Annotated in this window: 107 protein-coding genes and 2 tRNA genes (1 of these 109 only partly in view); 46 read left to right on the top strand and 63 right to left on the bottom strand. The window is 31.2% G+C overall.

The genetic code is table 11. The features are described 5' to 3' along the window. From B2741_RS03185 to B2741_RS03160, 6 genes are all read right to left on the bottom strand, one after another. Positions 1-459: the 5' portion of a porin family protein gene (locus tag B2741_RS03185; protein ID WP_291135383.1), read on the bottom strand. The gene continues 183 nt to the left of window position 1, outside the view; 459 of the gene's 642 nt are visible here — the first part of the coding sequence; it begins with the start codon at positions 457-459; its stop codon lies beyond the left edge, outside the window. Positions 460-590: 131 nt separating this feature from the next. Then, positions 591-2,975, bottom strand: coding sequence for a glycosyltransferase (locus B2741_RS03180; protein WP_291135381.1), 2,385 nt, complete (start codon positions 2,973-2,975; stop codon positions 591-593). Further along, the gene (locus B2741_RS03175; protein WP_291135379.1) at positions 2,965-3,999 is read right to left on the bottom strand and encodes a pesticidal protein Cry7Aa; all 1,035 of its coding nucleotides are present in this window, start codon (positions 3,997-3,999) and stop codon (positions 2,965-2,967) included. The genes B2741_RS03180 and B2741_RS03175 overlap by 11 nt, the downstream gene beginning before the upstream one ends. A 122-nt stretch (positions 4,000-4,121) precedes the next feature. Next, on the bottom strand, positions 4,122-4,343 hold the full coding sequence (locus B2741_RS03170) for a hypothetical protein (RefSeq protein ID WP_262318466.1): 222 nt from the start codon (positions 4,341-4,343) through the stop codon (positions 4,122-4,124). 118 nt (positions 4,344-4,461) lie between these two features. Then, positions 4,462-5,022, bottom strand: coding sequence for a helix-turn-helix domain-containing protein (locus B2741_RS03165; protein ID WP_291135377.1), 561 nt, complete (start codon positions 5,020-5,022; stop codon positions 4,462-4,464). A 43-nt stretch (positions 5,023-5,065) separates the two neighbouring features. Further along, positions 5,066-5,419 carry a cupin domain-containing protein gene (locus tag B2741_RS03160; RefSeq protein ID WP_291135375.1) on the bottom strand — a complete coding sequence of 118 codons (354 nt, stop codon included), beginning with the start codon at positions 5,417-5,419 and terminating at the stop codon, positions 5,066-5,068. Between the two features lie 202 nt (positions 5,420-5,621). Between B2741_RS03160 and B2741_RS03155 the strand changes: the two genes are divergently transcribed. The 6 genes from B2741_RS03155 to B2741_RS03130 all read left to right on the top strand — a co-directional run bounded on the left by B2741_RS03155 (position 5,622) and on the right by B2741_RS03130 (position 14,461). Then, positions 5,622-6,476 (top strand): EamA family transporter, encoded by an 855-nt coding sequence (locus tag B2741_RS03155; protein WP_291135373.1) that lies wholly within the window; start codon positions 5,622-5,624, stop codon positions 6,474-6,476. Positions 6,477-6,599: 123 nt separating this feature from the next. Further along, positions 6,600-8,369, top strand: coding sequence for an AMP-dependent synthetase/ligase (locus B2741_RS03150; RefSeq protein ID WP_291135371.1), 1,770 nt, complete (start codon positions 6,600-6,602; stop codon positions 8,367-8,369). Between the two features lie 127 nt (positions 8,370-8,496). Further along, positions 8,497-8,937 carry a MarR family winged helix-turn-helix transcriptional regulator gene (locus tag B2741_RS03145; RefSeq protein WP_291109984.1) on the top strand — a complete coding sequence of 147 codons (441 nt, stop codon included), beginning with the start codon at positions 8,497-8,499 and terminating at the stop codon, positions 8,935-8,937. Positions 8,938-8,955: 18 nt separating this feature from the next. After that, positions 8,956-11,346: a 3-hydroxyacyl-CoA dehydrogenase/enoyl-CoA hydratase family protein gene (locus B2741_RS03140; RefSeq protein WP_291135369.1), complete on the top strand. Its 2,391-nt coding sequence runs from the start codon at positions 8,956-8,958 to the stop codon at positions 11,344-11,346. A 3-nt stretch (positions 11,347-11,349) separates the two neighbouring features. After that, positions 11,350-12,534, top strand: coding sequence for an acetyl-CoA C-acyltransferase (locus B2741_RS03135; RefSeq protein ID WP_291135367.1), 1,185 nt, complete (start codon positions 11,350-11,352; stop codon positions 12,532-12,534). A gap of 136 nt (positions 12,535-12,670) precedes the next feature. Further along, positions 12,671-14,461, top strand: coding sequence for an acyl-CoA dehydrogenase family protein (locus B2741_RS03130; RefSeq protein ID WP_291135365.1), 1,791 nt, complete (start codon positions 12,671-12,673; stop codon positions 14,459-14,461). Between the two features lie 64 nt (positions 14,462-14,525). On the opposite strand, the gene B2741_RS03125 is transcribed toward B2741_RS03130, so the two are convergent. Continuing rightward, complete coding sequence (locus B2741_RS03125; protein WP_291135363.1) at positions 14,526-15,038, bottom strand: adenine phosphoribosyltransferase; 513 nt, start codon at positions 15,036-15,038, stop codon at positions 14,526-14,528. 69 nt (positions 15,039-15,107) lie between these two features. On the opposite strand from B2741_RS03125, the gene B2741_RS03120 reads away from it, so the two are divergent. From B2741_RS03120 to B2741_RS03095, 7 genes are all read left to right on the top strand, one after another. Continuing rightward, positions 15,108-15,181, top strand: a tRNA-Arg gene (locus B2741_RS03120). A 141-nt stretch (positions 15,182-15,322) separates the two neighbouring features. After that, complete coding sequence (locus B2741_RS03115) at positions 15,323-16,261, top strand: hypothetical protein (RefSeq protein ID WP_291135361.1); 939 nt, start codon at positions 15,323-15,325, stop codon at positions 16,259-16,261. 125 nt (positions 16,262-16,386) lie between these two features. Further along, positions 16,387-16,581 carry an excisionase family DNA-binding protein gene (locus B2741_RS13080; protein WP_414655296.1) on the top strand — a complete coding sequence of 65 codons (195 nt, stop codon included), beginning with the start codon at positions 16,387-16,389 and terminating at the stop codon, positions 16,579-16,581. Positions 16,582-16,645: 64 nt separating this feature from the next. Beyond that, positions 16,646-17,014, top strand: a complete 369-nt coding sequence (locus B2741_RS03110; RefSeq protein WP_291135359.1) for a hypothetical protein — start codon at positions 16,646-16,648, stop codon at positions 17,012-17,014. Continuing rightward, the gene (locus B2741_RS03105; RefSeq protein ID WP_291135357.1) at positions 17,011-17,211 is read left to right on the top strand and encodes a hypothetical protein; all 201 of its coding nucleotides are present in this window, start codon (positions 17,011-17,013) and stop codon (positions 17,209-17,211) included. Before B2741_RS03110 ends, B2741_RS03105 begins: the two co-directional genes overlap by 4 nt. Beyond that, on the top strand, positions 17,186-17,854 hold the full coding sequence (locus B2741_RS03100; RefSeq protein WP_291135355.1) for a GntR family transcriptional regulator: 669 nt from the start codon (positions 17,186-17,188) through the stop codon (positions 17,852-17,854). The genes B2741_RS03105 and B2741_RS03100 overlap by 26 nt, the downstream gene beginning before the upstream one ends. A gap of 3 nt (positions 17,855-17,857) precedes the next feature. After that, entirely contained in the window at positions 17,858-18,571 is a 714-nt protein-coding gene (locus tag B2741_RS03095) for a hypothetical protein (protein ID WP_291135353.1), read from the top strand. A gap of 86 nt (positions 18,572-18,657) precedes the next feature. Here the strand turns inward: B2741_RS03095 and B2741_RS03090 are convergent, their stop codons facing one another. From B2741_RS03090 to B2741_RS03040, 11 genes are all read right to left on the bottom strand, one after another. Continuing rightward, entirely contained in the window at positions 18,658-18,825 is a 168-nt protein-coding gene (locus tag B2741_RS03090) for a DUF1737 domain-containing protein (RefSeq protein WP_291135351.1), read from the bottom strand. A gap of 2 nt (positions 18,826-18,827) precedes the next feature. After that, positions 18,828-19,478, bottom strand: coding sequence for a hypothetical protein (locus tag B2741_RS03085; RefSeq protein ID WP_291135349.1), 651 nt, complete (start codon positions 19,476-19,478; stop codon positions 18,828-18,830). A gap of 62 nt (positions 19,479-19,540) precedes the next feature. Next, the gene (locus B2741_RS03080) at positions 19,541-19,687 is read right to left on the bottom strand and encodes a hypothetical protein (protein WP_264369854.1); all 147 of its coding nucleotides are present in this window, start codon (positions 19,685-19,687) and stop codon (positions 19,541-19,543) included. A 154-nt stretch (positions 19,688-19,841) separates the two neighbouring features. After that, positions 19,842-20,588, bottom strand: a complete 747-nt coding sequence (locus B2741_RS03075; protein WP_291135346.1) for a LytR/AlgR family response regulator transcription factor — start codon at positions 20,586-20,588, stop codon at positions 19,842-19,844. A gap of 10 nt (positions 20,589-20,598) precedes the next feature. Continuing rightward, on the bottom strand, positions 20,599-21,990 hold the full coding sequence (locus tag B2741_RS03070; RefSeq protein ID WP_291135344.1) for a 5-methylcytosine restriction system specificity protein McrC: 1,392 nt from the start codon (positions 21,988-21,990) through the stop codon (positions 20,599-20,601). Continuing rightward, positions 21,990-23,777 carry an AAA family ATPase gene (locus B2741_RS03065; protein WP_291135342.1) on the bottom strand — a complete coding sequence of 596 codons (1,788 nt, stop codon included), beginning with the start codon at positions 23,775-23,777 and terminating at the stop codon, positions 21,990-21,992. Before B2741_RS03065 ends, B2741_RS03070 begins: the two co-directional genes overlap by 1 nt. Positions 23,778-23,799: 22 nt before the next feature. Continuing rightward, on the bottom strand, positions 23,800-24,762 hold the full coding sequence (locus B2741_RS03060) for an HNH endonuclease (protein ID WP_291135339.1): 963 nt from the start codon (positions 24,760-24,762) through the stop codon (positions 23,800-23,802). Then, positions 24,740-26,671: an AAA family ATPase gene (locus tag B2741_RS03055; RefSeq protein WP_291135337.1), complete on the bottom strand. Its 1,932-nt coding sequence runs from the start codon at positions 26,669-26,671 to the stop codon at positions 24,740-24,742. The genes B2741_RS03060 and B2741_RS03055 overlap by 23 nt, the downstream gene beginning before the upstream one ends. Before the next feature lie 2 nt (positions 26,672-26,673). Further along, positions 26,674-28,005, bottom strand: a complete 1,332-nt coding sequence (locus tag B2741_RS03050; RefSeq protein WP_291135335.1) for a restriction endonuclease subunit S — start codon at positions 28,003-28,005, stop codon at positions 26,674-26,676. Beyond that, complete coding sequence (locus tag B2741_RS03045) at positions 27,998-29,614, bottom strand: HsdM family class I SAM-dependent methyltransferase (protein ID WP_291135333.1); 1,617 nt, start codon at positions 29,612-29,614, stop codon at positions 27,998-28,000. The genes B2741_RS03050 and B2741_RS03045 overlap by 8 nt, the downstream gene beginning before the upstream one ends. A 5-nt stretch (positions 29,615-29,619) precedes the next feature. Further along, entirely contained in the window at positions 29,620-32,694 is a 3,075-nt protein-coding gene (locus B2741_RS03040; RefSeq protein WP_291135331.1) for a type I restriction endonuclease subunit R, read from the bottom strand. 300 nt (positions 32,695-32,994) lie between these two features. Between B2741_RS03040 and B2741_RS03035 the strand changes: the two genes are divergently transcribed. Beyond that, positions 32,995-33,420 carry a hypothetical protein gene (locus B2741_RS03035; protein ID WP_291135329.1) on the top strand — a complete coding sequence of 142 codons (426 nt, stop codon included), beginning with the start codon at positions 32,995-32,997 and terminating at the stop codon, positions 33,418-33,420. A 483-nt stretch (positions 33,421-33,903) separates the two neighbouring features. Here the strand turns inward: B2741_RS03035 and B2741_RS03030 are convergent, their stop codons facing one another. The 8 genes from B2741_RS03030 to B2741_RS02995 form a co-directional block, all read right to left on the bottom strand. Beyond that, a complete protein-coding gene (locus tag B2741_RS03030) occupies positions 33,904-37,704 on the bottom strand; it encodes a T9SS type B sorting domain-containing protein (protein ID WP_291135327.1) in 3,801 nt (1,266 codons plus the stop codon). Positions 37,705-37,710: 6 nt separating this feature from the next. Next, entirely contained in the window at positions 37,711-38,487 is a 777-nt protein-coding gene (locus B2741_RS03025; protein WP_291135325.1) for a hypothetical protein, read from the bottom strand. After that, a complete protein-coding gene (locus B2741_RS03020; protein WP_291135323.1) occupies positions 38,426-38,896 on the bottom strand; it encodes a hypothetical protein in 471 nt (156 codons plus the stop codon). Before B2741_RS03020 ends, B2741_RS03025 begins: the two co-directional genes overlap by 62 nt. Before the next feature lie 196 nt (positions 38,897-39,092). Next, the gene (locus B2741_RS03015) at positions 39,093-39,731 is read right to left on the bottom strand and encodes a hypothetical protein (RefSeq protein ID WP_291135321.1); all 639 of its coding nucleotides are present in this window, start codon (positions 39,729-39,731) and stop codon (positions 39,093-39,095) included. Next, entirely contained in the window at positions 39,725-46,708 is a 6,984-nt protein-coding gene (locus B2741_RS03010) for a polymorphic toxin type 23 domain-containing protein (protein ID WP_291135319.1), read from the bottom strand. Before B2741_RS03010 ends, B2741_RS03015 begins: the two co-directional genes overlap by 7 nt. Before the next feature lie 45 nt (positions 46,709-46,753). Next, the gene (locus B2741_RS03005) at positions 46,754-47,200 is read right to left on the bottom strand and encodes a T9SS type A sorting domain-containing protein (RefSeq protein WP_291135317.1); all 447 of its coding nucleotides are present in this window, start codon (positions 47,198-47,200) and stop codon (positions 46,754-46,756) included. A 110-nt stretch (positions 47,201-47,310) separates the two neighbouring features. Continuing rightward, positions 47,311-47,967 carry a response regulator transcription factor gene (locus B2741_RS03000; RefSeq protein WP_291135315.1) on the bottom strand — a complete coding sequence of 219 codons (657 nt, stop codon included), beginning with the start codon at positions 47,965-47,967 and terminating at the stop codon, positions 47,311-47,313. A 453-nt stretch (positions 47,968-48,420) separates the two neighbouring features. Continuing rightward, positions 48,421-49,710 carry a tyrosine-type recombinase/integrase gene (locus B2741_RS02995; RefSeq protein ID WP_291135313.1) on the bottom strand — a complete coding sequence of 430 codons (1,290 nt, stop codon included), beginning with the start codon at positions 49,708-49,710 and terminating at the stop codon, positions 48,421-48,423. Positions 49,711-49,998: 288 nt separating this feature from the next. Between B2741_RS02995 and B2741_RS02990 the strand changes: the two genes are divergently transcribed. After that, the gene (locus B2741_RS02990; protein ID WP_291135311.1) at positions 49,999-50,613 is read left to right on the top strand and encodes a YkgJ family cysteine cluster protein; all 615 of its coding nucleotides are present in this window, start codon (positions 49,999-50,001) and stop codon (positions 50,611-50,613) included. A gap of 81 nt (positions 50,614-50,694) precedes the next feature. Further along, the gene (locus B2741_RS02985; RefSeq protein ID WP_291135309.1) at positions 50,695-51,303 is read left to right on the top strand and encodes a YkgJ family cysteine cluster protein; all 609 of its coding nucleotides are present in this window, start codon (positions 50,695-50,697) and stop codon (positions 51,301-51,303) included. Here B2741_RS02985 and B2741_RS02980 read toward each other — a convergent pair. Beyond that, positions 51,300-51,812 (bottom strand): NUDIX hydrolase, encoded by a 513-nt coding sequence (locus B2741_RS02980; RefSeq protein WP_291135307.1) that lies wholly within the window; start codon positions 51,810-51,812, stop codon positions 51,300-51,302. The genes B2741_RS02985 and B2741_RS02980 overlap by 4 nt on opposite strands. 437 nt (positions 51,813-52,249) lie before the next feature. On the opposite strand from B2741_RS02980, the gene B2741_RS02975 reads away from it, so the two are divergent. Next, positions 52,250-53,467 carry a glycosyltransferase family 4 protein gene (locus B2741_RS02975; RefSeq protein ID WP_291135305.1) on the top strand — a complete coding sequence of 406 codons (1,218 nt, stop codon included), beginning with the start codon at positions 52,250-52,252 and terminating at the stop codon, positions 53,465-53,467. Here the strand turns inward: B2741_RS02975 and B2741_RS02970 are convergent. The 3 genes from B2741_RS02970 to B2741_RS02960 all read right to left on the bottom strand — a co-directional run bounded on the left by B2741_RS02970 (position 53,464) and on the right by B2741_RS02960 (position 54,971). Continuing rightward, positions 53,464-53,817 carry a hypothetical protein gene (locus tag B2741_RS02970; protein ID WP_291135303.1) on the bottom strand — a complete coding sequence of 118 codons (354 nt, stop codon included), beginning with the start codon at positions 53,815-53,817 and terminating at the stop codon, positions 53,464-53,466. The genes B2741_RS02975 and B2741_RS02970 overlap by 4 nt on opposite strands. Positions 53,818-53,898: 81 nt before the next feature. Continuing rightward, a complete protein-coding gene (locus B2741_RS02965) occupies positions 53,899-54,480 on the bottom strand; it encodes a tRNA-(ms[2]io[6]A)-hydroxylase (RefSeq protein WP_264549237.1) in 582 nt (193 codons plus the stop codon). Between the two features lie 212 nt (positions 54,481-54,692). Continuing rightward, positions 54,693-54,971: a hypothetical protein gene (locus B2741_RS02960; protein ID WP_291135300.1), complete on the bottom strand. Its 279-nt coding sequence runs from the start codon at positions 54,969-54,971 to the stop codon at positions 54,693-54,695. Between the two features lie 114 nt (positions 54,972-55,085). Between B2741_RS02960 and B2741_RS02955 the strand changes: the two genes are divergently transcribed. Next, entirely contained in the window at positions 55,086-55,328 is a 243-nt protein-coding gene (locus tag B2741_RS02955) for a hypothetical protein (RefSeq protein ID WP_291135298.1), read from the top strand. A gap of 53 nt (positions 55,329-55,381) precedes the next feature. Here B2741_RS02955 and B2741_RS02950 read toward each other — a convergent pair whose 3' ends face one another. The 8 genes from B2741_RS02950 to B2741_RS02915 all read right to left on the bottom strand — a co-directional run bounded on the left by B2741_RS02950 (position 55,382) and on the right by B2741_RS02915 (position 62,915). Beyond that, the gene (locus tag B2741_RS02950; RefSeq protein ID WP_291135296.1) at positions 55,382-56,422 is read right to left on the bottom strand and encodes an o-succinylbenzoate synthase; all 1,041 of its coding nucleotides are present in this window, start codon (positions 56,420-56,422) and stop codon (positions 55,382-55,384) included. Positions 56,423-56,497: 75 nt separating this feature from the next. Then, entirely contained in the window at positions 56,498-57,694 is a 1,197-nt protein-coding gene (locus B2741_RS02945) for a hypothetical protein (RefSeq protein ID WP_291135294.1), read from the bottom strand. Between the two features lie 41 nt (positions 57,695-57,735). Then, positions 57,736-58,413 carry a metal-dependent hydrolase gene (locus B2741_RS02940; protein WP_291135292.1) on the bottom strand — a complete coding sequence of 226 codons (678 nt, stop codon included), beginning with the start codon at positions 58,411-58,413 and terminating at the stop codon, positions 57,736-57,738. A gap of 28 nt (positions 58,414-58,441) precedes the next feature. Continuing rightward, entirely contained in the window at positions 58,442-59,338 is an 897-nt protein-coding gene (menA, locus tag B2741_RS02935) for a 1,4-dihydroxy-2-naphthoate octaprenyltransferase (protein ID WP_291135290.1), read from the bottom strand. Between the two features lie 166 nt (positions 59,339-59,504). Beyond that, positions 59,505-61,007, bottom strand: coding sequence for a PH domain-containing protein (locus tag B2741_RS02930; RefSeq protein ID WP_291135288.1), 1,503 nt, complete (start codon positions 61,005-61,007; stop codon positions 59,505-59,507). Next, positions 61,000-61,578 carry a PH domain-containing protein gene (locus B2741_RS02925; RefSeq protein WP_291135286.1) on the bottom strand — a complete coding sequence of 193 codons (579 nt, stop codon included), beginning with the start codon at positions 61,576-61,578 and terminating at the stop codon, positions 61,000-61,002. The genes B2741_RS02930 and B2741_RS02925 overlap by 8 nt, the downstream gene beginning before the upstream one ends. 53 nt (positions 61,579-61,631) lie before the next feature. After that, positions 61,632-62,471, bottom strand: coding sequence for a 1,4-dihydroxy-2-naphthoyl-CoA synthase (locus B2741_RS02920; protein WP_264369770.1), 840 nt, complete (start codon positions 62,469-62,471; stop codon positions 61,632-61,634). 75 nt (positions 62,472-62,546) lie between these two features. Continuing rightward, positions 62,547-62,915: a four helix bundle protein gene (locus B2741_RS02915; RefSeq protein ID WP_291135282.1), complete on the bottom strand. Its 369-nt coding sequence runs from the start codon at positions 62,913-62,915 to the stop codon at positions 62,547-62,549. Between the two features lie 118 nt (positions 62,916-63,033). Between B2741_RS02915 and B2741_RS02910 the strand changes: the two genes are divergently transcribed. Genes B2741_RS02910 through B2741_RS02900 form a run of 3 tightly spaced genes read left to right on the top strand, consistent with a single transcriptional unit; the run spans position 63,034 to position 65,771 of the window. After that, entirely contained in the window at positions 63,034-64,152 is a 1,119-nt protein-coding gene (locus B2741_RS02910; protein ID WP_291135279.1) for a C1 family peptidase, read from the top strand. A gap of 1 nt (position 64,153) precedes the next feature. Next, positions 64,154-64,600, top strand: a complete 447-nt coding sequence (locus B2741_RS02905; RefSeq protein ID WP_291135277.1) for a PH domain-containing protein — start codon at positions 64,154-64,156, stop codon at positions 64,598-64,600. Then, entirely contained in the window at positions 64,590-65,771 is a 1,182-nt protein-coding gene (locus B2741_RS02900; RefSeq protein WP_291135275.1) for a serine hydrolase domain-containing protein, read from the top strand. The genes B2741_RS02905 and B2741_RS02900 overlap by 11 nt, the downstream gene beginning before the upstream one ends. Here B2741_RS02900 and ygiD read toward each other — a convergent pair whose 3' ends face one another. The 4 genes from ygiD to B2741_RS02880 form a co-directional block, all read right to left on the bottom strand. Continuing rightward, positions 65,772-66,650, bottom strand: a complete 879-nt coding sequence (gene ygiD, locus B2741_RS02895) for a 4,5-DOPA dioxygenase extradiol (protein WP_291135273.1) — start codon at positions 66,648-66,650, stop codon at positions 65,772-65,774. Between the two features lie 64 nt (positions 66,651-66,714). After that, positions 66,715-66,999 (bottom strand): hypothetical protein, encoded by a 285-nt coding sequence (locus B2741_RS02890; RefSeq protein ID WP_291135271.1) that lies wholly within the window; start codon positions 66,997-66,999, stop codon positions 66,715-66,717. Between the two features lies 1 nt (position 67,000). Next, on the bottom strand, positions 67,001-67,837 hold the full coding sequence (locus B2741_RS02885; protein ID WP_291135269.1) for a CvfB family protein: 837 nt from the start codon (positions 67,835-67,837) through the stop codon (positions 67,001-67,003). A 92-nt stretch (positions 67,838-67,929) separates the two neighbouring features. Next, positions 67,930-69,147, bottom strand: coding sequence for a porin (locus tag B2741_RS02880; RefSeq protein ID WP_291135267.1), 1,218 nt, complete (start codon positions 69,145-69,147; stop codon positions 67,930-67,932). 91 nt (positions 69,148-69,238) lie between these two features. On the opposite strand from B2741_RS02880, the gene prmA reads away from it, so the two are divergent. Next, positions 69,239-70,072 carry a 50S ribosomal protein L11 methyltransferase gene (gene prmA / locus B2741_RS02875; RefSeq protein WP_291135264.1) on the top strand — a complete coding sequence of 278 codons (834 nt, stop codon included), beginning with the start codon at positions 69,239-69,241 and terminating at the stop codon, positions 70,070-70,072. Between the two features lie 170 nt (positions 70,073-70,242). Then, positions 70,243-70,518 (top strand): ATP-dependent Clp protease adaptor ClpS, encoded by a 276-nt coding sequence (locus B2741_RS02870; RefSeq protein WP_291135262.1) that lies wholly within the window; start codon positions 70,243-70,245, stop codon positions 70,516-70,518. Between the two features lie 48 nt (positions 70,519-70,566). Here B2741_RS02870 and B2741_RS02865 read toward each other — a convergent pair whose 3' ends face one another. The 9 genes from B2741_RS02865 to B2741_RS02825 form a co-directional block, all read right to left on the bottom strand. Next, complete coding sequence (locus B2741_RS02865) at positions 70,567-71,622, bottom strand: hypothetical protein (protein ID WP_291135260.1); 1,056 nt, start codon at positions 71,620-71,622, stop codon at positions 70,567-70,569. Between the two features lie 72 nt (positions 71,623-71,694). Further along, a complete protein-coding gene (sucD, locus tag B2741_RS02860; protein WP_133607308.1) occupies positions 71,695-72,567 on the bottom strand; it encodes a succinate--CoA ligase subunit alpha in 873 nt (290 codons plus the stop codon). 84 nt (positions 72,568-72,651) lie between these two features. Continuing rightward, a complete protein-coding gene (locus tag B2741_RS02855) occupies positions 72,652-73,014 on the bottom strand; it encodes a nuclear transport factor 2 family protein (protein ID WP_291135257.1) in 363 nt (120 codons plus the stop codon). After that, positions 73,004-73,945 carry a UDP-3-O-(3-hydroxymyristoyl)glucosamine N-acyltransferase gene (locus B2741_RS02850; protein WP_291135255.1) on the bottom strand — a complete coding sequence of 314 codons (942 nt, stop codon included), beginning with the start codon at positions 73,943-73,945 and terminating at the stop codon, positions 73,004-73,006. The genes B2741_RS02855 and B2741_RS02850 overlap by 11 nt, the downstream gene beginning before the upstream one ends. A gap of 99 nt (positions 73,946-74,044) precedes the next feature. Next, positions 74,045-74,611 carry an elongation factor P gene (efp, locus tag B2741_RS02845; protein WP_026725820.1) on the bottom strand — a complete coding sequence of 189 codons (567 nt, stop codon included), beginning with the start codon at positions 74,609-74,611 and terminating at the stop codon, positions 74,045-74,047. Between the two features lie 45 nt (positions 74,612-74,656). Next, a complete protein-coding gene (gene lpxA / locus B2741_RS02840) occupies positions 74,657-75,442 on the bottom strand; it encodes an acyl-ACP--UDP-N-acetylglucosamine O-acyltransferase (RefSeq protein ID WP_133607316.1) in 786 nt (261 codons plus the stop codon). An 8-nt stretch (positions 75,443-75,450) separates the two neighbouring features. Then, positions 75,451-76,839: a bifunctional UDP-3-O-[3-hydroxymyristoyl] N-acetylglucosamine deacetylase/3-hydroxyacyl-ACP dehydratase gene (locus B2741_RS02835; protein WP_291135252.1), complete on the bottom strand. Its 1,389-nt coding sequence runs from the start codon at positions 76,837-76,839 to the stop codon at positions 75,451-75,453. A 19-nt stretch (positions 76,840-76,858) separates the two neighbouring features. Next, complete coding sequence (gene lpxD / locus B2741_RS02830; RefSeq protein WP_291135250.1) at positions 76,859-77,878, bottom strand: UDP-3-O-(3-hydroxymyristoyl)glucosamine N-acyltransferase; 1,020 nt, start codon at positions 77,876-77,878, stop codon at positions 76,859-76,861. Positions 77,879-77,998: 120 nt separating this feature from the next. Beyond that, entirely contained in the window at positions 77,999-79,234 is a 1,236-nt protein-coding gene (locus tag B2741_RS02825; RefSeq protein WP_291135248.1) for an HD domain-containing protein, read from the bottom strand. A gap of 133 nt (positions 79,235-79,367) precedes the next feature. On the opposite strand from B2741_RS02825, the gene B2741_RS02820 reads away from it, so the two are divergent. The 8 genes from B2741_RS02820 to B2741_RS02785 all read left to right on the top strand — a co-directional run bounded on the left by B2741_RS02820 (position 79,368) and on the right by B2741_RS02785 (position 86,231). After that, positions 79,368-80,921, top strand: a complete 1,554-nt coding sequence (locus tag B2741_RS02820; protein ID WP_291135246.1) for a bifunctional response regulator/alkaline phosphatase family protein — start codon at positions 79,368-79,370, stop codon at positions 80,919-80,921. A 26-nt stretch (positions 80,922-80,947) separates the two neighbouring features. After that, positions 80,948-81,361: a tRNA (adenosine(37)-N6)-threonylcarbamoyltransferase complex ATPase subunit type 1 TsaE gene (gene tsaE / locus B2741_RS02815; RefSeq protein WP_133607326.1), complete on the top strand. Its 414-nt coding sequence runs from the start codon at positions 80,948-80,950 to the stop codon at positions 81,359-81,361. Between the two features lie 59 nt (positions 81,362-81,420). After that, the gene (locus B2741_RS02810; RefSeq protein WP_291135244.1) at positions 81,421-82,617 is read left to right on the top strand and encodes an alanine dehydrogenase; all 1,197 of its coding nucleotides are present in this window, start codon (positions 81,421-81,423) and stop codon (positions 82,615-82,617) included. Positions 82,618-82,692: 75 nt separating this feature from the next. Continuing rightward, entirely contained in the window at positions 82,693-83,079 is a 387-nt protein-coding gene (locus B2741_RS02805; protein ID WP_290819654.1) for a DUF4258 domain-containing protein, read from the top strand. An 82-nt stretch (positions 83,080-83,161) separates the two neighbouring features. Then, a tRNA-Val gene (locus tag B2741_RS02800) sits at positions 83,162-83,236 on the top strand. A 127-nt stretch (positions 83,237-83,363) separates the two neighbouring features. After that, the gene (locus B2741_RS02795; protein ID WP_291135241.1) at positions 83,364-84,332 is read left to right on the top strand and encodes a hypothetical protein; all 969 of its coding nucleotides are present in this window, start codon (positions 83,364-83,366) and stop codon (positions 84,330-84,332) included. A 78-nt stretch (positions 84,333-84,410) separates the two neighbouring features. After that, a complete protein-coding gene (gene pepT / locus B2741_RS02790; RefSeq protein ID WP_291135240.1) occupies positions 84,411-85,652 on the top strand; it encodes a peptidase T in 1,242 nt (413 codons plus the stop codon). Between the two features lie 6 nt (positions 85,653-85,658). Beyond that, positions 85,659-86,231 carry a YdeI/OmpD-associated family protein gene (locus tag B2741_RS02785; protein WP_291135238.1) on the top strand — a complete coding sequence of 191 codons (573 nt, stop codon included), beginning with the start codon at positions 85,659-85,661 and terminating at the stop codon, positions 86,229-86,231. A gap of 56 nt (positions 86,232-86,287) precedes the next feature. Here the strand turns inward: B2741_RS02785 and yajC are convergent, their stop codons facing one another. From yajC to B2741_RS02765, 4 genes are all read right to left on the bottom strand, one after another. Continuing rightward, positions 86,288-86,554 (bottom strand): preprotein translocase subunit YajC, encoded by a 267-nt coding sequence (gene yajC / locus B2741_RS02780; protein WP_290819657.1) that lies wholly within the window; start codon positions 86,552-86,554, stop codon positions 86,288-86,290. Between the two features lie 21 nt (positions 86,555-86,575). Continuing rightward, entirely contained in the window at positions 86,576-87,034 is a 459-nt protein-coding gene (locus tag B2741_RS02775) for a DUF1573 domain-containing protein (RefSeq protein ID WP_291135235.1), read from the bottom strand. Between the two features lie 12 nt (positions 87,035-87,046). Further along, complete coding sequence (gene nusB, locus B2741_RS02770; protein WP_291135233.1) at positions 87,047-87,988, bottom strand: transcription antitermination factor NusB; 942 nt, start codon at positions 87,986-87,988, stop codon at positions 87,047-87,049. Positions 87,989-88,071: 83 nt separating this feature from the next. Further along, positions 88,072-89,175, bottom strand: coding sequence for a Glu/Leu/Phe/Val dehydrogenase dimerization domain-containing protein (locus B2741_RS02765; RefSeq protein ID WP_290819660.1), 1,104 nt, complete (start codon positions 89,173-89,175; stop codon positions 88,072-88,074). A 193-nt stretch (positions 89,176-89,368) separates the two neighbouring features. On the opposite strand from B2741_RS02765, the gene B2741_RS02760 reads away from it, so the two are divergent. Both B2741_RS02760 and B2741_RS02755 read left to right on the top strand, forming a co-directional pair. Further along, on the top strand, positions 89,369-91,135 hold the full coding sequence (locus B2741_RS02760) for an ABC transporter ATP-binding protein (RefSeq protein ID WP_291135231.1): 1,767 nt from the start codon (positions 89,369-89,371) through the stop codon (positions 91,133-91,135). Positions 91,136-91,205: 70 nt separating this feature from the next. Continuing rightward, on the top strand, positions 91,206-91,580 hold the full coding sequence (locus B2741_RS02755) for a PUR family DNA/RNA-binding protein (protein WP_291135229.1): 375 nt from the start codon (positions 91,206-91,208) through the stop codon (positions 91,578-91,580). 55 nt (positions 91,581-91,635) lie between these two features. Here the strand turns inward: B2741_RS02755 and B2741_RS02750 are convergent, their stop codons facing one another. From B2741_RS02750 to trxA, 4 genes are all read right to left on the bottom strand, one after another. Further along, a complete protein-coding gene (locus tag B2741_RS02750) occupies positions 91,636-91,968 on the bottom strand; it encodes a tRNA-binding protein (protein ID WP_291135227.1) in 333 nt (110 codons plus the stop codon). A 67-nt stretch (positions 91,969-92,035) separates the two neighbouring features. Then, positions 92,036-92,248 (bottom strand): YgaP family membrane protein, encoded by a 213-nt coding sequence (locus B2741_RS02745; RefSeq protein WP_291135225.1) that lies wholly within the window; start codon positions 92,246-92,248, stop codon positions 92,036-92,038. Between the two features lie 17 nt (positions 92,249-92,265). Beyond that, entirely contained in the window at positions 92,266-92,655 is a 390-nt protein-coding gene (locus B2741_RS02740; RefSeq protein ID WP_291135223.1) for a rhodanese-like domain-containing protein, read from the bottom strand. Between the two features lie 44 nt (positions 92,656-92,699). Beyond that, a complete protein-coding gene (trxA, locus tag B2741_RS02735; protein ID WP_291135221.1) occupies positions 92,700-93,002 on the bottom strand; it encodes a thioredoxin in 303 nt (100 codons plus the stop codon). Between the two features lie 141 nt (positions 93,003-93,143). Between trxA and hemN the strand changes: the two genes are divergently transcribed. After that, the gene (gene hemN / locus B2741_RS02730; RefSeq protein ID WP_291135219.1) at positions 93,144-94,508 is read left to right on the top strand and encodes an oxygen-independent coproporphyrinogen III oxidase; all 1,365 of its coding nucleotides are present in this window, start codon (positions 93,144-93,146) and stop codon (positions 94,506-94,508) included. Positions 94,509-94,752: 244 nt separating this feature from the next. Here the strand turns inward: hemN and B2741_RS02725 are convergent, their stop codons facing one another. Beyond that, entirely contained in the window at positions 94,753-96,528 is a 1,776-nt protein-coding gene (locus B2741_RS02725) for a hypothetical protein (RefSeq protein WP_291135217.1), read from the bottom strand. Positions 96,529-96,727: 199 nt separating this feature from the next. Here B2741_RS02725 and B2741_RS02720 point away from each other — a divergent pair, with 199 nt between their 5' ends. From B2741_RS02720 to B2741_RS02695, 6 genes are all read left to right on the top strand, one after another. Beyond that, on the top strand, positions 96,728-98,074 hold the full coding sequence (locus B2741_RS02720; protein WP_291135215.1) for a DEAD/DEAH box helicase: 1,347 nt from the start codon (positions 96,728-96,730) through the stop codon (positions 98,072-98,074). A gap of 207 nt (positions 98,075-98,281) precedes the next feature. Beyond that, on the top strand, positions 98,282-98,575 hold the full coding sequence (locus B2741_RS02715) for a GIY-YIG nuclease family protein (protein WP_291135213.1): 294 nt from the start codon (positions 98,282-98,284) through the stop codon (positions 98,573-98,575). 284 nt (positions 98,576-98,859) lie between these two features. After that, positions 98,860-100,785: a vWA domain-containing protein gene (locus B2741_RS02710; protein ID WP_291135211.1), complete on the top strand. Its 1,926-nt coding sequence runs from the start codon at positions 98,860-98,862 to the stop codon at positions 100,783-100,785. Beyond that, a complete protein-coding gene (locus tag B2741_RS02705; RefSeq protein WP_291135209.1) occupies positions 100,782-102,041 on the top strand; it encodes a dihydroorotase in 1,260 nt (419 codons plus the stop codon). Before B2741_RS02710 ends, B2741_RS02705 begins: the two co-directional genes overlap by 4 nt. Before the next feature lie 21 nt (positions 102,042-102,062). After that, a complete protein-coding gene (locus tag B2741_RS02700) occupies positions 102,063-102,404 on the top strand; it encodes a hypothetical protein (protein WP_291135207.1) in 342 nt (113 codons plus the stop codon). 34 nt (positions 102,405-102,438) lie between these two features. Next, the gene (locus tag B2741_RS02695) at positions 102,439-103,077 is read left to right on the top strand and encodes an alpha/beta hydrolase (protein WP_291135205.1); all 639 of its coding nucleotides are present in this window, start codon (positions 102,439-102,441) and stop codon (positions 103,075-103,077) included. Between the two features lie 68 nt (positions 103,078-103,145). Here B2741_RS02695 and B2741_RS02690 read toward each other — a convergent pair whose 3' ends face one another. Further along, positions 103,146-103,715, bottom strand: coding sequence for a fasciclin domain-containing protein (locus B2741_RS02690; RefSeq protein WP_291135203.1), 570 nt, complete (start codon positions 103,713-103,715; stop codon positions 103,146-103,148). A gap of 148 nt (positions 103,716-103,863) precedes the next feature. On the opposite strand from B2741_RS02690, the gene tpx reads away from it, so the two are divergent. The 6 genes from tpx to ribB are packed head-to-tail and all read left to right on the top strand — an operon-like array spanning position 103,864 to position 110,566. Next, positions 103,864-104,361: a thiol peroxidase gene (tpx, locus tag B2741_RS02685; RefSeq protein WP_133607370.1), complete on the top strand. Its 498-nt coding sequence runs from the start codon at positions 103,864-103,866 to the stop codon at positions 104,359-104,361. Position 104,362: 1 nt separating this feature from the next. Next, a complete protein-coding gene (locus B2741_RS02680; protein WP_133607372.1) occupies positions 104,363-104,737 on the top strand; it encodes a diacylglycerol kinase in 375 nt (124 codons plus the stop codon). A gap of 33 nt (positions 104,738-104,770) precedes the next feature. Next, positions 104,771-107,293: a DNA translocase FtsK gene (locus B2741_RS02675; protein WP_291135201.1), complete on the top strand. Its 2,523-nt coding sequence runs from the start codon at positions 104,771-104,773 to the stop codon at positions 107,291-107,293. Between the two features lie 7 nt (positions 107,294-107,300). Next, positions 107,301-107,945, top strand: coding sequence for a LolA family protein (locus B2741_RS02670; RefSeq protein WP_242004818.1), 645 nt, complete (start codon positions 107,301-107,303; stop codon positions 107,943-107,945). Positions 107,946-107,991: 46 nt separating this feature from the next. Then, positions 107,992-109,428, top strand: a complete 1,437-nt coding sequence (locus B2741_RS02665; protein WP_414655295.1) for an LptF/LptG family permease — start codon at positions 107,992-107,994, stop codon at positions 109,426-109,428. 4 nt (positions 109,429-109,432) lie between these two features. Continuing rightward, positions 109,433-110,566 carry a 3,4-dihydroxy-2-butanone-4-phosphate synthase gene (ribB, locus tag B2741_RS02660; protein WP_291135195.1) on the top strand — a complete coding sequence of 378 codons (1,134 nt, stop codon included), beginning with the start codon at positions 109,433-109,435 and terminating at the stop codon, positions 110,564-110,566. Positions 110,567-110,627: 61 nt separating this feature from the next. Here the strand turns inward: ribB and B2741_RS02655 are convergent, their stop codons facing one another. Together B2741_RS02655 and B2741_RS02650 are read right to left on the bottom strand one after the other, a co-directional pair. Next, complete coding sequence (locus B2741_RS02655) at positions 110,628-111,506, bottom strand: PorP/SprF family type IX secretion system membrane protein (protein ID WP_291135193.1); 879 nt, start codon at positions 111,504-111,506, stop codon at positions 110,628-110,630. A gap of 11 nt (positions 111,507-111,517) precedes the next feature. Beyond that, positions 111,518-115,343: gliding motility-associated C-terminal domain-containing protein (locus B2741_RS02650; RefSeq protein ID WP_291135191.1), on the bottom strand; the 3,826-nt coding region annotated here is incomplete at its 5' end.

The raw sequence follows: 115,343 nt of genomic DNA, 5'->3' as shown, positions 1-115,343 counted from the left end.
AAATTCTTCTTCTTGTGTAGAACTCAATGAACCACCTGTAAATTCATCTTTTTGTTTTAACAAATACGAATATTGTGGTCCGAATAAAAGCGTAACGTATTCAACTGGTTTAATGGCTAAGAACAAAGGAATATCAATGTAATCTGTTGTTCTGGTAGTTTCATAATCAGTTCCTAAAAACGTTCCTGATGATTTAAATCCTTTTTGAGAAAATAAAATTTCGGGTTGAACTCCAATAAATTTTCCTAACGGAATGGATACAAAAACACCACCAGCTAAACCAAGTTTTCCATCTGCAACAAAATCTTCGCCTTCAGAATCATACACATTGGAATAGTTTACTCCTGCTTTTACTCCAAAAAACAATTTATCTCGATTATCTGTAGTTGTTGACTCTTGAGCCATAGAATTGGTAACCGAAAGCGTAACTAATGCGATCAATATGATTGCTTTTTTCATTTTTTTTAATTTAAGTTATATGCGTATTATTACTAGTTTTAGTAAAGATTTATTTCTTCACCTTCTATACAACAAAGATGCAATACAATAAAGCATGATGTGTTACATATTATATTTATAAGTTACATGATTCACTCATTTTGAAAAACTTCTTCATAAAACTTCATCTCCTTAATTGAATTAGTAACTTTTTCCATGGCTAATCTTGAAAGTAAATAACTAATGGTAGATTCTGCACCTTGATTTAAATTGACATGATATTGCTCTAAACCATCATAACAACCACCTGTTTTTGGATTATAAATAATTTGATGCAAATGATTTTTTCCTAAAAACCAATCAAAAGCAATTTTCATTTTGTCTTTATAAGATGCATCTTCATACACTTGATAAAAAGTTTGCAGCGCTAAAATAGTATAGGCTACATCGATGGGTTGTTCTCCAAATTGATTGAACGTTTTTCCTTTATGATACCAACCTTGATTTGAAATTACTTTGATTTGGTCGTCTTTGAAAGTAAGAGAAAGTAAAAAGTCGAATGAAGTTTTTGCAATGTTTTTATACAATTCACTTCCAGTGCTTAAACCTGCAAATAACATCGCTTCAGGCAGAATACTATTAGCATAGGTAAGATAATCTTCAAACCATTTCCATTTTTTATCTGAAACACCTCTATATTTTGAAACTAAATTATCGGCTAACGAAGTAATTAAGTGATTTACTCTTGGACTTTCCTTATCCAAATTATAAAAATACAATCCTTTAATTGCAAATGAAATTGCTCTTGGAGAATGGAATTTTAAAATATTTTTCAATGATTTTTCAATAGCAAATTTTGCTTTTCTAATCATGTTTTTATCTAAAATATCATAAAACGAAGTGAATTCTCCCAATGCCCAAATAGCTCTGCCGTTAGCATCTTCTAAATTTTCATTACCATTATTAGCGGTAAAATTACCTTCTTTATCTACATAATTTAAAAAGCTACCATCTTCTTGTTGACAAAACAAAATGAACTTCAAATAAATTTTTATTAATTCTAAATCCTCTTCAGCATTAGTTAATTGATAATGTTTGGTCACCGCAATTAATGCTCTTGCATTGTCATCTAAAGTATAACCCGATTCAATATTTGGTTTTGAAATAGCCGAAAACTGAATTAATCCATTTATAGTCGTCATTCTCTTGATATGGTTTAATGAAATTTTCGGCATTTCATACTGCAACACAATTTTATGTTTTTTACTATTGTTTTTTACTAATTCAATATGTGCAATGGCAGAATTTTGCCAAGATGTTGGGCTAATTTTATGCAACGCATTCAAGCGCATTTCTCTCAATAATTTTGGATTATAAAGCAATTCAATGGTTTTTTCAGCAAGTTGATTGGCATCTTGAAAATCATAATTGAATCCGGCTCCTTGTAAAAATTCTTTAGCATGCGGAATTGGTGTTGCTATAACTGGACAACCGCAAGCCATTGCATATGCCAATGTTCCACTAACCGCTTGATTTGGGTCTTTTGAAGTGAATAAATAAATTTTTGTTCGTTGCAAATAATCCATTAATTCATCTAAAGACAAATACTTATTTATAAACCTAACGTTGTTTTCTAAATGTAAGTTTTGCACTTTTTCGTAAAGAAAATTGCGATATTTTTCACCTTCACGTTTTAAAACTTCTGGATGTGTTTTTCCGATGATTAAATAAATTACATTCGGAAACTTTTCGATAATTTTAGGCAATGCATCTAATGCTGTTTCGATACTTTTTCCTTCATTCAATAAACCAAAAGTAGTTAGCACTACTCTATCGCTAAACTGATTTTTTGTTTTATGTTGCAAATTATCAAACGAAGCTACCAAATGAGTTCCATGAGAAATTACTGAAATTTTTCGTTCGGCAATACCGTAATTTGTCATCAGAATAGTTTTCGAAATATCAGTCATCACAACTAAAAAATCTGAATAATCGGCAATTTTACGAACTACTTCTTTTATTTTTTTATCTGGATTTGGTAAAACCGAATGAAATGTTGTAGTTACAGGTCGTTTTAAATGCTTCATGAATTTTAACAAAAAATCTCCATAAACTCCTCCAAAAAGACCAAATTCGTGTTGCAAAAATACCATTGCAATATTTTTATCCGCATTGATTTTTATTGCTAAATCTGAAAAATTTACTTCAGCATCCGAATTTAATTTGTATTTAACGTCTTCTGAATAATTGTAATTTTCACCCGTAGTTTCCAAAGCGCAAACTTTTAATGAAAAGGTATTACCAAATTTTTCTTGAATAGCATTTTTTAAATCTTGCGTATAGGTTGCAATACCACACTCTCTTGGTGGGTAAGACGTTATAAAAACGATTTCGGGAAGTTGCTTTTCTACAACTGGAATTAGTTCGTATTTAGAATTCGTAATGTATTTCATTAAATGACTTTCATTCAAATTATTTTTGGCTTCATTATAAACGAGTAATGAATTATTAAAAATTGGAAAAAAATTAGCTCTCATGTTGTGTTGGATTTTGTAAAAGTTCTTTTAATAATGCTTTTAAACTCATAGATGCGCAAGCAATACATTTGTCAGCGGCACCATAATAGATATAAAGCGTATCTTCAAATAATGCAGTTCCTGTTGGAAAAACCACATTGGAAACCACACCGTTTTTTTCATAATCGAGTTCTGGAACAAATAAAGGATCAACTAATCTTGCAATTACTTTTGTAGGATTATCGATGTCTAATAAAGCAGCAGCGGCAGAATAAATATATCCCTCGGAAGTATCAAAAACACCATGATAAATAAGGAGCCAACCTAATTCGGTTTCTATTGGAGGACAACCACCACCTATAAAACCTGATTCGTGGTTAGTACCAACTGGATCCAAAATAATATGTTCGTTAAAATGAAGAAAATATTCGTTCCAAAATTCTTTAGTTAACTCTTCTAAACTATTGATTAAAACCAATTGAATTCCTGGGCGTATTCGATGTAAAAAAGCTAATTTTCCGTTTATTTTTCTTGGAAAAAACATCACATCTTTATCCCAAAGAAATACTTCTTCGCTAGGCTTAAAATGACGATCATGACGAAAATATTTTACGTTTACCAAATTATTACATTCGGCTAAGCGTTTAAATTCATCAAAAGTGAATTTTGGAACAATAATTCCGTGTCTTTCAAAAGTTAACAAATCAGTTGAAGTTACTAAAGCGCCTAATGCGTTAATTCCGTTATAAGCCGTATAGGTTATGTAATAAACACCATCGATTTTTACAATTCTTGCATCTTCAACACCTTTTGATTCTTCATCCAAAAAAGGAATTATTAATGGCGTATTATTACGCTGTACCAATTTTAGTGGTCCTTCAAATTTACTATATCCAATAGTTGAATAATTACCGCTTCTAACCGCTCGATACAACATATGCACAATGTTTCCTTCTTGCATAATGGCAGGATTTAAAACACTATCATTTTCAAACGAGAGCTTAGTTTTTTTAAGAAGTATGCCTTCTTTTTTGATTTGTATCATTCTGATTTGTAGTTAGATGAAAAAAAAACGTAGATGATGGTTCACCTACGCCTTTTATTGGCTATTATGTGTATTCTTAGCATTTTTCAGTTACTAAGTTGCCCACAAAAAAAAGTCAATTATTATGCTGTAGGTTGCCCTTTTTTGATAATATTAATCACTTCCTCTCTTTTTTTGTGCAAACGTGCTTCTACCCTTTCAAGTAAATCATCTTCTCTACCACTTTCGAATTTTAAATCAGAATCTGTTAATTGCGGAAATTTATCTTTTAAATTATCAGCTTGTCTTTTCCAATCTCCAGAAATTTTAAAAACTTCTGTTCCTTTGTTTGCTTTTGATTCCATTTTAAGTGTTTTTAAATGTTATAATCTTATTAAACAAAGGTGACAATTTAAAAACCAAAAAGTGTTATAAAATTATCTATTAATATTATATAAATCACACATTAACAAAGATTTAAGTTTAAACGTTTTCTAAATTTTGATTTCTTTTTTGCTTTAATTGTTTAAAAAAAGAAGGAGATAAACCGGTTACTTTTTTAAATTGATTGGACAAATGAGCAACACTACTGTAGTTTAGTAAATAAGAGATTTCGGTAAGATTAATTTCATCATATAAAAGCAACTCTTTAACACGCTCAATTTTATGATTGATAATGTATTGTTGAATTGTTATTCCTTTTACTTCTGAAAAGATGTTAGATAAATAAGTATAATCGTGATTTAGTTTTTCACTAATGTAATCTGAATAATTCATTTTTGGAAGTTCATCTGTGTAATGAACCATTTCTACAATTACATTTTTTATTTTTTCTATAAGAATTGCTTTTTTATCATCAAGCAATTCAAGACCCGACATGGCTAAATTTTTTTTTAATAATTCAAATTGTGATGGAGTTATGTCTTCTAAAATTTCAACGACTCCTAAGTCCACAATAACAAAATGCAACCCTAATTTTTTTAGTTCTTCTTTAACCATCATTTTACAACGAAGACTAACCATATATTTAATATAGAGTATCATACTGTTTTGGGTTTAAGAGCAAATTAATTTTTGCTCTATTTATTTAATCTTCATAACCACTTTTAATTACAGTTGAAATCATTTTAAATTGCTCATTAGCATTAAAATGATGTGTGGAATGAGCAGGAATAACCATACCATCTCCTAATTTTAACTTGAATTTTTTCTTATCAATAGTAAGTTCTGCCACGCCATCAATAATTTGAATATACGTATCAAATGGTGATTTTTTTTCGTCTAATTCTTCTCCAGCATCAAAGGAAGAAGCAGTAACATTTCCTGTCACTTTTTTTATGATTGTTTTACTAACCACTGCATTTGGGATGTATTCAATTAGTTCCACAACAATGTGAATTTTTCCCTTTTCTACTTCAACTACCTCGTTTGTTTTTTTCATTTTTTTGGTTGAGTTGTTTATAACTTTATTACTTTGCATTTCAACTTCAATCAAAGGTGGTTATTTATTTATCAAATTCGTTACAAAATCAGAGATATTATTTACATAAATCACATTTTATTCTGAAAAACAGCATTGGTTTAGTGTATATATTCCTCATTATTCTTCGGAATTTTACTAATATTGCAAAAAATAAAGCATCATGTGGTTTGTCATTTTAAGTGTAATTTGTAGTGTTACCGTTGGGATATTTTTAAAAATAGCCAAACGATTTCAGCTAAATGTATTTCAAATAATCACTTTTAATTATTTTTCAGCGTTACTACTCACCTATTTTACGTACCAACCTAATTTAGTTATTGAACAAAAATCGGTTCCTTATACACTTTTCATAAGTTTAGCATTTTTATTACCTATTGTATTTTTAATTCAGGCGAAATCAATTAAAGAAGTAGGAATTGTAAAAACCGATATTGCCCAACGATTATCTTTATTTATTCCATTAACAGCTTCTTACTTTTTATTCAATGAAACCTTTAGTCAACTAAAAATAATTGGTTTTATCGTAGGGTTTTCAGCCATATTTTTTACTTTGAATAAAAAATCTGAAAATAAATCGGATAGTTGGATTTATCCTTTATTGGTTTTAATGGGATTTGGAATAATAGATATCTTATTTAAAAAAGTCGCAATTTTTAAAGATTTTAGTTTCACAACTTCCTTATTTATCATTTTTTGTGGTGCTTTTATAATTTCAATTTTATTTTTAATTGGAAAAATTCTTGTTCAAAAAGAAAAATTAGAATCAAAAAATATTCTTTGGGGATTGGCTTTAGGAATTTTAAATTTTGGAAACATTCTCTTCTATCTAAAAGCTCATAAAGCTTTAGCTGAAAATCCCTCGACCGTTTTTGCAGGAATGAACATGGGAGTAATTATTTTAGGAAGCTTAGCTGGAATAGTTCTGTTTAAAGAAAAAATGACCAAATGGAACTACTTCGGAATCGTTTTGGCAATTATTTCAATAATCATCATCACACTTTCTCAATTCAAGTAAAAATAGTAGGCAGGCATAGTATTTTATTTTTTCTAAAACACTAACCTCTAGATTATCAATTATTTAAAAAATTGTATAATTAATTTAATTTTTATAATTTGCATAAAATAATAAATGCGAATTATGGACAATATTACACGCTTATTTGACTTTCCTTATTATCAATTAGAAAAGTATAATTTAAAAGACGCTTTAGTTACAAAATATGACGGTCAGTGGATTAAAACATCTACTCAAGAATATTTAGACAAAGCCAACGCCATTTCTAGAGGTTTACTTCGATTAGGCGTAAATAAAAATGATAAAATTGCTATCATTTCTTCTAACAATAGAACGGAATGGCACATTACAGATATTGGGGTTTTACAAACAGGAGCACAAACAGTTCCTATGTATCCAACAATTTCTGCAGAAGATTACCAATATATTTTAAATCACTCCGAATCGCAGTATGTATTTGTTTCTGATGATGAAGTATATGAAAAATTAAAAAGCATTAAAGCCAATGTTCCTGCATTAAAAGAAGTGTATTCTTATAATGATATTGCTGGATGCAAAAGTTGGAAAGAACTTTTAGAATTAGGTGCTGATAAAGAAAATCAAGATGTGGTTGAAGATAGAAAAAATAATGTCTTAACTACAGATTTAGCTACTATTATTTATACTTCAGGAACAACAGGAAGACCAAAAGGTGTAATGTTAACGCATCAAAATATTGTTTCTGATGTTTTAATGAGTGCACCAAGAGTTCCATTAAGAGCTGGAGATACAAGAGCTTTAAGTTTCTTACCTATTTGTCATATTTTCGAAAGAATGTTGACCTATTTATATCAATATTATGGCATCTCTATTTACTTCGCTGAAAGTATTGAGAAAATTTCTGATAACTTAAAAGAGGTAAAACCACACGTTATGTCAGTTGTTCCTCGTTTACTAGAAAAAGTATACGATAAAATTTATGCTAAAGGAGCTGATTTAAGTGGAATTAAAAAAGCACTTTTCTTCTGGGCTTTAGATTTAGGTATGGATTACAAACCTTATAAACAAAACGGTGCTTTCTATGAATTCAAATTAAAAATTGCTCGTAAATTAATTTTCTCTAAATGGCAAGAAGGTTTAGGTGGTGAATTAGAATTACTAGTTTCAGGAAGTGCTGCATTACAAAGTAGATTAACAAAAGTTTTCTGTGCTGCTAACATTCCAGTTATGGAAGGTTATGGTTTAACCGAAACTTCTCCTGTAATTTCTGTAAACGATATGAGAAATAGTGGTTTCAGAGTAGGAACCGTTGGAAAAGTATTAGACGGTGTTGAAGTTAAAATTGCAGAAGATGGAGAAATCTTATGTAAAGGTCCAAATGTAATGATGGGATACTACAAAGATGAAACTCAAACTGCTGAAGTTTTAAAAGATGGTTACTTCCATACAGGTGATATCGGTGAAATTGATTCTGATGGTTTCCTAAAAATTACCGACCGTAAAAAAGAAATGTTCAAAACTTCTGGTGGAAAATACGTAGCACCACAAATTTTAGAGAACACTTTCAAACAATCTAGATTTATTGAACAAATCATGGTTATTGGTGATGGCGAAAAAATGCCAGCCGCTTTCATTCAACCTAATTTTGAATTTGTTAGAGAATGGGCAACAAGACATAATCTTAAATTTGCTACCAATGAAGAATTATGTGCTAATAAAATGGTAATCGACAGAATTCAGGAAGAAATTGACCATAGCAATGAAAAATTTGGAAATTGGGAAAAAGTAAAACGTTTTGAACTTACTCCAGATGTTTGGTCAATCGTTGATGGTCACCTAACTCCTACTATGAAATTAAAACGTAAAATCATTAAAGAAAAATATAACGATTTATATCAAAAAATTTACGGATAGAAACGCTAAAACCCACATTTCGTGGGTTTTGCTATTTTAAAATGTTAAATTTTGAAAAAAATGTTAAAAATACTATGCATGCATAGTATTTTTTTTTATATTTGAAAAAGTTTAGATAGATAATTCTATGAAAGATAAAACAATAGACTATATACTTAGAGCAACTTGGCAAGCGGTTGCCAGAATGTACAACGAAGAAGCTGCAAAATATAATGCTACAATGGCAACAGGTTTTGCTCTTTTAAGTATCGATAGAGAAAATGGTTCGCCATCAACAACTCTAGGCCCAAAAATGGGAATGGAAGCAACAAGCTTAACTAGAACTCTAAAATCGATGGAAGAACGAGGATTAATTACGCGTAAAAAAAATCCAACAGATGGTCGTGGCGTAATTATTCAATTAACTAAAGAAGGAAAAGAAAAAAGAGAACTTTCGAAAGAAACCGTACTTCGTTTTAATGAAACCGTAAAGCAACATATTAGTGAAGAAAAATTACAACACTTTATGGAAGTTGCCGAAATCATCAACGAATTAATTGCAGACAAAAAAATCTATAACGACAAATAAAACAACAAACCTATAAACATGAAACGTAATATTAAAAAAGTTGCTGTTATTGGTTCCGGAATTATGGGAAGTGGTATCGCTTGCCATTTTGCTAATATTGGTGTCGAAGTCTTATTATTAGACATCGCTCCAAACGAACTAACCGAAGCAGAACAGAAAAAAGGATTGACTTTAGAGAGTAAAGCCGTTAGAAACCGATTAGTGAATGATCATTTAGCTAACGCTTTAAAATCGAAGCCTTCTCCTATTTATCATCCAAGTTTTGCCTCAAGAATCACTACTGGAAATACTACAGATGATATGTCAAAAATTGCAACAGCAGATTGGATTATCGAAGTTGTAGTAGAACGTTTAGACATCAAGAAAATTGTTTTCGAACAAGTTGATAAATATAGAAAACCAGGAACTTTAGTAACTTCAAATACTTCTGGTATTCCAATTCAGTTCATGAGTGAAGGAAGAAGTGACGATTTCCAACAACATTTCTGTGGAACGCACTTTTTTAATCCAGCACGTTACTTAAAATTATTTGAAATCATTCCTGGTCCAAAAACCTCTAATGAAGTTTTAGATTTCTTGAATGGTTATGGTGAAAAGTTTTTAGGAAAAACTTCAGTTGTAGCAAAAGATACTCCAGCTTTTATTGGAAATAGAATTGGAATCTTCGGAATCCAAAGTTTATTCCACCAAGTAAAAGAAATGGGATTAACGGTTGAAGAAGTTGATAAATTAACTGGACCAGTAATTGGTCGTCCAAAATCAGCTACCTTTAGAACAGTTGATGTGGTTGGTTTAGATACTTTAGTGCATGTAGCGAACGGAATTTATGAAAATTGTCCAAACGACGAAGCTCATGAATTATTCAAACTTCCAGAATTTGTTAACAAAATGATGGAAAACAAATGGTTAGGAAGCAAAACCGGACAAGGTTTCTACAAAAAAGAAGGAAAAGACATTCTAACTTTAGATTTAGATACATTAGAATACAGAGCGAATAAAAAAGCATCTTTCGCTACTTTAGAATTAACCAAAACGATTGAAAAACCAATCGATAGATTCAAAGTTTTAGTGACTGGTAAAGACAAAGCAGGTGATTTCTATAGAAAAAACTTCGCTTCTATGTTTCAATATTGTTCAAACAGAATTCCTGAAATCACAGACGCTTTCTACAAAATAGACGATGCCATGAAAGCTGGATTTGGTTGGGAAAACGGTCCATTCGAAATTTGGGATGCTATCGGAGTTGAAAAAGGAATCGAATTAATGAAAGCAGAAGGATATCAACCAGCTTCTTGGATAACCGATATGTTAGCTTCTGGAAACACTTCTTTCTATTCGATTAAAGATGGAGCAACGCACTTCTACTCTATCATAAACAAAAAAGTAGAGAAAATTCCAGGTCAAGATGCCTTCATTATCTTAAATAACATTCGCGAAAGCAAAAAAATATGGAACAACAGCGATTCAATCATTACCGATTTAGGTGATGGAATCATCAATTTAGAATTTACCTCTAAAATGAATTCTATTGGTGCTGGTGTTTTACAAGGAATCAATAAAGCTATTGATATTGCTGAAAAAGACTACAATGGTTTAGTGATTGGAAATCAAGGCGCTAATTTCTCTGTTGGAGCTAATTTAGGAATGATTTTCATGATGGCTGTTGAGCAAGAATATGACGAATTAAACATGGCTATCAAAATGTTCCAAGACACGATGATGCGTTGTCGTTATTCTGCAATTCCAGTTATTGCAGCTCCTCACGGAATGACATTAGGTGGTGGTTGCGAATTAACTATGCACGCTGATAGAGCTGTTGCCGCAGCAGAAACTTATATCGGATTAGTAGAATTTGGTGTTGGAGTAATTCCTGGAGGTGGAGGTTCTAAAGAAATGGCTTTAAGAGCTTCTGATTTATTCCGTAAAAACGATGTAGAATTAAACGTTTTACAAGAATATTTCTTAACTGTTGGTATGGCAAAAGTAGCTACTTCAGCTTATGAAGGCTTTGATACCGGTGTTTTACAAAAAGGAAGAGATATTGTTGTGGTAAACAAAGACCGTCAAATTGCAACAGCTAAACAAGTAGCGTTACAAATGGCAGAACAAGGTTATACCCAACCTGTAAGAAGAAAAGATATTAAAGTATTAGGAAAGCAAGCTTTAGGAATGTTCTTAGTAGGAACTGACCAAATGGAAGCTGGTAAATATATTTCTGAACACGATAAAAAAATTGCTAACAAATTAGCCTATGTTATGGCTGGTGGCGATTTATCAGAAGCAACTTTAGTTTCTGAACAATACTTATTGGATTTAGAAAGAGAAGCCTTTTTATCTTTAACAGGAGAAAGAAAATCTTTAGAAAGAATTCAGTACATGTTAACCAAAGGGAAACCGTTAAGAAACTAAAAGATGAAAACAGCATATATAGTAAAAGCATATAGAACAGCAGTAGGAAAAGCACCAAAAGGAGTTTTTCGTTTTAAACGTCCTGACGAATTAGCAGCAGAAACCATCGAACACATGATGAAAGAGCTTCCTAATTTTGATAAAACTCGTATTGATGATGTTATGGTAGGAAATGCCATGCCTGAAGCAGAACAAGGTTTAAACGTTGGTAGATTAATTTCATTAATGGGATTAAAAGTAGAAGATGTTCCAGGTGTTACAGTAAATAGATATTGTGCATCAGGTATTGAAACTATCGGAATGGCAACAGCAAAAATTCAATCTGGAATGGCAGATTGTATCATTGCTGGTGGTGCCGAAAGTATGAGTTATATTCCAATGGGAGGCTACAAACCAACACCAGATTACAAAGCTGCAGCTGCTGGTCATGAAGATTATTATTGGGGAATGGGATTAACTGCTGAGGCGGTTGCAAAACAATTCAACGTTTCTCGTGAAGATCAAGATGAATTTGCATATCAATCACATATGAAGGCTTTAAAAGCACAAGCAGAAGGCAAATTTGACGCTCAAATAGTTCCTATTACAGTAGAAGAAACTTTTATTAATGAAAATGGTAAAAAAGAAACGCGTTCTTATGTTGTTAATAAAGATGAAGGCCCAAGAGCAGGAACTTCTGTTGCGGCATTAGCAGGTTTAAGACCCGTATTTGCTGCTGACGGAAGTGTAACAGCAGGAAACTCATCTCAAATGAGTGATGGAGCAGCTTTCGTATTAGTTATGAGTGAAGAAATGGTAAAAGAATTAAATCTTGAACCTATTGCTCGATTAGTAAATTTTGCTTCAGCAGGTGTAGAACCAAGAATCATGGGAATCGGTCCTGTGAAGGCAATTCCAAAAGCATTAAAACAAGCAGGTTTAAAACAATCTGACATTGATTTAATTGAATTAAACGAAGCGTTTGCTTCTCAATCGTTAGCTGTTGTTAGAGAATTAGGCTTAAATCCTGATATCGTAAACGTAAATGGTGGAGCTATCGCTTTAGGTCACCCACTAGGTTGTACTGGTGCAAAACTTTCTGTTCAATTGTTTGACGAAATGCGATTAAGAGGAAGTAAATATGGAATCGTATCTATGTGCGTGGGAACAGGACAAGGAACAGCAGGAATTTACGAATTTTTGAAGTAAAACCCCATAACCCCCAAAAGGGGAATATGGATTGTGGTTATACTTTGTGCTGAAATACTATAAATAAAATATATTGTAAAATTTAAACCCTATTGACCCCTAATAGGTTCCCCCTTTCGGGGATAGGGGGCTAATTATGTCAGATATCATCAGAGGAGGACAATTCCTTGTAAAAGAAACAAAATGCGAAGACATCTTCACTCCAGAAGATTTCAATGAAGAACAAGTTATGATGCGTGATTCGGTTATCGAATTCGTAGACAAAGAAATTTGGCCAAACAAAGAACGTTTCGAAAAGAAAGATTATGCTTTAACCGAAGACATCATGCGTAAAGCTGGTGAATTAGGTTATTTAAGCGTTGCTGTTCCTGCTGCTTATGGCGGAATGGAAATGGGATTCGTAAACACCGTTTTAGTTTGTGATTATATTTCAGGAGCAACTGGTTCGTTTTCAACTGCATTTGGAGCGCACACTGGAATTGGAACTATGCCTATTACTTTATACGGAACAGAGGAACAAAAACAAAAATATGTACCAAAATTAGCTTCTGGCGAATGGTTTGGTGCGTATTGTTTAACAGAACCTGGAGCTGGTTCAGATGCAAATTCAGGAAAAACAAAAGCGGTTCTTTCAGAAGATGGCACACATTATAAAATCACAGGTGGAAAAATGTGGATTTCTAATGCTGGTTTTTGTAACGTAATGATTGTTTTCGCTCGTATTGAAGACGATAAAAATATTACCGGTTTCATCGTTGAAAATGATCCTTCAAACGGAATTTCAATGGGTGACGAAGAGCACAAATTAGGTATTCGCTCCTCTTCTACTCGTCAGGTTTTCTTTAACGAAACAAAAGTTCCTGTAGAAAATATGTTGGCAGGTCGTGGCGAAGGTTTTAAAATTGCTATGAATGCTTTAAATGTTGGACGTATTAAATTAGCAGCAGCTTGTTTAGAAGCACAACGTAGAACCATTACTGGAGCAGTACATTATGCTAACGAAAGAGTTCAGTTTAAAACACCTATTTCAAGTTTTGGAGCAATTCAAGCTAAAATTGCTGAAATGGCTACAAATGCTTATGCAGGAGAAAGTGCTACTTACAGAGCTGCATCTGATATCGAAAACAGAATCAATATTAGAGTTAGTGAAGGAAATTCGCACCAAGAAGCAGAATTAAAAGGTGTAGAAGAATTCGCAATCGAATGTTCTATCTTAAAAGTAGCGGTTTCTGAAGACGTTCAAGCTTGTACAGACGAAGGAATCCAAATTTTTGGTGGAATGGGATTCTCAGAAGATGCACCAATGGAAAGCGCTTGGAGAGATGCTCGTATCGCAAGAATTTACGAAGGAACTAACGAAATCAACAGAATGTTATCAGTTGGTATGTTAGTAAAAAAAGCAATGAAAGGTCATGTGGATTTATTAGGTCCAGCAATGGCTGTTGCCGAAGAATTAATGGGAATTCCATCTTTCGACATTCCGGATTATTCAGAATTATTTGCTGAAGAAAAAGAAATGATTGCCAAATTGAAAAAAGTATTCTTAATGGTAGCGGGTGCTGCAGTTCAAAAATACGGAGCAGAATTAGAATCACACCAACAATTATTAATGGCCGCTTCTGATATCTTAATCGAAATTTACATGGCTGAAAGTACTATTCTTAGAACTGAAAAATTAGCTAAAAAAGAAGGCGAAGACAAAGTTCAGGAGCAAATTGCAATGGCAAAATTATACTTATATCATGCCGTAGATATCGTAAACCAAAAAGGAAAAGAAGGAATCGTTTCATTTGCTGAAGGTGACGAACAACGTATGATGTTAATGGGATTAAAACGTTTTACAAAATATACGAATATGCCAAATGTAATTGGTCTTCGTGAAAAAATTGCTGCAAAAATTATTAGCGAAAACAAATACGCTTTTTAATACAGCAATTAATTGGTTTAGTTTGTTTAAAAAAACCATCCGTTGTAGCGGATGGTTTTTTATTCTAATATGTCAAAGCAGCAAAAATCTCTTTATTCCCTAATTTTTCTCTTCCGTTTAAAAACGATAATTCCATTAAGAAATTCATTTGTACGATTTCGCCACCTAACTGCTCTACTAATTCACAAACGGCTTTTGCAGTTCCTCCAGTCGCTAAAACATCATCATGAATTAAAACCTTATCCCCTTTTTGAATGGCGTCAATATGCATTTCTAAAGTATCTGTTCCGTATTCCAATTCGTATGACGCACTAATTGTTTCAAAAGGTAACTTTTTAGGTTTTCGAACAGGAACAAACCCTGCATTTAATTTTTGTGCTAACAAAATTCCAAAAAAGAAACCACGACTCTCAACTCCTATTACCTTATTAATCTTTTTATCTGCTAAAGTAATGGCTAACAAATCTAAGCAAGCAGAAGTTGCTTCTGGATTACTTAACAAAGGTGTAATATCTTTAAATCCAATTCCTGGCTTCGGAAAATCCTGAATATCACGGATATAGTTTTCTAAGTTCATTTTTTATATATTTTTTCTGTAATTGGTTTGCAATTTACACATTTATCTCTATATTTGCACCCGCATTAAGGCCTCGTGGCGCAACTGAATAGCGCATCTGATTACGGCTCAGAAGGTTACTGGTTTGAATCCAGTCGAGGTCACTTCAACATCCCCAATCCCTTATAAAATAAGGTTTTGGGGATTTTTATTTTCTATTTGTGCCTTTTTTGTGCCAAAACCTAATATCTTTACTAAAATAACTTTTTATTTTAAATTTTCTAAAGAAATAATTTAAAAAAAATATGAATGATTCTTCCGTTCGTATCCTATTCCCTTTTTATCAATTTTATGCATTTGATAAGGATAATTTATGTTCATATGAAGACATTAAAAAAAAGATTTTTGTTCCCAATAGTAGAAATTATCAATATGTAATCAATAAAACGATTCATGAGTCAATTGATAAAATTAATTTATTTACAAACGAAGATAATTTGTTTAAAGAAGATCTTTTAAAAGTTATAAACTCATCAAATCCTCAACTTTTATTTGAAATATTATTAAGTAGAATTTTAAGACTATCATTTAATACAAAAATTGAAAAAATAAATAAAGATGAAATAACTTCTGAATTTATTCCAAAAAAAAAACAATTTGTAAATCTATTAAACTATAGAATTGATTTAATTAAAATTGAAGAACTTTTAGAAGATTATAATAACAATCCAGATATTGAAATTGATTCTAACTTCTTTCTACAGGAGATTATTAATTTTACTTACAAATTTTTATTTGTTAAATTATCAAAAAATATATACTTCTATTACTCGGTTAGAAAAAAAGATAATAAAACAAATATAAACTTTAAAGTATTTTATGAAACTTTTATAAAATTTAGTTCAGAATTAGAAACTAAAAATTATGCTCCATTTGATTTTGATAATAAACAAGACTATATTGAAAGTTTTTACAATTCATTCAAAACTGATGATATAGATTATATTGAAGAAATCATTAATGAACTTAATCTTTTTTCTAGTCATAAAGAATCAAAAGAAAAATTATTTGAAATTATAAATAGTAACATTAAAATAAATCCTTCTTTATCTGTTACTAAAAAAAATAGATTGTTATTGCCCTTTTTTAAGCACATAACAATTGTGTTTTTTTACAGAGAATATGTTGATTTAGAAGAAAAAGAATTAAAAAAGAAGTTTAGAAAAATCCTAAATTCTAAATGATAATATCCATACAAAAAAGTTCAATATAAAAACGTCCTCTTTTATTTTCTTAATTAAAAAATGGGGCGTTTTTACTTTAACAAAATCACAAAATTTGTAATTCAAAATCAAAAATATATTTGAATATGAATACAAATATTACACCTCCAAAATATCTATCCAGATATGAAGCGGCTAACCATCTAAAGGTTTCTGCCAAAACAATCGACCGTTTAATTCGAGATCATCGAATCAAAGCCTTTAAACTTGGTAAAAGAGTTCTAATATATTTAGATTCATTAACCGAGGAAAACATTAATTCTATTAGGCCAAGATTCTAAAGAAAATAGAATTTTGCTTAGAAGCATATTAAAAAACTTTCAAACAACTTAAAACTTTCTAATTATGACAAAACAAATTCAAAAAAGAACTTGCTTGTACTCTGGTGAAGAGTTTATTCCAAAAAGAAACAATCAAGTATTTGCAAATAAATACAATAGAATCAGTTTTCACAATCAAATAAATAACAAACTGAGAAATGAACTTAAGCAAACCAATAATCAATTAATGGTTAATTATAAAATTGGAATTGAACTTTTATCAAAAGAAAAAACAATAACTATTCATCGTGAATTTTTGAAAGGCAAAGGTTTTGACTTTAGATATTTTACAAATCTTACTTCAAATAATGACATGAAAGGAACTGCTTATCAAGTGTATGATATTTCATTTGAAAAAATTGATGAAAACAGATATTTAATTTCCAAATTATGATAAATCCAGATACAGAAAATTTAATCTTGATTCCTAGTGATGATATTGTTCAATTAGAAATTGAAAATGTAATGAGAATACAAAATGAAAACCAAATTTTAAAAACTTCAATACTATTAATTATTGTATTAACTATAATCATTATTACTAACTATAATACTAAAATACAAGATGAAAGAAATAAAAAACATTTATGACAATGGATTCGTAAAGCTTTCTAAACAAGTTTTAGAATGGCAATGGTATAGTGATCCAAATGTTGCAAGATTGTATTTCCACATACTCTTAAAAGCTAATTTTAAAGAAAACAATTGGAGAGGAATTGAAATAAAAATTGGAGAATTTGTAACATCTATCGATAAACTTCATGTTGAATTAAATATTTCGATTCAGACGATTAGAACTGCATTAAAAAAATTAGAAAGAACAGGCTATATTGAAAGAAGACCAACAAATCAATTTACCTTAATTAAGCTTTTAGATTCTGATGTTTTTACTAAAGAGTTTTTTATTTCTAACAAACAGGTTAATAATCCAAAAACAATCCATAAACATTCAAGCAACAATCAAAAAACAACAACTAATAAAGAAAAGAAAGAATTAGAAACATTAGAAAGAAAAGAAGTTTTTAAAAAACAAATTTTCCAATTTCAAAATCAATTTTCAAAGGAAAAACTTGATAGTTTCTTTAATTACTGGAGCGAAGAATGTGAGCAAACTGGGCGGCTGAAATTTGAAGATGAAAAATTCTGGAATCTTGAAACCAGAATTTCAAATTGGAAAGTTTTTGGAAGCGAATCAACCAAAAAGAAATCTAATAATTTTTATTTAAATCGATAAACTATGAAACTAAACATTAATGATTTTGTCAATAATCCTGCGGGATATATTGCAAATATTGAAAGAAAACCATTGTTACATCAATCATTAGAACCGAAAAAACTATACATAATGTTTCGGTTAAAATTTCTAGAAATTGAAGGACAAGAATTTGTCTGTACTGAAGAAAATAAAGCTTTAGTCTATACTCTTATTTACTTCTTTCAGAAAAAAGAAAATTTCTATGACTCTTCATTACTTTTTGAATACCCAAACACTTCAATTGACTTAAACAAAGGATTAGTAATTGTTGGTGGTTTTGGATGTGGAAAAACTTCTATACTAAGAATTTTTCAACAAATTATAAATGAAAGTAATCAAGTGAATTTAAAATTTACCACAACAGTTAATGCTGTGTCAAAATTTGAATTGATAGAAGACGAAAACATGTATAATTTTAAAGATGGACTTTACAAAGATCATTTAATCATTGATGATTTACTAGCAGAGAAACAGGCATCAAGATTTGGAAAATCAGAACTATTTGAAGAAGTTTTGTTTCAAAGATTGGAAAACAAAAAAATGAATTCCATTATTACAATGAATTATGACAACGAGCATCCAAATAACATGGAATATGCCATAAATAAACTTTCAAGATATGGAGGAAGAGTTTTTGATAGAATTTTAGGTAGTTTCAATTTTATAGAATTACATGGTAAGAGTTTTAGAATTTAACTAGTTGTTTTAAAAGTAAATATGAGGCCTCATTTGCTTTTAAAGAGACGTAAAATTCAATAAAAAAGAGGCTAAAGCCTCTCAATTTATATTTTAACTACTGCCTGTGCATAAAACATTTCATTGTTACCCACTCCTCTATTGTATCTAACACTAACACCACCTTGTAATTGCCAATTCATTTTCAAAAACTCATTTATTTGTTGCTCTAAATCTAATATTGAACTTCCCAGGATAACTTTATATTCTTTCATAATTAATTTATTGGTTTTAAATTTTTTAAATACTCATAAAATTCCATAGACCAAACGATTTTATACTCGTAAGCTATAGGGTTAAAAACTTTGTAAGCGATTAAGTGACTTTTCTTAAAATACAAATTCTCTAGTAATAGCACTTTTTCCTTAACATTTTTAAATTCGGGATGCTGGTAAGGAAAAGTTAACCCCACATCTTCTGGGCGAATAAAGAAATTGGAATTCTTAAAACCCAATACATTTTTAAAAAACGGATGCGAAAATTTTTCATGTAATGGAATCGTATTTCTCCAATGAAACTGCAAAGGCTCTTTATTAATGATTTTTTCCATAAAAGGAATCGTTTTATGACTTTCTAAAAGAGGGAACTCATATACTTCAACCAATTGCAAATCTCTTTCAAGGTAATGCAATTGCAAATCGTTATCATAATCTTTATTAAAATTGAAGCCTAGTATCATATCATCATTGATATAGAGTTTAGACAAAACTTCGCCCGATATATTTTCAGGATTCACTACCCAACGTTTTCTCTTTTTACTATTCGCTTCTTTGTCAGATTCATAAAATGGAAATTGAGAAACAAGGTTAACAATTTCTTCATTGCTTTTGCCTTCAATATCAAAAGCTTTTATGTTTAGTTTGTTCATTTTCTTTAAATTTTTAAATACCTCAATAGTTTCAAAAATACTATTGAGGTATTGCTCCTTAATTATTTTTTAGGTGTATTTCCTCTTCCTGGTCCAGATGGTTTTCCTGTTTTACTAGGATAATTAGGATTAGGTTTACTTGTTGAAGTACTACTTGGTTTTGAACTAATTCCTCTACTTGTGCCTGAATTTGCATTTAATTTACTCATGATTTTTGGTTTAAATAATTTACCTACTCGTTAGCTTTTCGGTTTCCGCTGTAATTACAAACCAAAAGTCATAAGAAAAAAAATGCTGATATAATATTGAATCATATCAGCTCATTATAAAGAATAAAAGCGGTTTTTTGAGGAATGAAAGCGGTTATTTTCGAAATGATTTTAAAAACGATTGATAATTTTCAGAAACGGGCAACTTCATAGTTTCCAACTTTCCTAAAGCATTAAACACTTCTACCTCAATAACTTCCTCCTTCTTATTATAGTGTTTAATGTGGTTAACGTTTACACGAAACGATTTATGAATGGTAATAAACTGGGTTTTCAACATTCCTTTGTCTTCCATTTTAGAGAAAGAAAAATCAATTAAATTTTCTGCTTTTCTATTGGTAAAATAAATTTGTTTGTTGTTCGATTCGGAGCCAGTGGCTTTATCAGCTACAAGATATACAATAGATTCTATCGCTATTTTTGTGCGTTTTTGTTTTCCTAAATCAAGAGTGACATAATGTTGGTTCCAAAAGAATTTAACCTCTTGTAAAAAACGAGTAAAGGTCTTTTGAAACTCATGCTCAGTAAAAGGTTTCGTTATATGATCAACACACAACGATTCCTCACGCTTTAAACGTTCCATTTCCTTAACATATTCAGGCGTATTACTGCTGGCAAATAAAACAGGTAATTTTAATTCAAATGCCACTTCCATTCCTGTCATATAAGAATCTCCCAAGTTCAAATCTAATACCAACACATCAGGTTTGGAAGCTTTTACTTCTTGTAAAAACACTTTGGCATTAGTACAAGCCGTTACGATTTCAATAGGCAAAGTGCTCAAAAACTTTTGATTCTTTTCTAATTGTTCAGGGTTGTCGTCTAAAAGGGCTATTTTCATGGCATCAAACCTATTTGTTATTAATTTCTTCTATAAAAGGCAATTTAACTCCCAACTTAAAAACATTGTAATAAGCCTGTATAGGTAGTCTTTTATCATTAATATTTTCTAAACTTAAGTCATCCAATCCATTTTCCATATCAGGATAGATAATTAAACAATCAATGTTTCTATCATCTTCTTTATCCCGATTTAATTTTTCTCTCACTTTATTCAATCTTGCATATCCTGCAACTTGACGAATATCTTGATGTAAATGACCGTTTTGATAATGCAATTTATATTTAGCATCTATGACCATTTGAAAATCTGGTTTAGATACTAAAATATCTAAAAAATTTCCATGAGTAGAAAATTGATAATGGATCGCTTTTCTATCGGTTGGGTTAGCTTCAATCATTTTACTGTAGGCATATAACTCAAACAATCTTGGCATATCTATCCAAAAAGGAGGAGTTGCTACTTTATCGTTAGTCGTTTGAGTGATATTATAAGCAAATCTTTTCAATATCTTTTTTCCTAAATCTATGGCATTTGCATAATCTTTATAAAATGGATTGTACTTAATATGCTTTAATTCGTAATCATTGACTTGATTAGAAATAAGTTCAAAAGCTGGGCGGCAATAATTAATCGTATGTTGTAATTCTATAAATTTATCACCGAAAAGTTTTTCATGATTTTCGATATAGCTACTTGCAAATTGCAATACTTTTTTCAGAAAACGATTTTCTGCATGATCTTCACCAAATTGTTGGTATTCACAAAAGGTGTTCGTGAATCTATTTTTAAAAACATTTTGTTTGATGTGTTGCCCTACTAAAATTTTACCCTTAACTCTATTATTTAAGTTTTCTTGAAATTTATAATAATTTTTCTTCAGCCCCTTCCTAACAATAGCTTTAACTAATTGAAGATACTGAACAACCAAAAAGGGTGTTAGTTTGTCTTCTTTTTGCTCTATTTCAATAGGTTTAGCAACCCAATCTATTTGTACCAAACCCTTTAATTCATCATTACTTTCAGGAACATTAGTAACTTGTAATAACATTTTTAAATAATCCAATTCTTTAATTTCTGTTGGAATATATTCAAAATCATCTTTTAAAATTTCTTCTTCAGAATCAGTAATTGTATCAAATATTTTAGCTGTTTTGGTGTTGAGTTTAGGTTCTACATATAAGTACCTTCCTGTGTTACCTAACCAATCTAAACCAATACAATAATCCGCTTTTAGTTCAAAACCTTGTTCTTTCTTCTCAAAAAGAAAACAATGACTACTATCATTAAAACGTTTAGATTGAATAGTATCATACAACAAAATAGTCTCGTTCAAAGAATCTGAAGACAATTCATTGAAAAGAATTTCGATACTATTATGTTCTGATAATTTAAACCCCATTATAGAAGAGTTTTTAATTCTTCAATTTCCTTTTTAATATCTTTACCTTTACCTATTAACACACCATCTTTTACATATTCTAATAATATAGGCTTGATTTCATATTCAAAACGAATATCCATTCCAGCTCCATTTTCTTCATTAGATTTATCAATAAAATAAGAATGACCTAATTGAACATCTTTAACTTCGAATTCTGGAGAAGTATGTTCTTTAAATAATTTTTCCACCTCCAAGAAAAGTACTTCATGAAAATTTTCTAATCCTTGCTTTTCTTTTAGATTTTCAGGTAAAACATCTACAAAAGCAAAACGTCTTCGAATTGCATAATCAATATGACCAACAGAACGGTCAGCTGTATTCATGGTTCCAATAATATAAAGATTTGGAGGTAAGATTAATTGATTATCATCATCAACAGCATACATAGATTCAACTGCTTCACCACGGTACTCTAATGCATAAATTAATTCCCCAAGAACAGATGAAAGGTTGGCTCGATTGATTTCATCAATTACCAAAATATACTTCTTAATCTTTTCTGGTTTGAATTCTTCAGTAAACTTGAACTCCGATTTGTTTTTATCTAGATACTTTTTAAATTTTTCAATAAGATTTTGATATAAATAGTACATCCCGCTTCTTGCAGATTTTGATAGAGATAAATTCTCTTTGACTTTTATAGAAGGCTCAGTTAAATATAATCCAATATATCCATAAATAATATCATTATCTTTTACCAATATTGAATCGTTTTCATTACTGTATCTATTAACTCTCAAAGCATTTTCTTCAATAGCTGTAATTTTTGGTTTCGTTTTTTCTTTAATTATTATCTCTCCAACTTCTTGTAATTGTTTCTCTATATCTTCTTTGAATTTCAAATAATTTTCTTCAACCCAAATTTCTTTAGAAATTAATTCTGGTACTTTTTTAGAATTCATAAAATTCTTCAAAGCTTCTTTTGCAAATAATCCTAAAGTTTTATTAACATTATTATATTGAATTCGGTCGCCTTTTGACTCAGCAACAATTCCTCTAACAAAATCTTCATAAGTATATGATGGATGAAATTGAATTAATTTAAATTGAGTATTTTCTTTTAAATCCTCAAGAGAATCTAATCCAAGTATTTCTTTAGCAATTAATTTTGCTTCTCTTGTTTTACCAGTTCCTGGAGGACCTTGTAAAATGATTTGCTTTTTGTATTCAAGTAATTCAATCATTTCAATTTGTTTTTGAGTTTGATTCAAATTATCATTATCTATATTTGATGAAACATTTTTCTTAAGTTCAATTTTTACTTTTTCTCTTAATATAGCCCAATTTAAAATATCAATTAATACTTTTCCCCAATTTGGATTATTATCTTCTATTTCAGAAATAACATTAGTTTCTACTCCTAATTTTAAAAATTCATTTTTAACATCATTACGTTTCCTTTTACCATAACCAACTGTCATTGAAAAAGAATCTAATAACTTAGTAATACCATCTTTAGAAAAAAATTTTTTATTATCATTTAATCTAATATTATATAACTGACCTTCTAAATTTAAAGATTCAATTACGATGTAACCATTTTCTTTATTTGGTATACTTCTTATAATAAATTTGTATCCTTTATTATTATTTTCAAACAAATATCCTTTTCCATCCCAGCTACCGCCAGGCGTACCAAATGCAATATCAGTTTTTCCTTTAAAATTCCAATTTATAATAGTTTGATTAATTTTCAAACCATCTAAATAGTTTAGGAGCTGTGTAGTATATTCAAAATGATTCATTTATTATTATTGTATTTCTTATTTATTTTATCAACCCCAATTCTTTACCAATATCTTGATACAATTTCGACAGTGGTCTTTTATGCTGTTCTTTTTCTAATGCATAGTTCCCTAAAATCATTCTATCAATTTCTGATTTACTAAACTGTAATCCTTTGTATGAACTCAAATAATCTCTGTATTTTTTTGAATATTTTAATCTTTTCTTAATAATTAATTCAATTGCATGATCATGGTGTAATTCATATAATTCTTTCAAATTAAAAACCTCTAAATGACCCGGAATTGATTTTTTAAAAAAAACTTCAACGTCTGATTTTCCAGATAATGGATTTATAATTGCTATGTTTTTTATTTTGTGACTTAATTCAAAGTCATTGTAGTTTAATAAATAAGGATTTGTTAAACCTTCTATTAATGGATCTCTTTCTTCTTTAGCACCAAATCCATTACAAGATTTACATGCAGGTATTAAGTTATAATAACTAAGTCCTAAAAGAGGATATTTTGATTTAGGGTAAAAATGATCTATTTCAGGTTTTATTTTTTTATTCTTTTTTGTTGTATAAATATAATTTCTATTACAGTATGAGCAAGTATCAATGTTTATTTTATTAATAAAATTCCATTTATTAAAACTTTTATTTTCATAACCATTATCAATAAAAATGTTTTTTAAAATCAAATTATCATCATGCCATTTATTTAAATAATTAGGTCTATGCACAATCAGCTCATCAATCTTATTTACTAGTGATTGTGGTTTTATTGTAATTAGAGGTTTTAAATTATTTTCAGGATCTGAAATAAATAGTTCTAAATCTTCTTCAAGCTGATTTGAAAATTCAATTATTGAAGTACTTCCATTTCTTGTTTTTTTTATACCATCATCATTCAATACTCTTTCAATTTGTTTTAATAAATTGAATTCTATACTTTCATAGTGTTCTTCGACTAAAGAATTATTTATTTGAATTGGTATCATCTTTCAACTTTTTAATTTTCTCTTCTAGTCTTATAATCTCTTCATTCTTAAAATCAGGAAATACTTCCAAAAACATATCATTTAACTTATCATTTAAGTAAGGCTCACCAATCTGTTCAATGACTTTTTTGGCAACTATTTTTGAAGAAATCCATTTTATTTTGTCTTCTAACTCTAAATCAATAGAATCATTATTTTTCCTTTTTTTGTCCCAATAATTTATGTAATCAATTAAATCTTGAATTTTACTTTTTGCAAAATCACCTATTAAACCATCACCAACAAAAAAAGAATCAGCTAAAATATCTGTTATATTTCCACCAAAAACTTTCTTTTCTTTGGATTCACTCAGTGACAATACTTTTTTTGTAGAATTCTTGTAAATATATGTAACATTATAATTTGCAATATCTGAAAGTGTTAATGCATCATGTGTCGTGAAAATTATTTGTACTTTTGGATTATTGTCAAGCTCGCTGAAAATAATTGGTAACACTTTAGTAATTGCATTTACAAACTTTTTTTTCCATAAAGCATGGTACCCAAGTTCGGGTTCATCTAAAAGCAATAAGTAATTTTCTTTTCTCCTTTGATGATCAGTTTTGTCAATTGTAAAATAGTATAAACTGCTAAAAAAATCTAAGAGAGATTTTTCACCTGTAGATAGCTTTTTATCTGGATAAAAGTTTAAAATTCTAAAATTACTATGTTGTATTGTTTCTTTGAAAACTGAAATAAGTTTTTCATATTCTTTTATAAGAACTAAGATTTTCGGTTGTTCTTCAATTTTAAATTCAACGAAAACTTTTTCATTTTCAATTTTTAATCTACTATCTAAATCAAAATTTCCTACGAATTTATGAAATTCATTGACTGCCTTAAATGACTTAATACAGTTAATCATTCTGGCTTTAATTGATTCAAAATCAAATCCACCAGAAATTATTTTTAATTTGCTCCTATCAATTCTATCAATTAAATCTTGTAGGTTATTAACATCAAAAATATAATTCTCTTTTAAAATGTTGAAAGTTGGTAAATCAATATTACAAATTCTTTTTTCTAAAAATTTATTTAATTTTCCAGTGAATGTGTTTTGACGAATTACATCTTCAAAACCTATCTCAAATCCGTTATTATTTGTTACGGGATAAGTATCGTCTAAAACTAATAATGAAAATAACATTATCCTTAAATTTTTCAAAAAATCATCATCATTATGAATCATTTCCGATTCAATTTTATAACTACTCCATAAAATTTCTAATTCTTTATTTAAACTCTTTCCTAAAGTAGCATCTTTATATATATTAAGAAATCGGCTTTTATTAAAATTATTTACTTTAACATTTAAACTTGAATAAAATGGTGTGTCAGGATATACTTCTTTAAGAATATCTATTTTAGGACTGTTTAAAAAGAATAATTGTCTTTCTAAATTGTCAAAATAAAATTCACTCAAACTAGAATTAAAATTTCGTGAGGGTGAAATAGGACTAAATATATCTTGTATATCGTAATCTATGCTTGGAGAATAATATAAAGGATACAATTTGTCATTACTATCTATTTCCTCGAAATCAAAATTATCTATACCTAAGTTATTTACTTTTTTATTTTGTATTAAAATTTTGTTTTCATCTTCATAAATTAAAGCAATTGATCTTTCATCACTTGTTTGACTTATTGCCCTTAAAATATTTGTTTTTCCTGCACCATTTGCACCAACAATTGCTGATAATAATAAAACATTATCTTCATTATAAAAATTTGGTATATAACTTTTATTTTCTTCTTTAGAAATCTTTCCGTTTTCAAGGATTGAAAAAAAATATTTCCCTCCAAAATTTATTATTTGCGGTTTTTCAAATAAGAAATGATTCTCTATATATATTGCTGACAATATCATCCTTAATTCTTTTTACATTCAACCTTATCCTCCGCAACCATTCCCAACTCGCTATCCTCAACCTCATAACCTTTTTCGGTGGCTGAGCTTGTCGAAGCCACCGTAACCTGCCCATTCATCAACATAGGCAACAACCAATCTCGTAACGAGGCGAGTTCTTGGTTTTCTTTTAAATTGTTATCAATTCTTTTAAAAACACTATTTATTTTATTGCAAAAATTTTCTATTAAATCTTGATTAGGGACTTCTACAATTTTACTTAAAAAACTGTCTTTTTGAAAAAATCCTCTTGCACTACCATTAGTTGTATTCTCTAATTCCAGTACAATTCTTTCTAATTTTAAATTTAAAAACAATTGCTGATTTTCTATTTTAGAAATAAAGCGCCACATATTTTGATTCTGTAGAGCTGGTAAAATATTAGAATTGACAGTACAATGTTTTCCAGTTGAAGCTCCAACCATAACCATTAAAAAATCATATGTTTTCAATTGATATTTATCAAATTGCTTTGCAAATTCATTATCTAAAAAAACCAAATCATTTAAATCAACATAACCATTTTCAAAGTTTTTTGTTCTTATAATTTTAACGCCTGAATCAGTATACCATTCACTTTTAAATGCATAACCATTGATAATTTCACAAATATAACTTAGAGATTTAACCTCCCATCCTTTAGGAATCTCACTTTTCAACTCGGCATTCCAAACCATTTTACCACCGGAAGATTTATAAGGTTTACCATTAGAATCTGGAAAATCAAACTGCACAAACCAATAATCATACAAAGTCTTAGCCATAGCTTCTAACGCTGAATTAATTTTGTTGTTCAACTCAATTTTAGCATCTAAATCAGAAAGGACTTTAGCAATTTTTTGTTGGGTTGGTTTATCAGGAACTATAATTTCCTGTCTTTTTAAAGCACCTTCATTTACTCTTTTACGACCAGAAGTTCCTTCCATACAGTTTATTGCACGTTCTCTAAAAACAGGGCTTTTAGCTAGATAGTACACAAATTCACTTGTAGAATTTTTATTTTCTCTAAGCACGATAAATTCTGATGAACCAAACGCTATTTCATTTTCTTCTAGTATATCTACAAATGCTGTTTTACCATTTTCTAAACAAGGTGTTATTTTTGCAACTAATGTATCAAAATTTCTAAATTTTGGTCCACTATTGTATTCCGCATATTCATATCCATTAATTTTACGAACAAATTCAGTAAGTTTTGCCATTGGAATTTTTTTTACCAATTTACCTTTAGGTATTGATTCTGATGGATTGAAATCCACAAATTCACCTATTGATATTTGTTTCCAATTATTCATACTTCAACCCTTTCAAATTATTTTGAATCTCTATTTCCAAGGTCTTACTTTCATTAAAAAGTTCACTTAAATTAGTTTCAAAGGTTTTCATTTTATTTGCAAACTCTTCAGGAGTAATATATGTATATTCAATTTTTACTTCAAAATATTGCCCTGCTGAGAACGAGTAGCTTTTTGCTGCTATTTCTTCTTTAGACACTACAACGGCTAAATCTTTTACCGCTTTTTTGTTATTCAATGTATCAATGATTAATCGTTCTTCTATCAGTGTTAAAACGGTTCGTTGATTTTTTCCTTCAGTAACTGTTTCTCCTAATTTAGAAGCATCCAATAAAACGATATGCTCGCTATCCGCTTCTTTGTCTAAAAATAACACCGAAACATTGGTGCCAGTAGTCGCAAAAATATTAGAAGGCATACTCACCACACCACGCAACCAACCATTGGTTATCAAACGTTCTCTAATCTTCTTTTCAATACCACTTTGTGCCGTAATAAAACCTGTAGGAACTACAATAGCCGCTTTACCCGTATCACTCAAACTAAACATAATATGCTGTATGAACAATAAATAAATCGCCATTTTGTCTTTGTCTTTATTTGGTATTTTTGGAATACCTGCAAAGAATCGTTTTTTGAAAGTATCTTTATCTAAATCGGTATGAAAATCAGAAAAATTCAATTTAAACGGAGGATTCGAAACAATGTAATCAAACTTAGTATCTAAGTAAGTAGGTTGTGCTATGGTATTAGTTTTAATGATATTGGGTATCGAATGCGTTAAGTTATTTAATACCAAATTCAAACGCAACATATTACTCGATTTCTGCGAAATATCTTCCGAGTAAATCGTACAATTTTCTTCTCCAATTTGATGAGCTATACTCATTAAAAGCGTCCCCGAACCCGCACTTGGGTCATATACTTTTGCTCCTTTTACAGGTGCTGGCACCATAATTTGTGCCATAATACGTGCTACAGCATGAGGCGTATAATATTCAGCATATTTTCCTCCAGAGTCGGTATTATAATCTTTAATTAAGTATTCAAAAATAGTAGCAAAGAAATCGTATTTCTGCTCGAACATTTCTTCAAAACTAAATTCAAACAGCTTATTAATTAATGCTTTAGCAAAAGCATCACGCTGTGAACTATCTGAAATATATTGTGTTAACTCATCAAACAAAGTGTCTTTCGCACCTGAGAACGATTTAACCGAGAATACTTCGGCATTTTCTATCGAAATCTGACGTAAGGTATCATCAAAGGTTTTCGCAAAATCACTATCGTTTTGTTTCACAAATAAATGCGAAATCAAATGCTCTGGACGTAAACGAGGAATATTGGGGTCTAAACTCGCAATTAAGAATTGGTATTCATCTTCGCTTAAATCTATTAAAGCTTTTGAAAAATTCTCCGCTTGGTCTAGTTCAGGTTTTTCTTGTTTCACCGCATAGCGAAACTTATCATTTAAGAACTTGTATAAAAATACTTGGGTAATAATTTTAAATTCGTTTCCATCATTTCCCAAGCCATAATTTGCACACACACTTTTTAAGTTATCAATCAGTGCTTTTGTTTTGGTCATGAAGTTAATATCCTGCGTCATTTTTTCTATCGGTATTGATATTGTTGTAAATATTCGTTCACTATTAAATTATTGATGGTTTCAGTAGTAGGAAAATCCAATGGAATGTTTTCATTTTTCTTAAATTCCTGAACCACTAATTGCAATAAATAACGTTTAAAGAAAGCTTCGTTTTTCATAATATCTTCTTGTCCTTCTAATTTATTATCTACTTGTTGTTTTACTTGCATTAAGGCATTATGCAATTGCATTTCTTTAGCGTTAAGGGTTCCTTTTTCGCTCAATCTCTTATGAATACGAGTATATTTTTCATCATTGATATACTTTGCTTTTAACAGTGCATTTTTACGATTCAATTCTTTGGCTTGGTCGTAGATTTTTTGGAGTAAATGCATGTTTTCAATCATATCGGCTTGCGTAACTTCGCTCAAATTTTTCTTTTTGAAAATACGTTCTAGCTCTTCACGCAAACTTACAAATTGTGGGTCGATTTGGTCAAAATTATTTTGAAGCGATTCCCTTGTTTTGCGTAATATATTTTTGAACTCATCAGCTAATACTAACTCGCTTTCATCAACTTTGATGAATTGAAAAATCACATCTTCTAAAGCAGTGTTCAATAAATTAGCAGAAGCCTCTTCATTTCCAATGCTCTCCACAAAATTTAAGTTATCTAATCGACTTTGTGCTTCTAATAACAAGCGATTCCAAATATCAAAATCAGCAACACCATCTAAAGCTTCATATCCGTTAACTGCAATAATATTTTTCAATTCTTTAGCCGTACGTAAGGCTTTAATCAAGCGCAACAACTCGTTTTTATCTGTAAGTTGGGCGATTTGTTGTGAGAACAACTCTCTATTTTGGGTATCGTAATGGAAAAGCGTTTCTTTAATCTCCTGAATTTCCTTTTGAATTTCTTCTTCCGATTTAAACAAATGCGAATACATTTCCATTTCATCGCCTAGTTGTTCTTGCAATTCATCAAAATACATTTTGTTAGTTCGGTCAAAAGCTTTTGAAATATCAGCAAAATCAACCACATAGCCGTATTGATATTTTTTATATGGTCTATTAACTCGAGTCAAGGTTTGTAATAAATTGTGGTCTTGAATTACACGAGCCAAATACAATTTCTTTAATCGTTTGGCATCAAAACCAGTCAGCAACATGTTGTAAACAAACAACAAATCAACCTTTCCTTTTTTATAGGTGGATATTAATTCTTTACGAATGGCTTTGTCGTTTTCATCGTGTAAGATTAAAGCAGCAGTCAATTTTGGTTCATCGTGATTTCCATATTTTTCAGGCGGTTCGGCTGCCATTAAAATACTAGCATCCGTTTCTTGTTCGCCATATTTTTCCTCAAACAATCGAAACAATTCTTTTGCTTGATTCGCTGAATCACAAACCACCATTCCTCCCAAAGAAGTATCTTGTTGTTCACGTCTGAATTTAATTAAATCATTTACGATATAATCTAGTAATGGTTGCGCAAATTTTGGATGCGCATAAATCTGACGTGTACTAATATCGCCTTGTAATACTTTGATTTGATCCATTACTTCTTTCATTTCCATTTTGAAGTTACCTTCAATTTGTTCACGAATCAAACGTAACGTATAACCATCAGCAATCGACATGTTGTAGTAATACTTGTGAAAGTAATTACCAAATAACATTTTAGAATCGTATTCTTTAGCAACTTCTTTTAATAAAGGCGTTCCTGTTAAAGCAATAATCACCGCAGAACGGTCTGAATTAATCAGATTCGCTAAATAATTTCCTTTGGGATTATAACTTCTGTGTGCCTCGTCTAAGAAATATACACGTTGAATGTTAATGTCATAGCTAATATCCTTAACTGCAATGGCATCTTCTGAAAATTTCTGAATATTCACCACCGTAATTTCAGGAACTCCGCTATCATTATGAATAGCACCCACTACTTTTAAGTCAGCAATAAAATCTTGCTTGGAATTGACTTGTTTTACTTTCAAACCTCTATTAGCAAATTCGCTTGAAGCTTGAATTAATAAATCCAATCGGTCAACTATAAAATAGAATTTTGGAATAACTTGTTTCTTGGCGTAATAATCCGTTAAGTGTTTAACATTATAATAAGCTAAAGCCGTTTTTCCTGAACCTTGCGTATGCCAAATAATCCCTTTGTTTTGTCCTGCATCAATTTTAGTTGCAATAGCTTGTGTGGCAAATAACTGCGGATAACGCATGATGTGCTTTTGATACGCTACTTTTCCTGTTACTTCTTCTTCCACATAAACAATGGCGTATTGTAAAACAAATTTCAAACGTTCTTTACTAAACAAAGAAGTTAAAATTCGATTCGTTGGCGTATTCGATTGTTTATTGGTAATGTATTCAGGACTATTTTTAATAACAATCAAGTTGTTATCTTTTAAAAGTTCGTTTTCGTTCTTATCATCAATATCCTTCAACTTTTGTTGAACAGGATAATCTGCATCTTCTCTAAAATAATTGAAATTAACATTTTCATAAGCAGGCGTAGCATAGAAGGCTCCAAAAATTGGTTCTACAATACCATCTTCATATTCCATATTGTTAGAGAAAACCAACAACTGGGTAATATTAGCAAAACGTCTAAAGTGTTTATTTTTAAAACGCTGATTAATTCGAGTTCTTTCTTTGATAACGCCTTCTTGATTGTGAGGTTTTTTCACTTCAATAAAAGCCAAAGGCATTCCATTGATTAAAACCGTAATATCTGGACGAAACTCCTCATCTCCCGATTTACAAGTTAATTCTGTGGTAACGTGAAATTCATTGTTGCTGAAATTTTCAAAATCAATCAATTTGACTCCTGAAGTTGAAGTCAATCTCTCGTAAAACTTTTTTCCCAAGTCTTCATAATCCAACTCCAGATTGATTTCATCTAAAATTCGTTGCGCCTCTTGTTCTGATATTCCATTTAAAGCCGAAATCTTAGGAATGAAAATTGAAGAGAAAATATTATTACTTTCAATTCTATTCTGTTCATTCAAAGGAATATACTGATACCCCAAACGTATTAAATGTAATAAGGCTGGTATTTTTACACGAGAATCTTCGTTGAATTTCATTTATTAATTTTAAATATGTAGTATAAACCCTCAAACTTAACGAAAAAAAAGCACCTATACAACCCGTAAAAATACCTGATTTTCAAACTAGGTATTTTTACGGGGGTACCTTTGGGAGCTAAAGTAAATAAAGGTCTTGATAAAAAAATGTGGAAATCCGTAAACAGGTCATTCTTTTATTTAATTTAATATTTTAATATACTTTTTAGAATAATTTTTAAGATGTAGATACATTAAAAAAATTCAATCAAAAGGAAATGATTAATCCTTTTTTCGTATTTTTATTGATATGATTCAAAAATGAAAAGTCAATTTACCGTAGGTCAGATAATTCGATACAAAAAACAAAGAAGATCTCTTTTGGAAGAAGATTTTTATTTTGTGGTGTTAGGATTTAAAGGTCAATCTTTATGGATTCAAGTTTTAAATACAAATCCACATTATAAAGCTGGATGTTGTATTATACCTGAATCGGAAGATGATTTTGAACCTATTGAGATCTATGGTTATCATTTCATTAATTCAGAAGTTTTACTTTATGAATCCTATACTGATGAAATTGTAATAGGTGCCATTACCTTTGTAGAAGATGTAGATAATCCTATTACTTTTTATAGGTCAAAGAATGGTCTTGAATCTAATGTAACCTTTGGAATGGGTGATGATAGTCATCCTACTTTACAAGGTAAACTTGTTGTAGAATTTCCAGATGTTTTCTATGCATAAAACATTTTAAAGATATTTATGCATTTTTAAACGAATTAAAACATTTTCAAACGTTTTTAATTTAATTAAACATCTAAATATCAAAACACTACAATGCTTTACTTATATAGAAACGTGAATTTTCCACAAAATTCGCAATCTTGCTAAACGTATGTTGTCCATTCGCATTTATTCAAATTTAATTTTTCTATTAAATTTTCAATACCGCCATTTTCTTCAATCCAAATTTCAATTTTTTCCTCAATATCAAAAAAATCAATTTTAATTTCTTCAACAAAATCAGATTTAATACGAATTCCAATTGCAGGATATTTTTGATCAATAAAGTTATTGATTGATGCTAAAAAAGCTTCTATTTTATCTTTTTAAATTTTCAAAAAATATTTGGTAGTTCAATTCTTATCTAGTCCACGGAAAACCCTGTAAAACATTGATTTTACAGGGTTTTTCATTGTATATAATTTTTACTAACTAATTTATTTCCTATCGCTTCAAACTAAAATGCCCTTTTACAACTCGTCCATCTTCTAACTGAACTGAATACCAGTAATCTGATGAAGGTATTTGATTTCCATTAAAGGTTCCATCCCACCCTTGACCTAATGGACTAATCTGTTTTACTAGTTTGCCAAAACGATCAAAAATATAAATGATAGTATTAGAATTGAAACGGCTGTTTATTCCTTTTATATTCCAATAGTCATTATAACCATCACCATTTGGTGTGAAATAATTTGGAATTCCAAGCACACTAATTTCTTCCATAGCAACTCCGCAACCATTTAAATCTTTCACATAAACGGTATAAATTCCTGCTTCAATATTGGTAAACACGTTAGATGTTTGAAAATTTTCATTATCCAAACTATATTCATAATCTCCTAATCCTGTAATTAAAACTGTAACGGAATTTTCTTCTGACAAATCAACCACTTGAACATTTTCAATTGTTGCAATATTTGATGCTGTAACGGTAAGTGTTCTGGTTCGCACACAACCATTGGAATTTGTTATTTCGACTGTATAAATTCCTTCTGTATTTACAGTTAATGTATAATTTGTTTCTCCACTGATCGGATTATTATTCAAAAACCATTGATAAGTATAATTTGAAACAATAGTTTCATCTAATAATCCTGCACTGATTTCTTTTGTAAATAATGGATTGTTGCTACAAATTAGCTCATCCCCATACAATTCAATTTCAGGAACTGGGTAAACCACTAAAGGAATTGTCAAATACGCTTTACAAGTTGTATTTAATGGATTTATAACTTCAACACGGATATTTTGTGTAGCACTTAAAAACGGATTTGGTAATGGACTTGAAAGTGAATTTCCATTTCCGTCGAAATAGTTTACAATCATTCCTGTTTGAGTTCCTAGAATCGTATTTTGAAAACTAGTTGTATCAAAAGGAAAAACACCATCTTGATTAACTGGATTTGCTTCGTCATCACAAACGGTAGTCAAACTTGTTGGAATTGCAAAAGCTTCTGGTAAATCATCTACTTTGAAAGTAATAGTTGATTCATAAAAACAAGCTGATGTTGTATTGTTGGTTGCTCTAACTCGTATTGTTTGTGAAGTTGTATTAAAAGGGTTTGGCAATGGACTTGGTAATGGATTATTATTTGCATCCCAATAACTCAAGGTAACATTTGTTAATCCGTTTAAAACATCGGATTGTAAATTAGTAATGTTGAACGGAAAAATTCCATCGTGATTATCATCACACTGCGTATAGGTTTGAGGTTGAATAATTGGAATTCTTTCTACATGTAAGGTTATGTGATGCCCTAAACCAATACACTCATTATTCAATTGACTATCGACACGAACGTAAATATTTTGTGTGTTTGGATAACCAATATTCGTATAATTTGAAATATCGGAAATCGCATTTTGTTCTGCTAATGCATCTGTGACGTTTCTGTAATAAGTAATATCTAACAATTGTCCGCTTGGATATTGTGAAGCTATTTGAGCATTTGCACTACTAAAATCAAAAGTTGCAATTCCATCTGTTATGGAACCCGAAGCAACATCATCACAAACATAAAAATGCTCTTGTATGGAATTTGATATTTGAGTTGTTGAAACGACTAAATTTAAAGTTGCAATTCTAAAACAACCATTGCTATTTTGAACTCTAATAAATACTTGGTCTGTACTTACCGTTTGATTCGTATAAGCTGTAAAATTTAATATCGGGTTTGTATTGCTTTGTGCTTCAGTAGATGTTTCAAAATATGAAAAAGTTAAACCAGTCGTGGATACAACTAATGAAGCATTTGTTTGAGTCAAATTAAAAGCACTATAACCATCATTGTTATCATCACATTGTTTTAAACTAGCAACGGTAGTAATAACAGGCAAACTAAATACTTCTATTTGAAACGAAGTAGTAGCAAAACAAGTTGTATTTTGGTTATTCGCTACTTTCACATAAATAGTTTCTTGTAGATTTGAATTTACATAGCTTGTTGGGTTACTAATTAAATCGGTTAAAGCAGCATCTTTATAATATGAAACTGTAAAATTAGTTGGTGACTGACCATTCAAAATGGCAGCTTGTCTATTAGTTAAATTAAAAACTACTCTGCCATCTGTATCTGTACCAAAAGAAGTATTGTCGCAAAGTTGAATTGGCGATACTGATAGACTTGGTCTTGGGCTTTCAAAAACTTGAATATCAAAAGTTGTAGTTGCTTTACAATTTGGATTTGCAATATTATAAACTTCTGCAATAATCGTTTGGCTTTGATAAGCCGTTGTGTTTGGAAAACTTATAGGATTTGCAATTACAACATTGTTCGAATAATTGGTAGCATTAGCAAAATAGCGCACATTAAATTGCGATTCTGATTGACCATTTAAAATAGCTAGTTTTCGTGACGTTAAATCAAAATTATAGAAGCCATCATTGTTATCATCGCAAATTGAAATGTTGTTAGGTTGTGTGGCTGTGGGAACTGCAGAAATTATTATATCTCTTGTCGTTACGCCTGTTCCACTGCTACTTGTTGCTGTAACCGAAACTGTATAAGTTCCTGGTGCTGTATAAGTATGAGTTGGTGATAAACTATTTGAGGTATTTCCATCACCAAAATTCCATACAGCGCTTGTGGCTGTGGCATTTCCTAATTGAAATTGTGTTGCCTCTCCTACACATGCATTTTGAAACCTTATACTCGGAGCGAAAAATGATTGATTAAAAGATGGCAAACCTAATTTACTTAATCTTCCAGACAGATCAATTCCATCTAAAACAAAATTACATCCTAAACCTAAAATATTTGGGTTATTTATTACTCCTAACTTTGTCCTGTTATTAAACGCTATATATATTTTATTATCTGGACCCAATTGCAACTGACCAGGTATATTGCCGTTGTGTATCGTAATTCTGGAATTTGGAATATCAACTGCATTCATATTAAATTGATAAATCTTTCCAAAACTATTTGCTATGTATAAGATCGACTCGTCAGGAGAAAAAGCAGCACCTACTAATTCCCCTACCTCGTTTAGTAAGGTAATTTCGTTTGATAATACGCCCGTTAAATTATTAAAATCAAACAACTGAGCTATGTCCATTACACTAGTAAAGGCTAATTTAGAACCGCTAGGGGATATTTTAATTGACCCAGCTTCAAAAAAATCTAATGTTGACCCTGTTAAAATTGCTCCAATATTAGTAACTACTGGATTTAAATCTAAACCTAAAGAAGTTAACTTATAAGCAAAAAAGCTATTATTATTTAATCCATGGGTAATTATCCAATAATCTTGCCCATTTGCATGTTTAGTAACCCCCAAATGCTCAGCTGTTGGCGAGTAAACTAATATGTTTTTATCCGCTGTTACTGCTCCATTCCCACCATCCAAGTTCATATCCACTACAGAATACCTAAACCCATTTGGATTACTCTCTTCTGGTGTTGTAAAAACATAAAATAAATTATTTGAACCTGGCTTAGGTACAATAGTAGCAGATTGAACACTTGAAGGATGTCCCATTAATCCAGTACCATTTAACATTACAGAATGATTACGATTATAAACAGTTATACCATCAGTATAAAACAACAATTGACCACTTGAATTTGAGATGGTAGCACAACCTTCATCAGTAACTAATTGCCCGTTAGTTAAAGCTACAGGAACACCGCTATTAAAATTTAAACCTGCGTTTTGACCAAAATACCAAATGTTGGCTTCACCTTGAGCATGTGAAACCAACATTGACATTAAAAATAATATACTAAAATATATTTTCACAAAAAATTAATTAACCCATTCAACAAACAACTTAAATTCTAAATTTATTTCAGGAAAAGTATATGTAATTGTTGTTGGTTTTGTTTCTATATAATTACTAAAACTAATTTCTCGATAATCTGGCGGTCCATTTAACAAATCTGCTCCAGCTATTCCATTATCAATATCAGCTAAACCAAATTTTAGAGAAGCATTTTGGTTTATGAATAATTCAGCATTGCTACAATCCCATGTCATGTTTCCTTGATTTTCTATTATATTCGAAAGATACCAAAAAACAGGACTATAAATATTGTCTAATGGATTACCTAATTTATTTTTTGACAACCCAAAACGCAAATCAGCTAAATGATTTGGACTTGTTGTTGGAAACTCAGGATCATAAGTGGTGTTTATACCATAAAAAGAAATAATCTGTACACCATTTATTTTGAGTGCATTTCCCCTAGATACTGTAACAATCACTTGATTTTCTGAAACCACGTTATCTTGATTTTTGGCTCTTACTGAAATCCTTTTTTGACCTAAAGTATCAAAATTAAAGTTTAATACATGGCTTGTACCAAACTGTCTAATAGCATAACCACCAGTCGCAAAATTATCAGTAGAGGCCCATAGTTCTTTAATTTCTTCATTAGCATCAACAGTTATAGTAAATGCTTGATCAATACTAACCGTTGTTTCACTTGAGACTAAATTAATTGAAAATGAAGCTGTATTATTATCTTCTGTTGAACAACTTACAAGTGATACTATAAGCAAAAAAAATAGGTTTTTTTTCATAATGATTAGTTGAAAATCTGATTATATTTTTTTTTACAAATTTATGATTAGTTCCAAAAAAGTCTATGTTGATAGTATCATTTTTTATAGTTCCTTTGCTAATAACTTTAGAATATCTATTGGTTTTACTTCCTTTAAAAGAATAAAACGATTCCATGAATATTTTTTGTCCTTCTATAAAATATCTACCTCCATAATAAATAGAATTTTTACTTCTTACTTTATCAAAATTACCAAAATACAAATAAGAATCTTCTTTAAAATATCCATCAGAATGAAACTTATAAATCATAGGGTTAAATCTTTGACTTTCATTTGAATCTATTCCTTCAAAAGTTTCAATGTAATAAGAATTAGTATCTAAAACTTTAAATCCATCGTCTGATATTTTTTTGTTTAAAGAATACATTTCCTTATTAACTATGGGTTCTCCATCATTATTTAATTCAATTCTACAAGAAGGATGAACACAAGATAAGGATAAAACAAAAATTGATACTAATAAAAAAAAATCTAACTACCATGATGTGAATATATTTGGAACATTATATTGAAAATAACCGTTCCAAGAACTACTACATTTCTTTAATACAATCATTTTAGTACTAATAAATTTTATTCAAAATCTCTTTAGAATCTAGTATAGGCTTATTTGAATCTTTACTAAACTTATAAATAAAATTTACATCAATTGAATTATTATCTCTATAATTAATAACTTTAAAAATTTTAAAAATTGAATCATTTAAAACAACACCTTGATGCTCTTGCAAAAAATAATCATTCAATGAGTCTTTATTTTTTTTCTTGAAATCTGATTTAAAAAATTGAAGTATTATACTATCATTTTTTATTGAATAAACGCCTTTTCCATCTAAATCATTTTCTAAAATTTTACATGAGCTAGGTAAATCATTAAATCTTTTTAATTGAATTAATCTTGATTTATAATTATTAATTGCATTTTCAATTGTATTTTCCTTTTTAGTGTCAATTAAACAATAATTATTAGAAACACTATTATATCTACCCTCATTTACAAGGATTCCTTCTTTAAATAACAAAAAGACATCTATAGATTTTTCAAATTCTGAAGATGAATCTTTATAGTAAAAACCATCCATCCGTAAAGTACTATTACTATTTCTAATGTCTTCAATATATAATAGTTTCTCCTCATTTTGCTTTTTAGAAGCACAAGAAAAAAATAATATTGAAAAAAAAACTAGCTTATATTTTACCATGATGTAAATTGATTAGATGTTTTATATTGAAAATAACTATTCCAATTCCAAGATTGATTCTCAAAACCTCTCTGTCTTTTATCTAGCGGACCAAATTTTAAATTATGAATTGCCTGATCTTGAATAGCATGTCTAACATGTTCACTATTTACACCTACTCTATAATTTTTATAACCAACAGTTAGAGCACCCAGTCTATATTTAGTACCTTCCTCTAGAACATAACCATTTGGCATTCTTCTACCAAATTTGTCAATCTCTGGTTTTCCTCTATGACCTCCTTCTAAACTCTCTTCACCTTCATAATCTCTTTTACCTGTCATTAAATTAAAACCAGCAGTATAATCTTGATACGATAAATTCAATGCTGCTGTCCTAAAACTATCTCCACCATCTCCTAAAGGCCCTATTGAACCATCATTCTCATATACAATTTTGAAATCACCACTTTGTATTCCTACCATTCCTGTTTGCTGATTAAAATCTCCTTTCCAAAAATTTGTACCTAAAGTAAATCTAGTTTTACCGTCACCATAACTTACTAGAGCTGAATATCTAAATTCTCTAGAATTGGCACCAAAACCATTATAGTTTGAGTATTCCATAATACCATAACCTCCAGAAACACTAAAATTACCATCATCATATGTTACCCCAAAACTTATTCCTGCACCAGCTGAATTTCCAAAAGCAATAGTGGGAGACGCTGATAATGTCCAATCTCCAATAGGCACGCTAATTGCTGGCATAAACCCAGCGGCAAAAGATGTTGCAGCAAGCTGACCAAAACTACCAACTGAAAAAAGAGACATAGGAGAAATTCCTCCAGTAATACCGCCAATTATAGCACCACCTCCAATTGCCATTCCAAAACCTCCCCATGACCAATCACCAGTTTTTATTGCATATGCAATATAACTAATTCCTCCTGAAATTGCACCAATCATAGCCCCAATTAAAATTGGAGTCCAAAATAACTCACCGCTTGAATCAGTATATTTCAGAGGGTTGTTTAAAACATACGAATATCTATTATAATTTTGAGTATTATACGGGTCTTGAATAAAATTATCAGGCTGTAAAAATCTATGTACAACCGGGTCATATAATCTTCCATTCATATGAATTAAATTTACACCTTGTAAATGCTCATGACCAGTATATCCCCTATCCATAACGGTTAAAGCATTTAAATTATTGCCGCTACCATCTTGAACTTTTTTAATATTACCCCAAGCATCAAATAAACGTTTTTCAACAATATTCCCCGTATTATCTGTTATTGCAACAATACTACTTAAATAATCCCTGTGAAGGTATAAATAATTTTGTGTAGTTCCGTCACTCTTTAAAACTATTGGTGCTGAATATGCATCTCCCCCTATAAAAGTTAAAAATTCAACTGTACCGTTTATAATATCTTGTTTTATTTCCATACTTCCATCTGAAGAATAATGTCTTCTAAATTTTCTCAAAAGTTTATCTGCTTCCAAACTACCGTAATACATTGTAGAACGACTATTATTCATGTTATAAATAAAACTTAATTTATCTTTACCTTCTTCAATTATGTCAATTGGACTCTTAAAAGCATTATAAGTAATGTCTAAATTCGCTCTACTCAAATAATAATCTGTAAATTTTGAATTGGTTTCAATAGAACTATTTTGAAAATGTTTTGGAACCGAATTTGAGGAGTTTACATTTGTATAGTTGTACGTCCCAACATTATTTTCTTGAATTCTTCCCAAATTATCATAATTTTGATTAAAAATTTCAACTTCACTTACTTTTATATTATCTAAAGAGAAAACAATAGGAGATTGAAAATCAAATTCATTACCTGCTATTATCTTAAGAGAAATTTCAGAATAATTTGTTACTGTATGTTGAAATGAAAACGTATCATGCTGTGAAGCAATACCATGTTCTGTTTCAACTGTTTCACCAGTTGTTGGGTTTTTTTCTATTACTATGTACTTAATTATGTTACCTAAAACTAAATTCCTAAAATACAAATTCCCAGAAAATTGATATACCTGACCAACTATTGATCCGTTTTTAACAACCTTTTCTGTACCTTGAAAATTAATATTAGTTTCTATATTTAGCCTAGAATAAATTGAATTTGAAATATTAGAAACTGTAACACCTGAGTTAGTTGGTAAAAATCCATCTGTAGCACTTGTAAAGGTAAAGTTATGCAATTCGTTATTATTACTCCAAGTTGTTAATCTATCCAAATTATCATAAGTAAAATCTTCTCTATAATCGAACAAACTATTATAACGATAAGTCAAATTTGATCTTTGTTGCTCAAAAGAAGTTTGTAATGTCATAATGTTAACTGACGGAGTAGCTATTTTATCATGTTTAAATTGAGTAGGAAATCCAAACTGGTCATAAGTATTATTAACAGTTATTCCATTTCCATAATTTCCATTCAATAATTGACCATACCCATTTACTTTGGTTGTTTGCCATAGAACTTGGTTGGTTTCATCGTCTAAAATTTGCCAATGATGCCCATTTTTATATGTATTTCTTATCCACTTAGAAGACTGCTTGTTATCAGAAGTATTTATCGCTAAATATAACTCTTTCTCAGCTCTTCCGAAAGCATCAAATTGAGTTGCTCTTTGGTAGTATGCATTAAATCCGCTTTCGTCATTAAAATTCATTCTTTTATAATTATCATATCCATAAGAATATAATGTAAAAAAACCTCCTGCAAAGTCATCATATCTGACACTCATTAACAACTTAGATGTTGAATCATAGGTATAAGTTGTTTTTGTATTAGTTGGATTGCCATTTATTCCTTGAATTATTTTTTCAGTAACCTTACCAAAATCATCAATTGTATAATTAGTTATTCCGTTAGGATTTTTTTCTCTTTTTAATTCTCCAAATTCGTTATATTCATATTCGTAAATTCCTGCACTAGGATCAGTCAATTTAGATTTTCTTCCCCATCCATCTTGTTCAATATGAACTACAACTCCATTAAAATCAGATTGTTTCAAGTTACCATTTGCAAAATATTGGTAGTTAATTGTACCACCATTGTCAGTCATAGATAAAATATAACCAAGTGAATTTTTCACTACTGTCTTATTAATTGTCCCGTCACTAAATATAGTTGTTAATCCATTGTAATTAACTGTTGATGTTTTTCCTTTATGATCTAAAACCTGAACAACTCTTCCATATTGGTCAAAAGTGGTTGTAGTAGAAAGACCAGACCATTGAGGCATAATTGTTAATTGTGGCTCATATTCTTTTACAATTCTATCATGAATATCAAATTCGAAAGTTTGAAAAATGTTTTTAGGATCTGAAATTGCTCCATCATTTATTGTTCTATATCCATCAGCTATTTTTCTTCCTAAATCATCTATATAAGTGAAACTTGCAGAATTATCATCACCTGTACTAGACATCGTGTAAAATCCACTGGTTCCTGGACTTAGCCAAGAATAACTAAAGTTTAAACTTTTCCCTAAGTAATCACTTTCTTTAATTTTTTTCCCCCACGAATCATACATGTAATTAGTGGTTAATGGAAAACCTGCATTCGAAGGTAAAGTTTGAGATAAAAGCAGACCATTTTTAGAGTTGTAGGTAAATGATGTAATTAAACCTTCAATATCTGTACTTGTTTGTAAAAATCTACCAGATGAATCATATGAAAAATTAGATATTCTTGGAATCATACCTAAAGCTGTTATCTTTTTCTGTGTTATATTTCCAAAAATATCATATAAGTTTTCTTCAGTGAGATAATTTGTTAAATGCCCTTTTTTTTGAATTTTAGACACTAAGTTTTCATTATTATATGTGTAAATCTCTTCCCCTGTCATAGTATCTCCATTATGATTAACTGTAGAATTTTTCTTCTTCAATCTACCTACAACGTAAAAAGGTAATGCTGTTGCTGGATAATATTCAATATCAACAACCTCTGTTTTATCAACTACGGAACCATTTTTAGAAACTGTGGTTATTTTAGTTGGATTATTATTAACATCAAAAAGGGTACTTACTTCTTTTGATGTCCCCTCTAAACCATTTCTAGATATTGTTTCTGAATTTTTTACTTTGTAAACTTTGTTTGGCAATAAGTCATCTACATAAGTCATATTTGTTTTATTCATAAAATCAGAAGGTGTATAATTCACAAAATTACCATATACATCACCTGATACCGAATAAGTTTCAATTACCAATCCTCTTTTACTGATGTCATGTTTAGAAACAGAAGAAACAATTGGATTATTATCATTAAACCAATTTGTTCTTGCAATTCCTCTAAAACCTAAAAATCCAAAACCTTCAGTATTTGATACGGCCCCATAATATTTTAATTTTTGTTGTTTATATTGAGTTGCTGTTACTTGCTCCAATTTAGATACAACTTTAAAATTGTTGGCAACATTAATATCAAAATTAGGATAATTTTCAGTGTAAGTTGACGGTTCAAAAACGTTATCATAAGAAAAATCCTGACTATTTAAAGGTTGGTAAGTTATTACTTCTTTTACACCACTACCCAAAATAATTTCTTTCAATGCAGTATCAATTACATTGTCTTTAGGCGAAATTGCACTGTAGATATTATTATTAGAAATAAAACTTATTTGTTTATTTGAGTTTACCTTATCAAAAGATAGAGATACTGCAATTGGGAAATGATTTAGACCACTAAAATCCATCTTAGTAGTATACATAGATGACTCAAAAGTAGTTCCTTTATTACTGTAATATCTTACAGAAATAAATCTATTTTGATTTACATAATCAGCATTTCCAGAATATACATATCTACATTTAGTCAAAATAATATCTGTTTTCCCATCATTATTGAAATCATTAGGAATAATTTGTTGAATTGTACTGGCATTACCGTCATAAAAACCTGTAAAATACGAACCAATTCCTAAATCAACTTCAGTCATAATAACATCTGTTCCAGTTGAAATATATTTTGTAAACAATGGACTTAAATTCTCTTTAGGAATTATAAAATCAGATTTACCGTCACCATTATAATCGCCCATTAATACTGGTTTAGTCAAATTAATATTTGTAGAATTAATAATTTTCAATAAGACAAAATTATTACTAGCTGTCAAAGTATAAATTCTACAAATATTATTATCAAAAACGTATATATCAGATTTTCCATCACCATTAAAATCAGCAATCATAAACTTTGAACTAGAAGACACTTGTAAATATCCTGAAACATTTATGTAGTCAGTTGTTATTCTTCTATCTAAATTTAAAAGATATGATTTTCCTCCAGGATTAGTATATGTTGCATTATGACCATTACAACCACCTGTAAAATATGTTACACTTACTGGTTTCTCAATTATTACTACATCTGAAAGTCCATCACCATTAAAATCACCAGTTACATATTCTTTGGGTATATCTCTTACAATTTCATTATAAGTTGGTTCATCTGGATCGATCGGAACGATTATATTATTTGAATCAATAAAAGTATCTCTATTAGGCTCTATTCCAATGCCCCCATCATCACAAGGTGATGTCCAATATCCAAATGTAAACTTAGGAAATTGATATGTTCTTGAATATTGAAAATAAATTGGATTAGTTATACCTGTAGAGTATGTATTGAATGTAGTGGTGTTTGTAGAAACATTATTTTGAACAACACACCATCCTTGCATAGGCATTAATTTATTATTCCAACTCAACCATGATATTGGGAAAATTTCCGAAAAGGTACCCACATTATGTTCACTACCTATATTCAAACTTGAATCTTCAATATTTGAAAATAGCCAATATTTCTTTTTCGAATTTGTTCCAGTTGTTGGATACAATATTATATCCATGTTGCCATCACCATCGAAATCACCTTGAACTGTTGATGAATTATCGGATCTTATATTATTAACGGTAAGATTAGCTGAGTTTGTGTTAAAAGAAATATCTTCACTTGTTGTATCATATCTAAAAAGTGTAGGATTAAAACTCTTACTATTATCTCCATTTTTCTCTGTGATACTAATTAATCTTTCATATCCCAAAGAAGTAATTTCATGTGATAATAAATAGTTTCTGAAGCCAACATTTTCTCCCTTTACTCTAATTTCACTTAAAATAATATTTTTGATAAAATTTTGCCCCCCAATGTAAGCTTGCTCATTTCTATTCCTTGTCTTGTAAATAAAAGAAATTTCATTAATTGGAGTAATTGATAATCTTGCTCCATACTTAATTGAACTTATTGACAAACAATTATTAGAATTTAAATATTCATAAGATATTCTTACACCTTGAGGATTCTCCCAATAAACTATGGCCCAATCTGTTAAAGATCTTGAATTAGTAGAATTTCCATAATAAGCAATTGATCCATCTGGATATCTTACTATAAAATAAGCAGGTCCGTAACTTGGACCACTTGGATGAACACCATAAGAGGTTACTTGAATATTTGAAAAATTTTCAGTTTCGTAAATTGTCTCATTAGCTCCATAAATCCCCGAAGTTCCATTTTTCACAATTAATCTTTGTCCATCAAATGCAAATCTATCCATAACATTAAAATCTACAGCATCTACCAGATTATCATGATATTTAGAGCTTGGTATTCTTGTTATTACTGAAACCCCTGAAATATTCCAACCATAACCTGCTATTCCATTATTTCCTTGACTATTATAACTTAAAGAAATTTGAGGAACTATCCCATTTATTCCTGGAGGAACTGCTATAGGAATATTATATGTAGCTCCTCCTGTTAGTGAAACAGAAAGTTGTCCTTCAGTAACTCCTACTTCAGTTGAACTTCCGGTTGGTGAACTTGGACTTACACTACTAAATTGAGTGATAGATTTATTTAGATTTGTTTTATTTTCTTGTACATTACTTCTTTTGATAGGAATAATACCCTGAACAGGAGAATTTCCAAAAATATCATCCTGTGAATATGACACATAAAAGCTTAATGAAATTAAAAAACATAATAACTTTTTCATTTGTTAATTTTTAATAATTTTTATATTTTTTTGATCCCCATTCGTATAATTCAAACTTAAAAAGTAAACTCCGATAGGATATTCCTGAAATGAAATAACCAAAGAATTTTGAGACAAGTTTTCTTTAATAGTTCTCAATACCTGACCATTCAAAGTGAACACATCTATGCTTGAAACTTTATTTTCATCAACCAATTCCCACTTTAAAAAAAGTTCTTCTTTAACAGGATTGGGATAGTATGAAATAACATCCTCAGGAAAGAATTTTTGCATGTCAGTTTCTTCTAAATTAGAAATCTCTTTATATGTTTCTTGAGCATTTCTAGATAAACAACTAGGACACCATTTCCTTTGAATTTGATTACCTGCATCATCATATTCAAAACGAATTTTTTGAGCTTGTGTAAATAAAGAGACAAGCATAAAGAGAACGAATAGTTTCAATTTCATAATATATAGTCATTTGAATTTCGTACAAAATTCAAATAATTGAAACTAAGAGCAAAGAAAATTTTAACATTTAACCAAATGTATACCTGAGGTATAATTATTGTTAAAATTTAAATATAACCACGAGATTTGGCTTCTTTTAGAATATTTTCATCCTCATTAAGATTCAAGGATTGTTTTATTTTAGATATTCTTTTCTTGATTGTAATTTCAGAAACTGACAATTCACTTGCAATTTCATTAATCTTAAAACCAAAAGATAGGTATTGAAGTATTAATCTATTTTTCTCATTAATAAAAACTTCATTTTCCCATATTTCTTCTAATTGCTCAACGACAAAAAAACTTCTATATTTATTTCCTGACAAAACATTTTCAATAATTTCTAGAAATACATCACCACTTACGTCCATTTTGGTAGCAATTCCGTCGGGAGATACATTTTGAACTATATCAAACAATGTAATATTGTCAATACTAGCAGTTAATATTATTGTTTTACAATTTGGAAAAATATTCTTTAAGTAAAGGCATACATCAGTGCCATTAAAAATATTTTCTAGAGGATAAATAGGCATTGAATAATCAATAATTGCTAAATCAATATTTGTATTTATTTCTTTAGCACTATTAATTTTTAAATAGGCTTCCTCACACGAATTTGCCTCAATGTAATTAACATTATCCCCTAATACATTTGAAAATGAAAGTATCATCTTATAACCTTCAATTGTCATTTGATGATCTTCTGCAATAAAAATATTCAAATTTAAAAAATTTCTAAGTTAATATTATTGTATTTTTAGGGGGTACCGCAATAATACTAATATTTATTTGATTCGCAATAAATTTTAATCAATTTTGATTTTAAGTATGTCAAATAATAACTTTTACATATGAGTATATAACTTAATTCGTTTTACAGCATCTTATAAAATTTTGAATTAATAGCATTAAATCCTCCTTAAAAAAGTTCGAAACGCCTCTTCTCTGCTCAAAACAGTTTACAATTAAATCATAATCCCAATTAAGTTTTACGTGAATTTCAGTTTCAATTGGTATAAAACCTTTTCCATAATTTTTTTCAGAATTCATTTTCTTTAAAGCTCTTTTTTTTTTAATGTTAATTCAATTAAATATTAAATTCTCCTCAGTCGCTCGAAAGTGACTCACAACATAAAGATTTTTAATCTCAACTATATATAATAAACTATTATTCTTTATCTAAAAAATTCATGTTTCGCAATTCTTTTTGCATTTTCTACTTTTTGCACTTTTACATAATTTAGAAAAACACGTTCCGATTTATGTCCGCTAATCGCCATAATATCTTGAATAGGCATACCAGCTTTAAATGCATTTGTACAAAAAGACCTTCTTGCTGTATGTGATGAAACAAATTTATATTTTGGCAAATTATACTCCTCCACCTTATTCCCTACTGTTCTCGTTAATGAATGATTATCAGTAATTTTTGCTTTCTTACAGATTGATTTAATGTGCTCATTAATCAATCCAGAGTAAATATAATCTGGCAATTTCCCCTCTCGTTTTTCTATTATTGAATTCACTATTGAATTCAATGGAATAATTACAGCATTAGATGTTTTCATTTGTCTTAGTTGAAAATATTTCACACCATCTTCTTCAAATATAACTTGGTATGGCTTTTTTAATAATCCTAACATGTCTGAAACTCTTAAACCAGTATAACTACTAATTAAAAAGATGTCTCTTACACCATCTAAAATTGGATCTTTTAAATCTAATTCTTGTATTCTCTTTAATTCCTCTACGGTTAAATAAACATGATCTATTTCCTCAGTCATCTTAGAAAAATAGCCTTTTTTGAATTCATTATTGTTATGAATACCTTCTTCATAAGCATAACCTAAAATTGTTTTTAATTTTTGAATAATTGTACCAAGATAGTTTTTAGAATAATTAAGAGAAGATAAATACAATACATAATCATTATAAAATTCTCTATTACAATCATTAAATGAAAATTTTTTCAATTTTCTATCTTCTATATATTCTTGCAATCTGGATAAACCAGTTTTATAGGTTTTTAATGTTCCTTGACCTAATTTTTTCTTTGTGTATGGACTATTGTGAACGGAATAATAATCTAAGAACCATTTATAATATGAGATCAAATTACTTTTATAACTCTCAACTTTCGCTTTTTCTTTATCAGCAACACTAGTTTTGCCAAAAGCATCTAACATTATTTTCTGAACAATACCTTCTGAAATATCCGTTTCATCAATTGCCGAAATTGACTTATTGAATTTATACATAGCTTCAGATAATTTTGTATTAATGTCTGCTGCTCCAAATACTGAAGATGGAATTTTTAGTCTTTCTTTTCTACTATCCCACTCTTTTGAATTCTGAATCATGTATCCTGTAGAAGTTCTTAATCTAATAGAACCATTTGAATTTCTGTATTCAAAATTTATTGAATACTTTTTTGTACTTTTGCGAAGGTAAAATCTAATTTTCATTACTGTCTTTTTTAAAAAAATTAACATTATTGTAATATTAGATTTTGGCAAATTTTAATCAAAATATTGTGACCAAAATTGTGACCATTCTAAACCATTTGAGTCCATTTCTGTCCACTTAAACAAAAAAATGATTTAAAAAAGCCTCTGAAAAACATCGAATTGACGCGAAAACAGTAAAAAAAGTGACTGAAAACCTCCTGCAGTCGAGGTCACAAAATACTAAAGCGTTCAATCTTTTTGAACGCTTTTTTTTATATCTTAACTCAGTGTAAATCTACAAAAAACATGGATAATTCTATAGAAAATCGCGTAAGATTAGTTGAAACCTTGTTTCAAAATCTTGATGTGGAAATTATAGATTTCCAAAAAGAAACAAAATTAGGTTGCATTGCTGGTTGCGGAAAATGTTGCTCAACACCAGAAATTGATGCTTCGCCACTTGAGTTTTTACCTTGGGCTTTTCATATTTTTTTAAACGGTCAAGCTGAAGAAACGCTAATAGAATTAGAACAAAGCACAACAGCTACTTGCTTTTTATATCGTCCAAAATCGTTAGCAGAATTTACATCCGGAAATTGCAGTACCTACCAATATCGAGGATTAATTTGCAGACTTTTTGGCTTTGGTGCCACAACGGATAAATATGGAAAATTACGCATTGCAACGTGTAATATTATCAAAGAAGGACAAGCAACAAATTTTGAAAATGCCACAATTGCTATAAATACTGATTTATCTGTGCCTATATTTACAGAATACTACATGCAACTTTCGCAAATAGATTTTAAGCTTGGAAATGTTTTTTTGCCAGTAAATAAAGCTATGAAAGCCGCTTTAGAAGAAGTTTTACAATATTATGCTTACAGACCTTTTCCTGATAACTACAAAAAATCTATATAAAAGATTTATTTTCAGTTTGTTGAATTAAAAGTAACAAATCAAACAAACTACCAAATTATAGCCTACCTTCGGTAAAAAATTATGACCATTGAGCAACGTGTTGTTTTGGTAGAAGAATTATTCCAAAATTTGGATGTTGAAATAAAAGAATTTCAATCACACACTAAATTAAGTTGCGTTACTGGTTGTGGCAAATGTTGCAATCATCCCGAAATTGATGCTTCACCTTTAGAGTTTTTACCTTGGGCTTTTCACTTATTTTTAAATGGTGAAGCCGAAAAAGTATTAAACACACTAAACAAATCTACTGTAAACCGATGTTTTATTTATAATCCGCTTTCATTGTTGGATAAAAACAAAGGAAATTGCAGCAGTTATCAATATCGAGGTTTAATTTGCCGTCTTTTTGGATTTGGAGCCAATACCGATAAATATGGTCAATTGCGATTGGCAACTTGCAAAATTATCAAAGAAGGACAAGCTGAAAATTACAATAAATCAACCGAATTAATCAATAAAGGCTTACCGGTTCCCATTTTTACAGACTACTATATGAATTTATCCCAAATCGATTTTCAATTGGGAAATGTAATTGTTCCAATAAATAAAGCACTCAAATTAGCTATCGAAGAAGTATTGCAATATTACGCCTATCGTCCAATGCCAAACGGACATTTTAATTGTGCTTAACCTAAATATTTTTCACCGATTACTTTTCGAATCGAGATAAAACCAATTTGATTCAAATCAATTTCCGAACGTTTTACCCAAATTAACTCTTGAATTTCGTCTTCTGCTTCCACTTTAATTACATCGGAAGTTAATGCACATTCATAAAAAATATCCATTGTTCTATATGGTACATTTTTATACAAATAATTGTTTGGAGAAGTAGTGATGTATTTTAAATCATTATTTGAAATTTCAATTCCTAATTCTTCTTTGATTTCTCTAAAAGCCGCTTCTTCAGCAGTTTCATTTGGGTCGATAAATCCACCCGGCAAATCCCATTTTCCTTTGTCTGGGTCGACATTTCTAACCGTAAACAACACTTTGTCTTCAAACGTAAAAACAATCGCTACAGCAGCCGCAATGTTATGATAATAGGTAAAACCACAATCATCACACAAAAAACGACGATTATCAGGAAACGTAAAATGGGTTGAAGCACAACTTGGGCAAAATTTGAAAAATGTCATTTTTATAGTGATTAGTGATAGTACAAATTTACTTTTAAATTTTCAATTTGAACTTGAAACCTGAACAATTACAAATTTACTATGATACTATTTATGAAAATCCGTAATCATCAGCGTTTTGCACAAGCAAATCCGTTTTATCCGTGTGCTAAATGAAGTGCAACGTCCTAGTAAAAATTAAACATATAAGTCATATAAGGAAAAAACAAGTAAACGTTACGTTGAATTGAGTTCGTATAAGATTTCAAAGATTATTTTAAATTTCTAAAATCTGTGTTCCAAAAACCTGAAACAAAAACAAAGTGAAACGCCTCTGAGTAACTCTCTCAACACAAACCATTTCAAAAAACTCTGTAAAACTCTGTGTAAAACTTTGAGAAATTTTGTGCTACAAACTTGAAACTTGAAACCTGAAACTATATAACTATATTTGTCACATGAAGCATTTAGTCATCATAGGAACCGTTTGGCCCGAACCAAATTCAACAGCAGCTGGAAGCAGAATGTTGCAACTCATTTCGTTGTTTCAAAAGCAAGATTATGAAATAACATTTTTGTGTTCGGCTTCTAAATCCGATTTTTCGTTTGATTTGAGTCAGATTTCGGTTAAAACCAAAGCCATTCAACTGAATGATAGTAGTTTTGATACTGAAATTACAGCATTAAATCCAAATGTTGTCCTTTTTGACCGATTTATGATAGAAGAGCAATACGGTTGGCGTGTGATGGAAAATTGCCCGAATGCTTTACGGATTTTAGACACTGAAGACTTACATTTTTTACGAAAAGCCAGAGAAGTGGCCTACAAACAAAATCGTGAGTTGGTTTTTGAAGATTATATTTCAGATGTTTTTAAACGCGAAATAGCTTCCATTTATAGATGCGATTTGACTTTATTGATTTCTGAATACGAAATGCAATTGGCAACAGAAACATTCAAAATTGATGCTTCTATTTTATACTATTTACCTTTTTTATCAGAAGATATGAATACAAATGTCAAAAAATTTGAAGACAGACAACATTTTGTAAGCATTGGTAACTTTTTGCACGAACCCAATTGGCAAACCGTTTTAGCCTTAAAAAAATGTTGGAAATCAATCAAAAAACAACTTCCCGAAGCCGAACTTAATATTTATGGTGCATATGTTTCGGAAAAAGCCAAGCAATTGCACAACGAAAAAGAAGGGTTTCTAATTAAAGGAAGAGCCGAAAGTGTTACTCAAGTGTATTCGAACGCAAAACTTTTGTTAGCACCAATTCCCTACGGTGCTGGTTTGAAAGGCAAATTGTTTGAAGCCATGCAATTGGGATTACCTTCAATAACCACAAAAATGGGTGCCGAAGCAATGAACGGAAATTTAGATTGGAATGGATTCATCACTTCCGATGAAGATGATTTTATAGAAAAAGTAATCAAATTGTATAACGATAAATCGCTTTGGGAAACCGCTCAAAAAAATGGTTATGAAATCATTGAAAAACGATTCAAAAAGGAATTATTTACAAGTGATTTTATGAATAGAATTGAAGCACTTCAACTAGATTTAAAAACGCATAGAAATCAAAACTTCTTGGGACAAATTTTGCAACATCAAGGTTTACAAAGTACAAAGTATATGAGTAAATGGATTGAATCGAAAAATGCAATTTAATTAGCGAAAAGTCTATAGAGAAACATTATAATAAGTCCTGGTAAAATTAAAAGTAAACAACCAAATAACACATCCGCTCTTGTAACTTTTCTATTTTTTGGATATCCGTTACTACCTCCAATTTTAAAACCTATACCTTCCATACGACTTGGCATATAAGGATATTCGCCTATCCAAGGTTTTAAAATATTTTTTAAGAATTCATAACTCAATAAAACGATAATTGGTGTCAATCCTAATATTGTATAGTTAATCCATTTTGGATTAAAAAATATTAAACTATACAAAAAAGAGAAAAAGAAAAAAACAATTGAAACAACAATTCTATTCTTATACCTTTCTTTTTTCATTGTTTCAGCAATAAAGAAAACATATAAATAAACTATAAGAAAAATAATAAAATAGATTATTTCCAAAATTCAAAATTTAAATTATCCGTGTATCGTCTCCGATTTTCCGTAGCTTTCAATCACTTTTGCTTCAAATTCTAGCCATTCTTCCCAACGTTTTTTAACATCGTAACCTTCTTCTGCTAATTCGTGCGCAAATTGTAAAAATGAAGTATAATGGTTGGCTTCTGAAATCATTAATTCTCTATAAAAAACAGCTAATTCTTCGTCTTGAATATTATCAGAAAGTACTTTAAAACGTTCACAACTTCTGGCTTCAATCATTGCAGCAAATAACATGCGTTCTACTATTAAATGCTTGCGATTTCCGGGTTTCATAAACTTGAATAAATCGTTTACATAACTATCTTTTCGTTCGCGTCCTAAAACCCAACCTCGAGCTTTAATAATTTCATGTACTTGCTCAAAATGGTCTAACTCTTCTTTTGAAATTTTGGTTAATTCCGTTGTAATTTCTGTAAATTCAGGCAATAAATTAATTAACATAATCGCATTGGAAGCCGCTTTAAGTTCGCACCAAGCATGATCAGTTAGAATTTCTTCTAAATTTCCTTCAGCAATATTAGCCCATCTTGGGTCGGTTGGTAATTTTAAACGAAACATTTATAAATGATTTAAGATGCAAAAATAACCTATTTGTATCAATCTTTAAAAGAAATTACAATCCATAATTCTTTTGTGTCTGCATTTAAAATAGCATGGTAATTATTAGAATATCTTGTTTCTTTTTTAAAGTAATAATTATTCGTTCCTTCTTTAAGCGGAAAGCTATTTCCTACATAATTAAAATCTAAATAATCTTCTAAATTTGAAGTTTACAATTTTAAAAATTTGTTAGAATTACAATATTCATGAATATTGATATCTTTATCAAACTTAAAGTAAACTGATTTTTCCTTTTTTACTTTATCATAATTACATTCTGAATTCTCAATTGAAGGAATATTGATTCCAACATTCATTTCAATATTATCAATATTAGCAAATTCGCAATCTCTCTGACTATTTATTGACGAAATAAAAGATTTAAATCCAAATAATGCTAACGACAAAAAAGCAATCACAACAAGTGCGATTAATAGATTTCTTTTCATGATTTTATATTTTATTTTGTTAGAACGCAGAAATTTAAAAAAAAGTACTTACTGATAAATCTGAAAACCTCACTTAAATTGACTACCTTGTAAGAAATAATAAAACCCTATACTATGAAAAAATTAAGTTTAGCAGTAAGCGCGTTGGCAATTCTATTTTTTGTTTCTTGTAAAGAAGAAGTAAAAGAACAACCGGTAAATGAAATAACAATTGAACAAACTACAGTGGATTCAACTGCTGCAGCTCCAGAAGAAGAAGGAACAAAGATAAAAGTGAATTCTGACGGTGTAAAATATTCAGACGGTAAAACCGAAGTTGAAGTTTCTAAAGATGGTGCTGAAGCGAAAAAAAAATAACCCAATTTTGTCTAAATAGTAGAAAAATATTTTACTATTTAGACATTTTTATTTTAAACTAAATTGGAAATATTCCATACTAAATTTGGATTATAAGCAATTCTTCCCTTTTTAATTTCCAACGGACAATCAAAATTATTGGTATACAAACCACCAGTTCCTAAACCTTGTGGCAATGGATTTTGAAGTGTAAATGTAAATTGCGTAATCGCATTTAAACCAATATTACTTTCCAAAGCAGAAGTAATCCACCAACCAATATTTAAACTTTCAGCAATAGCAATCCATTCTAAAGTTCCTTTGAAACCTCCGATTAAACTTGGTTTCAAAATGATGTATTGTGGTTGAATTTCTTCAAGAAGTTTTCGTTTCTTTTCTATTCCAAAAACACCAATTAATTCTTCATCCAAAGCGATTGGAAATGGTGTTTGTTGACATAATAATTTCATTTCTTGAATTTGATTCGCTCTTATAGGTTGTTCTATACTATGTAATTCAAATTCATTTAACTGATTTAATTTATCTAAAGCTTCATTTAAATCAAAAGCACCGTTTGCATCTACCCGAATTTCAATGGTTTTAGCATCAAAATTTTGTCGAATAAATCGCAATAATCCCAATTCTTTCTCAAAATCAATAGCTCCAATTTTTAGCTTTATACATGAAAATCCTTGAGTTAATTTTTCTTCGATTTGACTTTTCATGAATTGCTCCTCGCCCATCCAAACCAAACCATTTATCAACATATTCTTTTTGCCTTCCGTAAATTCTGAAGGAAATAATTCGAAAAGTGATTTAGATTGCAAAGAAAGAAACGCCATTTCTACACCAAATTGAATCGAAGGAAATTCCATTAATTCTTGCCACAATTGATCTTTTCCTAAATGAATATTTTGACAAACCCATTGTAATTTTTCCTCATAATCCGGTCGGTCATCAATAGAAAGTGATCGTAAAATACCACACTCACCTATTCCAATTTTTCCGTTTTCTTCCAATATCAAAAACCAAGTTTCTTTCTCCGACATTACACCACGAGAAGTGCCGCTTGGGCGTTTGAAATTGAGTATGTATTTTTTGTAGGTTGCTTTCATTTTCAAGTACAATGACAATTTCAAGTACAAATTTCAAAATCTTGAAGTTGATTTTTGAAATTGAAATTGATTAATTTATTCTAATATTCTCAATATTTTCTTGAAATCATCAACATTCAAACCTTTTGATTTATAAAAATCTATATCAAATTTAGCCTGTTGAATCCAAGAGGTTTTTACATCAATATTGTTACTCTTATATTTTTTGTGTATTTCTTTAGCCTGAGAGATATCTTCATTAAACACTAAAGAATTTGCATATTTTAACTGATACCAAAGTTGATTATTATCTAATTGAGTAGCTTTAAAATAGGATTCCTTAGCCTTAACAAATTGTTTCGTTTCTATATAAATATCTCCTAAAGCACTGTAATCTTTAGCTTGTGCCCATTTGTTATCTACAATCTCTTTTAAAATATAATCAATTGCTTTCTGATGTTGGTTTTTCTTATAAAAGTCCCAAGCTGTTTTTCTTTTAAATTCTAAAAAATCATTCATCTGTTTGGTGTTTTGAACTGCTTGAATCGCAAGATTTTGAATACTATTTGCTTTTTCAGATAGTAATAAATCTTTAAATTCCTTGTATTTATATTTTCCAATTAATAAATCTATAAATTCTCCAGAAAAAATTTCTTTTTTAGAAAGTGAACTAACAAAATCTAGTCTTGCAATTTCTGTTTCAAGTTCTTTTTTGTTTTGTTTGGTCCAACCTCTACTTGCTTTATAATCTACCCAAGGCACTACTTCTAAGACAATTTTTTGGTTCATAACCCAATTCTGACTTTCGAATCCGAACCATAGATTAGGCAAATTGGTCAAACATAAAGAAGAAGACGAAATCAACTTGGCGTCTTTATTCACTTTTTCTTTTTGTTCCCAACACGCTCTATCCGTTTTTCCTTCTTTCAAAAATAAATTAGCTGCATTTGCTTCTTGAAATAAGGCAAACGTGCATTTATCATCACCCGAAATTGCGGAAGTCAAATGAATCGCTCCAGCTGTTCCTTGACTAATTCCGGTTGGATCTGGAATGGCTTTTAATACCGAAACCAAACTTGAAGTTAGTTTTTGATTTTCATCTAAAACGGTAATTCGGTATACAAATTCGGTAGTTCCAACAGGTAAATCTTCGGCTTTAATAAGTGTTCGTTTTCCTGCTGAAAGTTTAATTTCTTTTGTTGTAGCGCGTTCTTTGTCCCAAAAACCATCTTTTTGACCAAAAAACGAAGTTGATAACAATAAGGCTGATACTAAATATAAAAGTTTATTCATTTTAATTTTTAATAGATAAATACAATTTGGGTGCCAAAGAATTACAATTCAATACTTTGCCCGATTTCTAATAACATCAAATCTTTTCCTTTATCGAAAAATTTGCGTTTAGCGTCTTCATGATTGATTTCGATATACCCAAACGTATCAAAATGATAACCCAAAACTTTATCACATTGTACAAAATCAGAAGCAATAATAGCATCTTCGACATCCATTGTAAAATTACTTCCAATTGGTAAAATCGCTAAATCTAACTTGGTTCTCATTGGAATTAATTTCATATCCATTGTTAAAGCGGTGTCGCCAGCAATGTAGATATTTTTGTGTTCGCCCTCGATTACAAATCCGCCAGGTTGTCCTCCGTAGCTTCCATCAGGAAAAGAAGACGTGTGAATAGCGTTTACATATTTCACCGTTCCAAATTCAAAATCCCAACTTCCACCATGATTCATTGGATGGTAATTAAAACCTTTGTTTCCGTAATGTGATGCAATTTCGTAGTTAGAAACAATAACCGCTTCTGTTCGTTTAGCAATTGCTTCTACATCTAAAATATGATCTTGATGTGCGTGAGTTAGCAAAATAAAATCGGCTTCCAACGTATTTATGTCAATATGAGAAGCCTTTGGATTACCCGAAATAAATGGGTCAACTAAAATGTGAACATCATTTAATGTAATTCCGATACAAGCGTGTCCGTAGAATGTGATTTTCATAACGTTAGATGTTAAATTAAAAATTTAATTAAGACAAAATTACTAAACTTACTGCTAAAAGCATGCTAATTAAAAAAGTACTCAAAGCCACTTTTTTTAATTCGGAATCTAGTTCTTTAGGAATTTTGTTTTTATTCACTGTTTTTAAATGATTGAACAAAATAATAAAAACCAAAGCGAAACTGTATTGTGGTAATGAAAACAGCAGTTGATTCCCAAAAAGAATTAATAAAAGAAAAGCAGAAATTATCAATCCATAATGATATACTTTGGCGTTTTCAGAACCTAGTTTTACAACCAATGTATTCTTTCCAGCGATTTTATCATTTTCAATGTCGCGCATATTGTTTAAATTTAAAACAGCAACGCTAAGACAACCAATAGCAAATGCAGGTAAGAAAAGTATACCGTCTAATTCTTTTGTAAACAAAAAATTAGAGCCTATCACCGAAACTAATCCAAAAAAAATAAACACAAACAAATCACCAAAACCACTGTAACCGTATGCGCTTTTACCTACTGTGTATTTAATAGCAGCACCAATAGAACCAATTCCTAATAAAATGAAAATCAAACTTAGAGCAAAATTTTCTTTTCCAAAAGCTATGTAAATCAATAATAATGCAATTATAAAAGTCAAAGCTGCTGTTATTATAACGGCTTTTTTCATTTGTTGTGCTGTAATAACACCAGCTGCAACCATACGCTTTTCTCCTATTCTGTTGGCATCAGTTCCTTTTACACCATCTCCATAATCGTTTGCATAATTAGACAAAACTTGCAATCCTAACGTAGTTAGCAGCGCTAAAATTACAATTCTCCAATCGGAATATCCTTGATAATGAGCATAGGCACTTCCCACAATAATTCCAGAAACGGAAAGTGGTAAGGTTCGTAATCGTGCGGCTTGTATCCAGTGTTTCATGTTTAATATTTTTGTTTCAAGTTTCACATTTCAGGTTTCAGGTTTGTTGGTTTTCGCTTCGCTCAAATGTAAGGCTACTTCGTAGGAGATTCCTACTTCGGCGGAATAACAAAACTAAGTCAATAATATCAAACTCGCTACTTCAGACTCCCTACTTCCATCTCTTCTACATCCAATTCTTATCTGAAGTTTCCACTTGATACAACCAATAATTAGTTAGTTTCTTTACTTCCGAATAATTTGTTGTTGAAAAATTAACTGTTCCTCCAGCTGTTGAAAGACGAACAGAACCAATATCAGCTGACTTCTGCCAAAAAAACTGTTGGGTTTCAATGGCTTGAATTTTATAAGGTTCAATAATTATTGTATCAATATCCCAAGCGCCATTTTGCTTGATGATAAAATCATTGGAAACAAAAAGTTTATAATTTTTAAATGAAAACCATAGCAAAACAATAGCAAAAATGACAAAAAAACTTGTGTAAAGCATCCATTCATTCCAAGTAACAAAGTGCAATTTAAAATTTATTGCAATTGAAATTAAAACTGGTAATACAAGAAGAAAAAAGGTGTTGACTGCAAATTTTCTCCAATTAGGTGAATACTTCTTCCCTTTTTCTGGCAATTGACTTAATAACAAATTCAGAATAACATCGCGCTCGCTTGCAGAACATCCTGGAACTTCAATTTGGTCTTTTTCTTTTACTTTTTCTACATCGCTAGAAGCCTGATGAACTCCAATAGTGGTAACATCTAACTTCTTTTGAAAATAGTTTTGTGTAATTTTAATTTTTTGAACTTTATTCGGATTTAACAACGTGTTTTTTGTAGATAGTAATCCGTAAGACAACACAATCGCTTGCTTGCTTTTTTGGATAGTAAAATCAAAATATTTTAGAATGGTACGAATTAAGTTTACTATCAAAATTAACACAATAAAAATCCCTACAACTATCATAAATGAAGTAATATTAGGCAATGCATCCAAATAATTCGTTACTTCATCTTCGTTGATTACATCTGTGTTTAACTGTTGTAGATTTTCAATAATTGTTGTAAAAAAGACAAAAATTAAAGCAAAACTTTTAATATAATTCGATGTGAAACCAATCTTCACCAAACTCAACAAACCAATTTTAATGAAAGAAGTCGAGCTTTCTTCAATAGCAACTTTTTCAGAATGGGCAATCGTTTCTTGTTGCGAATGATTGATTAATCGTTCTTTTAAAATAGTGGCTAAATCATGTGAAATAGCACTAATAGAAGCTTCTTTTTTATCGCTTCCTGCAGTATCAATTTCTAATTTATGAACTCCAACTAATCGTTGAATTAAACTTTGATTGATATTAACTTGTTGAATTTTATGCAACTGAATGGTAATTCTAGTTTTATTGAAAACACCTTTCTGAATGACGAATTCGCTATTTTCTTCATCAATATGAAACGTAAAAAACAAATATTGTAAGTATGAAATCACACCAATTATTATCACAACTCCTGCTATGCTTCCAAAAAAAATGAGTTTATTTAAGGAATCAAATTTTACTAACCAAATCAAAAGCATCGGCCACAAAGCGCGAACCGTCTTCTGCAGGGAATTGGCAAACATGACCAAAATTCCTGGAAGCGATTGACGTTGGGGTTGCGAGAAATCGGTTGATTTATTCATTTTCTGCAGTTAAAAATGATTCGTTTGAAAATGGTTCAATAACTTCCTCCTTCTTAGGTGGATTGATTTTTTGGGAAACCAAATTTTTAATAATTTGAGCATCAGCCAGAAGTAAGCCCGGAATTTCTAAATCGGAACTACTACCGCCCGCGGTGAATAATTCGATGGAAGCCAAACCTAATTTGCGAGAAATAAATCCTTGATGTAAAGCTACATGTTGCACTCTGTTGAAAGGAATAATTGTAGTCGTTTCCGAAATTAAACCTGATTTATAAATGGTGTCATGTTCTCTAAAAGCATATCCTTTTTTATTGAAACTAAGCTTCGTAAAAACTATTAATCCAGCAAGAAAAACTAAAATCCCAACAAGAATTAATATCCAAGTACTATTTGAAAAAGCATCTTTTTTAAAATAAAATAAGGTTGAAAATCCCCCAATTATTAAAATAAAAAGCAATAAAAAATTAAAAAGTAATACGTTTATATACTTTGGATGAAGTCCTTTTAATTGAACTTCTTCAAACTTTGGAAGTTGGTCAATTTCGATTGGATTATTTGAGAATTCGTTCATAGAAATAGTTTATTAAAAATCTTTATTCTTTTCTCTTTGTTCTATTCCCTAAATTAAGGCAAATATTTCTTTTCAAAGTTAGGCTTACGTTTTTCTAGGAACGCATCTCTTCCTTCTTTTGCTTCGTCTGTCATGTAGGCTAATCGAGTGGCTTCTCCTGCAAAAACTTGTTGTCCTACCATGCCATCATCGGTTAAATTCATGGCAAATTTTAGCATTTTAATTGATGTTGGTGATTTTGCTAAAATTTCTTGTGCCCATTCATAAGCTGTATCTTCTAATTCAGCATGAGGAATTACGGCATTTACCATTCCCATTTCAAAAGCATCTTGTGCTGAGTAATTTCTACCTAAGAAGAAAATTTCTCTAGCTTTCTTTTGCCCTACCATTTTTGCTAAATAAGCCGAACCATAACCACCATCAAAACTGGTCACATCTGCATCGGTTTGTTTAAAAATAGCATGTTCTTTACTAGCCAACGTTAAATCACAAACTACGTGAAGCGAATGTCCGCCACCAACAGCCCAACCCGGAACTACACAAATCACGGCTTTTGGCATGAAACGAATCATACGTTGTACTTCTAAAATATTCAATCTGTGATAACCGTCTTCACCAACATAACCTTGGTGTCCACGCGCTTTTTGATCTCCACCACTACAAAAACTCCAAATGCCATCTTTAGAACTTGGTCCTTCCGCAGAAAGTAACACAACTCCAATTGATGTATCTTCTTGTGCATCGTAAAATGCTTCTATTAATTCTTTAGTAGTTTTTGGACGAAATGCATTTCTAACATCAGGTCGGTTGAAGGCAATTCGGGCAACGCCATCACATTTTTTATAAGTTATATCTTCAAATTCTCTTACGGTTTTCCAGTTAATTGTGCTCATATTTTTAATTTATTTTATTTTTCAAGGGCAAGGGCAAATTCAAGTTCAATTTCAAAAGTATTGTGTTTAAAAATATTATTTCAATTTGTTTAACATCATTCTTGATGTAATTGCAATTAATTCTTCTACTTCTGACAAAAGCCAATTTCTTTCATTCTCTTCACCTTCTTTGATGTAATTTAAAACTCGGAGTGAATTTCTTGATTCTTTTAATTCTTTTACAACTAATGATAATTTAAAAACGTAATCTTTATCCGTAATTGTTCCTTGAGATTCACCATAATTTAAAGAAGCACTTCCTGAAGAACGAATTAATTGATTTTTGTAATATTCTAATTCATATGACTTAGCTAATTTTCTAACAAAGAAAATCGATTCTCCAGCAAATCTAACTAATCTTTCATCTAAATTGAATATTCTTTCTGTTGGTTCGTTTAATTCCATGAATGTCTTGATATTTTCTTTTAAAATTGAATTTGAACTTTCCCTTGATTTTTGTATTTGTTTTGGTAAAAATAATTCATTTTTTGCATTATATTGCAAGTTCAAAACAATAAGATTTATGAAAAACCTATATATCGGATTGCTGTTTGCATCTGTACTATTTTCGGCTTCGGCTCAAAACTATGAATTTCAGAAAGTTAATGATGTAGAATGTTTGCCAGTCATCTCTCAAGATATTACGGGAACGTGTTGGAGTTTCTCAACTTCTTCGTTTTTAGAATCCGAAATTATTCGTTTAACAGGTAAGAAAATCGACCTTTCTGAGATGTTTCAAGCTCGAACCACTTATTTGGCTAAAGCCGAAAACTATGTAATGCGTCAAGGAAAAGCTAATTTTAGTGAAGGAGCTTTGGCACACGATGTATTAAATAGTGTTGCTAAAAATGGTTTGGTTCCGAATAGCATTTTTGATGGTTTAAACGATGGTGAATCGAAACACAATCATGCTGAAATGGTAGCGGTTTTGGAAGCGATGTTAAAAACGTATGTTTCAAATCCAAGTGGTAAATTATCTAAAAATTGGAAACAAGCTATTAATGCAGTTTTAGACATTTATTTAGGAAGTATTCCAACAAAATTTGAATACGAAGGCAAAAATTACACACCAAAATCATTTGCTGAATTTACTAAAATTAAACCTGAAAATTATATCACCTTGACTTCTTTTACACATGAAGCGAATTACAAACCGTTCATTTTGAATATTCCTGATAATTTTTCAAACGGAAGTATGTACAATTTGCCTTTGGATGAATTCATTACCAATATTGATAATGCATTAGCAAACGGCTATTCGCTTTCATTAGATTGTGATGTTTCGGAAGCAACATTTTCAGGAAAATATGGAGTGGCTTTTGTTCCAGAAAAAGAAGAAGATACTAAAACTGGTTTAGCCGAAATTATAATTGAAAAAAATATCACACCAGAATATCGCCAACAAGAATTTGAAAATTTATCTACCACTGACGACCATTTAATGCATATTGTGGGTAAAGTAAAAGATCAAAAAGGAAATGTATATTACAAAGTAAAAAACTCTTGGGGAAGCGACGAAAAGAAAGTGGCTAACGGCGGTTATGTATACATGAGTGTATCTTATATGAAATTAAAAGCAATTTCTGTTATGGTACACAAAGATGGAATTCAAAAAGAGACTAAAAAGAAATTAGGGTTGTAGTATGATTTTTAAATCTGCTGTAAGTAAATTAAATAAGTACATTTATGTTGGAGTAATATTATTTCTATTACTCTTAACTATTCCTGCTTTTTTTGAAGATTCTTATGAGCCTTTTATAGTGCTTTTTTCGATACATTTCTTAGTGATTCTATTTTTAATTTGGACTTACAAAACCACTTTTTACAAGATTGAAAACAAGAATTTGCATTGGAAATCGGGGCCTTTCAAGGGTAAAATAGATATAACTAAAATCAATAGAATTGAATATCACAAAGGAATTTATGTACCAACCATTTGGAAACCAGCATTGAGTCATATTGGTTTAATTATTACATATAATAAATATGATGATATTTACATTTCACCTGAAAAACAACAAGAATTTATTACTACATTGCAACACCTAAATCCCAACATTACGCTTAAGAATACCCCATATGATTTATAAATTACTCACCATAAGCCTATTATTATTTATTACAAGTTGCCAAGAAAAACCAGATAAAGCAAAAGAGTCTACGGTAAAAGATATCGATGGAAATGTATCTGAATTTGCGGTTAATTTTTCGCCACTTACCACCATTTATAAAAACAAAATGGGAAATGAAGTGGAAGCTTTTTATGATAAAAAATTTAACTCAAAAGATTTTAGTGGTTCGTTTTTAGTTGCAAAAAATGGCGAAATTCTTTATGAAAATTATAGTGGATATGCCTACAAAGAGAAAGGCGATTCTATCAAACAAAATACACCTTTGCATATTGCATCTGTAAGTAAAGTAATAACAGCTGTAACCATTTTAAAATTAGTTGATGCAAAAAAACTAAAATTAGATGATTTAGTAACTTCTATTTTACCTGAATTTCCACACGAAAAAACAACCGTGAGAATGTTACTGAATCACAGAAGTGGTTTACGAAATTATGCTTATTTTACTGATGATAAAGGCGTTTGGGATAAAAAGAAAACCCTAACCAATCAAGATGTTTTAACGCTTTTAGCCACTAAAAATATTGGCTTAGAATCAACGCCTGGGACACGTTTTGGTTATTGCAACACCAATTATGCTTTATTGGCTTTAATCATCGAAAAAGTATCGAAAAAGACTTATCCACAAGTGCTTCAAGAATTAATTTTTGATCCTTTGGGTATGAAAAATACTTTTGTTTTTGATGATTTAACAAAACAAGACAGCGTGAGTCAGTCTTATAAAAACAATTATTTACGATTAGCTTTTGAATATCTAGACCAAGTATATGGCGATAAAAACATCTACTCAACACCTCGCGATTTACTGCAATTTGATTTGGCTTTGTATTCTGATAAATTTTTGAGCGCAGCTATGAAAGCCGAAATGTTCAAAGGGTATAGCTATGAACGTAAAGGAACTAGAAATTATGGTTTAGGAGTTCGTATGTTAGAATTTGAAACGGGTCAAAAATACTTCTTTCACAACGGCTGGTGGCATGGAAATACATCATCATATGTAACATTAGTAAAAGATTCGGTTACGATAATTGCTATTTCTAATAAGTTTACAAGAAAACCTTATCAAACTAAGAGATTGGCTCCAAAATTTGGCGATTATCCATTTAAATTTAATGATGAAGAAGGCGAATAATTAACCGATTTTCACCGAAGTCATCGTTAAAGAACCACCAACTGCCTTATCGTTAAAGAATTCCACTTTATCATTATCGGTTTGTAAGGCTAAAATGTACAGCAATGGATAATAATGATCAGGTGAAGGAATAGCTAAAGTTGCGGCTTTATGTAATTTTTCATATTGAATTAATTCTTTATGAAAACCATTTGAAATTTTATTTTTGAAGATATCATTCATTTCTAAAGCCCAATCAAATCCGTATTCGGATTCGTTTAATTTATCCCAAGCTACCATTCGTAAATTATGCACCATATTACCGCTTCCGATAATTAAAATTCCTTTTTTGCGAAGTGAAAGTAACTGTTTTGCTAATTCATAATGATAAGCCGCTGGTTTATAATAATCAATACTCAATTGTAAAACCGGAATATCAGCATTAGGATACATGTGTTTTACTACCGACCAAGTGCCGTGGTCTAATCCCCAATCGTGGTCTAATTCTACTGCTGGATTTGTAATTAGTTTTTGAATTTCTGAAGCTAATTCAGGATTTCCAGGTGCGGGATATTTCACATCAAATAAAGCTTGTGGAAAACCACCAAAATCATGAATTGTTTTCGGATTTGGCATAGCTGTAACCATTGTGCCTTTGGTTAACCAATGTGCCGAAATTACCACAACTGCTTTTGGTGTTGGGATTTCATTACCCATTTTTTGCCAACGTTTTGAAAACTCATTATCTTCAATGGCATTCATAGGCGAACCATGTCCGATGAATAAAACGGGCATCTTCTCCTCTTCTTCTCCTAAAACTTTTGTCCAATCATAGAACGGTTGTATACTTGCCATAGCGATTCCTCCTGAAAGTAGTGTTATGAAATTCTTGCGATTCATAAATTAATATTTGTATATACAAATGTAGTGATAAAAAGATTAATAAAACGTATTTATGAAAAAATTAAGAAAGCAACTCCATTTTGAAATATCTCAAAATGAAGAAAATAGAAATTAAATTGAATACAAGAGCTAACCAATAGTACTTGTTATAATCGTCCGTATTTGTAGCGATTTCATACAAATTTAAAAGTGGTAAAATTACGACTGCTATCCAAATAGGAATCCAAATAATTTCGGTTTCAAAACCAATAAAGTGAATGGTTTCAAAATTTTGAAAAATGGCAACAAACGTTAGTAATAAAACTAAAACGCTAAGAAAAAGATATATTTTATTCTTTTTTGTCATTTTAAATCAAATAAATTCCGTCTTCTTTGATTTCGATTAACTTTTGTTTGTATAAATTTCCAACGGCTTTTTTGAAATTCTTTTTACTCATTTTCAATACCGTTTTAATGTCTTCTGGATGCGAATTATCTGTCAATCGCAAGAAACCACGATTGGCTTTTAATTCGTCTAAAATAATTTGCGATGAAGGTTCAATTGCTTCTACTCCAACTTTGCGAAGCATCACATCAATTTTTCCGTCAGGGCGAATATTTTTAATGTAGCCAATGGTTTTCATTCCTGGTTTTACATCCGTATATACTTCATTTTTATAAGCTAATCCTTTGTATTTCTGATTGATGATAACATTTATTCCACCATCGGTAATATGAGAAATTAAGATATTTACTTCTTCATTTGGTTCCAAATCAACATTTTCATTCGTCAAATACTTGTTCGTTCTACTTGAAGCTACCAAACGATTGGTTTTTTCATCTAAATGCATGTAAACCAAATAACGTTTTCCAACTTCCATAGGTCGCGCTTGTTCTTTAAACGGAACAAATAAATCCTTCTCTAATCCCCAATCTAAAAAAGCACCAAACTGATTCATGTAATTTACTTTTAAATGCGCAAATTCATTCAGTTTGATATATGGTTTAAGCGTAGTTGCCACAGGACGTTCTTCATGGTCAAGATATATAAATACAGTTAAATCATCTCCAATAGAAAATTCTTTTGGCACATATTTATTAGGCAACAAAACATCATCATCTTGTGTTTCTTCGCTTCCTAAAAATAAACCAACTTTAGTATCTCTAAGTATTTTTAACGTATTGAACTCTCCTATTTGTAACATAATAAAATAAATATTTTGCAAAGGTAAGCAAATAGAAACAAAAAAAAATCCAGTTATAGAAACTGGATTTAAATTGTATTAAAATTAGATTTTTAAATTCCTATTTCTAATTGAAAACGAACATACCAATTTTGTTTGTTGCTTCCATCTAAATAATCTAAATCAGACATAGTAACTTCACCTTGTAATTTGAAAGCATGCTCCCATAAATATTTAGTAACACCTAATGAATATTGCTTAGAATCTGGTGTTAATGCTTTAATATCATCATGCATATTTTGTGTAGAAAAACGACCAATAATTTCATAATTGGTTGGAAAAACATAACTCAATTGATAATCCATTCCACTTCCAACAGGAACATAATTAAACTCGGTAATATCATCTGGATTAAAAGCAATTGGATCTTTTGCAGAACGCGACATGTAAGACGACATAATAGCCCATCCATTATATTTTAACATAGCATCTAATAAAACAGATTTCATTGTTTTTTGTTCGAACAAGTCTCCTCCAAGTTGACCTTGCGTTCTTCTTGCCAAATTATTTTGATGAAAAGCACCTGATAATAACAATTTTGGTGTTTTTTCTCTAGCTACATCTCCTTCAAAATTAGTTCCATCATTTTTAAATGAACCAAAAGGCATCAACTCTAATTTTCCAGTTAAAGCAACTCCATCATCCGCTGATTTAGTCCAGTTTCTTCCTTCTCCAGTAGAAACAGCCGTTTTTACATTATATGAAAATTTATCTTTATTTTCGTTCAGATAATATGCTTGAAAACCAAAATCTCTATCTATGGTGAAACGAGCATTATTAATACTTCTATCTGTTAATTGTAAAGCTCCTGATGAATTTACACGTTGACGATTTCCTGGTAATTTAGTTTGTCCAAAAAGAAAACTCCAATGTTTGTTTGGACGATAAAAAACAGCTGCATCACGAATAATATTGATATTTTCACCATCTTGAATTTCACCCACATCACCTGGCGCAAATGATAATTGAATTACATATAAAAAGTGTGGATTACCAACATATCCATCAAAACGCAAACGCAAACGTCTAATTTCTCCTGAATAAGCGGCATCTTCTCCTTCATTTTCAAAATAGGTTACACGATTTTGCATTCTAAAACGAATATTCAATTGAAATAAACTATCTGGTGAAGTTATTCCTAATCCTTTTCCATAGCTATAATATGGAAGTGCTGCCAACTTTAAATCGTTGTCTTTTGTGGTTACTTTTACATCTTGAGCAACAGCAATAGTGCTGATTACAAGCAATAAAAAGGTTACTAATTTTTTCATTTGTTATGTTGTTGTTTATTTTGCGCAAACTTAACATTAAAACAAGGTTAAGTATGTTAAGTAAATATTACCTTTGCAAAAAATTAACGTTATGTCAAATATATACATTGGATATCATTTTACAATAGAACCTATTGAATTAGGTAGCGAAATTTTAATTGCTGAATTAGGCGAAAAAGCTTTTGAAAGTTTTATTGAAACTGAAAAAGGGATTTCTGCCTATGTACAAAAAGATTTATGGAGCGAAACTATCTTAGAAGATATTCAAATTTTAGATAATCCCGAATTTAAAATCGATTATACTTTTGAGGAAATTGAGCAAGTAAATTGGAATGAAGAATGGGAGAAAAATTTCGAAGCGATTGAAGTAGACGGAAAATGTCATGTGAGAGCACCATTTCACGAAAAAACAAATGCCGAATATGATATTGTAATTGAACCAAAAATGAGTTTTGGAACGGGTCATCATGAAACGACTCACATGATGATTCAACATATTCTGGAAACAGACTTTACAAATAAAAAAACCTTAGACATGGGTTGCGGAACTGCCATTTTAGCCATTTTAGCGGAGATGAAAGGTGCTCAACCAATCGAAGCTATTGATATTGACAATTGGTGTTACTTAAACTCAATTGAAAATGCAGAACGTAATAATTGCAAACATATTTCGGTTTACGAAGGAGATGCGTCTTTATTAGTTGGTAAAAAATACGACATTATCATTGCAAACATCAATCGTAACATTCTTTTAAACGATATGCAACAATATGTGGATTGTTTAAACGAAAACGGAATTTTATTTTTAAGCGGTTTTTATACTGAAGATATTCCTGTAATTTCAGAAAGTTGTACGTCTAAAGGATTAACCTATGTAAAACAATTTGAAAGAAACAACTGGGTTGCATTAAAGTTTGTTAAATAGTTGGAAGCTGGATGATGGAAGCCGGAAGATGGAGATGGAAGTTAGAAGTTTAACTTTTTTTAAATCTTGAATTTAAAATTGATTTTTGAATTTGAACTTGAATTTGTAATTGATTTTTGAATTTGAATTTGATTCAGTATTTTTGTAAAGAACTTTCAAACGTAAAGAAAATGAGCACGATAGAAAAAGTACAAGAAGAAGTTTTAGTAGCAGAAGCTGTTGGTATTAATAACGAAATTGTATTACATAATGACGATGTAAATACATTTGACCATGTTATTGATACATTAATAAGAGTTTGCAAACACGATGAATTACAAGCCGAGCAATGTGCTTTATTAGTACATTATAAAGGCAAATGCACGGTTAAAACAGGTCCGATTGACCAATTAAAACCACAATGTTCGGCATTACTAGATGCTGGATTAAGTGCTGAAATTATATAAATAAAAAAATCCCGCTATTTGCGGGATTTTTGTTTATTGAAATTGTTTTTATTTATTTATAGCTTTTGTCAAATCTTTAAAATCACTTTCTTTTAGATTTGCTTTCATCATTCCATTAGGATAGACTTTGTAAATTGCTTCTCCAGTTTTGCTGTTTACAATTTGAAAATAACGCAAATGATATCCAAAATTCAAATAATAAAATTCTTCATTATTCAATATTTTTGTTTCTAATTCTTTTACAGAGATAAATTCTATTTTATAAGGGTATGGACTTAATATTTTATCTAATTTTTCTTTACTATATTCTTTATATTCAATTGGTTTTGTGTGATATTCCTTTTTTAAATAATCCGGTAAATACAAGGTTTGTTTTTTTAATTGTTTAACTTCTGAGGATATACTTTCTTCATAAAAACCACAAAAAGTTTTATTGAGTAATAATTTTTGAATGTTTTGAAAATTATTACTCAACATTAATAAATTATAATTGTGAAAAACATTTTCATTATGAATTTTATCTGAAACTATTTGTTCATATTCACTTTTTTTAGATTTAAAATAGGAATAACTATGAAAATCTCTTCCTGTAGTGTTAGCTGTAGAGCTATTTCTGTCGATCAAATCCCAAATTTTATCGTTTGGAATCAATTCTATGTAAGCTAAATTCTTTTTCTTATCATCAAGAAAAGTAAAATAATCATTATCCTTTAAATCTTTAATTTTTTTTGATACTTTCTCCATATCCAAAATAAATAAATTAATTGAGAATATTGTTCGAATACCTTCAGTTTGAATATTTGTAAAACCAGACATTACACAAAAAGAATATTTATCGCTTAAGTAATCTTGATATTTAAAATCTTTTAGATTTACAACTTCATATGGGGTAATTGTCCAAAAAGATTTAAGCATATCTTCATACTGTTTTTTATCATATAAATTATTTAAAACAAATATGGTTGTAGTGTTTTTGAAATCATCAAATCTCTCCATTTCAAATTTTGAAGGCTTTCCATAATATGGATTTTTAGAAATAGCTACTTGTGATTGCATTTCGAAACCAAAAAATAATGCTAAAATAAGTATCGTAATTTTTTTCATATTAAATCAACTAATTTATATATTAAAAAAGTCCTGAAATTCAGGACTTTTTATTTTTATTTGAAGCAAAGATTACCCTAAAACTTCTTTTACTTTTTTACCAATTTCAGCTGGAGAATCTACCACGTGAATTCCGTTTTCTCTCATGATGCGTTTTTTAGCTTCTGCTGTATCATCAGCTCCACCTACGATTGCACCTGCGTGACCCATTGTTCTTCCTTTTGGAGCCGTTTCACCTGCGATGAATCCAACAACTGGTTTACGGTTACCGTCTGCTTTTACCCATTTAGCAGCATCTGCTTCTAATTGACCTCCAATTTCACCAATCATGATGATGATTTCAGTTTCTGGGTCGTTCATTAATAATTCTACTGCTTCTTTAGTTGTTGTTCCAATGATTGGGTCACCACCAATTCCGATAGCTGTAGTAATTCCTAAACCTTGTTTTACTACTTGATCAGCAGCTTCATATGTTAAAGTACCTGATTTAGATACAATACCAACTGTTCCTTTTTTGAAAACGAAACCTGGCATAATACCAACTTTAGCTTCTCCTGGAGTAATTACACCTGGACAGTTAGGACCAACTAAACGACAATCTTTTCCTTTGATATAATCATAAGCTTTAATCATATCTGCTACAGGAATACCTTCAGTAATACAAATGATTACTTTGATTCCAGCTTCAGCAGCTTCCATAATTGCATCAGCAGCAAATGCTGGCGGAACGAAAATAATTGAAGTATCAGCACCCGCTTTTTCAACAGCATCTTTAACTGTGTTAAAAACTGGTCTGTCTAAATGTGTTGAACCACCTTTTCCTGGTGTTACTCCACCTACAACATTTGTTCCGTACTCAATCATTTGAGAAGCGTGGAAAGTTCCTTCGCTACCTGTAAATCCTTGTACAATTATTTTTGAATTTTTATTTACTAAAACGCTCATGATATATGAATTAAATTGTGTTTAAATTTGTGATGCAAAAGTAAGTTTTTTACCAAATAATCACATATTTTTTATTGTATTTTTTTAATTAGGTTTGCTAATTTGGTATCCTTTTTTAATTTTATCTTCTTCAAATTCCCAAATAGCAACCACTTTTGCTATTAAAAAGAATTCTTTTGGGTTTTCTATTGTTGTTACCTTGTGATTGTATTTTACTACAATTTGATTTTCTTGCTCTATGAAATGTGAAATTTCCATGAAAGAATCAATATAATTTTGTTTCAATTCGTTAGCCAAATTGATGATAGCACTTTTTTGAAGTAATAACTTCCCTTCTGAGCTGTCCCATTCTAAAATAAAATCATCGTGCAAAAGTGTATCAAGAAATGATGCATTTCTTATTCCGTCTTCTTTATACAAAAACTCAATGCGTTCTTTATTTGTCATTTTGTTTTAATTTTTCAATAATTTCTGGAATGCGTTTTACATTAGCCAATTGTTTCAACTTTTCTCTTGATTCTTCAATTGGAGTACCAAAATAAGTCTTTCCTCCTTCGATAGATTTAGTAACACCAGTTTGTCCCATTACTACGGCTTTTGTTCCTATAGTAATACCACTTGTTGTACCAACTTGTCCCCAAAGCGTTACTTCGTCTTCAATAACCACACAACCTGCAATTCCAGTTTGTGAAGCAATTAAACATTTTTTTCCAATAACGGTATCGTGACCAACATGCACTTGATTATCAATTTTAGTTCCAGCTCCAATGGTTGTATCACCAGTAACTCCTTTGTCAATCGTACATAAAGCGCCAATTCCAACATTATCTTCAATTACTACTCGCCCACCCGATAATAATTGGTCAAAACTTTCTGGGCGTTTTTTGTAATAAAATGCATCAGCTCCTAAAATGGTTCCTGCATGAATCATTACGTTATCACCAATTACAGTGTTATCGTAAATCGTAACATTAGCATGAATCAAACAATTTTTACCAATTTGAACATTATGTCCAATAAAGCAATTCGGTTGAATAACAGTTCCTTCTCCAATTTTAGCTGAATCAGAAATTGCAACATTTGAAGATTGAAATGGTCTGAAATGTTTCGTTAGTTTATTGAAATCTCTAAAAGGGTCATCTGAAATCAACAAGGCTTTTCCTTCAGGACATTCTACTTCTTTGTTTATTAAAACAATAGTAGCTGCCGATTGAAGTGCTTTGTCATAATATTTTGGATGATCTACGAATACAATATCTCCAGGTTCTACCACATGAATTTCATTCATACCGTGAACTGGAAAATCGGCATCACCCACAAAATTACAATCTATAATTTGGGCAATTTCTTTTAGAGGATAAACTTTTGGAAATTTCATTTATAAGTGATTAGTGGATAGTAATTAGTGATAAGTAAAATATAAAAGAGTAATTAGTTATTGGCTATTTACTAATTACTCTTCACTTTTTACTTTCAATTATTCTTTTACTCTTTCCATGTAGTTTCCTGTTGCTGTATCAATTTTGATTTTATCACCTTCATTGATAAACAACGGAACATTTACAGTAGCTCCTGTTTCAACAGTTGCTGGTTTTGTAGCATTCGTAGCTGTATTCCCTTTTACTCCTGGCTCAGCATACGTAACCTCTAAAACGATAGAAGCTGGCATATCTACTGATAAAGGTGCTTCGGTTTCAGCGTTGATTTGAATCATTACGTTAGTTCCTTCTTTTAATAAATCTGGAGCATCTAATACTTTTTTGTCTAACGTAATTTGTTCAAATGATTCGTTATTCATAAAGTGAAATTGATCTCCTTCAGCATATAAATATTGGAATGTATGTGTTTCAACACGTACTTCATCAATTTTGTGTCCAGCAGAAAATGTGTTATCTAATACTTTTCCGTTCGTTAACGATTTTAATTTTGTTCTTACGAAAGCTGGTCCCTTACCTGGTTTTACGTGAAGAAATTCGATGATTTTATAAATATCGTTATTGTATTTGATGCATAATCCGTTTCTAATATCTGATGTACTTGCCATTTTATTTTTATTTGATGTTTGTTTATTTACTCTTTTAATTTGAGATTACATTGAACTCGTGTAGCCTTTCATGATTCCACGAGAAGAATTTCTGATGAAGTCTAAAATTTCATCTCTTTCTGTTGTAGCTTCCATTTCAGCCTCAATAATGCTTAATGCTTGCGTTGTATTGTAATTTTTTTGATATAAAATTCTATAGATATCTTGAATTTCTCTGATTTTATCTGTTGAAAAACCTCTTCTTCTTAATCCTACAGAGTTAATTCCCACATAAGACAAAGGTTCTTTTGCCGCTTTTGTAAAAGGAGGAACATCTTTTCTTACTAATGAACCACCAGAAATCATAGCATGATCTCCAATTGAAATAAACTGATGTACAGCTGCTAAACCACCAATGATAGCAAAATCACCAACCGTTACGTGTCCGGCCAAAGCAACGCCATTTACGATAATAGCATTATCACCAATATGACAATCGTGTGCGATATGAGCCGTAGCCATAATTAAACAGTTTTTTCCAATTTTTGTTTGACCAGAAGCTACTGTTCCTCTATTGATAGTAACACATTCTCTAATTGTAGTGTTATCACCAATAACCGCTAACGATTCTTCACCACCAAATTTTAAATCTTGAGGAACCGCTGAAATTACCGCACCAGGAAAAATATTACAATTTTTACCAATACGAGCACCTTCCATGATGGTAACATTTGAACCAATCCAAGTTCCTTCACCAATTTCAACATTATTATGTATGGTTGTAAAAGGATCAATTACAACGTTTCTTGCTATTTTGGCACCTGGATGCACATAAGCTAATGGTTGATTCATATATATCTTTATTTTACTTTAACAATTTGTGCCATTAATTCGGCTTCTGAAACTAATTTTCCGTTTGCATACGCATACGCTTGCATGTGACAAATTCCTCTTCTAATTGGAGAAATTAAATCACATTTAAAGAACAAGGTATCGCCTGGTAAGACTTTATTTTTGAACTTAACATTATCAATTTTCATGAAATACGTTAAGTAATTTTCTGGATCTGGAACAGTACTTAAAATCAAGATTCCTCCTGTTTGTGCCATGGCTTCAACTTGTAAAACTCCCGGCATTACCGGAGCTCCTGGAAAATGTCCAACGAAAAAATCTTCATTCATTGTTACATTTTTTAATCCAACCACATGTGTTTCAGAAAGTTCTAAAATCTTATCTACTAACAAGAATGGTGGACGGTGTGGTAATAAATTCATAATACCGTGAATATCCATTACTGGTTCTTTGTTAATATCATAACTAGGAACATTGTTACGCTCTTCAATCTTAATTAATTTAGCCATTTTCTTAGCAAACTGAGTATTTACGTAGTGTCCTGGCTTATTTGCGATAATTTTCCCTTGAATACGAGTTCCAATTAAAGATAAATCCCCAATAATATCAAGCAATTTATGTCTTGCTGCTTCATTCGGATAATGCAATGTTAGGTTGTCTAAAATTCCATTTTCTTTAACCGAAATAGTATCTTTATTGAAAGCCTTTTTCAAGTTTTCCATTGTTTCTGATGAAATTTCTTTATCAACATATACAATGGCGTTATTTAAATCACCTCCTTTAATCAACCCATTATTCAAAAGTGATTCTAATTCATGTAAAAAACTAAAAGTTCTACAATTTGAAATTTCTTTTTTAAATTCTTTAATCCCTTTCATTGTAGCATTTTGAGTACCTAAAACTTTAGTACCAAAATCAACCATTGCTGTAACACAATATTCATCTGCAGGAATAACTGTAATTTCACTTCCTGTAGCTTCATCTAGGTACGAAATTACATCTTTAACTACAAATACTTTTCGTTCTGCTTCTTGCTCAATAACTCCAACTTTTTCAATGGCTTCAACAAAATATTTTGAAGAACCATCCATAATAGGAAGTTCAGAAGCATTTAATTCTATAATAACGTTATCTAAATCGCAACCCACAAGCGCCGCTAATACGTGCTCTGGTGTTTGAATCATTACTCCTAATTTTTCTAAATTAGTGCCTCGTTGCGTATTTACAACATAATTTGCATCAGCTTCAATAATTGGTTGACCTTCTAAATCTACACGTACAAATGTAAATCCGTTGTTTACAGGAGCCGGTTTAAAAGTCATTGCAACTTCTTGACCTGTGTGTAAACCTACACCTTTTAATGATATTTCTGCAGCAATTGTTGTTTGCTTCGCCATGATAAAAATGGTTTTTAAATTATTTAATTGTATTTTTTAATTCTTCTAAATCGGAAACAATTTTTGGTAAATTTCTAAAGTGTACAAAAGCTTTTGCAAAATCTCCATAATTGAAAGCAGGACTTCCTTGTACCACTTCTCCAGCTTCTAAATTTTTTCCAATACCTGATTGCGCTTGAATTTTAACTCCATCACCAATTACTAAATGCCCAGCAAATCCAACTTGACCTCCAATTAAACAGTTTTTACCTATTTTGGTTGTTCCTGCAATTCCGGTTTGTGCGGCAATTACGGTGTTTTCGCCAATTTCAACATTGTGCGCAACTTGAATGTGATTATCAAGTTTTACTCCTTTTCTAATAATTGTAGAACCTAAAGTAGCTCTATCAACTGTTGTAGAAGCACCAATTTCAACATCATCTTCAATGATAACATTTCCAATTTGTGGTACTTTTACATACGTTCCGTCTTCTTGAGGCGCAAAACCAAATCCATCCGAACCAATTATTGTTCCTGAGTGAATTGTACATCTATTTCCAATAACAGTTTCTGAATAAATTCTAACGCCTGCAAAGAAAACACAATCATCACCAATTGTTACGTTGTCTCCAATAAAACTATTTGGATAAATTTTTACATTATTTCCAATGGTTACATTCTTTCCAACGTAACAAAAACTTCCCAAATATAAATCAGAACCATAAGTTACACCATCCGAAATCACAGAAGGTTGCTCAATTCCTGATTTCATCAATTTTACTTGATTATAATATTCTAATAACTTTGAAAACGATTTATACGCATCTTCAACCTTAATTAAAGTAGTTGTTATTTCTTGCTCTGGCTCAAAAGTGTTGTTAACTATGGTAACAGATGCCTGAGTAGAATAAATGTAATTGATATATTTAGGATTTGCCAAAAACGTCAAAGACCCTTCTGTTCCTTCCTCAATTTTAGACAATTTAAAAACTTCAGCATCTGGATTTCCAACTACTTCGCCTTCTAAAATGCCTGCTATTTGCGCTGCTGTAAACTTCATTTAAAAATTTTATTACTATCTAATTAGATAGATTTCGGGATATAAAAATACTCATTTTCATTTAATTCAACGTATTGATTCCTCTTCATCTTGGCAAAAATATGAAATTAAATTAAAAAGCTATGCTTCTAAGACCACTTTTGGAAAACATATGAAATATTTTGTTACAGGTTTTGATAAAGCTTTTAAATGTAATTGGTCAGATGCTTCTACCACATCTTCAATGGTTTTGTCTTTTTTTAAGATGCGAATAGGCTCACTTGATTTGCTATACGCTTGATTTTTTAACTTACCTTTAAACACAAAATAATCCGCTTCTTTTTCGGAAATTCCAGCAAGAGCAATGTATTTATTTTTAATAGATAATAGATTCTCTTTGTTTGGTTTATCATCGGTCATTTGAATCTTTAGTAAATCACGATTCAATATCATTCTACACAAAGATTGTAAAACAAAATCATCATGAAATTGCCATGATTTAATCGCGCCCATCACATCATAATCATCCAAATAAGAAAACTTATCTAAAACATTTTTATCAAAATCAGACAAAGAAATTTTGTTTTGCATGAAAAATTGCAACGATTCGCTACATGGTAATAGAATTCCTTTCTGAGTTAATTCTTTGGCGCGTTTTAGAATTTTGGTCAAGATTAATTCAGCAACCACGCTTGTTTTGTGCAAATACGCTTGCCAATACATCAATCTTCGCGCAACCAAAAACTTTTCAACTGAATAAATTCCTTTTTCTTCAATAACTAAATAATCATCTTGCACGTTCATCATTTGAATCAAACGTTCGCTATTAATATTTCCTTCGGCTACACCGCTGTAAAAACTGTCGCGTTTTAAGTAATCCATTCTATCCATATCTAATTGACTTGAAATCAATTGCAACATGAATTTTCTATGATATTCACCTTTAAAAACTTGGATTGCTAAAGCTAATTTACCATCAAATTCTTTATTTAATTGCTCCATGAACAACAACGATAATTCTTCATGATGCACTTCTTCAACTATACTGTGTTCCATAGCGTGACTGTATGGACCGTGACCAATATCATGCAACAAAATAGCAATATACAAAGCATTTTCTTCATCTTCCGAAATTGCAACACCTTTAAATTGCAAGGTTTGAACCGCTTTTTGCATAATATGCATACAGCCCAACGCATGATGAAAACGTGTGTGATGCGCACCTGGATAAACCAAATACGACATTCCCATCTGAGAAATTCTTCTCAAACGTTGAAAGTAAGGATGCTGAATTAAATCGTAAATTAAAGAATTAGGTATGGTAATAAAACCATAAATTGGATCGTTGAATATTTTGAGTTTGTTGGTTTGGCTCACAAGTATAAATTTTGAGTAACAAATGTAGCGATTTTTTACAAAAAGAATTGTTTAAAACTAATGGGAAATTTTATACTAAATTTAATACAATGGTCGTTTAATAAATACTAACTTGCACACAAATTAAGAAGAAATGAGCCAGATAAAAATCCTTTGGGTTGATGATGAAATTGATTTATTAAAACCACATATCCTTTTTTTAGAAAAGAAGAATTATCATGTAACTACCTGTAATAACGGGCAAGATGCTATTGATTTGTTTGATGAAAACAATTTTGATGTGGTGTTTTTAGATGAAAACATGCCAGGTTTAAGTGGTTTGGAAACTTTATCTGAATTAAAAGAAAAGAAATCTTCGGTTCCGGTGATTATGATTACCAAAAGTGAAGAAGAATATATTATGGAAGAAGCTATCGGTTCTAAAATTGCCGATTATTTGATAAAACCGGTTAATCCAAACCAGATTTTATTGAGTTTGAAGAAAAATTTAGACCATTCGCGATTGATTTCCGAAAAAACAACTTTAGATTATCAGAAAGAATTTCGAAAAATTGCTATGGATATGGCAATGGTTCGTACCTATGAAGATTGGGTAGAATTGTACAAAAAGTTATTATTTTGGGAATTAGAGTTGGAAAACATCGAAGACCAAAGCATGGTAGAAATTTTGGAAAGTCAAAAAGCCGAAGCTAATATGCAATTTGGGAAATTTATCGAACGTAATTATGAAGATTGGTTCCAACCAAAAGCTGATAAACCAGTGCTTTCTCATGAAATTTTTGGTGAATTAGTAGCACCAGAAATTCGTAAAAAAGACAAGCCAATTTTATTCATTGTGATTGATAACTTGCGTTATGACCAGTGGAAAGCATTTGAAAGTGTCGTAAACAATCACTACAAACTGGAAAAAGAAGTCAGCTACTTCTCTATTTTACCAACAGCAACTCAATATGCTCGTAATGCTATTTTCTCTGGATTAACACCGTTGGAAATGGAAAAGAAATTCCCGCAATATTGGAAAAACGATCCAGATGAAGGTGGAAAAAATCTGTATGAAGGCGAATTTTTAACCGAGCAACTAAAACGTTTGGGATTAAACATCAAACAAGAATATTATAAGATTACCAATTTTACTTCGGGAAAAAAATTAGCAGATAACTTTAAATCTTTAAAAAACAATGATTTAACGACTATTGTTTACAATTTCGTAGATATGTTATCACATGCTAAAACCGAAATGGATGTAGTAAAAGAATTAGCTTCAAACGACAAAGCGTATCGTTCTTTGACGGCAAGTTGGTTTAAGAATTCTCCACTTTTGGATATGATTCAGCAAGCTCAACAACTTGGTTTTAGATTGATTATAACTACCGACCATGGAACAATCAATTGTAAAAATCCGTCGAAAGTTATTGGTGATAAAAACACAAGTTTAAACCTTCGCTATAAAACAGGAAGAAGCTTAACCTACGAAGACAAAGACGTTTATGCTGTGAAAGATCCGAAAAAAATTGGTCTACCAGCACTAAACATGAGTAGCTCTTTTATTTTTGCAAAAAACGATTTATTTTTGGCTTATGTAAATAACTACAATCATTATGTCAGTTATTACCGAAATACCTATCAACACGGAGGAATTTCATTAGAAGAAATGGTAATTCCGTTTTTAGTTTTAGAGCCGAGATAAAGCGTTAAGTAAATAAGAATAATTATATGACGATAATTTTTTCATTAGACGAAATCACAAACGTTGCCAAGCAAATATTAGCCACGCCTTCCTTAAAAAAAGTAATTACATTTCACGCACAAATGGGCGCTGGAAAAACGACTTTAATTAAAGAATTGGTGAAAGAATTAGGTGTAAAAGACAATTCGAGTAGCCCAACATTTTCTTTAGTGAATGAATACCGCACGTTTGAAGGCGAAATCGTATATCATTTCGATTTGTATCGATTAAATTCAGAAGAAGAAGGTTATGACATGGGTTTAGACGAATATTTTTATTCTGACAATTGGTGTTTTATCGAATGGCCAGAAAAAACGCCAAATTTAATCCCAATCGACCACGCCAGTATTTCAATAAAAGTAATGGCAGACGGAAAAAGAGAATTGACCTTGAAGAACTAAAAGATTCTTTTCTATTTTAAAAAATATTCCTAAATTGGTACCACAAAAAACAACGCAACATGTCCATTTATAGTCCATTTTCGAAATCACAATTATTACCACAAGAAGAAAAGCTAGAAGTGGCACGACATAAAAGCGAGTTGTTTATTGGAATTCCTAAAGAAACTTCTTATCAAGAACGTCGTATTTGCTTAACTCCAGATGCCGTTTCTTCATTAGTTTCACACGGACATCGCGTAATGATTGAAGCAGGTTCAGGAGAATGTTCAAGTTACACTGATAAAGAATATAGCGATGCTGGTGCAGAAATAACTCAAGACACTAAAAAAGTTCTAGGTTGCCCAATGATTTTAAAAGTGGAACCACCTACTCTAGCCGAACTAGAAATGATGAATCCGCAAACCATTGTTATTTCAGCTATTCAATTAAAAACACAGAAAAAAGAATATTTTGAAGCTTTAGCTACCAAAAGAATTACTGCTTTAGCATTTGAATTCATAAAAGACGAAGATGGTTCCTATCCAGCAGTAAAATCACTATCAGAAATTGCAGGAACTGCTTCGGTTTTAATCGCTTCCGAATTAATGATTGGTGAAAACATTGGAAAAGGCTTATTATTCGGCAATATTACAGGAGTTCCACCTACAAAAGTAGTTATCATTGGCGCTGGAACGGTTGCAGAATATGCTGCTAGAACCGCTTTAGGACTAGGCGCAACTGTGAAAGTATTTGATAATTCGATTACCAAATTACGTCGTTTGCAAAACACATTAAATCAAAGAATATTTACTTCTACTATTCAAGAAAAATCGCTTTTAAAAGCTTTGCGTCGTTGTGATGTAGCCATTGGAGCTATGAAAGGTAAAAACCGTGCTCCTATTGTGGTTACCGAAACTATGGTAGAACACATGAAAAAAGGAGCTGTTATTGTAGATGTTAGTATTGATACAGGAGGTTGTTTTGAAACTTCAGAAGTCACTACTCATGAAAAACCAACCTTTATTAAAAACGGAGTAATTCATTATTGTGTTCCAAATATTCCTTCTCGATATTCTAAAACGGCTTCAATGTCAATTAGTAATATCATTTCTCCTTTCTTATTACATATTGCAGACGATGGTGGAATTGAAACCGCTATTCGTTGCAACAGAGGTTTAAAGCACGGGATTTATTCCTATCACGGAGTTTTAACCAATAAAGCAATTGCCGATTGGTTCAATTTAGAATACCGAGATATCAATTTAATTGTTTTTTAATATTACGTCAAATCACTACAAAATCTGCGTGTTTATGTGCATAATTTATACTAAATTTGCACAAATTATACTATTATGAAGTTTCAGTTTCGTTTAGCCTACTACTTATTTGGATTATTTTTAGGAGCAATATTTGTAATTTGGTTTTTAAAAGCAAAAGCAAATGATAAAGGTGTAGAATTTTGCTACTTACCAAATTGTCGTGTTTTAAAAGATTTAAGAAGTAAATCGTTAGATATTGATACACTTGCTAAGAAATCTTTATCTGAAAAATGGGTTACAATGGAAGATATTAAAGAAAGTTTACGCTATGGAGATGTGGATTTTGATAAAAGTAACGAACCATATAGAAAAGGAAAGATTTATGTAATTGAAGGCAAAACTGCTAATAATGAAGAAATTACCATTACAATGGTAAATTACACCAACAAAGTCTTGTTAGAAAAGATAGAAAAAAAGTAATTTTTTCTTCAAAACACTTGCAAAAACAAATATTCCTTGTATATTTGCACTCGCAATACGGTAATAGTAAAGCAATTTATTGGGGCGATTAGCTCAGCTGGTTCAGAGCACCTCGTTTACACCGAGGGGGTCGGGGGTTCGAACCCCTCATCGCCCACAAAATTAAATCCTACAGAAATGTGGGATTTTTTGTTTTACACCCTTTTTGCTTATTCTGCAAATGAATTTACTAGAATGTAACAAACATTCAATCAAAGCGTCTACTTAATCTAAATGATTTTGTTATGCGTTTTTTCATAATTCTACTTTCTCTATTTTATTCTTTGTTTTCAATTGCTCAAGATTCAAAAATAGAGGTCTTTAAAAAAGATAGTTTACTCATCGTTAAAAAGAATCCTATAAAAGGATTCCAAAACGATTATATTTTATTTATTCCTAAAGGAACTCCAATAGATAAAAAAATAGTTCTTCTTGTTGAACCTAATAATACCGGTAAAACATCAGATAGTATAAGTGTTCATGAAAAATATGCTATCGATTTGGCTTCTGTAAATTCGGTTGGGAATAATGTTTCAGCAATGCTAAAAATCCCATTACTTGTTCCTGTTTTTCCAAGACCTTCATCTCAAGAACTAATTTACACTCATGCATTAGACCAAGATGTAATCTTAGATGATTCACAAGAATTAAAAAGATTAGATTTACAATTATTAGCAATGATAGATGATGCTAAAAATGTTTTAAGTTCCATGAATATTGTAGTTGATGACAAGTTTTTCATGAATGGATTTTCTGCTTCGGCTACTTTTACGAATCGTTTTGCCTTTATTCATCCTGAAAAAATTAAAGCCTTAGCAATTGGTGGATTTAATGGAGAATTAATGCTGCCTGAAAAGAAAGTTAATCAATTTAAATTTAATTACCCACTTGGAACTTATGATTTTTATCAATTATTCAATAAAAATTTTGATATAAATCAATTCAAATCAATTCCGCAATTTATCTATATGGGAAAATTAGATGATAATGATGCTATTCAATTTGATGACGCTTATAGCGATATCGAACGCAACCTAATCAATACAAATTTAGGAAGCGATGTACAGAATCGATATTTAAAATGTCAAGAAATCTATAAGAAGAATAATATAAACGCAACTTTTACAACTTATGAAAATGTAGGACATTGGACAACTTCAGAAATGAATTTAGAAGTCATTAAGTTCTTTTTTAGACAAATACAATCTGAATAAAATTTAAAAAAATATTAGATTAGTTAGAATTTTAATTTCAATTCATCATTCCCTATATTTGTATAAATTTAAGAATTCATGCAACATATAATCGATCGCTTTATAAGCTACGTAACTATTGATACCGAATCAGATCCAAATTCTGACACTACTCCAAGTACAAAAAAACAATTAGACCTTGCCAATTTACTAGTCAAAGAACTAAAAGCAATGGGAATGACCGATGTAACCATAGATAAAAATGGTTACGTTATGGCTACTTTAGAAAGCAATGTAAAACACGAAGTTCCAACTATTGGATTTGTTTCACATTATGATACAACTCCCGATTTTACTGGAGCTAACGTAAAGCCTCAAATTGTAAAAAATTATGATGGTGGCGATATTATTTTAAACAAAAAACAAAATATCATTTTATCTCCAAGTTACTTTAAAGATTTGTTACAATACAAAGGGCAAACTTTAATTACTACTGACGGGACTACCCTTCTAGGAGCAGACGATAAAGCTGGAATTACCGAAATTATGTCGGCTATGGAATATTTAATTCAACATCCAGAAATCAAACATGGAAAAATTCGTGTGGGATTTACGCCTGATGAAGAAATTGGTCGTGGCGCACATAAATTTGATGTAGAGAAATTTGGTTGCGAATGGGCTTATACCATGGACGGAAGTCAAATTGGTGAATTAGAATATGAAAATTTTAATGCCGCTGGAGCTAAAATTATTTTCAAAGGAAAAAGCGTTCACCCTGGATATGCTAAAGGAAAAATGATTAATTCAATGCTTTTAGCGAATCAATTTATTTCGAAATTACCAAAGAACGAAATCCCAGAAAAAACGAAAGGTTATGAAGGATTTTTTCACGTAGTTGGAATTTCTGGAAGTATTGAAGAAACTGTTGTAGAATTAATTATTCGCGACCATAGTGCAAAAAAATTCAAAGAAAGAAAAGAATTTATTCACGAATTAGCGAATAAGTTCAATAAAAAGTGGAAAAAACAATTTGGTGAAGAAATCGTAATAGCGGAAGTAAAAGACCAATACTACAATATGAAAGAAAAGGTAAAACCCGTATTTCATATCGTTGAAATTGCAGAAAAAGCAATGAAAGAATTAGGTATCATACCATTAATTAAACCAATTCGTGGAGGAACTGATGGTTGCCAGTTGTCTTATAAAGGTTTACCTTGTCCTAATATCTTTGCTGGAGGACACAATTTCCATGGAAAATACGAATACGTTCCAGTTGAAAGTATGGTAAAAGCTACAGAAGTGATTGTTAAAATTGCCGAAATTACAGCAATTAAAAAATAATATTTGGTGGACGAAAACAAATGGAACAAAACCAATCAATGGGATAACGAAATAGAGCAATTGCATGCTATTATTCGCAAAACTTCATTAGTTGAGACCACAAAATGGGGCGGACCAGTCTATACTCACAACAATAAAAATGTAGTGGGAATTGGAGGCTTTAAATCGTATTTTGGAATATGGTTTTATAATGGTGTTTTTCTAAAAGATGAGAAAAAACTACTCATCAATGCTAATGAAGAAAACACGAAATCACTTCGCCAAATGCGATTTAATTCGGCACAAGAAATTGATGAAAAACTAATTTTAAACTATATAAAAGAAGCAATTGAAATTGAAAATAAAGGGTTAATTATTCCAAAAGAAAAAAAAGAAACTCTTATTCCTGCAATTCTTCAAAATGAATTAGATAAAAATATTAATTTAAAAACTAAGTTTATTTCTTTTTCACCTTATAAACAAAGAGAGTTTATTGAATACATTACTTCAGCTAAACAAGAAAAAACACAAATTACACGTTTAGAAAAAATTATTCCAATGATTTTAGAAGGAAAAGGTTTGAATGATAAATACAGATAATAAAAAAGCCGAATTTCTTAATTGAAATTCGGCTTTACTTTTATTTTTGAATGAAATTATGCTTTTAATTTAGCACTCATTTCCATTGAAATAGCAGATTTTTCCATTTTGATTTTTCCAGCCATTGTTTCTACAACGATTGTATCTTCATTCATTTCAGCAATTTTTCCGTGAATTCCAGATTTAGTGATGATTTTATCACCTACTTTTAATCCTGCTTCAAATGCTTTCTCTTTTTTTGCTCTTTGTTGTTGTGGTCTTATTAATAAGAAATAAAACACGGCAATCATTAATACAATTTGTATTGCTAAACTTGGATTCATAATTTATTTATTATTTAGCTACTACTTGGCAGCTGGTGTTACATTTGCTTTAATTTTGAACATTTCGTGACCATTTACAGTATTAGTCGTTAATGTTACTGTTTTTTCTTGTGATCCTGGTTTTCCTTTAGAATCAAAAGAAACTTTTATTGGTGCAGAATCTCCTGGTTTAATTGGTTCTTTTGGAGGTTGAGGAACTGTACAACCACAACTTCCTTTAGCATCAGAAATGATTAAATCAGTTTCACCTACATTTTTAACTATAAATTCAGTTTCTACTACATCACCTTCTTTGATGGTTCCAAAATCGTGAACTTCTTTATCTAATTCTACTTTTGCCATTCTTCCTGCTATAGCATTTTCTTCTTGAATAGCTTTCATATCAGCATCTGTAATTTTATCTGCTGCACTTTCTTGTTTACAAGCTGTTGCTAACACAACTAATGAAAGGGCGAATAACCCAACTGATTTTCTTATCATATTTTTAAAATTTTATAATAAACCTCTACCTGCTTTTTTCAATTTTCCATCTCGGTCAAACTCTTTTACTAAGTTGTCCAAAATTCCGTTGATAAAAATACTACTTTTTGGTGTAGAATACTCTTTTGCAATTTCTAAATATTCGTTAATTGTTACTTTCGTAGGAATAGATGGAAATTTCAATAACTCACAAATTGCCATTTTTAAAATAATCGTATCGATTTCAGCAATACGTTCTACATCCCAATTTGGCGTTTTATCGATATATTCTTTAGATAATTCTACTTCGTTTAAAACTGTTTTTCTAAACAAATTCTTTACAAACTCTTTATCATCAGAATCTTTGTATACTTTCGGAATTACCAAAGCATCATGTTCCGATTTTAATTGTTTGATTTGTTTTACAATCAAAGTATTGATTCCTGGTAAATCATCCACCCAAGTCAATTTATAATCTTCTAAATAATCGTATAAACGATCACTTGGAGCAATTACTTCTGTATATAAATCGGCAACAAAGTTTTTATCGTCTTCAAAGCTACTAGTTGATTTTTCCATGTAGTTTTGGTACAATTCACTTTCTTTTATGGTGTCTATTAAACCTAAAATAATATCATCATTCAATTTCCAGTTATTGATGTGATTATCATCTAAAGCAGTTTCTAATGCCTCTGATTCAGCTAATAAAGCCAAAACTTTATTATTGATAAATTTTAAATTAGGATGACGCTCTTCTTTAGTAGCTAAGTGTTTTTTAGAAGCCAAATCGATGTATTCCTCTTCTTTCTTTTTGATTTCTATAAGTGCTGAAAGCAATAAAAGATACAAGTTTTGGGTGTTTTCGATACTTTGAAAAAGGAATTTTTCTTCTTTATCCAAATTATCAGATTGGTGTTGGTGCATGGCATAAATACTTTGCATCACTTTTACTCGGATATGTCTTCTGTTTAACATACTAATTAAGAACTTTATAAAATTAAGAGAGCGAAAAAGTTACCTCTTTCGCTCTGCAAAAATACAATTTTATTTAAAACGAATTACTTCTTTAATTCATTTTTTGCATCATCAATACGTTTTTGGGCCATTGAAAAGGCTGCTTGATGCGTAGTAATGTTGTTATCATCTGCAAATTTGAAAATCTCTAATGCTGTGTTGTATATGTTTTCTGTTTTTTCCATTACCTGAGCATTCGTCCATTTTACTAATTCAGAATACACATTGATAACACCTCCAGCGTTAATTAAGAAATCAGGTGCATATAAAATACCTTTTTCTTTTAAAATTTTACCATGAACTGCTTCGTTTGCTAATTGGTTATTAGCAGCACCCGCAATGATAGAAGCTTTGATGTTATTGATAGTAGCATCGTTAATAGTAGCTCCCAAAGCACATGGTGCATAAATATCTACATCAGCACTGTATAAATCAGCACCTGTATAAATTTTAGCGCCGTACTTCGCTCCTACTTGGTTTACTCTATCTTCGTTAATATCAGTAATCGTAACTAAAGCACCGCTTTCTGTTAAATGTTGTACTAATACTTCACCCACGTGTCCGATTCCTTGTACTAATACTTTTTTACCTTCTAAACTATCAGAACCATATTTGTATTTAGCAGCTGCTTTCATTCCCATAAAAACACCGTAAGCTGTTACAGGAGAAGGATTTCCAGAACCACCTCTTTCAACTGAAATACCCGCAACGTGTTTTGTTACTTCGTTAACAGTATCCATGTCTTTAGTTTCCATTCCTACATCTTCTGCAGTGATATATTTTCCTGATAATGAATCTACAAATTGTCCAAAACGACGCATTAATTCAGGAGATTTTTGAGTTTTAGCGTCACCGATGATAACTGCTTTACCTCCACCTAAATTTAATCCTGAAATTGAGTTTTTGAAAGTCATTCCACGAGACAAACGCAAAACGTCGTTTAACGCTTCCCATTCGTTAGTATAATTCCACATTCTAGTTCCTCCTAATGCAGGTCCTAAAACTGTGTTATGAATTCCAATAATTGCTTTTAATCCTGTATCTTTGTCGTGACAAAATACAACTTGTTCATGACCATCAAAAGAAACCTGACCGAATACTGGGTCTACTTTATGAAGCTCATTCGCTTTTAATAATTCTGCTGTCATGTGATTTGAGTTGGGTTGAAAATTATTCAATATTTAATTACAATATTACGAATAATTTTAAATTGATTCAAATAATTATATTTATTTTAATAATTTAGCAATGAAAAGCTAAAAAATCCGATAATCATTCATTATCAATTGATTACCTTTTTAATTAATTTGATAACGATTCGTTATTACACAAAAGAATACTATGAAAGAACTGCAATATTTAAACAAATACTTTGTCAAATATAAATATCGTTTCCTACTAGGAATATTAATCACTATAATCGCGCAAATATTTTCTTTATTCACTCCTGAGTTAATTGGTAACTCTATTAAAGTGATTGAAGATTATGTGAATCATCCTACCAATGATATTCCGTTTCAAAAAGAATTACTAGTAAAAAACATTCTTTTAATCTTAGCTACTACTATTATAGCTGGATTTTTTACTTTCTTAATGCGTCAAACTTTAATTGTAATGTCGCGCCATGTAGAGTTTGATTTAAAGAATGAAATTTTTAATCATTACCAAACCCTAACGCAAAGTTTTTACAAACGCAATCGTACTGGTGACTTAATGAGTCGAATTAGTGAAGACGTTGGAAAAGTTAGAATGTATGTTGGTCCTGCCGTTATGTATTCGTTAAATACCTTAATGCGTTTTACTATTGTGGTGATTTATATGTACAACATATCACCTAAACTTACTTTATATTCTTTATTACCATTACCACTTTTATCGTACAGTATTTTCAAAATTAGCTCTATGATTCACAAGAAAAGTGGCGATTTTCAACAAAATTTATCAACACTTTCCTCTTTTACACAAGAAATTTTTTCAGGAATTCGCGTGATAAAAGCATATGCAATTGAGAATAAAAAACAACAAGAATTTACCGATTTAAGCAATGAAAGTAAGGTGAAAGCGATGGATTTAGCTAAAGTAAATTCGCTTTTCGGTCCGTTAATGATTTTACTTATTGGATTGAGTAACTTGGTTGTGGTTTATGTTGGTGGTTCTATGTATATTAATAATGACCCTGAAATTAACAGTATTGGAGTAATTGCCCAATTCATTTTATACATCAACATGTTAACTTGGCCTGTGGCATCTTTAGGTTGGGTTTCATCATTGGTTCAAGAGGCAGAAGCTTCTCAAAAACGTATTAACGAATTCCTAAAAGAAGAACCTGAAATTAAAAACACCAACAGCAGCCATTCTACAATTGAAGGTGATATTAAATTTGACAATGTTTCATTTGAATATGACGATACCAATATCAAAGCTTTAGACAAGATTTCATTTGAAGTTAAAAAAGGAAAAACATTAGCTGTTTTAGGAAAAACAGGTTCTGGAAAATCAACTCTTTTAACTTTGATTAGCCGTTTATATGACACCAATTCAGGAACAGTATTCATTGATAACAAAGACATTAAAGATTTAAACTTATTCGATTTACGTAATCAAATTAGTGTGGTGCCACAAGATGCTTTCTTGTTTTCGGATAGCATTAAAAACAATATCAAATTTGGTAATGAAAATGCTAGTGATGAAGAAGTTATGGAAGCTGCTAAAAAAGCGGTAGTTCATGACAATATTATGAATTTCAATCAGCAATACGAAACCATTTTAGGCGAACGAGGTATTACATTATCAGGTGGACAAAAGCAACGAGTTTCTATTGCTAGAGCTTTAATTAAAAACGCTCCTGTATTACTTTTAGATGATTGTTTAAGCGCTGTGGACACCGAAACCGAAGAAACCATTTTAAACAACTTATTAGCATATTGCAAAGACAAAACTACCATAATTGTGAGTCATCGTGTTTCATCGGCTAAAAATGCCGATTGGATTATCATTTTAGACGAAGGAAAAATTGTTGAGCAAGGCACTCATAATCAACTATTAGAACAAAATGGCTACTACAAAGAATTATACCTAAAACAACTTTCGGAAAAAGAAATTGACTAAACTTTTGTTTAATCCGATTTTTTTTTAGATTTTTGAGACGCTATAACACTAATTAATTGACAGTAGGATTATGAGAGAAAATGACATGTTAGAAAAAGAAGATATTTTTTCTAAAGTATTGCGTGCAGGAAGAAGAACGTATTTCTTTGATGTAAGAGCTACAAAAGCAGATGATTACTACATTACCATTACTGAAAGTAAAAAGTTTACAGAAGAAGATGGTTCATTTCACTTTAAAAAACACAAAATTTATTTGTACAAAGAAGATTTCGCTGCTTTCAGAGAAATTTTAGATGAAATGACCGATTTTGTTTTAGACCAAAAAGGCGAAGAAGTAATTTCTGAAAGACATCAAAAAGATTTTAAAAGAGAAACTTACGCAGAAGGAGATGAAGAAATAAAATCAGCTGAAAGTTTTACCAATATTGATTTTGACGATATTTAATCATCATTTTATAAAATACAAATCCCAAATTCTAAAAAAGAGTTTGGGATTTTTTTTATCCAATTCTCAACCCATTTTCAACTGGTACATCAGAAGTCAGCAAAACGATATCATGCTCTTCTCCTACCGAACCCAAAACCAAACATTCGCTCATAAAATCAGCAATTTGTTTTTTAGGAAAATTGACGACTGCGATAATTTGTTTACCAAGTAAATCTTCTTTAGCATAACGTTTGGTAATTTGAGCGGATGATTTTTTGATTCCCAATTCCGAACCAAAATCAATCGTTAATTGATATGCTGGTTTATTTGCCTTAGGAAAATCTTGAACTTCTAAGATAGTTCCAATGCGCATTTCTACTTTTTCAAAATCATGCCATGTTATCATGTTGAATAAAATAAAAAAGTACAATTTACCGAAGTAAATCATACTTATATTAGACGTTAAATCGTATTTATTTTTTTGCTTTTACTTTGCAAGTATTGATTCCAAACAAGGCATAAAACGGACAAAACTGTACAGAAGCTACAATAATCATTACGGCTCCAACACCCAAAGCAATCCATTTTAAATTTCCTTCCAAAATTCCTGAAAGTCCTAGTATAATAGCAATAACACCAATCATAACTCGAACAAAACGATCAGCAGTTCCAATATTTTTCTTCATAATCTAAAGTATTAAATTTATTTAACAGTTGGTTTTTCTTCGCTTGTCCAGTTTGTAATTCCGCCTTCTAAGTCGGTTATAGTTTTAAATCCTAATTCTTTCAATCTCGCAGAAGCTTTAGCACTTCTTCCACCCGATTTACAATATACCATTACAGGTTTTTCTTTATCTAAACTCGCCACTTTGGCATCAAAATCATCTGCCATAAAATCGATATTCACAGCATTTTCAATATGACCTTGACTAAATTCTTCTGGTGTACGAACATCAACCAACTGAACATCAGGTTGTGTCATTTTTTTCTCATAAGTGGCTACATCTAAAACTTGCACACCATCAGCTTGATTTTTTAAACAAGAGGTAAATCCTAACAAAAGGAACATTAAACTCAATACTTTTATCTTCATTATTCTATTTTTTTTATGTTTTCGAATCTAAATATACAAAAAAATTAATTCAAATGATTACTGATAATATCAGTTAAATCTTTTGAACTTAAAACTCCTGATTGTCTCCAAAGCATTTTTCCTTTTTTAAAAAGCATTAACGTAGGAACACCTCGTACCATAAAATGACTAGCCAAATCTTGATGTTGATCGACATTTACTTTTATAATTTTTACAGCTTCTTTTAAATTAGTTTTCACTTCTTGCAATATAGGCGACATCATTTTGCACGGCCCACACCAATCGGCATAGAAGTCCACTAAAACCAAATCATTACCGTTAATTATATCATTAAATTTTGCGTTCATAATCTTTATTTTTCAATTTCAAAGATACAATTCAAAAGACTTTTTTTATGTAATATTTGTTACACAAGAGCAATATGATAATTATCATTTTTTCTTTTCTAGAAGCGCTTTAAGTTTGTATCGTGCTAAAAATATATCGTCATGTCAGTCTCAATAGTCCAAAAATATAACGTTCCAGGACCACGCTATACCAGTTATCCTACTGTTCCTTATTGGGAAGAGGAAAAATTCCATTTAGAAGATTGGAAACGTACACTTTTACAATCTTTCAAAGAATCAAATGCTACTGAAGGCATCAGTTTGTATATTCATCTTCCGTTTTGCGAAAGTTTGTGTACTTTTTGTGGTTGCAACAAGCGAATTACAAAACGTCATGAGGTTGAAGATCCTTACATTACAGCCGTAATCAAAGAATGGAAATTGTATTGCGATTTATTCCCAAGAAAACCTATCATCAAAGAAATTCATTTAGGTGGCGGAACTCCAACGTTTTTTTCGCCTGAAAATTTAGAACGCTTGATGAACGGAATTTTTCAATATGCAACAAAAGCCGAAGAACATGAGTTTAGTTTTGAAGGGCATCCAAACAACACAACTCGACACCATTTACAAACCTTATATAATTTAGGATTCAGACGCGTGAGTTTTGGCGTGCAAGATTATTCACCTAAAGTTCAAGAAGCCATTCACCGTATTCAACCTTTTCATAACGTAGCAAAAGTGACGTTTTGGGCAAAAGAAATTGGGTATACTTCGGTAGGACACGATTTAATTTTCGGACTTCCATTTCAAACATTAGCCGATGTAAAGGATACGATTGACAAAACCAAGTCATTGCAACCTGATAGATTAGCGTTCTACAGCTATGCTCATGTGCCATGGATTAAAGGCAACGGGCAACGCGGGTTTAAAGATGAAGATTTGCCAAAAGATGATGAAAAACGAATGTTGTATGAAGAAGGTAAAAAACAACTAGCACAAAACGGCTACCAAGAAATTGGAATGGATCATTTTGCATTAGAAAATGACAGCATGTTTACTTCATTCAAAAATGGAAAATTACATCGTAATTTCATGGGCTACACGGCTTCAAAAACGCAGTTAATGATTGGATTAGGCGTTTCATCAATTAGCGATAGTTGGTACAGTTTTGCACAAAACGAAAAAACAATTGAAGATTATTACACCCATTTAGCAGAAGACCAATTACCTGTTTTCAGAGGTCACGTTTTAACACCTGAAGACTTAATAATCAGAAGACATATTTTGAATTTAATGTGTCAATTTACCACTTCATGGAAAGATGAAGCTTTAGATTTTCCTGAACTACCATCAGTTTTAGCAAGTTTAGAAGAAATGCAAGAAGATGGTTTTCTAACCATTCAAGATGACACGATTACTGTAACCGAAAAAGGAAAACCTTTCGTTCGTAATATTTGCATGGCATTCGATTTAAGATTAATCAGAAAAGCTCCAGAAACTAAGCTATTTTCAATGACGATTTAAGTTCAACTTGAAACCTGAAACTTGAAACCTGAAACAAAAACATATAAGCCATATAAGGAAAAAGTTAATTGTTAAGTTGAGTAAAGTTCATAAAAGAGATGCTTACCAACATAACAACTATACTACTATTGTGAGTTATGTTAAGTGAAACGCCTAAAATCAACACAATCAAAAACTATTGTACCTATGTGTTTCAAAAAATCTGTGTAGCTCTGTGTGAAACTTGAAACTTGAAACCAAAAAACTACTCATATCGAATATAACTTGGTTTAGATAATTGAAAATCATATAGTGATAAATTCGTGTTTTCAAACGAATTAAACTTATTAATTCCATCACCTTCAAAAGGAATCGTTGGATAATACGAAAACGAAATTTGGAAACTATTAAACACTAAAAAGTCATTATTTATTAGTGCACCAATACTAAATTTCGAATACACCTTACTATTAAATAGTGCTTTTTCGTTTGCCAAAGAACCAAGTGTCGTGTTGAAATACGGACTAAATCGGAAGCCATACCAACTTCCAGGAATATACGATTGTGTTTGAAAGGAAACCGTCCATTTTTGAGTTCCGTTTAAACGATTATTAAATCCTGGCAAGCCATCTTCGTCAAGTAAAGTCAAACGGTCTTTAAACGAATCATCTCGGTTATTCCCCCAAACGTAAGTAGGTTTCACAAACTGTCTAAAATACCATTTCCCCCATGAAATTAGAGGACTAAAATAATTTAAACCAAGTTTAAAAGTGGTTTGTTCAGTTAAACCTGCATCATAAAAACTTCCCCATTCGGCAAAACCACTAGCATAACCAAAAGAATATTTTTTACCAAAGGAAACACTTAATCCAGTATACATTCGAGAATTGCTGTTCTTTTCTTGATGACCTACAATTAAAGCAATATTTTCTCCTGTTGGAATATCCTCAGTAATATTGTAGTTGAAAACAAACTTGTCTTGGTAAAACTTTTGCTTAGAAAAACCAATCATTCCTATCCAGTTTTTTTCATTAGAAAAATAAGAGGTAGGATCTAAAACAGCCGCTGGTATTTGACCAAATACTTTTTGATTATAGGTCAACGCTAAAACCATGTTATTAAAATAACGTTCTGGATTTGATTTTGGATTTATTTTAAAAGCTCTACCATACCAATATTCCTGAAAATCATACGAAACATTTTGTAATGATATCGTATCTAATACCGGAAATTGTTCAGTTCTTAAACGGTTTTCAAAATAAGCTCCACCCGCATTTTTTGTAATTACGGAGTAAAATGGTCGATTAATATTGATACTCCTTTTACTATCGTTATTGTAATCATTTGCGTAATCCAAATCCAATCGAATATAGGTGTTTTTAATGTTATTGATAGAATATTGTGCATAAACCGCTCTTTCGTTAGAGTCAAAACGATTTTTAATATTTCCACTTATTAAATGACCAAATCCTAAAATATTCCGTTCTGTTAATTTAAGACTACTTTCACTGGATGATAAACTACCTGTTGGAATCAAAGTCCAAGAATCCAAAACTCTAATCTTGATATCTATAGAGTCATTACTATTAGGAATATCAATAGGCACAATAGTAACTTGTCTAACATAACGCTGACTTCTTATCAAACGTTCCGATTCAGCCAATAACTTAGAATCTAATTTATCATTCTTTTTAAAAAGAGTTATATTACGAATGGTAATTTCTTTTGTTCTAATATGAATCGAATTACCAAATTTTTCCATACTACGCTTTGGAACTTTCTTTTCATTTGAAACCGAATAACCAAAAGGATCTAATGTTTCAATTGTAATGTTTCTTATGATTTTTCCTTCTTGATATTTACTTACAACTTTTTCTACCTTTTTAGGTTTAGAAGGAATTAAATTCTCTGCTTTTAATGCCGATTCTCTAAACAATAGCTTGTAAATGAATCGTGAAAACTTACTTTTTTTTGAAAAACTATTAATGTCTTTGTAAATAGAAATACTATCCTTCTCTTGAATAACATCCTGACAAAACATGCTCGTAGAATGTAAACAAAAGGTAAAAACAATAAAAAATAGGATATTCTTTTTCACCCAACAAAAATATTACTATAAAATCGAATTATTATTACACAATTCCGATAAAACGTTATAAAATCAAATTTAGTACACTTCCAATATGCTAAAAATCATTCCAAAAAGTTTATGTACCTTTGCAAACAATTTTATTTACATTATGAAAACGTTCCAAGAATTCGATTTACCAAAATCACTACAAAAAGCATTAGACGAATTAGGTTTTGTTCACGCTACGCCTATTCAAGAAAAATCGCATTCTGTAATTCTTTCAGGAAGAGACATGATGGGAATTGCACAAACAGGAACTGGAAAAACCTTTGCTTATTTGTTGCCAATACTAAAACAATGGAAATTTCAAAACAACGAATCGGCAAGAATTGTAATTTTAGTTCCAACGCGTGAATTAGTGGTTCAAGTTGTAGAAGAAGTTGAAAAACTAACCAAATACATGAGCGTAAGAACACTTGGTATTTATGGTGGAGTTAACATCAATACACAACGAAAAGCATTAGCGCAAGGTGTCGATATTTTAGTAGGAACGCCTGGTCGAGTAATGGATTTAGGTCTTGACGGAGTTTTACGTTTCGATGAATTACAAAAATTGGTAATTGACGAATTTGACGAAATTTTAAACTTAGGTTTCCGTGCCCAATTGACTTCGATTTTATCGATGATGCGTGGTAAAAAACAAAACATCTTATTTTCGGCAACTATGACTGATGAAGTAGATGCCATGTTAGATGAATATTTCGAATTTCCTGAAGAAGTTTCATTAGCACAAAGTGGAACACCATTAGAACAAATTGAACAAATTGTATATCAAGTTCCAAATTTCCTTACCAAATTAAACATGCTAAAACATTTGGTTCGTGAAACCGAAACTATGGAACGTGTTTTAATTTTTGTAAACAACAAACGTATTGTTGATTTGGTTTTTGAAACATTAAACGAAGAATTTCCAGAGCAATTTGGGGTAATTCACTCGAATAAATCACAAAATTATCGTTTAAATACGATGGCTTCTTTTCAAGCTGGCGAATTAAGAGGTTTGGTTACAACCGATATTATGGCGCGTGGTTTAGATATTTCTGACATCACACACGTTATCAACCTACAATTTACCGAAGAACCAGAAAAATACATGCACCGTATCGGTAGAACAGGTCGTGCTGATAAAACAGGTATTGCCATCAGTTTGGTTTCACCAAGTGAAGTAGAAGCAAAAATTGAGGTAGAATTGTTAATGAATACCGAAATTAAAGAATTTCCACTTCCAGAAGATTTAAAAATTGAAGAACGCTACTTAGATTTCGAAAAGGAAAAGAAAAAAATGAAGTTCTTGTTGAAAACACCTAAAAAAGAAGGTGGAGAAGCTTTTCACAAGAAAAAAGATAAAAATGCCAAAGTAAACCTTGGAGGCCCAGGAAAACGTAAACCACGTAAAACCGAATCAAGAAATAGAAACATCGAACGTAAAAGAGACGAGAAAAGAAAGAAGAAATAATTCTTATAACTACGCATAACACTACCGTCACTTCGAGTGATTTTTAAAAGTAAAAATGCCAATTTTTGCTTTTGAAAATTGTATCGAGAACTGCAGAAACGATATAACACCACCGTCACTTCGAGTGATTTTAGATTTTAAAAATGTTAGTTTTTGAAATCTAAAATCGTATCGAGAACAACTGAAAACTTTTTCTATTTTTGTCTCATGCAAATCTCATACGTCTACATACTAAAATGCGCAGATAATTCCTACTACACAGGAGTAACCAGCAATTTAGCCCAACGCATATACCAACATGATTCCGCATACTTTCCAGATTGTTACACCGCTTCAAGAAGACCAGTCGAATTAGTTTTTTATGCAGAGTTTACCAATATTGGATTCGCAATTGACAAAGAGAAACAAATCAAAAAATGGTCAAGAGCTAAAAAAGAAGCTTTAATCAATGGTGATTATGATGCTCTTCCAAATCTTGCAAAGAAAAGGTTTGAAAAATAATCGTTTCTATAGTTCTAGATATAACACCACCGTCACTTCGAGTGATTTTAGATTTTAAAAATGTTAGTTTTTGAAATCTAAAATCGTATCGAGAACTATAGAAACGATTTCATTCCAACAGTTCTCGATACATTTTGCATTTGTAAATCTTTGGCTTTACAAATACAAAACACTCGAAATGACGAAGGTGGAATTACACTTTCAAAACGCTTCAAAACATTTTCTGAAATCTAATTTCTAAATTCTAAATTGAATTTCGTACTTTTGACAAATTCTAATAATAAATGCAGTTCAAACATCCAGAAATTCTCTACTTCCTTTTTCTGTTGGTCATACCAATTTTGGTGCATTTATTTCAATTACGTCGTTTTAAAAAAGAATATTTTACTAACGTAAAACTTCTAAAAGAACTTCAAATTCAAACCCGAAAAAGTTCTAAAATCAAGAAATGGTTATTGTTGGCTACTCGCCTATTGTTGTTAGCTTGTTTGATTATCGCTTTTGCCCAACCTTTTTTTAACGCCAAAGACACTTCAAATAAAGGCAACGAGTTAATTATTTTATTAGACAACTCGTTTTCGATGCAAGCCAAAGGCGCAAAAGGCGAATTACTAAAACGAAGCATCCAAGATTTATTAGAAGAACTACCTGAGAACCAACAATTCTCATTACTTACCAATTCGGAAGTTTTTTGGGATACGGATATTAAATCTATTCAGAAAGAATTGCAGAATTTAAAATATTCCGCAATGCCATTTCAGTTGGATTATTTGATTAATCAAGTTGAAACTAAAAAGAAAAACACTAAAAAAGATTACGTCATCATAACAGATGCAATTCAATCGGAAAGTAAAAAAGCATTGGATTTGGCAGAAAACAATGTAGTATATTTTATCCAACCCGAAGCGCAAAACAAAACCAACATCAGCATAGATAACGTTGCGATTTCACAAGTTTTGGATCAATTCTATGAGTTAAAGATTACGCTTCAAGCTTTTGGAGAAACGGAGAATGAAGTACCACTTTCTGTTTTTAGTAACAATAAAGCCATTGCCAAAACAATTGCAAGATTTGAAAATCAAAAAACTGAAATTGCTATCACCATTCCAAAAAACGATTTTCACGGAAATATTAGTATTGAAGATAACAGTCTAAGCTACGATAACGATTACTATTTAAGCATTTCAAAACCTGAAAAAGCGAATGTAATTGCGATTGGAACTTCAGACAAAAACAATTTCTTGAGTCGCATTTTTACGGCCGATGAATTTAATTTTCAAAGTACAGCATTAGCTACTTTAGATTACAATCAAATTGAAAATCAAGATGCAATTGTTTTAAATGAATTGGAAGATTTACCAGTTGCTTTAGGAACAACGCTAAAATCGTTTTACGAAAAAGGTGGAAATATTATTTTAATTCCGAATGCAAAAAACACCACAAGTCTATTGAATACTTTTGCAAAAAACTTTGGTGGATTAAATTATTCGCAACTATCAATCGCAGAAAAACAAATCACGAAAATCAACTTTAATCATCCATTATATCAAACGGTTTTTGAGAAAAAAGTGACTAATTTTCAATATCCAAATGTTAAAGAAAGTTTTACTTTATCAGGAATTACGAACATTTTACAATACGAAGACAATTTGGTTTTTGTAGGTTCAACTACGAATCGATTGGGAACGTTTTACGCTTTTTCGGCTCCGATAAACAAACAAAATAGTAACTTCCAAAATGCACCTTTAATTGTTCCAACATTCTACAACATGGGACAGAATCAAGGCAAAACAGGGATTAATGCTTATACCATCGGAGAAAATGACAACCTAATTTTAGAAACTATTTTAGCAAAAGACGAAGTGGTTTCGGTTCAAAAAGAAGGTTATAGTTTCATTCCGATGCAACAAATTTTAAATGCAAAATGTAAACTTTCTTTTGGCGATTATCCTGAAAAAGCAGGGAATTTTGAAGTTATTAAAGGCGATGAATCGTTAAAGAAAATCAGTTTCAACTATCCAAGAACGGAAAGCGATTTAACACAAATTTTAACTGCAAATTTTGAAAATTTTACCAAAGTAAACAACATATCCACCGTTCTAAATGACATTGCTTCCGAACGCACGAGCAATAAAATTTGGAAATGGTTTATCATCGCAACACTACTATTTTTAATAACAGAACTACTAATCCAAAAATTTGTAAAATGACGCAAGTTATTCTAAAACAAGCCAAAATCATCGACGCTTCAAGTCCTTTTCACAACCAAATCATGGACATCAAAATTGAAAACGGAACGATAACACAAATAGAAAAAGAAATCGCAGCTACTTCAGGTTTTGAAGTTGTGAATATTCCTAATTTAAACGTTTCTCAAGGTTGGATGGACAGCTCGGTTTCTTTTGGAGAACCAGGCTATGAAGACCGCGAAACCATAGAAAACGGCTTGAAAGTCGCTGCTAAAAGCGGATTTACAGCGGTAGCTTTACAACCTAACTCAAATCCAACTATCGATAATCAAGCGCAAGTACGATTTGTATTGGACAGAGCTAAAAACCAAGGAACAACTTTATATCCAATTGGTGCTTTAACGAAAGGTAGTGAAGGAACCGATTTAGCGGAATTATTCGATATGAAAAACGCTGGAGCCATTGCCTTTGGTGATTATAAAAAAGCGTTACAAAATGCCAATCTTCAAAAAATTGCCTTACAATATGTACAAGATTTCGACGGAATAGTTATCGCTTTTTGTCAAGACAGCACGCTAAAAGGAATCGGAATTGCAAATGAAGGTGTGGTGAGTACCAAATTAGGTATGAAAGGAATCCCAGCTTTAGCCGAAGAATTACAAGTCGCTCGCAACTTATTTTTATTAGAATACACAGGTGGAAAATTACATATCCCAACCATTTCAACTCAAGGAAGTATTAAATTAATCAAAGAAGCCAAAGCAAAAGGATTACAAGTGACTTGTAGCGTTGCGATTCATAATTTAGTCTTAAACGATGAAATATTGATGGGATTTGATTCGCGATACAAAGTATTGCCTCCATTACGCGAAGAAGCTACTAGAAAAGCTTTAGTGCAAGCAGTTTTAGATGGAACAATTGACTGCATTACTTCTGATCATAATCCTTTAGATATCGAGCTTAAGAAATTAGAATTTGATTTAGCCAAAGACGGAACCATAGGATTAGAAAGTGCTTTTGGTGCTTTACTAACGATTTTACCACTTGAAGTTGTAGTTGAAAAATTAAATGCTAATAAACTGGTTTTCAATATTAATAATCCATCAATTAAAATTGGAAATAAAGCCGATATTTCGCTTTTTACAACAGATGACGAATGGATATTTGGAAAAGAAAACATCATATCAAAATCTAAAAATTCTGCTTTCTTAGGACAAAAAATGAAAGGAAAAGCTGTTGGAATTTACAATAATGGACAATTAATAATGGACAATTAATAATTGATAATTTTTTAAATTATGAATGAAGTAGAACAAGGAAAAAGCGATATCGAAAAAGGAAAAATTACAGCTATTACTAGTTATATTTTGATTATTGGAGTGTTAATTGCACTTTCAATGAATGCTGAAACAAAAAATAAATTTGCATCGTTTCACATCAAGCAAGCAGTAGGATTAAATCTTACTTTTATTTCAATTGGATTACTAATTTCTAACTTTAGTAATACACAAATTTATGTTTCTTTTTGGGTGTTTTTTACTGTATTATGGGTGTTCGGAATTTTATCCGCTATTAAAGGGGAAACGAAACCAATTCCATTAGTTGGGAATTTATATCAAAAACTATTCAAATCCTTTTAAACTTTTAAACACCTAAACTTTTAACCTTTTTTAAATGAATTTACATTATTTAGTACAAGAACCAAAAGTTAAACACGATAAAAATCCATTATTACTACTTTTACACGGTTATGGCAGTAACGAAGAAGATTTATTTTCATTCGCTCCCGAATTACCAGACGATAGTTATGTAATATCAGTTCGTGCACCTTATGACTTACAACCTTACGGACACGCTTGGTATGCCATTCATTTTGATGCAGACGAAAACAAGTTTTCGGATAACGTACAAGCCAAACAATCGGTTGAAATCATAGCGAGTTTTATTGACGAAATCGTTAAACAATATCCAATCGACGCTAAAAATGTAACGTTAATTGGTTTTAGTCAAGGTGCAATTTTAAGTTATGCTACTGCCCTAACCTATCCTGAAAAAATATCAAAAGTAGTCGCGTTAAGTGGTTATTTTAATCAAGAAATCCTACCAGAAGTTATAGATACCAAAGCCATTTCACATTTGAAATTCTTTGTTTCTCATGGTTCGGTTGATCAAGTAATTCCTGTAGACTGGGCAAGAAAAGCTAAACCAGCTTTAGAAAACTTAGGTTTAGAAGTGGAATACCAAGAATACCCAATTGGACATGGGGTTTCTCCAAAAAACTTCTTCGATTTAAAAAATTGGTTACAACGATAAAATAAAAAAGCTCTGAACTAACAATTCAGAGCTTTTCGTTTAACAAACTAAACTAAACATTTTAATCATTATGACTTTGGAGTAACCACCGTATCTACTACGTGAATCACACCATTTTTTTGGTTTACATCAGCAATTGTTACTTTGGCACTGTTTCCGTTTTCATCAGTAACATATAGGTCTTTACCTTTCATCCAAGCTGTTAACATACCACCGCTAACTGTTTTTAATGTCGCTTTTCCGTTTCCTTTTTTAATAGCAGCATCAATATCTTTTGCATTCATTTTTCCAGCTACTACATGGTAGGTTAAAATAGTTTGCAATAATTTTAAATTCTCTGGTTTCAATAAGGTTTCAACAGTTCCAGCAGGTAATTTCGCAAACGCAGCATTTGTTGGGGCAAAAACGGTGAATGGTCCATCAGACATTAATACATCTACTAATCCTGCAGCTTTTACAGCAGTAACTAATGTAGTGTGGTCTTTAGAATTAACCGCATTTTCTACTATATTTTTACTAGGATACATAGGAGCTCCTCCTACTTCAACTGTTTTTTCTTTCATCTGAGCAAAAGACGATGTTCCAACTAATAATCCGAAAGCTACAATAGCAGTAGCAAAAATTTTGTTCGTTTTCATATTATAATTTTTAAGTTTTATAATTGCATTTACGCTGAAAATAAAATCTTGGTTTTAAAAAACTAAAAAAAAATAATCTTAAGCAAAGTATAAGTTCAACTTTAACCAATTATTCTTTACTTTTGTTATTCAAAAAAAATTAAAAGCTATGGCATCAATTACATTAGGAGGAAATCCAATTCACACAAATGGCGAATTGCCAGCAGTAGGTTCAAAAGCTACTGACTTTAATATGGTAAAAACCGATTTAGGCACAGCTACTTTGGCTGATTTTGCTGGATCAAAAGTAGTTTTAAACATTTTTCCAAGTATTGATACGGGAACTTGTGCGGCTTCTGTTAGAAAATTCAATGAAAAAGCAAGCGCTTTAGCAAATACTAAAGTATTATGTATTTCGAGAGATTTGCCTTTTGCTCAAAAACGTTTTTGTGGTGCAGAAGGATTAGAAAACGTAATCAATTTATCTGATTTTAAAGAAGGAAGTTTTGGAAAAAACTACGGTTTAGAAATAACTGATGGACCTTTAGCAGGTTTACATTCACGTGTGGTAATCGTTTTAGATGAAAACGGAACTATTCTTCACACAGAACAAGTAAAAGAAATTGCTGACGAGCCAAATTACGACGCTGCTTTAGCGGTACTATAATATGAAATTCGAAAAAGACGAAACCCTTTTTACAGGCCGATTAAAAAGTATGAAATTTGCTTTAAAGGGAGCAATAAAATTAATTACAACAGAACATAGTGTCATGGTACAGTCTTCATTGGCTGTACTTATGACATTTGCTGGATTTTACTTTGGAATCAACCGTTACGAATGGATGATGCAAATTCTGGTTTTTGGTTTAGTATTAGGAATTGAAGGTTTAAACACAGCAGTTGAAAAAATTGCCGATTTTATTCATCCAGATTATCACGAACGCATCGGTTTTATTAAAGATATCGCCGCTGGAGCTGTATTTTTTGCAGCCTTAACTGCCATAACAATCGGATGTATTATTTATTTTCCGTATTTGTTTTAATTTAGCTACTTTTGTAAAAATTGTTCCGTTTACATGGCCAAAAAAACTAGCAAAGACACTGTTAATTCTCCTACAGAAACCAAAGAAAAATTCTCTTGGCGCTTAAGTCGTCAACAAAAGTTTATTTTAGGTATTTCGCTTATATTCTTTTCATTAGCCTTATTGCTGTCTTTTATTTCCTATTTCATTACAGGAAATAACGACCAGGATTTAGTGACAGAATTAACCAATAGAGGCGCTAAAGCCGATAACTGGTTAGGGAAATTTGGAGCTTACTTAGCCGACTTCTTCCTTTATAAAGGATTTGGAGTTGCCTCATTTATCTTTGTTAGAATCTTGTTTTTAGTGGGAGCTTACCTAGTTTTAGATATGGCTTTAGCTAAACTTAAAAGAAGTTTTTTCTGGGATTTTTATCTTATCATTTTTATTTCAATAATCTTAGGTTTTTTCTGGGAATACATTCCGCAATTAGGAGGAACAGTTGGTTATGAAATGAACCTATTCATTCAAGATTACATTGGAAAAACTGGAACTTTATTAGTGCTTTTATTTGGGATTGTACTTTTCTTGGTATTCAAAATTAAAATGTCGCCTGAAAGTTTTACTAAAGTTTTTGAAAAACCACAAACAGCTTTTAATGAAGATATTGCTGCAGACAACAACGTGATTCCTGTAGCAGAAAACACAACAGATGAAGAGAATGAAGACGAAATCAATACCGATTTACCAATCACAACTCCTTCAAATGCTAAAGACGATTTTATCTTAACCGAAGACGAAGAAGAAATGGGTAATTTCGAATTGAAAACTTATCCTTCCTCTTTCGAGATTAATAAAGAAGCTTTAAAACCAACAATTGCTTCGGCATCTGAATTAAATTTAGATCCAAAACCAAAAGTTGAAACTCCAGAAGTAACCAATTTTTCTATCGAAGACAGAAGTATTCCTAAAGAAAATTTTGTTACTGAAGACGCTTTTGTAATTGAAAAAATTGAGGAAGAAGTTTTAGTAGAAGAAAATCTTGCCGCTAAATTGGTTCAGGATTTTGGTTTATTTGATCCAACATTAGAATTATCACATTATCAATTTCCTCCAATTGATTTATTAAAAGAATATTCATCGGGCGGAATTACCATCAATCAAGCCGAATTAGAAGAAAATAAAAATAAAATTGTAGATACATTAAAGAATTACAGCATTGGTATTTCGCAAATTAAAGCTACTGTTGGTCCAACGGTTACTTTATACGAAATTGTACCAGAAGCTGGTATTCGTATCTCCAAAATCAAAAACTTAGAAGACGATATTGCATTGTCGTTAGCGGCTTTAGGAATCCGTATTATTGCGCCTATTCCTGGAAAAGGAACTATTGGTATCGAAGTGCCAAACAACAATCCCACTATGGTTTCTATGAAGAGTGTTATCTCTTCACCAAAATTCCAAACCGCAGAAATGGAATTACCTATTGCTTTAGGAAAAACCATTTCTAATGAAACATTTGTAGTAGACTTAGCCAAAATGCCTCACTTATTGATGGCAGGTGCTACTGGACAAGGTAAATCAGTAGGATTAAATGCCGTATTGACTTCCCTACTCTACAAAAAACATCCAGCCGAAGTGAAATTCGTTTTAGTCGATCCGAAAAAGGTTGAGTTAACTCTTTTCAATAAAATTGAACGTCATTATTTAGCCAAACTACCTGATGGTGGCGATGCTATTATCACCGATAACACCAAGGTAATTAACACCTTAAACTCACTATGTATTGAAATGGACAACCGTTATTCTTTATTAAAAGATGCGATGGTTAGAAATATCAAAGAATATAACGAAAAATTCAGAAACCGTAAGTTAAATCCTGAAAACGGACACCGCTTTTTACCATACATTGTATTAGTAGTAGACGAGTTTGCTGATTTAATAATGACCGCTGGTAAAGAAGTAGAAACGCCTATTGCTCGTTTGGCACAGTTAGCACGTGCTATTGGTATTCACTTAATTATTGCTACACAACGTCCATCAGTAAACGTAATTACTGGGATGATTAAAGCCAACTTCCCAGCGCGTATTGCATTTAGAGTAACTTCTAAAATTGATTCGAGAACTATTTTAGATTCAGGTGGAGCCGATCAGTTAATTGGTCGAGGTGATTTGTTATATACACAAGGTAACGAAATCGTCAGAGTACAATGTGCTTTTGTAGATACACCAGAGGTAGATAAGATTTGTGATTTCATTGGTTCGCAAAAAGCATATCCAGAAGCCTACCTACTTCCAGAGTATGTGGGTGAGGAAAGTGGCATAAAACTTGATATAGACATATCCGAAAGAGATTCTTTATTTAGAGATGCTGCCGAAGTAATTGTCACCGCACAACAAGGAAGCGCTTCTTTAATCCAAAGAAAATTAAAATTAGGCTACAACAGAGCAGGAAGATTGATTGATCAATTAGAAGCTGCTGGTATTGTAGGTCCTTTTGAAGGAAGTAAAGCCCGTTCAGTTTTAATTCCTGATTTAGTTGCTCTGGAACATTTTTTAAATAATGAACAAAATTAATATCAAAATGAAACGTTTTTTACAAGTTGCAATCGCATTACTAATTGGTTTTTCACTTCAGGCTCAAGATGCTAAAAAAGCAAAAGAGTTATTAGATGAAGTGTCTGCCAAAGTAAAATCGTACAATAATATAGTGATTGACTTTAAATATTCTTTAAACAATCCAAAGGAAAATATCAACCAAGAGAGTAAAGGAAATGTGGCGCTTCAAGGAAATTTATACAACTTAAATTTCATGGGCGTAACTAAGATTTTCGATGGAAAAAAAGTATACACGGTTGTTCCTGAAGATGAAGAAATTACGGTAGCTAACTTTGATCCTAAAGACGAAAATGCTATTACTCCAAACAAGATGTTGACGTTTTTTAATACAGGTTACAAATACGCTTGGGATATTCCTCAAAATCTAAAAGGAAGAAAAATTCAATACATAAAATTAACCCCAAATAGTAGCAAAGATCAACGCAAAGAAATCTTAGTTGGTATTGATGTTCAAACAAAACACATCTACACCGTGATTGAAGTGGGTAAAAATGGTACAAAAACCACTTTAACTGTTAATTCTTTTAAAACAAATCAGCCATTATCGAAAAATCATTTTACCTTTACAAAATCAAAATATCCTAATTATTACATCAATAAATTAGACTAATTTCGTTCGGGTGAAAATATTAGATAAATACATTATTAAATCTTTCATGATTACATTTACTTCGGTATTTGTAATCTTGTTTTTTATATTCGTTTTACAAGGAATTTGGCTTTTTATTGCCGAATTAGCGGGTAAAGATTTGGACTTTTTTACCATTCTTAAATTTCTATCCTTCTACGCTCCAACTATTGTTCCGTTAGTTTTACCACTTTCGGTTTTATTAGCTTCCATCATGACCTTTGGTAGTTTTGCCGAAAATTATGAATTTGCTGCTATGAAATCTTCCGGAATTTCGTTGCAACGCGCTATGAAAATGCTAACGATTACAATTGGAATCTTAGCTATCGTATCCTTCTTTTTTGCCAATAACGTTATTCCAGATGCGCAGTATAAATTCATCAATCTTAGAAAAACTATTGTACAGCAAAAACCAGCTATGGCTATTGCCGAAGGACAGTTTAACACCATTGGAACATCCAATATTAAAGTAGATAAAAAATCGGGGGATAATGGCGAGTTTTTAGAGGGTGTTACTATGCACGTTAAAAATAACAACATGGGTTTGGGTGCAAATACTATCATCAAAGCAAAAAGAGGTGTTTTAACCAGCGAAGACGATTCTAATTATTTACAATTGGAATTATACGATGGATACTATTATGAAGATATTCATCCAAAGAACTTTGAAGAACGCAAACGCCTACCATTTGCAAAAAGTAGTTTTGAAAAATATGTAATCAATATCGATTTAACCAAATTAAATCAAGCAGAAATTGATGATGGTAACATTACTTCTGAAAAAATGCTTACCGTTCCTGAACTAAAAATCACTCTAGATACGTTACAAAAAAGCTATAATAAAGATGTTATTTCTTATGCTGATGATGTAGTAATGAGAAGTGATAATATTTTTAGAAAAAATAATCCAACAACAATTATTACAACTTCTCCTAAAGAACGTATTGTAAAAGCAGAGCCTAAAAAAGATATTTTATCAATTTTTACGGCTCCAGAGCGCAATCAAATACTGGAAACGGCAAAAAGCAATGTTACTAGCACCGAATTTATTATTCAATCAAGCAAATTGGATTTAGAAAATAAATCGAAAAACATTAACAATCACTGGTTGGCCATTCATGAAAAATTTGTGATTGCTTATTCTTGTTTATTAATGTTTTTTATTGGAGCGCCACTGGGAGCTATTATCCGAAAAGGAGGATTAGGTTTACCAATTGTTTTTGCAGTTTTAATTTTCATAACCTTCCATTTCATTAATACATTCGGAAGAAAAGTAGCACAACAAGATGAAATTACTCCCTTTTTAGGAGCTTGGATGGCTTCTATATTGATGACACCTTTTGCTATTTTACTTACCTATCGTGCTACAAACGATATTGGAATTATGATTAATTTTGATTGGATAACCGATCCATTTAAAAAACTTTTTAATAAAATAACACAAAATAACGACGACAACAACTAATACCATGTCAAAGAACATACAACTAAATACGATTGAAGAAGCTATTGAAGATATCCGTCAAGGAAAAGTAATTATAGTAGTAGATGATGAAGACAGAGAAAATGAAGGTGACTTCTTAGCCGCTGCCGAAAAAGTAACACCTGAAATGATTAACTTTATGGCAACACACGGAAGAGGTCTAATTTGTGCTCCTTTGACAGAATCGCGTTGTAAAGAATTAGACCTTCATGCCATGGTACGTAACAATACCGACCACATGGAAACGGCTTTTACCGTTTCGGTTGACTTAAAAGGGAAAGGAGTATCAACAGGAATTTCTGCTTCGGATAGAGCTTTAACCATTCAAGCCTTGATTGATTCAGAAACCAAACCTTTCGACCTAGCGCGTCCTGGACATATTTTTCCTTTAATTGCAAAACAAGGTGGTGTTTTAAGAAGAACAGGACACACAGAAGCAGCAATTGATTTCGCAAGATTAGCAGGATTTAAACCAGCGGGTGTCATCGTAGAAATCATGAACGAAGACGGAACAATGGCGCGTTTACCACAGTTGGTAAAAGTGGCTAAAAAATTCGACTTAAAATTGGTTTCTATTGAAGCTTTAGTGGCTTACAGAATGCAACACGATAGTTTAATTCAAAAGAAAGAAGATTTTGATATAGAAACGCGTTTTGGAACATTTAGAATGCGTGCCTATTTACAAACCACAAACAAACAAGTACACATTGCCTTAACAAAAGGAACTTGGAATGCAGGAGAATCGGTTTTAACACGTATCAACACAACCCAAGTCAACAATGATATTTTGGGCACGCTTACCGTTAACAACGATAAGAAACTAGATGATATTTTCCGCAAAATTAACGAAGCTGAAAAAGGGGCTATTGTATTTATCAATCAAGAAGTAAAATCATTAGAATTATTAGATCGTATTGCCGAATTAAAAGTATTACAAAGCCAAGGAGAAATGCGTGCCCCACAAATTAAAATGGACACCAAAGATTTCGGAATTGGAGCGCAAATCCTTCACGACATAGACATTACCAAAATTGAACTACTATCCAACAGCACTGCTCCTACGAAACGTGTAGGAATGATTGGCTATGGATTAGAAATTACCGATTATGTAAATTATTAATTTCTTATAAACAAAAATCCCCTTAGATAAACTAAGGGGATTTTTTTTATTTAATTCTTAACTAGATTTTGAATTTTAATATAAATTCATGAGTTCCGTTAGCTCTGCCTTTTAAGTCACTTTCTAAAGCACTTTCATATGCATATCCTAAAGTTAATCGTTTACTAGCTACAATAGAAAATAATCCTGAAATTACATTACTAGTTCTGTAAGCAATCCCTATGGTAGCGGTTTTATCATATTCAAAAGAAGCTGTAATATCAGCATTCAAAGGAGCTCCATTAACATAACGTAACATAAACGATGGAATAAAATCAAATTTTTCATTTATGATATAGTTATAACCTGAACTCAAATAAATATGTGGTTTATCCGTTGCTGTAGAAGCAAAACCATTACTCTCATCCGCTCTTTCAGTGTTCAAAATTCGAGGGCTAGATAATGATACATAATAAGAATCATGCTTTAAATAAAATCCTAAACCAACATTTGGATTAAAATTATTTATTGACTCTAAAGCTGGATCAGTCATAACGTTATAGGTTTGTAAACCCGATGTGTTTACATCATAGAAATTTCCTCCTACCTTTAATCCCATATACAATTTATGAGTTGCGTTTAGATCTAATTTATACGAAAAATCAATCCCAAGAAAAGTCTGTTTTTCAATAAAGGTTTTGTCATGCACCATTGAAACACCAAAACCTATTGATTTTCCAAGTGGCGTTCCAAAAGATACTGCTTGTGTTTCAGGAGCTTCCTCAATTCCTGCCCATTGTTTTCTATATGAGCTATTTATAAGGGTTTCATCTTCTGCCCCCGCATAAGCAGGATTTACTAAGTTCATATGATTCCTGTAAAAACTAAACAAACTTTCTTGCTGTGCATTAGCAGTAATTGTTACTACTAAAAATACTATTGTACTAATTATTTTTTTCATATAAGCTTTCATTAACGTGTGATATAAACCCATCCATCATGATCTACAGAACCATTACCATCTAAGTCAATTTGGTAATAATAAGAACCTGCTTCAGGTAAATCTTTACCTTTATTGGTTCCATCCCAATCACTTAAATAATTTCGTTTGCTAAATACTTCGTCGCCCCAACGATTAAATACTCGTACAAAAGAATTTGGATGATTTTCAATATTGATAATTAACCAGGTATCATTAATACCATCTCCATTTGGCGTAATAGCCTGAGAAACATTTATTTCTATTAAGTCACAAACATTACCCATACCATCATTATCAATATCTTCTTGACCAGGATTATACGTAAATTGGCAATTATCAACAATATCTAAAACACCATCGTTATCATCGTCATCATCACAAATATCACCTAAACCATCTGAGTCATTATCTTCTTGACCTGAATTTTGAACTAATTGACAGTTATCATTAATATCCAAAACACCATCATTATCATCGTCATCATCACAATTATCTTTAACACCATCTGAATCGGTATCAGCAAATGCATTTGTAATAGTAACTGTAACATTTGAAGTAGCACTATTTCCATGAATATCTGTAACGGTAACTACAATTACATTAGCACCTTCATTGCTACAATCAAATGTATCTTGAGAAACTGTTACAGTAGCAATTGCACAATTATCTGTAGAACCATTATCAACCATAGATGAAGTTATAGTGGTTACTCCTGTATTGTCTAACGCAATTGTAATGTTTTGCACATTAACTATTGGAGGAGTTATATCTTGCACCACAACATTCTGTGCAGCAGTAGCAGTATTTCCTAAACCATCTACAACTGTCCATGTTACAATTGTTGTTCCAACTGGGAATGAAGATGGAGCATTTGAAGAAAATGAAGCCACCACACAGTTATCACTTACTACTGGAACTCCAAGAACTACACCTGTAGCACTACAACCAGTATTCGCAGTAACATTTACATCTGCCGGAGCAACAATTGTTGGATTAGTAACATCTAATACTGTTCCTATTGTAAAAATTTGATTTAACGTACAACCATTTGCATCAATTACAGTAACGGTATAAGTTCCCGCAATCAAACCAGATGCTGTTGCAGCTGTACCTCCTGTTGGTGACCAACTATAAGTATAAGGTGCTGTACCTCCTGATATTACTACCGTAGCTTGACCGTCTGAAGCTCCAACACAAGAAACATCAGTTTGACTTGTAGAAGCAACAGCTAAAATTGTAGGTTCTGCTACTATAGGTGTTCTAGTTATTTGACAACCATTAGAATCTGTTACAGTAACGGTATAAGTACCAGCTGATAAACCTGTAGCCATGAAATTTGTTCCACCACTAGGCAACCAACTATAGGTATAAGGACCTGTACCACCTGTTACGGAAACAGTAGCAGTACCATTTGATCCTCCATTACAAGAAACATCTGTTTTAAATGTAGTTCCATCCAAAACTGTAGGTTGAGTAATTGTATAAGATTGAGTAGCTGTACATCCGTTAGCATCTGTTACAGTAACCGTATAAGTTCCTGCTGTTAAACCCGTAGCCGTTGCAGCAGTACCTCCGCTTGGTGCCCAACTATAAGTATAAGCTCCTGCTCCGCCTGTAACTGCAACAGTTGCACTACCATTTGATCCTCCATTACAAGAAACATTCGTCTGAGCTGAAGCACTTGCAACTAATACTGGTGGTTGAGTAATTGTAAATGTTTGAGTAGCTGTACAACCGTTTGCATCGCTAACAGTAACGGTATAAGTTCCTGCCATTAACCCAGAAGCTGTTGCAGCTGTACCTCCACTTGGTGCCCAACTATAAGTATAAGATCCTGTTCCTCCTGTAACTGCAACTGTTGCACTACCATTTGAACCTCCATTACACGAAACATTAGTTTGTGCTGATGCACTTGCTACTAATGCAGTTGGTTGAGTAATTGTAAAAGATTGAGTAGCTGTACATCCGTTAGCATCTGTTACAGTAACCGTATAAGTTCCTGCTGATAAGCCTATAGCTGATGCAGCAGTACCTCCACTTGGTGCCCAACTATAAGTATAAGCTCCTGTTCCTCCTGTTGCAGTAACAGTAGCACTTCCATTTGAACCTCCATTACACGAAACATTCGTCTGAGCTGAAGCACTTGCTATTAATGCTGTTGGTTGAGTAATTGTAAAAGATTGAGTAGCTGTACATCCGTTAGCATCTGTTACAGTAACCGTATAAGTTCCTGCTGATAAACCAGAAGCTATAGCACCTGTCCCACCACTTGGAGACCAAGAATAAGTATATGCAGGTGTTCCTCCTGTAACTGCTACCGTTGCACTTCCATTTGAACCTCCATTACACGAAACATTTGTCTGAGCTGAAGCACTTGCAACTAAAGAAGTTGGCTGAGTAATGGTAAACGATTGATTTGCAACACATCCGTTAGCATCGGTAACAGTAACCGTGTAAGTTCCTGCTGATAAGCCTGTAACTGATGTAGTACCATCTCCTGTTGGTGTTCCTGGTGTCCAATCATAAGTATATCCTCCTGCTCCACCTATAGCAGCATTTACTGTAGCGGCTCCATTTGATCCGCCATTACATGCAATATTTGTTTGAGATGCTGGAGTTAGAACCAATAAAGGTGGTTGAGTAATTGTAAATGTTTGAGTTGCTGTACATCCGTTAGCATCTGTTACAGTAACCGTATAAGTTCCTGCTGATAAGCCAGTAGCTGTAGCACTTGTTCCGCCACTTGGAGACCAACTATAAGTATAACCAGGCGTACCGCCAGTTACGGCTACTGTAGCACTTCCATTAGAACCTCCATTACACGAAACATTCGTCTGAGCTGAAGCACTTGCTACTAAGCTAGTTGGTTGAGTTAGTGTAAAACTGCGAGTAGCTGTACAACTATTAGCATCGGTTACAGTTACTGTATAAGTTCCTGCTGATAAACCAGTAGCTGTAGCTCCTGTTCCGCCACTAGGGGACCATGAATAAGTATAACCTGGCGTTCCTCCAGATGGACTAACTGAAGCAGATCCATTTGAACCACCATTACATGAAATATTAGTTTGTGAACCTGTAGCTGTACTAATAGCTGGTGGTTGAGTTAGTGTAAAACTGCGAGTAGCCGTACAACTATTTGCATCGGTTACAGTTACTGTATAAGTTCCTGCTGATAAACCAGTAGCTGTAGCTCCTGTTCCACCACTAGGGGACCATGAATAAGTATAACCTGGCGTTCCTCCAGAAGGACTAACTGAAGCCGTTCCATTAGAACCACCATTACATGAAATATTAGTTTGTGAACCTGTAGCTGTACTAATAGCTGGTGGTTGAGTTAGTGTAAAGCTGCGAGTAGCTGTACAACCATTAGCATCGGTTACAGTTACTGTATAAGTTCCTGCTGATAAACCAGTAGCTGTAGCTCCCGTTCCGCCACTAGGAGACCATGAATAAGTATAACCTGGCGTTCCTCCAGATGGACTAACTGAAGCCGTTCCATTAGAACCACCATTACATGAAATATTAGTTTGTGAACCAGTAGCCGTACTAATAGCTGTCGGCTGTGTTACTGTAATTCCATTAATAGTTCCTGTACATCCGTTTGCATCTGTAATTAGAACAGAATAACTTCCCGCCGCTAAACCTGTTCTGTCTTCAGTTGTAGGTCCAGAAGGAAGCCAATTGAAAGTATAAGGACCTGTTCCTCCTGTTGGAGTAAGATTAATTGCACCATTAGTTCCACCATTACATGCAACATTCGTTACAACTGTTGTGCCTGAAACCACAGCGGCTGGCTGTGTAACAGTTACATTTTGT

Origin of the sequence: Flavobacterium sp. UBA7663, from assembly GCF_002483315.1 — a bacterium.
Lineage (GTDB): Bacteria > Bacteroidota > Bacteroidia > Flavobacteriales > Flavobacteriaceae > Flavobacterium.
The sequence above is the reverse complement of the archived record's forward strand: the minus strand, read 5'-3'. Positions and strand labels throughout refer to the sequence as shown.

Bases quoted from the DNA above. Each gene is read 5' to 3' on its own strand.
- B2741_RS03180 (WP_291135381.1), bottom strand. From the start codon at position 2,975: ATGAGAGCTAATTTTTTTCCAATTTTTAATAATTCATTACTCGTTTAT.
- B2741_RS03175 (WP_291135379.1), bottom strand. From the start codon at position 3,999: ATGATACAAATCAAAAAAGAAGGCATACTTCTTAAAAAAACTAAGCTC.
- B2741_RS03170 (WP_262318466.1), bottom strand. From the start codon at position 4,343: ATGGAATCAAAAGCAAACAAAGGAACAGAAGTTTTTAAAATTTCTGGA.
- B2741_RS03165 (WP_291135377.1), bottom strand. From the start codon at position 5,022: ATGATACTCTATATTAAATATATGGTTAGTCTTCGTTGTAAAATGATG.
- B2741_RS03160 (WP_291135375.1), bottom strand. From the start codon at position 5,419: ATGAAAAAAACAAACGAGGTAGTTGAAGTAGAAAAGGGAAAAATTCAC.
- B2741_RS03155 (WP_291135373.1), top strand. From the start codon at position 5,622: ATGTGGTTTGTCATTTTAAGTGTAATTTGTAGTGTTACCGTTGGGATA.
- B2741_RS03150 (WP_291135371.1), top strand. From the start codon at position 6,600: ATGGACAATATTACACGCTTATTTGACTTTCCTTATTATCAATTAGAA.
- B2741_RS03145 (WP_291109984.1), top strand. From the start codon at position 8,497: ATGAAAGATAAAACAATAGACTATATACTTAGAGCAACTTGGCAAGCG.
- B2741_RS03140 (WP_291135369.1), top strand. From the start codon at position 8,956: ATGAAACGTAATATTAAAAAAGTTGCTGTTATTGGTTCCGGAATTATG.
- B2741_RS03135 (WP_291135367.1), top strand. From the start codon at position 11,350: ATGAAAACAGCATATATAGTAAAAGCATATAGAACAGCAGTAGGAAAA.
- B2741_RS03130 (WP_291135365.1), top strand. From the start codon at position 12,671: ATGTCAGATATCATCAGAGGAGGACAATTCCTTGTAAAAGAAACAAAA.
- B2741_RS03125 (WP_291135363.1), bottom strand. From the start codon at position 15,038: ATGAACTTAGAAAACTATATCCGTGATATTCAGGATTTTCCGAAGCCA.
- B2741_RS03115 (WP_291135361.1), top strand. From the start codon at position 15,323: ATGAATGATTCTTCCGTTCGTATCCTATTCCCTTTTTATCAATTTTAT.
- B2741_RS13080 (WP_414655296.1), top strand. From the start codon at position 16,387: ATGAATACAAATATTACACCTCCAAAATATCTATCCAGATATGAAGCG.
- B2741_RS03110 (WP_291135359.1), top strand. From the start codon at position 16,646: ATGACAAAACAAATTCAAAAAAGAACTTGCTTGTACTCTGGTGAAGAG.
- B2741_RS03105 (WP_291135357.1), top strand. From the start codon at position 17,011: ATGATAAATCCAGATACAGAAAATTTAATCTTGATTCCTAGTGATGAT.
- B2741_RS03100 (WP_291135355.1), top strand. From the start codon at position 17,186: ATGAAAGAAATAAAAAACATTTATGACAATGGATTCGTAAAGCTTTCT.
- B2741_RS03095 (WP_291135353.1), top strand. From the start codon at position 17,858: ATGAAACTAAACATTAATGATTTTGTCAATAATCCTGCGGGATATATT.
- B2741_RS03090 (WP_291135351.1), bottom strand. From the start codon at position 18,825: ATGAAAGAATATAAAGTTATCCTGGGAAGTTCAATATTAGATTTAGAG.
- B2741_RS03085 (WP_291135349.1), bottom strand. From the start codon at position 19,478: ATGAACAAACTAAACATAAAAGCTTTTGATATTGAAGGCAAAAGCAAT.
- B2741_RS03080 (WP_264369854.1), bottom strand. From the start codon at position 19,687: ATGAGTAAATTAAATGCAAATTCAGGCACAAGTAGAGGAATTAGTTCA.
- B2741_RS03075 (WP_291135346.1), bottom strand. From the start codon at position 20,588: ATGAAAATAGCCCTTTTAGACGACAACCCTGAACAATTAGAAAAGAAT.
- B2741_RS03070 (WP_291135344.1), bottom strand. From the start codon at position 21,990: ATGGGGTTTAAATTATCAGAACATAATAGTATCGAAATTCTTTTCAAT.
- B2741_RS03065 (WP_291135342.1), bottom strand. From the start codon at position 23,777: ATGAATCATTTTGAATATACTACACAGCTCCTAAACTATTTAGATGGT.
- B2741_RS03060 (WP_291135339.1), bottom strand. From the start codon at position 24,762: ATGATACCAATTCAAATAAATAATTCTTTAGTCGAAGAACACTATGAA.
- B2741_RS03055 (WP_291135337.1), bottom strand. From the start codon at position 26,671: ATGATATTGTCAGCAATATATATAGAGAATCATTTCTTATTTGAAAAA.
- B2741_RS03050 (WP_291135335.1), bottom strand. From the start codon at position 28,005: ATGAATAATTGGAAACAAATATCAATAGGTGAATTTGTGGATTTCAAT.
- B2741_RS03045 (WP_291135333.1), bottom strand. From the start codon at position 29,614: ATGACGCAGGATATTAACTTCATGACCAAAACAAAAGCACTGATTGAT.
- B2741_RS03040 (WP_291135331.1), bottom strand. From the start codon at position 32,694: ATGAAATTCAACGAAGATTCTCGTGTAAAAATACCAGCCTTATTACAT.
- B2741_RS03035 (WP_291135329.1), top strand. From the start codon at position 32,995: ATGAAAAGTCAATTTACCGTAGGTCAGATAATTCGATACAAAAAACAA.
- B2741_RS03025 (WP_291135325.1), bottom strand. From the start codon at position 38,487: ATGAAAAAAAACCTATTTTTTTTGCTTATAGTATCACTTGTAAGTTGT.
- B2741_RS03020 (WP_291135323.1), bottom strand. From the start codon at position 38,896: ATGTATTCTTTAAACAAAAAAATATCAGACGATGGATTTAAAGTTTTA.
- B2741_RS03015 (WP_291135321.1), bottom strand. From the start codon at position 39,731: ATGGTAAAATATAAGCTAGTTTTTTTTTCAATATTATTTTTTTCTTGT.
- B2741_RS03005 (WP_291135317.1), bottom strand. From the start codon at position 47,200: ATGAAATTGAAACTATTCGTTCTCTTTATGCTTGTCTCTTTATTTACA.
- B2741_RS02995 (WP_291135313.1), bottom strand. From the start codon at position 49,710: ATGAAAATTAGATTTTACCTTCGCAAAAGTACAAAAAAGTATTCAATA.
- B2741_RS02990 (WP_291135311.1), top strand. From the start codon at position 49,999: ATGGATAATTCTATAGAAAATCGCGTAAGATTAGTTGAAACCTTGTTT.
- B2741_RS02985 (WP_291135309.1), top strand. From the start codon at position 50,695: ATGACCATTGAGCAACGTGTTGTTTTGGTAGAAGAATTATTCCAAAAT.
- B2741_RS02980 (WP_291135307.1), bottom strand. From the start codon at position 51,812: ATGACATTTTTCAAATTTTGCCCAAGTTGTGCTTCAACCCATTTTACG.
- B2741_RS02975 (WP_291135305.1), top strand. From the start codon at position 52,250: ATGAAGCATTTAGTCATCATAGGAACCGTTTGGCCCGAACCAAATTCA.
- B2741_RS02970 (WP_291135303.1), bottom strand. From the start codon at position 53,817: ATGAAAAAAGAAAGGTATAAGAATAGAATTGTTGTTTCAATTGTTTTT.
- B2741_RS02965 (WP_264549237.1), bottom strand. From the start codon at position 54,480: ATGTTTCGTTTAAAATTACCAACCGACCCAAGATGGGCTAATATTGCT.
- B2741_RS02960 (WP_291135300.1), bottom strand. From the start codon at position 54,971: ATGAAAAGAAATCTATTAATCGCACTTGTTGTGATTGCTTTTTTGTCG.
- B2741_RS02955 (WP_291135298.1), top strand. From the start codon at position 55,086: ATGAAAAAATTAAGTTTAGCAGTAAGCGCGTTGGCAATTCTATTTTTT.
- B2741_RS02950 (WP_291135296.1), bottom strand. From the start codon at position 56,422: ATGAAAGCAACCTACAAAAAATACATACTCAATTTCAAACGCCCAAGC.
- B2741_RS02945 (WP_291135294.1), bottom strand. From the start codon at position 57,694: ATGAATAAACTTTTATATTTAGTATCAGCCTTATTGTTATCAACTTCG.
- B2741_RS02940 (WP_291135292.1), bottom strand. From the start codon at position 58,413: ATGAAAATCACATTCTACGGACACGCTTGTATCGGAATTACATTAAAT.
- menA (WP_291135290.1), bottom strand. From the start codon at position 59,338: ATGAAACACTGGATACAAGCCGCACGATTACGAACCTTACCACTTTCC.
- B2741_RS02930 (WP_291135288.1), bottom strand. From the start codon at position 61,007: ATGAATAAATCAACCGATTTCTCGCAACCCCAACGTCAATCGCTTCCA.
- B2741_RS02925 (WP_291135286.1), bottom strand. From the start codon at position 61,578: ATGAACGAATTCTCAAATAATCCAATCGAAATTGACCAACTTCCAAAG.
- B2741_RS02920 (WP_264369770.1), bottom strand. From the start codon at position 62,471: ATGAGCACAATTAACTGGAAAACCGTAAGAGAATTTGAAGATATAACT.
- B2741_RS02915 (WP_291135282.1), bottom strand. From the start codon at position 62,915: ATGGAATTAAACGAACCAACAGAAAGAATATTCAATTTAGATGAAAGA.
- B2741_RS02910 (WP_291135279.1), top strand. From the start codon at position 63,034: ATGAAAAACCTATATATCGGATTGCTGTTTGCATCTGTACTATTTTCG.
- B2741_RS02905 (WP_291135277.1), top strand. From the start codon at position 64,154: ATGATTTTTAAATCTGCTGTAAGTAAATTAAATAAGTACATTTATGTT.
- B2741_RS02900 (WP_291135275.1), top strand. From the start codon at position 64,590: ATGATTTATAAATTACTCACCATAAGCCTATTATTATTTATTACAAGT.
- ygiD (WP_291135273.1), bottom strand. From the start codon at position 66,650: ATGAATCGCAAGAATTTCATAACACTACTTTCAGGAGGAATCGCTATG.
- B2741_RS02890 (WP_291135271.1), bottom strand. From the start codon at position 66,999: ATGACAAAAAAGAATAAAATATATCTTTTTCTTAGCGTTTTAGTTTTA.
- B2741_RS02885 (WP_291135269.1), bottom strand. From the start codon at position 67,837: ATGTTACAAATAGGAGAGTTCAATACGTTAAAAATACTTAGAGATACT.
- B2741_RS02880 (WP_291135267.1), bottom strand. From the start codon at position 69,147: ATGAAAAAATTAGTAACCTTTTTATTGCTTGTAATCAGCACTATTGCT.
- prmA (WP_291135264.1), top strand. From the start codon at position 69,239: ATGTCAAATATATACATTGGATATCATTTTACAATAGAACCTATTGAA.
- B2741_RS02870 (WP_291135262.1), top strand. From the start codon at position 70,243: ATGAGCACGATAGAAAAAGTACAAGAAGAAGTTTTAGTAGCAGAAGCT.
- B2741_RS02865 (WP_291135260.1), bottom strand. From the start codon at position 71,622: ATGAAAAAAATTACGATACTTATTTTAGCATTATTTTTTGGTTTCGAA.
- sucD (WP_133607308.1), bottom strand. From the start codon at position 72,567: ATGAGCGTTTTAGTAAATAAAAATTCAAAAATAATTGTACAAGGATTT.
- B2741_RS02855 (WP_291135257.1), bottom strand. From the start codon at position 73,014: ATGACAAATAAAGAACGCATTGAGTTTTTGTATAAAGAAGACGGAATA.
- B2741_RS02850 (WP_291135255.1), bottom strand. From the start codon at position 73,945: ATGAAATTTCCAAAAGTTTATCCTCTAAAAGAAATTGCCCAAATTATA.
- efp (WP_026725820.1), bottom strand. From the start codon at position 74,611: ATGGCAAGTACATCAGATATTAGAAACGGATTATGCATCAAATACAAT.
- lpxA (WP_133607316.1), bottom strand. From the start codon at position 75,442: ATGAATCAACCATTAGCTTATGTGCATCCAGGTGCCAAAATAGCAAGA.
- B2741_RS02835 (WP_291135252.1), bottom strand. From the start codon at position 76,839: ATGGCGAAGCAAACAACAATTGCTGCAGAAATATCATTAAAAGGTGTA.
- lpxD (WP_291135250.1), bottom strand. From the start codon at position 77,878: ATGAAGTTTACAGCAGCGCAAATAGCAGGCATTTTAGAAGGCGAAGTA.
- B2741_RS02820 (WP_291135246.1), top strand. From the start codon at position 79,368: ATGAGCCAGATAAAAATCCTTTGGGTTGATGATGAAATTGATTTATTA.
- tsaE (WP_133607326.1), top strand. From the start codon at position 80,948: ATGACGATAATTTTTTCATTAGACGAAATCACAAACGTTGCCAAGCAA.
- B2741_RS02810 (WP_291135244.1), top strand. From the start codon at position 81,421: ATGTCCATTTATAGTCCATTTTCGAAATCACAATTATTACCACAAGAA.
- B2741_RS02805 (WP_290819654.1), top strand. From the start codon at position 82,693: ATGAAGTTTCAGTTTCGTTTAGCCTACTACTTATTTGGATTATTTTTA.
- B2741_RS02795 (WP_291135241.1), top strand. From the start codon at position 83,364: ATGCGTTTTTTCATAATTCTACTTTCTCTATTTTATTCTTTGTTTTCA.
- pepT (WP_291135240.1), top strand. From the start codon at position 84,411: ATGCAACATATAATCGATCGCTTTATAAGCTACGTAACTATTGATACC.
- yajC (WP_290819657.1), bottom strand. From the start codon at position 86,554: ATGAATCCAAGTTTAGCAATACAAATTGTATTAATGATTGCCGTGTTT.
- B2741_RS02775 (WP_291135235.1), bottom strand. From the start codon at position 87,034: ATGATAAGAAAATCAGTTGGGTTATTCGCCCTTTCATTAGTTGTGTTA.
- nusB (WP_291135233.1), bottom strand. From the start codon at position 87,988: ATGTTAAACAGAAGACATATCCGAGTAAAAGTGATGCAAAGTATTTAT.
- B2741_RS02765 (WP_290819660.1), bottom strand. From the start codon at position 89,175: ATGACAGCAGAATTATTAAAAGCGAATGAGCTTCATAAAGTAGACCCA.
- B2741_RS02760 (WP_291135231.1), top strand. From the start codon at position 89,369: ATGAAAGAACTGCAATATTTAAACAAATACTTTGTCAAATATAAATAT.
- B2741_RS02755 (WP_291135229.1), top strand. From the start codon at position 91,206: ATGAGAGAAAATGACATGTTAGAAAAAGAAGATATTTTTTCTAAAGTA.
- B2741_RS02750 (WP_291135227.1), bottom strand. From the start codon at position 91,968: ATGATAACATGGCATGATTTTGAAAAAGTAGAAATGCGCATTGGAACT.
- B2741_RS02745 (WP_291135225.1), bottom strand. From the start codon at position 92,248: ATGAAGAAAAATATTGGAACTGCTGATCGTTTTGTTCGAGTTATGATT.
- B2741_RS02740 (WP_291135223.1), bottom strand. From the start codon at position 92,655: ATGAAGATAAAAGTATTGAGTTTAATGTTCCTTTTGTTAGGATTTACC.
- trxA (WP_291135221.1), bottom strand. From the start codon at position 93,002: ATGAACGCAAAATTTAATGATATAATTAACGGTAATGATTTGGTTTTA.
- hemN (WP_291135219.1), top strand. From the start codon at position 93,144: ATGTCAGTCTCAATAGTCCAAAAATATAACGTTCCAGGACCACGCTAT.
- B2741_RS02725 (WP_291135217.1), bottom strand. From the start codon at position 96,528: ATGTTTTGTCAGGATGTTATTCAAGAGAAGGATAGTATTTCTATTTAC.
- B2741_RS02720 (WP_291135215.1), top strand. From the start codon at position 96,728: ATGAAAACGTTCCAAGAATTCGATTTACCAAAATCACTACAAAAAGCA.
- B2741_RS02715 (WP_291135213.1), top strand. From the start codon at position 98,282: ATGCAAATCTCATACGTCTACATACTAAAATGCGCAGATAATTCCTAC.
- B2741_RS02710 (WP_291135211.1), top strand. From the start codon at position 98,860: ATGCAGTTCAAACATCCAGAAATTCTCTACTTCCTTTTTCTGTTGGTC.
- B2741_RS02705 (WP_291135209.1), top strand. From the start codon at position 100,782: ATGACGCAAGTTATTCTAAAACAAGCCAAAATCATCGACGCTTCAAGT.
- B2741_RS02700 (WP_291135207.1), top strand. From the start codon at position 102,063: ATGAATGAAGTAGAACAAGGAAAAAGCGATATCGAAAAAGGAAAAATT.
- B2741_RS02695 (WP_291135205.1), top strand. From the start codon at position 102,439: ATGAATTTACATTATTTAGTACAAGAACCAAAAGTTAAACACGATAAA.
- B2741_RS02690 (WP_291135203.1), bottom strand. From the start codon at position 103,715: ATGAAAACGAACAAAATTTTTGCTACTGCTATTGTAGCTTTCGGATTA.
- tpx (WP_133607370.1), top strand. From the start codon at position 103,864: ATGGCATCAATTACATTAGGAGGAAATCCAATTCACACAAATGGCGAA.
- B2741_RS02680 (WP_133607372.1), top strand. From the start codon at position 104,363: ATGAAATTCGAAAAAGACGAAACCCTTTTTACAGGCCGATTAAAAAGT.
- B2741_RS02675 (WP_291135201.1), top strand. From the start codon at position 104,771: ATGGCCAAAAAAACTAGCAAAGACACTGTTAATTCTCCTACAGAAACC.
- B2741_RS02670 (WP_242004818.1), top strand. From the start codon at position 107,301: ATGAAACGTTTTTTACAAGTTGCAATCGCATTACTAATTGGTTTTTCA.
- B2741_RS02665 (WP_414655295.1), top strand. From the start codon at position 107,992: ATGATTACATTTACTTCGGTATTTGTAATCTTGTTTTTTATATTCGTT.
- ribB (WP_291135195.1), top strand. From the start codon at position 109,433: ATGTCAAAGAACATACAACTAAATACGATTGAAGAAGCTATTGAAGAT.
- B2741_RS02655 (WP_291135193.1), bottom strand. From the start codon at position 111,506: ATGAAAAAAATAATTAGTACAATAGTATTTTTAGTAGTAACAATTACT.